The sequence below is a fragment of the Streptomyces chartreusis genome (assembly GCF_008704715.1).
Classification (GTDB): Bacteria; Actinomycetota; Actinomycetes; order Streptomycetales; family Streptomycetaceae; genus Streptomyces; species Streptomyces chartreusis.
The window spans coordinates 7,257,731-7,371,896 of record NZ_CP023689.1; the positions used below are offsets into that span (position 1 = coordinate 7,257,731).

General features: G+C 71.0%; 104 protein-coding genes and 1 tRNA gene (2 of these 105 cut by a window edge). 66 read left to right on the forward strand and 39 right to left on the reverse strand.

Going from position 1 to position 114,166, the window contains the following annotated elements; translation table 11 throughout:
- From mraY to CP983_RS31980, 11 genes are all read left to right on the forward strand, one after another.
- Window positions 1–416: the 3' end of a phospho-N-acetylmuramoyl-pentapeptide-transferase gene (mraY, locus tag CP983_RS31930; protein ID WP_030956450.1), read on the forward strand. 658 nt of this gene lie to the left of the window's left edge; the window shows 416 of its 1,074 coding nt (coding positions 659–1,074); the start codon falls outside the window, past its left edge; its stop codon occupies window positions 414–416.
- Window positions 398–1,822 (forward strand): UDP-N-acetylmuramoyl-L-alanine--D-glutamate ligase, encoded by a 1,425-nt coding sequence (gene murD / locus CP983_RS31935; protein WP_150503434.1) that lies wholly within the window; start codon window positions 398–400, stop codon window positions 1,820–1,822. Before mraY ends, murD begins: the two co-directional genes overlap by 19 nt.
- 103 nt (window positions 1,823–1,925) lie before the next feature.
- Window positions 1,926–3,287 carry a putative lipid II flippase FtsW gene (gene ftsW, locus CP983_RS31940; RefSeq protein WP_093745697.1) on the forward strand — a complete coding sequence of 454 codons (1,362 nt, stop codon included), beginning with the start codon at window positions 1,926–1,928 and terminating at the stop codon, window positions 3,285–3,287.
- 6 nt (window positions 3,288–3,293) lie between these two features.
- Window positions 3,294–4,388: an undecaprenyldiphospho-muramoylpentapeptide beta-N-acetylglucosaminyltransferase gene (gene murG, locus CP983_RS31945; protein ID WP_107907046.1), complete on the forward strand. Its 1,095-nt coding sequence runs from the start codon at window positions 3,294–3,296 to the stop codon at window positions 4,386–4,388.
- Window positions 4,389–4,411: 23 nt separating this feature from the next.
- Window positions 4,412–5,209, forward strand: coding sequence for a cell division protein FtsQ/DivIB (locus tag CP983_RS31950; protein ID WP_150503436.1), 798 nt, complete (start codon window positions 4,412–4,414; stop codon window positions 5,207–5,209).
- 287 nt (window positions 5,210–5,496) lie between these two features.
- On the forward strand, window positions 5,497–6,696 hold the full coding sequence (ftsZ, locus tag CP983_RS31955; protein WP_107907048.1) for a cell division protein FtsZ: 1,200 nt from the start codon (window positions 5,497–5,499) through the stop codon (window positions 6,694–6,696).
- A gap of 10 nt (window positions 6,697–6,706) precedes the next feature.
- Window positions 6,707–7,435: a peptidoglycan editing factor PgeF gene (gene pgeF, locus CP983_RS31960; protein ID WP_150503438.1), complete on the forward strand. Its 729-nt coding sequence runs from the start codon at window positions 6,707–6,709 to the stop codon at window positions 7,433–7,435.
- 6 nt (window positions 7,436–7,441) lie between these two features.
- Complete coding sequence (locus CP983_RS31965) at window positions 7,442–8,161, forward strand: YggS family pyridoxal phosphate-dependent enzyme (protein ID WP_150503440.1); 720 nt, start codon at window positions 7,442–7,444, stop codon at window positions 8,159–8,161.
- 125 nt (window positions 8,162–8,286) lie between these two features.
- Window positions 8,287–8,928: a cell division protein SepF gene (locus CP983_RS31970; protein WP_150503442.1), complete on the forward strand. Its 642-nt coding sequence runs from the start codon at window positions 8,287–8,289 to the stop codon at window positions 8,926–8,928.
- Window positions 8,929–8,987: 59 nt separating this feature from the next.
- Window positions 8,988–9,275 (forward strand): YggT family protein, encoded by a 288-nt coding sequence (locus tag CP983_RS31975; protein ID WP_030950525.1) that lies wholly within the window; start codon window positions 8,988–8,990, stop codon window positions 9,273–9,275.
- A gap of 55 nt (window positions 9,276–9,330) precedes the next feature.
- Window positions 9,331–10,506, forward strand: a complete 1,176-nt coding sequence (locus tag CP983_RS31980; RefSeq protein WP_125524426.1) for a DivIVA domain-containing protein — start codon at window positions 9,331–9,333, stop codon at window positions 10,504–10,506.
- Window positions 10,507–10,716: 210 nt separating this feature from the next.
- Here CP983_RS31980 and ileS read toward each other — a convergent pair whose 3' ends face one another.
- Window positions 10,717–13,872, reverse strand: a complete 3,156-nt coding sequence (gene ileS / locus CP983_RS31985) for an isoleucine--tRNA ligase (protein WP_150503444.1) — start codon at window positions 13,870–13,872, stop codon at window positions 10,717–10,719.
- Window positions 13,873–14,474: 602 nt separating this feature from the next.
- Between ileS and CP983_RS31995 the strand changes: the two genes are divergently transcribed.
- The 6 genes from CP983_RS31995 to CP983_RS32020 all read left to right on the forward strand — a co-directional run bounded on the left by CP983_RS31995 (window position 14,475) and on the right by CP983_RS32020 (window position 20,046).
- Entirely contained in the window at window positions 14,475–15,425 is a 951-nt protein-coding gene (locus CP983_RS31995) for a TraR/DksA family transcriptional regulator (RefSeq protein ID WP_150503446.1), read from the forward strand.
- Between the two features lie 71 nt (window positions 15,426–15,496).
- Window positions 15,497–16,072, forward strand: coding sequence for a signal peptidase II (lspA, locus tag CP983_RS32000; protein ID WP_107907052.1), 576 nt, complete (start codon window positions 15,497–15,499; stop codon window positions 16,070–16,072).
- Window positions 16,073–16,160: 88 nt separating this feature from the next.
- A complete protein-coding gene (locus CP983_RS32005; protein ID WP_107907053.1) occupies window positions 16,161–17,105 on the forward strand; it encodes an RluA family pseudouridine synthase in 945 nt (314 codons plus the stop codon).
- Entirely contained in the window at window positions 17,102–17,572 is a 471-nt protein-coding gene (locus CP983_RS32010) for a GNAT family N-acetyltransferase (protein ID WP_150503448.1), read from the forward strand. Before CP983_RS32005 ends, CP983_RS32010 begins: the two co-directional genes overlap by 4 nt.
- Window positions 17,573–17,680: 108 nt before the next feature.
- Window positions 17,681–19,267 carry a Na+/H+ antiporter gene (locus CP983_RS32015; RefSeq protein ID WP_107907394.1) on the forward strand — a complete coding sequence of 529 codons (1,587 nt, stop codon included), beginning with the start codon at window positions 17,681–17,683 and terminating at the stop codon, window positions 19,265–19,267.
- A gap of 38 nt (window positions 19,268–19,305) precedes the next feature.
- Complete coding sequence (locus CP983_RS32020) at window positions 19,306–20,046, forward strand: SDR family NAD(P)-dependent oxidoreductase (protein ID WP_107907055.1); 741 nt, start codon at window positions 19,306–19,308, stop codon at window positions 20,044–20,046.
- A 24-nt stretch (window positions 20,047–20,070) separates the two neighbouring features.
- On the opposite strand, the gene CP983_RS32025 is transcribed toward CP983_RS32020, so the two are convergent.
- Window positions 20,071–21,189, reverse strand: a complete 1,119-nt coding sequence (locus tag CP983_RS32025; RefSeq protein WP_150503450.1) for a mechanosensitive ion channel family protein — start codon at window positions 21,187–21,189, stop codon at window positions 20,071–20,073.
- 95 nt (window positions 21,190–21,284) lie between these two features.
- Between CP983_RS32025 and CP983_RS32030 the strand changes: the two genes are divergently transcribed.
- The gene (locus CP983_RS32030; RefSeq protein ID WP_150503452.1) at window positions 21,285–21,854 is read left to right on the forward strand and encodes a dienelactone hydrolase family protein; all 570 of its coding nucleotides are present in this window, start codon (window positions 21,285–21,287) and stop codon (window positions 21,852–21,854) included.
- A gap of 2 nt (window positions 21,855–21,856) precedes the next feature.
- Here CP983_RS32030 and CP983_RS32035 read toward each other — a convergent pair whose 3' ends face one another.
- The 5 genes from CP983_RS32035 to CP983_RS32055 all read right to left on the reverse strand — a co-directional run bounded on the left by CP983_RS32035 (window position 21,857) and on the right by CP983_RS32055 (window position 27,912).
- Entirely contained in the window at window positions 21,857–22,774 is a 918-nt protein-coding gene (locus CP983_RS32035) for a zinc metalloprotease (protein ID WP_229914970.1), read from the reverse strand.
- Between the two features lie 393 nt (window positions 22,775–23,167).
- A complete protein-coding gene (locus CP983_RS32040; RefSeq protein WP_150503456.1) occupies window positions 23,168–24,829 on the reverse strand; it encodes an alkaline phosphatase D family protein in 1,662 nt (553 codons plus the stop codon).
- Window positions 24,830–24,909: 80 nt separating this feature from the next.
- Window positions 24,910–25,722, reverse strand: coding sequence for a thioredoxin domain-containing protein (locus CP983_RS32045; RefSeq protein WP_107907396.1), 813 nt, complete (start codon window positions 25,720–25,722; stop codon window positions 24,910–24,912).
- A 76-nt stretch (window positions 25,723–25,798) separates the two neighbouring features.
- On the reverse strand, window positions 25,799–26,497 hold the full coding sequence (locus CP983_RS32050) for a hypothetical protein (RefSeq protein ID WP_107907059.1): 699 nt from the start codon (window positions 26,495–26,497) through the stop codon (window positions 25,799–25,801).
- Window positions 26,498–26,586: 89 nt separating this feature from the next.
- Window positions 26,587–27,912 (reverse strand): DUF2252 domain-containing protein, encoded by a 1,326-nt coding sequence (locus CP983_RS32055; protein WP_107907060.1) that lies wholly within the window; start codon window positions 27,910–27,912, stop codon window positions 26,587–26,589.
- Window positions 27,913–28,113: 201 nt separating this feature from the next.
- Here CP983_RS32055 and dnaE point away from each other — a divergent pair, with 201 nt between their 5' ends.
- A complete protein-coding gene (gene dnaE / locus CP983_RS32060; RefSeq protein WP_125524414.1) occupies window positions 28,114–31,653 on the forward strand; it encodes a DNA polymerase III subunit alpha in 3,540 nt (1,179 codons plus the stop codon).
- 85 nt (window positions 31,654–31,738) lie between these two features.
- Here dnaE and CP983_RS44135 read toward each other — a convergent pair whose 3' ends face one another.
- On the reverse strand, window positions 31,739–31,903 hold the full coding sequence (locus CP983_RS44135) for a hypothetical protein (RefSeq protein WP_163017019.1): 165 nt from the start codon (window positions 31,901–31,903) through the stop codon (window positions 31,739–31,741).
- 245 nt (window positions 31,904–32,148) lie between these two features.
- Between CP983_RS44135 and CP983_RS32065 the strand changes: the two genes are divergently transcribed.
- From CP983_RS32065 to CP983_RS32080, 4 genes are all read left to right on the forward strand, one after another.
- Complete coding sequence (locus tag CP983_RS32065; protein ID WP_150503459.1) at window positions 32,149–33,366, forward strand: NYN domain-containing protein; 1,218 nt, start codon at window positions 32,149–32,151, stop codon at window positions 33,364–33,366.
- A 185-nt stretch (window positions 33,367–33,551) separates the two neighbouring features.
- The gene (locus CP983_RS32070; RefSeq protein ID WP_150503461.1) at window positions 33,552–34,526 is read left to right on the forward strand and encodes an ABC transporter ATP-binding protein; all 975 of its coding nucleotides are present in this window, start codon (window positions 33,552–33,554) and stop codon (window positions 34,524–34,526) included.
- An 88-nt stretch (window positions 34,527–34,614) separates the two neighbouring features.
- The gene (locus tag CP983_RS32075; protein WP_093745685.1) at window positions 34,615–35,439 is read left to right on the forward strand and encodes an ABC transporter permease; all 825 of its coding nucleotides are present in this window, start codon (window positions 34,615–34,617) and stop codon (window positions 35,437–35,439) included.
- A gap of 34 nt (window positions 35,440–35,473) precedes the next feature.
- On the forward strand, window positions 35,474–36,232 hold the full coding sequence (locus CP983_RS32080) for an AAA family ATPase (RefSeq protein ID WP_125524411.1): 759 nt from the start codon (window positions 35,474–35,476) through the stop codon (window positions 36,230–36,232).
- Between the two features lie 187 nt (window positions 36,233–36,419).
- On the opposite strand, the gene ybaK is transcribed toward CP983_RS32080, so the two are convergent.
- The 4 genes from ybaK to CP983_RS32100 form a co-directional block, all read right to left on the reverse strand.
- The gene (gene ybaK / locus CP983_RS32085; RefSeq protein WP_107907064.1) at window positions 36,420–36,923 is read right to left on the reverse strand and encodes a Cys-tRNA(Pro) deacylase; all 504 of its coding nucleotides are present in this window, start codon (window positions 36,921–36,923) and stop codon (window positions 36,420–36,422) included.
- Window positions 36,924–36,951: 28 nt separating this feature from the next.
- Window positions 36,952–37,689, reverse strand: coding sequence for an LON peptidase substrate-binding domain-containing protein (locus CP983_RS32090; protein ID WP_107907065.1), 738 nt, complete (start codon window positions 37,687–37,689; stop codon window positions 36,952–36,954).
- 11 nt (window positions 37,690–37,700) lie between these two features.
- Window positions 37,701–38,747, reverse strand: coding sequence for a hypothetical protein (locus tag CP983_RS32095; protein ID WP_150503463.1), 1,047 nt, complete (start codon window positions 38,745–38,747; stop codon window positions 37,701–37,703).
- Between the two features lie 167 nt (window positions 38,748–38,914).
- A complete protein-coding gene (locus CP983_RS32100; protein ID WP_150503465.1) occupies window positions 38,915–40,504 on the reverse strand; it encodes an oxidoreductase in 1,590 nt (529 codons plus the stop codon).
- A 170-nt stretch (window positions 40,505–40,674) separates the two neighbouring features.
- Here CP983_RS32100 and hisD point away from each other — a divergent pair, with 170 nt between their 5' ends.
- The 10 genes from hisD (at window position 40,675) to CP983_RS32145 (ending at window position 48,376) form a co-directional block, all read left to right on the forward strand.
- Window positions 40,675–42,000 (forward strand): histidinol dehydrogenase, encoded by a 1,326-nt coding sequence (hisD, locus tag CP983_RS32105; RefSeq protein WP_125524407.1) that lies wholly within the window; start codon window positions 40,675–40,677, stop codon window positions 41,998–42,000.
- Window positions 41,997–43,103, forward strand: coding sequence for a histidinol-phosphate transaminase (locus CP983_RS32110; protein WP_150503467.1), 1,107 nt, complete (start codon window positions 41,997–41,999; stop codon window positions 43,101–43,103). The genes hisD and CP983_RS32110 overlap by 4 nt, the downstream gene beginning before the upstream one ends.
- Window positions 43,100–43,693 (forward strand): imidazoleglycerol-phosphate dehydratase HisB, encoded by a 594-nt coding sequence (gene hisB, locus CP983_RS32115; RefSeq protein ID WP_107907070.1) that lies wholly within the window; start codon window positions 43,100–43,102, stop codon window positions 43,691–43,693. Before CP983_RS32110 ends, hisB begins: the two co-directional genes overlap by 4 nt.
- Complete coding sequence (locus CP983_RS44140) at window positions 43,690–43,854, forward strand: hypothetical protein (RefSeq protein ID WP_163017020.1); 165 nt, start codon at window positions 43,690–43,692, stop codon at window positions 43,852–43,854. Before hisB ends, CP983_RS44140 begins: the two co-directional genes overlap by 4 nt.
- Entirely contained in the window at window positions 43,845–44,489 is a 645-nt protein-coding gene (hisH, locus tag CP983_RS32120; RefSeq protein WP_150503469.1) for an imidazole glycerol phosphate synthase subunit HisH, read from the forward strand. The genes CP983_RS44140 and hisH overlap by 10 nt, the downstream gene beginning before the upstream one ends.
- A gap of 4 nt (window positions 44,490–44,493) precedes the next feature.
- The gene (gene priA, locus CP983_RS32125) at window positions 44,494–45,216 is read left to right on the forward strand and encodes a bifunctional 1-(5-phosphoribosyl)-5-((5-phosphoribosylamino)methylideneamino)imidazole-4-carboxamide isomerase/phosphoribosylanthranilate isomerase PriA (RefSeq protein ID WP_125524404.1); all 723 of its coding nucleotides are present in this window, start codon (window positions 44,494–44,496) and stop codon (window positions 45,214–45,216) included.
- Window positions 45,217–45,241: 25 nt separating this feature from the next.
- Window positions 45,242–45,646 (forward strand): RidA family protein, encoded by a 405-nt coding sequence (locus tag CP983_RS32130; RefSeq protein WP_150503471.1) that lies wholly within the window; start codon window positions 45,242–45,244, stop codon window positions 45,644–45,646.
- Window positions 45,643–46,398, forward strand: a complete 756-nt coding sequence (gene hisF / locus CP983_RS32135) for an imidazole glycerol phosphate synthase subunit HisF (protein WP_107907074.1) — start codon at window positions 45,643–45,645, stop codon at window positions 46,396–46,398. Before CP983_RS32130 ends, hisF begins: the two co-directional genes overlap by 4 nt.
- Before the next feature lie 120 nt (window positions 46,399–46,518).
- Window positions 46,519–47,109, forward strand: a complete 591-nt coding sequence (locus tag CP983_RS32140; protein WP_125524402.1) for an ArsR/SmtB family transcription factor — start codon at window positions 46,519–46,521, stop codon at window positions 47,107–47,109.
- A 10-nt stretch (window positions 47,110–47,119) separates the two neighbouring features.
- Window positions 47,120–48,376: an MFS transporter gene (locus CP983_RS32145; RefSeq protein ID WP_150503472.1), complete on the forward strand. Its 1,257-nt coding sequence runs from the start codon at window positions 47,120–47,122 to the stop codon at window positions 48,374–48,376.
- A 3-nt stretch (window positions 48,377–48,379) separates the two neighbouring features.
- Here CP983_RS32145 and CP983_RS32150 read toward each other — a convergent pair whose 3' ends face one another.
- The gene (locus tag CP983_RS32150) at window positions 48,380–49,015 is read right to left on the reverse strand and encodes a TIGR03085 family metal-binding protein (RefSeq protein WP_150503474.1); all 636 of its coding nucleotides are present in this window, start codon (window positions 49,013–49,015) and stop codon (window positions 48,380–48,382) included.
- A 74-nt stretch (window positions 49,016–49,089) separates the two neighbouring features.
- Between CP983_RS32150 and hisI the strand changes: the two genes are divergently transcribed.
- The 11 genes from hisI (at window position 49,090) to lgt (ending at window position 57,981) form a co-directional block, all read left to right on the forward strand.
- Complete coding sequence (gene hisI / locus CP983_RS32155) at window positions 49,090–49,500, forward strand: phosphoribosyl-AMP cyclohydrolase (RefSeq protein ID WP_185843780.1); 411 nt, start codon at window positions 49,090–49,092, stop codon at window positions 49,498–49,500.
- 11 nt (window positions 49,501–49,511) lie between these two features.
- Window positions 49,512–50,999 carry an anthranilate synthase component I gene (locus CP983_RS32160; RefSeq protein WP_030957946.1) on the forward strand — a complete coding sequence of 496 codons (1,488 nt, stop codon included), beginning with the start codon at window positions 49,512–49,514 and terminating at the stop codon, window positions 50,997–50,999.
- Between the two features lie 75 nt (window positions 51,000–51,074).
- Window positions 51,075–51,713, forward strand: a complete 639-nt coding sequence (locus CP983_RS32165; protein ID WP_150503476.1) for a TIGR02234 family membrane protein — start codon at window positions 51,075–51,077, stop codon at window positions 51,711–51,713.
- 194 nt (window positions 51,714–51,907) lie between these two features.
- The gene (locus tag CP983_RS32170; RefSeq protein ID WP_107907078.1) at window positions 51,908–52,159 is read left to right on the forward strand and encodes an HGxxPAAW family protein; all 252 of its coding nucleotides are present in this window, start codon (window positions 51,908–51,910) and stop codon (window positions 52,157–52,159) included.
- 78 nt (window positions 52,160–52,237) lie between these two features.
- On the forward strand, window positions 52,238–52,684 hold the full coding sequence (locus CP983_RS32175) for a DUF2752 domain-containing protein (protein WP_150503479.1): 447 nt from the start codon (window positions 52,238–52,240) through the stop codon (window positions 52,682–52,684).
- 134 nt (window positions 52,685–52,818) lie between these two features.
- Complete coding sequence (trpC, locus tag CP983_RS32180) at window positions 52,819–53,628, forward strand: indole-3-glycerol phosphate synthase TrpC (protein WP_150503481.1); 810 nt, start codon at window positions 52,819–52,821, stop codon at window positions 53,626–53,628.
- 21 nt (window positions 53,629–53,649) lie between these two features.
- Window positions 53,650–53,856, forward strand: coding sequence for a tryptophan biosynthesis modulator TrpM (trpM, locus tag CP983_RS45270; protein WP_150503483.1), 207 nt, complete (start codon window positions 53,650–53,652; stop codon window positions 53,854–53,856).
- A 69-nt stretch (window positions 53,857–53,925) separates the two neighbouring features.
- On the forward strand, window positions 53,926–55,209 hold the full coding sequence (gene trpB / locus CP983_RS32190) for a tryptophan synthase subunit beta (RefSeq protein ID WP_150503485.1): 1,284 nt from the start codon (window positions 53,926–53,928) through the stop codon (window positions 55,207–55,209).
- Window positions 55,206–56,024 carry a tryptophan synthase subunit alpha gene (trpA, locus tag CP983_RS32195; RefSeq protein WP_150503487.1) on the forward strand — a complete coding sequence of 273 codons (819 nt, stop codon included), beginning with the start codon at window positions 55,206–55,208 and terminating at the stop codon, window positions 56,022–56,024. Before trpB ends, trpA begins: the two co-directional genes overlap by 4 nt.
- Before the next feature lie 128 nt (window positions 56,025–56,152).
- Window positions 56,153–56,926, forward strand: a complete 774-nt coding sequence (locus CP983_RS32200) for a DsbA family protein (protein WP_107907083.1) — start codon at window positions 56,153–56,155, stop codon at window positions 56,924–56,926.
- A 77-nt stretch (window positions 56,927–57,003) separates the two neighbouring features.
- The gene (gene lgt / locus CP983_RS32205) at window positions 57,004–57,981 is read left to right on the forward strand and encodes a prolipoprotein diacylglyceryl transferase (RefSeq protein ID WP_150503489.1); all 978 of its coding nucleotides are present in this window, start codon (window positions 57,004–57,006) and stop codon (window positions 57,979–57,981) included.
- A 60-nt stretch (window positions 57,982–58,041) separates the two neighbouring features.
- Here the strand turns inward: lgt and CP983_RS32210 are convergent, their stop codons facing one another.
- Genes CP983_RS32210 through CP983_RS32240 form a run of 7 tightly spaced genes read right to left on the reverse strand, consistent with a single transcriptional unit; the run spans window position 58,042 to window position 66,090 of the window.
- Window positions 58,042–58,896 (reverse strand): HpcH/HpaI aldolase/citrate lyase family protein, encoded by an 855-nt coding sequence (locus CP983_RS32210; protein WP_125528927.1) that lies wholly within the window; start codon window positions 58,894–58,896, stop codon window positions 58,042–58,044.
- On the reverse strand, window positions 58,893–60,113 hold the full coding sequence (locus tag CP983_RS32215; RefSeq protein WP_150503492.1) for a CaiB/BaiF CoA transferase family protein: 1,221 nt from the start codon (window positions 60,111–60,113) through the stop codon (window positions 58,893–58,895). Before CP983_RS32215 ends, CP983_RS32210 begins: the two co-directional genes overlap by 4 nt.
- The gene (gene rbsK, locus CP983_RS32220) at window positions 60,110–61,003 is read right to left on the reverse strand and encodes a ribokinase (protein ID WP_150503494.1); all 894 of its coding nucleotides are present in this window, start codon (window positions 61,001–61,003) and stop codon (window positions 60,110–60,112) included. Before rbsK ends, CP983_RS32215 begins: the two co-directional genes overlap by 4 nt.
- A complete protein-coding gene (locus CP983_RS32225) occupies window positions 61,000–62,394 on the reverse strand; it encodes an ADP-ribosylglycohydrolase family protein (protein WP_150503496.1) in 1,395 nt (464 codons plus the stop codon). Before CP983_RS32225 ends, rbsK begins: the two co-directional genes overlap by 4 nt.
- Window positions 62,382–63,557, reverse strand: a complete 1,176-nt coding sequence (locus CP983_RS32230) for an ADP-ribosylglycohydrolase family protein (RefSeq protein ID WP_150503498.1) — start codon at window positions 63,555–63,557, stop codon at window positions 62,382–62,384. The genes CP983_RS32225 and CP983_RS32230 overlap by 13 nt, the downstream gene beginning before the upstream one ends.
- Before the next feature lie 8 nt (window positions 63,558–63,565).
- On the reverse strand, window positions 63,566–65,026 hold the full coding sequence (locus tag CP983_RS32235) for an ADP-ribosylglycohydrolase family protein (RefSeq protein WP_150503500.1): 1,461 nt from the start codon (window positions 65,024–65,026) through the stop codon (window positions 63,566–63,568).
- Window positions 65,023–66,090, reverse strand: a complete 1,068-nt coding sequence (locus CP983_RS32240) for an ADP-ribosylglycohydrolase family protein (RefSeq protein ID WP_150503502.1) — start codon at window positions 66,088–66,090, stop codon at window positions 65,023–65,025. The genes CP983_RS32235 and CP983_RS32240 overlap by 4 nt, the downstream gene beginning before the upstream one ends.
- Window positions 66,091–66,362: 272 nt before the next feature.
- Between CP983_RS32240 and CP983_RS32245 the strand changes: the two genes are divergently transcribed.
- The 3 genes from CP983_RS32245 to CP983_RS32255 all read left to right on the forward strand — a co-directional run bounded on the left by CP983_RS32245 (window position 66,363) and on the right by CP983_RS32255 (window position 73,518).
- A complete protein-coding gene (locus tag CP983_RS32245; RefSeq protein WP_107907089.1) occupies window positions 66,363–67,094 on the forward strand; it encodes a VIT1/CCC1 transporter family protein in 732 nt (243 codons plus the stop codon).
- A gap of 372 nt (window positions 67,095–67,466) precedes the next feature.
- Complete coding sequence (gltB, locus tag CP983_RS32250; protein WP_150507011.1) at window positions 67,467–72,065, forward strand: glutamate synthase large subunit; 4,599 nt, start codon at window positions 67,467–67,469, stop codon at window positions 72,063–72,065.
- Complete coding sequence (locus tag CP983_RS32255; protein ID WP_107907091.1) at window positions 72,058–73,518, forward strand: glutamate synthase subunit beta; 1,461 nt, start codon at window positions 72,058–72,060, stop codon at window positions 73,516–73,518. Before gltB ends, CP983_RS32255 begins: the two co-directional genes overlap by 8 nt.
- Before the next feature lie 184 nt (window positions 73,519–73,702).
- Here the strand turns inward: CP983_RS32255 and CP983_RS32260 are convergent, their stop codons facing one another.
- Both CP983_RS32260 and CP983_RS32265 read right to left on the reverse strand, forming a co-directional pair.
- Complete coding sequence (locus CP983_RS32260; protein ID WP_150503504.1) at window positions 73,703–74,611, reverse strand: chitosanase; 909 nt, start codon at window positions 74,609–74,611, stop codon at window positions 73,703–73,705.
- The gene (locus CP983_RS32265) at window positions 74,608–75,576 is read right to left on the reverse strand and encodes a rhomboid family intramembrane serine protease (protein ID WP_229914980.1); all 969 of its coding nucleotides are present in this window, start codon (window positions 75,574–75,576) and stop codon (window positions 74,608–74,610) included. Before CP983_RS32265 ends, CP983_RS32260 begins: the two co-directional genes overlap by 4 nt.
- A 145-nt stretch (window positions 75,577–75,721) precedes the next feature.
- Between CP983_RS32265 and CP983_RS32270 the strand changes: the two genes are divergently transcribed.
- On the forward strand, window positions 75,722–76,444 hold the full coding sequence (locus tag CP983_RS32270) for a vWA domain-containing protein (RefSeq protein ID WP_030948600.1): 723 nt from the start codon (window positions 75,722–75,724) through the stop codon (window positions 76,442–76,444).
- Window positions 76,445–76,533: 89 nt separating this feature from the next.
- Entirely contained in the window at window positions 76,534–78,180 is a 1,647-nt protein-coding gene (qcrB, locus tag CP983_RS32275; RefSeq protein ID WP_150503506.1) for a cytochrome bc1 complex cytochrome b subunit, read from the forward strand.
- Here the strand turns inward: qcrB and CP983_RS32280 are convergent.
- Both CP983_RS32280 and CP983_RS32285 read right to left on the reverse strand, forming a co-directional pair.
- Entirely contained in the window at window positions 78,158–79,123 is a 966-nt protein-coding gene (locus tag CP983_RS32280; RefSeq protein ID WP_150503508.1) for an acyl-CoA dehydrogenase family protein, read from the reverse strand. The genes qcrB and CP983_RS32280 overlap by 23 nt on opposite strands.
- Window positions 79,123–80,262, reverse strand: a complete 1,140-nt coding sequence (locus CP983_RS32285; RefSeq protein ID WP_150503510.1) for an acyl-CoA dehydrogenase family protein — start codon at window positions 80,260–80,262, stop codon at window positions 79,123–79,125. The genes CP983_RS32280 and CP983_RS32285 overlap by 1 nt, the downstream gene beginning before the upstream one ends.
- 69 nt (window positions 80,263–80,331) lie before the next feature.
- Here CP983_RS32285 and CP983_RS32290 point away from each other — a divergent pair, with 69 nt between their 5' ends.
- The 3 genes from CP983_RS32290 to CP983_RS32300 are packed head-to-tail and all read left to right on the forward strand — an operon-like array spanning window position 80,332 to window position 82,928.
- A complete protein-coding gene (locus CP983_RS32290; RefSeq protein ID WP_150503512.1) occupies window positions 80,332–81,117 on the forward strand; it encodes an SDR family oxidoreductase in 786 nt (261 codons plus the stop codon).
- A 15-nt stretch (window positions 81,118–81,132) separates the two neighbouring features.
- Window positions 81,133–81,744, forward strand: a complete 612-nt coding sequence (locus CP983_RS32295; protein WP_030951508.1) for a TetR/AcrR family transcriptional regulator — start codon at window positions 81,133–81,135, stop codon at window positions 81,742–81,744.
- A gap of 26 nt (window positions 81,745–81,770) precedes the next feature.
- A complete protein-coding gene (locus CP983_RS32300; protein ID WP_107907099.1) occupies window positions 81,771–82,928 on the forward strand; it encodes an acetyl-CoA C-acetyltransferase in 1,158 nt (385 codons plus the stop codon).
- Window positions 82,929–83,058: 130 nt separating this feature from the next.
- Here CP983_RS32300 and CP983_RS32305 read toward each other — a convergent pair whose 3' ends face one another.
- The 4 genes from CP983_RS32305 to CP983_RS32320 are packed head-to-tail and all read right to left on the reverse strand — an operon-like array spanning window position 83,059 to window position 86,425.
- Window positions 83,059–84,105 (reverse strand): NAD(P)H-dependent flavin oxidoreductase, encoded by a 1,047-nt coding sequence (locus CP983_RS32305; protein ID WP_150503514.1) that lies wholly within the window; start codon window positions 84,103–84,105, stop codon window positions 83,059–83,061.
- Window positions 84,105–84,824, reverse strand: coding sequence for a CoA-transferase subunit beta (locus CP983_RS32310; protein WP_150507013.1), 720 nt, complete (start codon window positions 84,822–84,824; stop codon window positions 84,105–84,107). The genes CP983_RS32305 and CP983_RS32310 overlap by 1 nt, the downstream gene beginning before the upstream one ends.
- Window positions 84,821–85,666, reverse strand: a complete 846-nt coding sequence (locus CP983_RS32315; protein ID WP_150503516.1) for a CoA transferase subunit A — start codon at window positions 85,664–85,666, stop codon at window positions 84,821–84,823. The genes CP983_RS32310 and CP983_RS32315 overlap by 4 nt, the downstream gene beginning before the upstream one ends.
- Entirely contained in the window at window positions 85,667–86,425 is a 759-nt protein-coding gene (locus CP983_RS32320) for an enoyl-CoA hydratase family protein (RefSeq protein ID WP_125527000.1), read from the reverse strand.
- A 55-nt stretch (window positions 86,426–86,480) separates the two neighbouring features.
- On the opposite strand from CP983_RS32320, the gene CP983_RS32325 reads away from it, so the two are divergent.
- Window positions 86,481–87,221, forward strand: a complete 741-nt coding sequence (locus CP983_RS32325) for an SDR family oxidoreductase (protein WP_150503518.1) — start codon at window positions 86,481–86,483, stop codon at window positions 87,219–87,221.
- Between the two features lies 1 nt (window position 87,222).
- Window positions 87,223–88,128: an SDR family oxidoreductase gene (locus CP983_RS32330; RefSeq protein WP_150503520.1), complete on the forward strand. Its 906-nt coding sequence runs from the start codon at window positions 87,223–87,225 to the stop codon at window positions 88,126–88,128.
- 94 nt (window positions 88,129–88,222) lie between these two features.
- On the opposite strand, the gene CP983_RS32335 is transcribed toward CP983_RS32330, so the two are convergent.
- Window positions 88,223–89,119: a hypothetical protein gene (locus tag CP983_RS32335; protein ID WP_107907103.1), complete on the reverse strand. Its 897-nt coding sequence runs from the start codon at window positions 89,117–89,119 to the stop codon at window positions 88,223–88,225.
- Window positions 89,120–89,280: 161 nt separating this feature from the next.
- Between CP983_RS32335 and CP983_RS32340 the strand changes: the two genes are divergently transcribed.
- Window positions 89,281–90,078 (forward strand): S1 family peptidase, encoded by a 798-nt coding sequence (locus CP983_RS32340; protein WP_107907104.1) that lies wholly within the window; start codon window positions 89,281–89,283, stop codon window positions 90,076–90,078.
- Window positions 90,079–90,099: 21 nt separating this feature from the next.
- Here CP983_RS32340 and CP983_RS32345 read toward each other — a convergent pair whose 3' ends face one another.
- On the reverse strand, window positions 90,100–91,875 hold the full coding sequence (locus CP983_RS32345) for a glycoside hydrolase family 35 protein (RefSeq protein WP_150503522.1): 1,776 nt from the start codon (window positions 91,873–91,875) through the stop codon (window positions 90,100–90,102).
- A gap of 88 nt (window positions 91,876–91,963) precedes the next feature.
- Here CP983_RS32345 and CP983_RS32350 point away from each other — a divergent pair, with 88 nt between their 5' ends.
- The 8 genes from CP983_RS32350 (at window position 91,964) to CP983_RS32385 (ending at window position 101,931) form a co-directional block, all read left to right on the forward strand.
- Entirely contained in the window at window positions 91,964–92,863 is a 900-nt protein-coding gene (locus CP983_RS32350; RefSeq protein ID WP_150503524.1) for a helix-turn-helix domain-containing protein, read from the forward strand.
- 11 nt (window positions 92,864–92,874) lie between these two features.
- Window positions 92,875–93,222 (forward strand): chorismate mutase, encoded by a 348-nt coding sequence (locus CP983_RS32355; protein ID WP_107907105.1) that lies wholly within the window; start codon window positions 92,875–92,877, stop codon window positions 93,220–93,222.
- Between the two features lie 140 nt (window positions 93,223–93,362).
- Complete coding sequence (locus CP983_RS32360; protein WP_150503526.1) at window positions 93,363–93,899, forward strand: response regulator; 537 nt, start codon at window positions 93,363–93,365, stop codon at window positions 93,897–93,899.
- A gap of 56 nt (window positions 93,900–93,955) precedes the next feature.
- Complete coding sequence (gene pepN, locus CP983_RS32365) at window positions 93,956–96,463, forward strand: aminopeptidase N (protein WP_167537796.1); 2,508 nt, start codon at window positions 93,956–93,958, stop codon at window positions 96,461–96,463.
- A gap of 190 nt (window positions 96,464–96,653) precedes the next feature.
- Complete coding sequence (locus tag CP983_RS32370) at window positions 96,654–98,057, forward strand: pyridoxal phosphate-dependent decarboxylase family protein (protein WP_150503530.1); 1,404 nt, start codon at window positions 96,654–96,656, stop codon at window positions 98,055–98,057.
- Window positions 98,054–99,505 carry a lysine N(6)-hydroxylase/L-ornithine N(5)-oxygenase family protein gene (locus CP983_RS32375; protein WP_150503532.1) on the forward strand — a complete coding sequence of 484 codons (1,452 nt, stop codon included), beginning with the start codon at window positions 98,054–98,056 and terminating at the stop codon, window positions 99,503–99,505. The genes CP983_RS32370 and CP983_RS32375 overlap by 4 nt, the downstream gene beginning before the upstream one ends.
- A 367-nt stretch (window positions 99,506–99,872) precedes the next feature.
- Window positions 99,873–101,546, forward strand: coding sequence for a hypothetical protein (locus CP983_RS32380; protein ID WP_150503534.1), 1,674 nt, complete (start codon window positions 99,873–99,875; stop codon window positions 101,544–101,546).
- Between the two features lie 4 nt (window positions 101,547–101,550).
- Entirely contained in the window at window positions 101,551–101,931 is a 381-nt protein-coding gene (locus tag CP983_RS32385; RefSeq protein WP_107907110.1) for a hypothetical protein, read from the forward strand.
- A 58-nt stretch (window positions 101,932–101,989) separates the two neighbouring features.
- On the opposite strand, the gene CP983_RS32390 is transcribed toward CP983_RS32385, so the two are convergent.
- Entirely contained in the window at window positions 101,990–103,798 is a 1,809-nt protein-coding gene (locus CP983_RS32390; RefSeq protein ID WP_150503536.1) for a bifunctional metallophosphatase/5'-nucleotidase, read from the reverse strand.
- 138 nt (window positions 103,799–103,936) lie between these two features.
- Here CP983_RS32390 and CP983_RS32395 point away from each other — a divergent pair, with 138 nt between their 5' ends.
- Both CP983_RS32395 and pyk read left to right on the forward strand, forming a co-directional pair.
- Complete coding sequence (locus CP983_RS32395; protein ID WP_150503538.1) at window positions 103,937–104,650, forward strand: SIMPL domain-containing protein; 714 nt, start codon at window positions 103,937–103,939, stop codon at window positions 104,648–104,650.
- 142 nt (window positions 104,651–104,792) lie between these two features.
- Window positions 104,793–106,229 carry a pyruvate kinase gene (pyk, locus tag CP983_RS32400; RefSeq protein WP_107907112.1) on the forward strand — a complete coding sequence of 479 codons (1,437 nt, stop codon included), beginning with the start codon at window positions 104,793–104,795 and terminating at the stop codon, window positions 106,227–106,229.
- A gap of 73 nt (window positions 106,230–106,302) precedes the next feature.
- On the opposite strand, the gene CP983_RS32405 is transcribed toward pyk, so the two are convergent.
- A tRNA-Leu gene (locus CP983_RS32405) sits at window positions 106,303–106,377 on the reverse strand.
- Between the two features lie 101 nt (window positions 106,378–106,478).
- Between CP983_RS32405 and CP983_RS32410 the strand changes: the two genes are divergently transcribed.
- Complete coding sequence (locus tag CP983_RS32410) at window positions 106,479–107,135, forward strand: ANTAR domain-containing response regulator (RefSeq protein WP_107907113.1); 657 nt, start codon at window positions 106,479–106,481, stop codon at window positions 107,133–107,135.
- Between the two features lie 80 nt (window positions 107,136–107,215).
- Here CP983_RS32410 and CP983_RS32415 read toward each other — a convergent pair whose 3' ends face one another.
- The 7 genes from CP983_RS32415 to CP983_RS32445 all read right to left on the reverse strand — a co-directional run.
- On the reverse strand, window positions 107,216–107,932 hold the full coding sequence (locus CP983_RS32415; RefSeq protein ID WP_030949404.1) for an ABC transporter ATP-binding protein: 717 nt from the start codon (window positions 107,930–107,932) through the stop codon (window positions 107,216–107,218).
- On the reverse strand, window positions 107,929–108,801 hold the full coding sequence (locus CP983_RS44995) for an ABC transporter ATP-binding protein (RefSeq protein ID WP_030949401.1): 873 nt from the start codon (window positions 108,799–108,801) through the stop codon (window positions 107,929–107,931). The genes CP983_RS32415 and CP983_RS44995 overlap by 4 nt, the downstream gene beginning before the upstream one ends.
- A gap of 5 nt (window positions 108,802–108,806) precedes the next feature.
- On the reverse strand, window positions 108,807–110,636 hold the full coding sequence (locus CP983_RS32425; RefSeq protein WP_229914971.1) for a branched-chain amino acid ABC transporter permease: 1,830 nt from the start codon (window positions 110,634–110,636) through the stop codon (window positions 108,807–108,809).
- A 5-nt stretch (window positions 110,637–110,641) separates the two neighbouring features.
- Window positions 110,642–111,571 (reverse strand): branched-chain amino acid ABC transporter permease, encoded by a 930-nt coding sequence (locus CP983_RS32430; RefSeq protein ID WP_150503540.1) that lies wholly within the window; start codon window positions 111,569–111,571, stop codon window positions 110,642–110,644.
- Window positions 111,572–111,682: 111 nt separating this feature from the next.
- Window positions 111,683–112,912 (reverse strand): branched-chain amino acid ABC transporter substrate-binding protein, encoded by a 1,230-nt coding sequence (locus CP983_RS32435; RefSeq protein ID WP_373309872.1) that lies wholly within the window; start codon window positions 112,910–112,912, stop codon window positions 111,683–111,685.
- 481 nt (window positions 112,913–113,393) lie between these two features.
- Entirely contained in the window at window positions 113,394–113,801 is a 408-nt protein-coding gene (locus CP983_RS32440; protein ID WP_107907114.1) for a hypothetical protein, read from the reverse strand.
- Window positions 113,802–113,893: 92 nt separating this feature from the next.
- Window positions 113,894–114,166, reverse strand: the 3' portion of a protein-coding gene (locus CP983_RS32445) for a hotdog fold thioesterase (RefSeq protein WP_107907115.1). The gene runs 216 nt beyond the window's last position; the window shows 273 of its 489 coding nt (coding positions 217–489); its start codon lies beyond the right edge, outside the window — the gene reads right to left on this strand; its stop codon occupies window positions 113,894–113,896.

The window sequence follows — 114,166 nt, forward strand, 5'->3', positions numbered from 1 at the left end:
GCGCCTGTTACGAAGTGCGAGATCCACTCGACCTCGCCGTCGTCTCCTCGGCACTGATGGGTGCCTGCCTCGGCTTCCTGTGGTGGAACACCTCGCCGGCCAAGATCTTCATGGGCGACACCGGTTCGCTGGCCCTCGGCGGCGCGCTCGCCGGTCTCGCCATCTGCTCGCGCACCGAGCTGCTGCTCGCCATCCTCGGCGGCCTGTTCGTGCTGATCACCATGTCGGTGGTCATCCAGGTCGGCTCCTTCCGCCTTACCGGCAAGCGTGTCTTCCGAATGGCGCCACTCCAGCACCACTTCGAGCTCAAAGGCTGGTCAGAAGTGCTCGTAGTGGTCCGCTTCTGGATCATTCAGGGCATCTGTGTGATCGTCGGACTGGGCCTCTTCTATGCGGGATGGGCAGCGGACAAGTGACCGACTGGCAGGGGAAGAACGTCACCGTCGCCGGGCTCGGCGTCTCCGGGATCCCGGCGGCCAAGGTGCTGCACGGCCTCGGCGCGAAGGTCACCGTCGTCAACGACGGCGACGACGCACGCGCGCGTGCCCAGGCGGCCGAACTCGAGGCGCTGGGCATCGCCGTGCGCCTCGGTGACGGGGCGACCCTGCCCGAAGGCACCGAACTCGTCGTCACCGCGCCCGGCTGGAAGCCGGACAAGCCGCTGTTCACGGCGGCCCGGGAAGCGGGCGTCGACATCTGGGGCGACGTCGAGCTCGCCTGGCGGCTGCGCGGCCCGGACGCCGCGCCCTGGCTCGCCGTCACCGGCACCAACGGCAAGACCACGACCGTCCAGATGCTCGCCGAGATCCTGAAGGCGGCGGGCCTGCGCACCGCCGCCGTGGGCAACATCGGCGTCTCGTTGCTGGACGCGGTGCTCGGCGAGGAGCAGTACGACGTCCTCGCCGTGGAGTTGTCCAGTTACCAGCTCCACTGGGCGCCCTCGCTGCGGGCACACTCGGCTGCCGTGCTGAACCTCGCGCCCGACCACCTCGACTGGCACGGCTCCATGGAGGCGTACGCCGCCGACAAGGGCCGTATCTACGAGGGCAACCGCGTCGCCTGCGTCTACAACGTCGCCGACAAGGCGACCGAGGACCTGGTGCGCGAGGCGGACGTCGAGGAGGGCTGCCGGGCCATCGGCTTCACCCTCGGCGCCCCGGCCCCCTCCCAACTCGGCGTCGTCGACGGCATCCTCGTCGACCGCGCCTTCGTCGAGAACCGGCAGAAGAGCGCCCAGGAGCTCGCCGAGGTCTCCGATGTCAACCCGCCGGCCCCGCACAACATCGCCAACGCCCTTGCGGCGGCGGCCCTCGCCCGGGCCTTCGGGGTGCCTCCCAAGGCCGTACGGGACGGTCTGCGGGCCTTCACCCCGGACGCCCACCGCATCGCTCACGTGGCGGACGTCGCCGGGGTCTCCTACGTCGACGACTCCAAGGCGACCAACACGCACGCGGCGGAAGCCTCGTTGGCGGCGTACGAGTCCATCGTGTGGATCGCGGGCGGCCTCGCCAAGGGCGCCGTCTTCGAGGAACTGGTCGCCAAGTCGGCCGGGAACCTGCGGGCGGCCGTCCTCATGGGCGCCGATCGTGCCCTGATCCGGGAAGCCCTCGCGCGACACGCGCCGGAAGTACCCGTCGTCGACCTCGACCGGACCGACACTGGGGCGATGCTCGCGGCAGTCCAGGAGGCGCAGCGGCTCGCCCGGCCCGGTGACACGGTGCTCCTCGCCCCCGCGTGTGCCTCGATGGACATGTTCGCCAACTACAACCAGCGCGGTGACGCGTTCGCGGAAGCGGTTCGCGAACTCGGCGCGGGCGCCTGACGGCGGGTCTCGGCCACAGCGGGTGCTTCGGGACCCTTGGAGGGACGCGTGACTCGGATGTGGCCGGACAGTTCGTACGCCCACGGCGAAGCGGTGAGCGCCGATGCCCGGTAGCCGTACGGGCCGGCCGCCCGTGCAGCGGGCCGTTCGGCGGCCCGCGACGACGGGGCCGCCGCGCGACAACCCGGTACGGCGGCTCTACACACGTCTGCAGCGGGCGTGGGACCGGCCGCTGACCGCCTACTACCTGATCCTCGGCGGCAGCCTGCTGATCACGGTGCTCGGTCTGGTGATGGTCTACTCGGCCTCCCAGATCACCGCGCTCCAGATGTCGCTGCCCGGGTCGTACTTCTTCCGCAAGCAGCTGCTGGCAGCGGTGATCGGCGCCGGGCTGCTCTTCGCGGCCTCCCGGATGCCGGTGAAACTGCACCGGGCGCTGGCCTACCCGATCCTCGCGGGCGCCGTCTTCATGATGGCGCTGGTGCAGGTGCCGGGGATAGGAGTCGCGGTCAACGGCAACCAGAACTGGATCGCCCTCGGCGGCTCCTTCCAGATCCAGCCCAGTGAGTTCGGCAAGCTCGCGCTCGTGCTGTGGGGCGCCGACCTGATCGCCCGCAAGCAGGACAAGAAGCTGCTGAACCAGTGGAAGCACATGCTGGTGCCGCTCGTGCCGGTCGCCTTCATGCTGCTCGGGCTGATCATGCTCGGCGGCGACATGGGTACGGCGATCATCCTGTCGGCGATCCTGTTCGGCCTGCTGTGGCTGGCGGGGGCCCCGACCAGGCTGTTCGTGGGCGTCCTTTCGGTCGCCGGACTGATCGGGCTGCTCCTGATCAAGACCAGCGCCAACCGGATGGCCCGCCTCCAGTGCCTGGGCGCCACCGAACCGCGCAGCGGCGCCGTCGACTGCTGGCAGGCGGTGCACGGCATCTACGCGCTCGCATCCGGCGGAATCTTCGGCTCCGGGCTCGGTGCGAGTGTGGAGAAATGGGGCCAACTACCCGAAGCCCACACCGACTTCATCTTCGCCGTCACAGGTGAGGAACTGGGCCTGGCGGGGACGCTGTCGGTGCTCGCCCTCTTCGCGGCTCTAGGCTATGCGGGTATCCGCGTGGCCGGACGCACGGAGGACCCCTTCGTGAGGTACGCCGCGGGAGGCGTGACCACCTGGATCACCGCGCAAGCCGTGATCAACATCGGTGCGGTGCTCGGCCTGCTGCCGATCGCCGGCGTCCCCCTGCCGCTGTTCTCGTACGGAGGGTCCGCCCTGTTGCCGACCATGTTCGCCATCGGGCTGCTCATCGCCTTCGCACGCGACGAGCCCGCTGCGCGGGCAGCGCTTTCCGTGCGGCAACCCCGCTTTGGTAGAAAGCGTGCGGGAGGCGCCGTGCGTGATAGGGGGCCTCGGAGATGGAACACGATGCGACGGCGTGCCTCGGCGGCGCGTTCGTCCGGAGAGCGGTGAATTTCGGTGCATGTCGTACTCGCCGGTGGGGGGACCGCCGGCCACATCGAGCCCGCGCTCGCCCTCGCGGACGCCCTGCGCAGGCAGGACCCGACCGTGGGGATCACGGCCCTGGGCACGGAGCGCGGCCTGGAGACCAAGCTGGTGCCGCAGCGCGGCTATGAACTCGCGCTGATCCCGGCGGTACCGCTGCCGCGCAAGCCCACTCCCGAGCTGATCACCGTCCCGGGCCGGCTGCGGGGGACGATCAAGGCGACCGAGCAGATCCTGGAGCGCACCAAGGCGGACGCCGTGGTCGGCTTCGGCGGCTATGTCGCCCTGCCCGGCTACCTCGCCGCCAAGCGCCTGGGTGTGCCGATCATCATCCACGAGGCCAACGCCCGCCCGGGCCTGGCCAACAAGATCGGCTCGCGCTACGCCGCCCAGGTCGCCGTCGCCACGCCGGACAGCAAGCTGCGCAACTCCCGCTACATCGGCATCCCGCTGCGCCACACCATCGCCACCCTGGACCGGGCCGCCCGCCGCCCCGAGGCCCGTGCGATGTTCGGGCTCGACCCGAACCTGCCGACGCTGCTGGTCTCCGGCGGCTCGCAGGGCGCGCGGCGGCTGAACGAGGTCGTCCAGCAGGTCGCGCCCTGGCTCCAGCAGGCCGGGATCCAGATCCTGCACGCGGTCGGTCCGAAGAACGAACTGCCGCAGGTGCATCAGATGCCGGGGATGCCCCCCTACATCCCGGTAAGTTACTTGGACCGGATGGACCTCGCGTACGCCGCGGCCGACATGATGCTCTGCCGCGCGGGCGCGATGACCGTCGCCGAACTCTCCGCCGTCGGACTCCCGGCCGCCTACGTCCCGCTGCCCATCGGCAACGGCGAACAGCGGCTGAACGCCCAGCCGGTGGTCAAGGCCGGCGGCGGACTGCTGGTCGACGACGCGGAACTCACGCCCGAATGGGTGCAGCAGACCGTCCTGCCCGTACTCGCCGACCCGCACCGGCTGTACGAGATGTCCCGCGCCGCAAGCGAATTCGGCCGCCGGGACGCCGACGACCTGCTCGTCGGCATGGTGTACGAGGCGATCGCCTCGCACCGCCGCCAGTAACCGTGTGACGGAGGGCAGGGAGCGTGGCCGGACCGACGACCGCCGAGCGCGGTGAACGCAAGCAGGAGTCGTCCGACCCGCCCCTCGCCCGGCGGCGGTTGAGGCTGTCGCGTCTTCGTACGATCATCATCCTTACCGTCGTCCTGGTGCTCCTGGGCGCGGGCTCCGTGTGGCTGCTCTACGGCTCCAAGTGGCTGCGCGTCGAGCGCGTATCGGTCGCGGGAACCCGGGTTCTGACGCCCGAGCAGGTCCTGGAGGCGGCCGACGCCCCCGTCGGGGCACCGCTGATTTCCGTCGAAACCGATGCGATTGAGGCGCGCCTGCGCCGGAAATTGCCCCGAATTGACGAGGTTGACGTAGTCCGCTCCTGGCCCCATGGAATCAGCCTGAAAGTGATGGAGCGTACTCCGGTTCTCATGGTGCAAAAAGGCGGAAAGTTCATCGAAGTGGACGATGAAGGTGTCCGTTTCGCCACGGTTTCCACGCCGCCTAAAGGCGTTCCCGCACTGGAATTGACGGTGTCCCGGTCGAGCTCCGCCGCCGCGAGCCTGCGCCGCTTCGGAGAGGCTCGTCTGGTGCGCGAGGCGGTGCGGGTTGCCGACGCCATTCCGGCCGCCGTCCTGCACGACACCCTGGTCGTCAAGGTCCGTTCCTACGACGACATCTCGCTGGAGTTGCGCGACGGCCGGACCGTCGTATGGGGGAGTGGCGAGAAGGGAGCCGCCAAGGCTCGCACACTCACCGCTCTCATGAAAGCCTCGCCGCGTGCGCGGTACTTCGACGTGAGCGTTCCCACCGCCCCCGCGTCATCGGCGAGTTGACGCACATCTGCGCAGGCCAGCACCCTGGTTGGGCAGCGACATGGCTGATCACATAGGGTGAAAAGAAAAACGGGAGGTTCGGCGTGTTCGTTGAACGTGCGCCACTTGTCGACTTAGTGTCCTGTTCAGAAGACTTCAAGGAACAGACACACTGGTAACCCTAAACTTCAGGGTTAGGGTTCGGGTCGGCGCTACGGACCGTCCCATTCGGCATCAGTCGCCGGCTCCGGAAGCGCAGCGCTTCTTGTGAACCGACGACCCGTAACTCGAGGCGAGAGGCCTTCGACGTGGCAGCACCGCAGAACTACCTCGCAGTCATCAAAGTCATCGGTGTCGGCGGCGGTGGTGTCAATGCCATCAACCGGATGATCGAGGTCGGTCTCAAGGGCGTCGAGTTCATCGCCATCAACACTGACGCACAGGCGCTGTTGATGAGCGACGCCGACGTCAAGCTCGACGTCGGCCGGGAACTCACCCGCGGACTCGGCGCCGGAGCCAACCCGGCCGTCGGCCGCAAGGCCGCCGAGGACCACCGCGAGGAGATCGAGGAGGTCCTCAAGGGGGCCGACATGGTCTTCGTGACGGCCGGTGAAGGCGGCGGCACCGGCACCGGCGGCGCGCCCGTCGTGGCCAACATCGCCCGCTCCCTGGGTGCCCTCACCATCGGTGTGGTCACCCGCCCGTTCACCTTCGAGGGACGGCGCCGCGCCAACCAGGCCGAGGACGGCATCGCCGAACTCCGCGAAGAGGTCGACACCCTCATCGTCATCCCGAACGACCGGCTGCTGTCCATCTCGGACCGCCAGGTCTCGGTGCTCGACGCCTTCAAGTCGGCCGACCAGGTCCTGCTCTCCGGTGTCCAGGGCATCACCGACCTCATCACCACGCCCGGCCTGATCAACCTCGACTTCGCCGACGTCAAGTCGGTCATGTCCGAGGCCGGTTCGGCCCTCATGGGCATCGGATCGGCCCGTGGCGACGACCGCGCGGTGGCCGCGGCCGAGATGGCGATCTCCTCGCCGCTCCTCGAGGCGTCCATCGACGGCGCCCGGGGCGTGCTGCTCTCCATCTCCGGTGGCTCCGACCTCGGCCTGTTCGAGATCAACGAAGCGGCCCAGCTGGTCAGCGAGGCCGCCCACCCCGAGGCCAACATCATCTTCGGCGCGGTCATCGACGACGCCCTCGGCGACGAGGTCCGGGTGACCGTGATCGCCGCCGGCTTCGACGGCGGCCAGCCGCCGGCCCGCCGGGACAACGTCCTCGGCTCGACCTCCTCCTCGCCCCGCCGCGAGGAGCAGCCCGCTCCGGCGCGGCAGCCCGAGAGCCGCCCGTCCTTCGGCTCGCTCGGCAGTGTCACGCCGAAGGAGGAGCCGGAGCCCACGCCGGAGCCGGTGGCCGACATCCCGGTCGCCCCGCCGGTCCCGCCGTCCCGGACCTACGCCGACAGTGCGGCGGAGGAGCTGGACGTCCCGGACTTCCTTAAGTGATCCTTCTGACGTGATAGGACAGCGCGACACCGTGAGCGGCGCGCACTTCGCTTTCACCGACAGGTGGGGCGGGGTGAGCGCCGCTCCGTATGAGGAGCTCAACCTCGGCGGAGCGGTCGGCGACGACCCAGGGACCGTGACGGCCAACCGCGACATCGCCGCCAAGTCGCTCGGGCTCGACCCGGGCGACGTCGTCTGGATGAACCAGGTGCACGGGTCGGACGTCACCGTGGTCGACGGACCGTGGCGTGATCGTCCGGTTCCCGAGGTCGACGCGATCGTCACCGCGCGGCGGTGTCTCGCCCTCGCCGTCCTCACCGCCGACTGCGTGCCGGTCCTGCTGGCCGACCCGGTCGCCGGGATCGTTGCCGCGGCCCACGCGGGACGGCCCGGCATGATCGCCGGGGTCGTCCCGGCGGCGCTGCGCGCGATGACGGAACTGGGCGCCGACCCCGCCCGGATCGTCGCCCGCACCGGCCCGGCCGTCTGCGGCCGGTGCTACGAGGTGCCGGACGCGATGCGCGCCGAGGTGGCCGCCGAGGAACCGACGGCGTACGCCGAGACGAGCTGGGGCACGCCGGCGGTGGACGTGGCCGCCGGAGTGCACGCCCAGCTCGCGCGGCTCGGGGTGCACGACCGGGCGCAGTCCCCGGTGTGCACGCTGGAGTCGGGTGACCACTTCTCGTATCGCCGAGACCGCACCACGGGGCGGCTCGCGGGATATGTCTGGCTGGACTGAATGGACATGAAGGACCGTAAGGACGAACTCGCCGCAAATCTGGCGCAGGTGGAGGAACGAATCGCCGCCGCCTGTGCGGCCGCCGGGCGTGCCCGCGAGGAGGTGACCCTCATCGTGGTCACCAAGACCTACCCCGCGAGCGATGTGCGGATCCTGTCGGAACTCGGTGTGCGCCACGTCGCCGAGAACCGCGACCAGGACGCGGCGCCCAAGGCCGCCGAATGCTCGGACCTGCCCCTCGCCTGGCACTTCGTCGGGCAGTTGCAGACCAACAAGGTGCGGTCCGTGGTCGGTTACGCGGACCTCGTGCAGTCGGTGGACCGCTCCCGGCTGGTGACGGCGCTCTCCAAGGAGGCCGTGCGGCAGGAACGCGAGGTGGGCTGCCTGATCCAGGTGGCGCTGGACGCCGGCGAGAGCGCCCGCGGTGAGCGGGGCGGTGTGGCACCGGGCGGCATCGAGGAGTTGGCCGGGCTCGTCGCCAAGGCTCCGGGGTTGCGGATGGCCGGGCTGATGACCGTCGCGCCGCTCACCGGGGAGTATGCGGGGCGCCAACAGGCGGCCTTCGAGCGGTTGATGGATTTGTCGACCGACCTGCGGCGAGCCCATCCGGCTGCGAACATGGTGTCGGCAGGGATGAGTGCGGATCTCGAGGAGGCGGTGGCGGCGGGTGCGACACATGTGCGCGTCGGCACTGCGGTACTCGGAGTCCGCCCCAGGCTCGGGTAACGTCGCCAAGAAGTCGGACCACAGCAGAAAATATGGTCAATGTCGCCGAAAGGCGGGCGTAACGACCTCGTGGATGGCGGGCACTTGGCAGTCGCCGATCCACCACAGAGCGGAGGACTCAGAGCATGGCCGGCGCGATGCGCAAGATGGCGGTCTACCTCGGCCTCGTGGAGGACGATGGGTACGACGGCCGGGGGTTCGACCCCGATGACGACTTCGAGCCCGAACTGGACCCGGAGCCCGAGCGGGACCACCGACGGCATGAGCCGTCTCACCAGTCCCACAGCGCACATCAGTCCCAAAGGGACGAAGAGGTGCGAATCATTCAGCCGCCCGCGCCTCGCGAACCCGTGGCCCGTGCGACTTCGCTACCCGCGGAATCCGGCCGCCCGGCGCGCATCGCGCCCGTGGCGTCCATCACACAAGAACGCGCAAGCCTGGAGAAGAACGCACCGGTGATCATGCCCAAGGTCGTGTCGGAACGAGAGCCGTACCGGATCACCACACTTCACCCCCGGACCTACAACGAGGCCCGTACCATCGGGGAACACTTCCGTGAGGGCACCCCGGTGATCATGAATCTGACTGAGATGGACGACACAGACGCGAAGCGACTTGTCGACTTTGCGGCAGGTTTGGTGTTTGGTCTTCACGGCAGCATCGAGCGGGTGACGCAGAAGGTGTTCCTGTTGTCGCCTGCTAACGTCGATGTCACGGCGGAGGACAAGGCCCGCATCGCAGAGGGCGGGTTCTTCAACCAGAGCTGAGACGCACCACCGGAAGAACAGCACGGAACTGGGAAACAGGGGAGAGGGAAACACCAGTCATGAGCGTGGTCTTGCAGGTTCTCTACATCGCGCTGATGGTGTTCCTCATCGTGCTCATCTTCCGGTTGGTCATGGACTACGTCTTCCAGTTCGCCCGCTCATGGCAACCCGGCAAGGCGATGGTGGTCGTTCTGGAGGCCACCTACACTGTCACTGATCCACCGCTGAAGCTTCTGCGGCGGTTCATCCCGCCGCTGCGTCTCGGGGGCGTGGCGCTCGACCTGTCCTTCTTCGTACTGATGATCATCGTCTACATCCTGATCACCGTTGTACGGAGCGCGATGTGAACGATGTGACAGATACGGTCTTGCCGACTGCCGACGACTACGTTGAGGTGAAGAGATGCCGTTGACCCCCGAGGACGTGCGGAACAAGCAGTTCACGACCGTCCGCCTCCGAGAAGGCTATGACGAGGACGAGGTCGATGCCTTCCTCGATGAGGTCGAAGCCGAACTGACGCGCCTGCTCCGCGAGAACGAGGACCTGCGCGCCAAGCTGGCCGCGGCCACGCGTGCTGCTGCCCAGAACCAGCAGAACATGCGCAAGCCTCCGGAGGGGCCCGGCGGTCCGCAGGACCAGCAGCAGGGCGGTATGCCCCAGCAGGGCGGAATGCCTCAGGGCGGTATGCCCCAGGGCGGAATGCCGCAGCAGGGCATGCGCGGTCCGGGGGCTCCTGTCCCCGCCGGCATATCGGGCCCGCCGCAGCAGCAGATGGGTGGCCCCATGGGTGGTCCGCCCCAGCTGCCGAGCGGTGCCCCGCAGCTGCCCGCCGGTCCCGGCGGTCAGGGTGGCCCTCAGGGTCCCGGTCCGATGGGCCAGGGTCCGGGGCCGATGGGCCAGCCCCCCATGCAGCAGATGGGCGGCCCGATGGGCGGACCCATGGGTGGCCCGATGGGCGGTCCCGGTCAGGGCGGCCCCGGCGGCGACAGCGCCGCACGCGTTCTGTCGCTCGCGCAGCAGACCGCCGACCAGGCGATCGCCGAGGCCCGCTCCGAGGCCAACAAGATCGTCGGCGAGGCGCGTTCGCGTGCCGAGGGCCTCGAGCGTGACGCCCGTGCCAAGGCCGACGCCCTGGAGCGGGACGCGCAGGAGAAGCACCGCGTCGCGATGGGCTCCCTGGAGTCCGCCCGCGCCACGCTGGAGCGCAAGGTCGAGGACCTGCGCGGCTTCGAGCGCGAGTACCGCACGCGACTGAAGTCCTACCTCGAGTCCCAGCTGCGCCAGCTGGAGACGCAGGCGGACGACTCGCTCGCCCCGCCGCGCACTCCGGCCGCCGCGTCGCTCCCGCCGTCCCCGGCGCCTTCCATGGCTCCGGCCGGTGCGAGTGCCCCGTCGTACGGCGGCAACCAGGGCATGGGCGGCGCCCCGTCCCCGGCTGCTCCGTCCTATGGCGGTCAGCAGCAGATGTCCCCGGCGATGACCCAGCCGATGGCTCCGGTCCGGCCGCAGGGCCCCGGCCCCATGGGTCAGGCCCCGTCGCCGATGCGCGGGTTCCTCATCGACGAGGATGACAACTGACGGTTGGTAGTACGCCGTAGGCGTCGGCAGCGTTCAGGGCGGGGCCCCGGATTTCGATCCGGGGCCCCGCCCTTTTGCTACGCGTGTTCACGGAGTTTGCGGTGTTTGTTCGCAGCCCGGTGTGGGTGTCCGACGTACGCAACGCCGAAGGCCCGGGACCACCAAGATTCTTTGGTGGTCCCGGGCCTTCGGTCGTGCGGGCGGGTCCCGCTACTGCTTGCGCAGGCGGAACGTCAGGGTCAGACCCTCGTCCGTGAAGGCGGCGCCGTATGTGTCGTCCGCCTCACCCTGGGCGAAGTCCGTCGCCAGGACCTCGTCGGCGATCAGCTCGGCGTGCTCGGCGAGCGCCGCGATCGTCGCCGGGTCCGTCGCCGTCCAGCGCAGGGCGATGCGGTCGGCAACGTCCAGGCCGCTGTTCTTGCGGGCCTCCTGGATCAGGCGGATCGCGTCACGGGCCAGGCCCGCACGGCGCAGCTCCTCCGTGATCTCCAGGTCCAGGGCGACCGTGGCACCCGAGTCGGACGCCACCGACCAGCCCTCGCGCGGGGTCTCCGTGATGATCACCTCGTCCGGGGCGAGGGCGACCGTCTCACCGTCGACCTCGACCGACGCGGTGCCCTCGCGCAGGGCCAGGGACAGCGCCGCCGCGTCCGCGTTCGCGATGGCCTTCGCCACATCCTGGACGCGCTTGCCGAACCGCTTGCCCAGGGCGCGGAAGTTCGCCTTGGCGGTGGTGTCGACCAGGCTGCCGCCGACCTCGGAGAGCGAGGCGAGCGAGCTCACATTCAGCTCCTCCGTGATTTGCGTGTGCAGCTCACGGTCGAGGGCGTCGAAGCCCGCGACGGCCACCAGGGCCCGGGACAGCGGCTGGCGGGTCTTGACGCCCGACTCCGCGCGCGTGGCACGGCCCAGCTCGACCAGCCGGCGCACCAGGACCATCTGCTTCGACAGCTCCGGGTCGATCGCCGACAGGTCCGCCTCCGGCCAGGCCGCCAGGTGCACCGACTCCGGGGCGCCCGGGGTGACCGGGACGACCAGGTCCTGCCAGACCCGCTCGGTGATGAACGGGGTCAGCGGGGCCATCAGCTTGGTGACCGTCTCGACGACCTCGTGCAGGGTGCGCAGCGCCGCCTTGTCGCCCTGCCAGAAGCGGCGACGCGAGCGGCGGACGTACCAGTTGGACAGGTCGTCGACGAACGCCGAGAGCAGCTTGCCGGCGCGCTGGGTGTCGTAGGCGTCCAGGGACTGGGTCATCTGGTCGACCAGCGCGTGCAGTTCGGACAGCAGCCAGCGGTCCAGGACCGGGCGGTCGGCCGGGGCCGGGTCGGCCGCGGAGGGCGCCCAGTTCGACGTACGGGCGTACAGGGCCTGGAAGGCGACCGTGTTCCAGTACGTCAGGAGCGTCTTGCGGACGACCTCCTGGATCGTGCCGTGGCCCACGCGGCGGGCCGCCCACGGGGAGCCGCCGGCCGCCATGAACCAGCGCACCGCGTCGGCGCCGTGCTGGTCCATCAGCGGGATCGGCTGGAGGATGTTGCCCAGGTGCTTGGACATCTTGCGGCCGTCCTCGGCGAGGATGTGGCCGAGGCAGACGACGTTCTCGTACGACGACTTGTCGAAGACCAGCGTGCCGATCGCCATCAGCGTGTAGAACCAGCCGCGGGTCTGGTCGATGGCCTCGCAGATGAACTGCGCCGGGTAGCGGGCCTCGAACAGCTCCTTGTTCTTGTACGGGTAGCCCCACTGCGCGAACGGCATCGAGCCCGAGTCGTACCAGGCGTCGATGACCTCCGGCACGCGCGTGGCCGTCTTCGCGCAACTCGGGCAGTCGAAGGTGACGTCGTCGATGTACGGGCGGTGCGGGTCGAGGGCCGACTGGTCGGTGCCGGTCAGCTCGGTGAGCTCCGCGCGGGAGCCGACCACGGTGAGGTGGTCGTCCTCGCAGCGCCAGATCGGCAGCGGGGTGCCCCAGTAGCGGTTGCGGGAGAGCGCCCAGTCGATGTTGTTGTTCAGCCAGTCGCCGTACCGGCCGTGCTTGACCGTCTCCGGGAACCAGTTGGTGTCCTCGTTCTCCTGGAGGAGGCGGTCCTTGATGGCGGTGGTGCGGATGTACCAGGACGGCTGCGCGTAGTAGAGCAGCGCGGTGTGGCAGCGCCAGCAGTGCGGGTAGCTGTGCTCGTACGGGATGTGCCGGAAGAGCAGGCCGCGCTGCTGGAGGTCCTCGGTGAGCTTCTCGTCGGCCTTCTTGAAGAAGACGCCGCCGACCAGGGGGACGTCCTCCTCGAAGGTGCCGTCGGGGCGGACCGGGTTCACCACCGGCAGGCCGTAGGCGCGGCAGACCTTGAGGTCGTCCTCACCGAAGGCGGGGGACTGGTGGACCAGACCCGTGCCGTCCTCGGTGGTGACGTACTCGGCGTTGACCACGTAGTGGGTGCCGCCCTCGGCCTCCGGGAACTCGACCAGCTCGAACGGACGTTGATACGTCCAGCGCTCCATCTCGGCGCCGGTGAAGGTCTGGCCGGTGGTCTCCCAGCCCTCCCCGAGGGCCTTGGCGAGAAGCGGCTCGGCGACGACGAGCTTCTCGGTGCCTTCGGGGCCGTTCGTCGCGACGACGTACGTGACCTCGGGGTGCGCGGCCACGGCCGTGTTGGAGACGAGCGTCCAGGGCGTGGTCGTCCACACCAGGAGCGCGGCCTCGCCGGCGAGCGGACCGGAGGTGAGCGGGAAACGGACGTACACGGACGGGTCGACGACCGTCTCGTAGCCCTGCGCCAGCTCGTGGTCGGAGAGGCCGGTGCCGCAGCGCGGGCACCACGGGGCGACGCGGTGGTCCTGGACCAGCAGGCCCTTGTTGAAGATCTCCTTGAGCGACCACCAGACGGACTCGATGTACTCGGGTTCCATCGTGACGTAGGCGTCGTCGAGGTCGACCCAGTAGCCCATGCGGGTCGTCAGGTCGGAGAAGGCGTCGGTGTGGCGCAGCACGGACTCGCGGCACTTGGCGTTGAACTCGGCGATGCCGTACGCCTCGATGTCCTTCTTGCCGCTGAAGCCGAGCTCCTTCTCGACCGCCAGCTCCACCGGCAGGCCGTGGCAGTCCCAGCCGGCCTTGCGGGCCACGTGGTAGCCGCGCATGGTGCGGAAGCGGGGGAAGACGTCCTTGAAGACGCGGGCCTCGATGTGGTGGGCGCCGGGCATGCCGTTGGCGGTGGGCGGGCCCTCGTAGAACACCCACTCGGGGCGGCCCTCGGACTGCTCCAGGCTCTTGGCGAAGATCTTCTGCTCGCGCCAGAAGTCGAGCACCGCGTGCTCGAGCGCGGGCAGGTCGACCTGGGCGGGCACCTGGCGGTACGTCGGCGTTGTCATCAGCGAGCTTCCTCCGGCGGACTTGCTGCCTTCCGTCCGGAGGGACGAGAGCCGAATCTTCCTTACGCCGGTTTCGGCGCGCTCCCGCGGTACCACCCTCCTTGGCCCTCCGACGCGAGGTGTGCGTCGGCGAGCCCCCTCATTGGGGTCGCGATACCGGGTCTACCGGCCACTGCCTGTCGGCTGCGGCTTTCTTCCGGCGGCTCCGGGGTGATCTTCACGTCGCGCTCGCCCCCGGGCTTCCACCGTCCCCGGGTCGCTCTGGGCTGCGTACGCCGCTACTCGTCCCCATCCACGCTTTTCGCTCCGCCCAGTGTACGGCGCCGCGCGGACAGCGGCCGACCGGATTTCCGGGGCGCCGGGGCGGGCATCGGCCTCGGGGCGCGATGACCCGAATGGTGCGGTACGCCTGTTCGGATTCTGGGACGTCCGGCTCGTCGGCATACCCCGCGGGGAGCTGGGCACAACGCATGCATGTCTCCCGCGCGGCATGCGCGAGGCGGGCGAATCGGGCGGTGTGCCCCGTTGCCGCGGGACTCAAGTCGATTTATCGTCCCAGCACGATTCGCGAGCAAGATCACAATATGTGAAGGGGCCGCGGCATGGTGGCGAAGAAGACCGCCGTACAGCAGTCGGCGTCGAGCAGATCCACACATGCGCGTGCCGGTTCCGCCGGCGGGGCGGCCAAGGACGGTCACGGGAAGAAGGCCACGCAGGGGGGCGCGGCGCAGGAGAAGGAGAAGGGCCGCAAAGGGACTGGTCAGGAGGCCGGAGAGACGTCCGGCAAGGGCGCGGCGAAGAAGGCGGCCGCCGCTCCCAGGGCGGCCGGGAAGAAGACGGCGGGCAAGAAGGCCGTCGGCAAGAAGGAGGCGGCCGCGGCGAAGCCCGCCGCCGGGAAGTCGGCGGAGAAGGGCGAGGCCAAGGAGGCCGCGGCCGGGAAGAGCGCCGCCAGGAAGAGCGCGGCCAAGAAGAGCACCGCCAGGAAGAGCGCGGCCGGGAAGCGTGCGGTCGCCGAGAGCAGGGCCAAGAAGGTGGGCGCGGCGCAGGCCGCGGAGCAGACAGGAGCCACGACGGTGGTTGCGAAGAAGACCCCTGGCACGGCCACGGCGGCCAAGACCGCCGTTCCCAAGGCACGCATCGCCGCGGCGGTGGAGCCCGGCGAGCTCGCGGTGCGCCCCGGTGAGGACCCCTGGACCTTGGAGGAGGTCGAGGAGGCACGAGCCGAGCTGATGGCCGAGGTGATGCGGCTGCGCAACGAGATCGAGTCGTCCGAGCAGTCCCTCGTCGGCCTGATGCGGGACTCCGGGGACGGCGCGGGCGACGACCAGGCCGACACCGGCGCCAAGAACATCACGCGCGAGCACGAACTGGCGCTCGCCGCGAACGCCCGCGAGATGCTCACCCAGACCGAGCGCGCCCTGGAAAAGCTCGACGCGGGCACCTACGGCCTGTGCGAGAACTGCGGGAACCCGATCGGCAAGGCCCGCATGCAGGCCTTCCCGCGCGCGACCCTGTGTGTCGAGTGCAAGCAGAAGCAGGAAAGGCGGTACTGACCGGTGGCCCGGGCCCCGCGGGACGTGTCGTACTCTCGTCCTCAGTCAGGTACCTAGGTCGAGGGACTCACGTGGCAGAGGCGGAGCGCATCATCGGTACGCCGGATACTCCAGAGCCGGCGGCGGCCGAGCCGGAGCAGTCCGGCGAGGAGCGGCCCCGGGGCAGGCGCCGGATCGCCGTGCTGTTCGGCGTGGCCGCGTTCGCGTACGCCCTCGACCTGATCAGCAAGATGATCGTGGTCGCCAAGCTGGAGCACCATCCGCCGATCGAGATCATCGGGGACTGGCTGAAGTTCGAGGCGATCCGCAACGCGGGCGCGGCCTTCGGCTTCGGCGAGGCCTTCACCGTGATCTTCACGGTGATCGCGGCGGCCGTGATCGTGGTGATCGCCCGGCTCGCCCGCAAGCTGTACAGCCTGCCCTGGGCGATCGCGCTCGGCCTGCTGCTCGGCGGTGCCCTCGGCAACCTCACCGACCGGATCTTCCGCTCGCCGGGCGTCTTCGAAGGCGCGGTCGTGGACTTCATCGCGCCCAAGCACTTCGCCGTTTTCAACCTCGCGGACTCGGCGATCGTGTGCGGCGGCATCCTGATCGTGCTGCTGTCGTTCCGGGGGCTGGACCCCGACGGCACCGTGCACAAGGACTGATTCCCGCAAGGGGCCGCCACCAGGGGCCCGCGGGAGTTGTCCACAGGCTCCGTACGGGGCTGTCGGCCCGGTCCGGCATACTCGTCGGGTGAGCACGATTCCCGAGATCCGAACCCTGCCCGTGCCCGACGGCCTGGAGGGCGAGCGCGTCGACGCCGCCATCTCCCGCATGTTCGGCTTCTCCCGTACGAAGGCGGCCGAGCTCGCCGCGGCGGGGAAGGTCATGGTCGACGGGTCGGTGGTCGGGAAGTCGGAGCGGGTGCACGGCGGGGCCTGGCTGGAGGTCGAGATGCCGCAGGCTCCCGCGCCCGTGCAGATCGTCGCCGAGCCGGTCGAGGGCATGGAGATCGTGCACGACGACGAGGACGTGGTCGTGATCGTCAAGCCCGTCGGCGTCGCCGCGCATCCGTCGCCGGGCTGGAGCGGGCCGACCGTCATCGGCGGGCTGGCCGCCGCCGGCTACCGGATCTCGACGTCCGGCGCCGCCGAGCGCCAGGGCATCGTGCACCGCCTCGACGTGGGCACCTCCGGCCTCATGGCGGTCGCCAAGTCGGAGCGGGCGTACACCTCGCTCAAGCGCCAGTTCAAGGAGCGCACGGTCGACAAGCGGTACCACACGCTCGTCCAGGGCCACCCCGACCCGACCAGCGGCACCATCGACGCCCCGATCGGCCGCCACCCCAACCACGACTACAAGTGGGCCGTCACGGCCGACGGCAAGCCGTCGATCACGCACTACGACCTCATCGAGGCGTTCCGCGCGGCCTCCCTGCTCGACGTGAAGCTGGAGACCGGGCGCACCCACCAGATCCGCGTCCACATGGCCGCCCACCGGCACCCCTGCGTCGGCGACCTGACGTACGGCGCCGACCCCACGCTCGCCAAGCGGCTGCGGCTGACCCGCCAGTGGCTGCACGCGGTGCGGCTCGGCTTCGAGCACCCCGGGGACGGGCAGTGGGTGGAGTTCGAGAGCGAGTACCCGGCCGACCTCCAGAACGCGCTGGACCAGGTCCGCGAGGAGACGTGGGGATGAGCCCGGTGACGTACGCCGTGCGCGTCGCCGACGACCCCACCGACCGCGAGGCGTGCTTCGCGGTGCGCAAGGAGGTCTTCGTCGTCGAACAGGGCGTCCCGCAGGACATCGAGTACGACGCCCACGACGCCGAGGCCGTGCACGTGCTGGCGGTCCGGGAGGACGGGCTGCCGCTCGGCACCGGGCGGCTGCTGCACGGCGAGGCGGCCGCGGCCAAGACCGGCGGCGACCTCACGGTGGGGTCGCTGGGGCGGCTCGCCGTCACGCAGGAGGCCCGCGGGCTCGGCGTCGGGGCGGCCCTGGTGCGGGCGGTGGAGGACGCGGCCCGTGCGCGTGGCCTCGCCGCCGTGGACCTGCACGCGCAGACCCACGCCCTGGGCTTCTACGAGCGGCTGGGGTACGTGGCGTACGGGCCGGAGTTCCCGGACGCAGGCATGCCGCACCGGGCGATGCGGCGCGCTCTTTAGCCGACGCCGCCGGCCGCCCCCGCCCGGCGAGGCGGCCGTTGCAGGGGTGGGCGTGGCACGCTGGACGTTTGAAGGTTCTTGATCGTCCAGACCTGCGGAGCGCTGACCGTGGATCAGTTGGCCCTGTTGTTCGTGCTGTTGCTCGGGGCCGTGGTGAGTGTCCCGGTGGGGGAGCGGTTCGGGCTGCCCGCGCCGGTGCTGATGACGCTGCTCGGGATCGTGCTCGCGCTGCTGGAGTTCGTGCCGAACGTCGAGATCCCGCCGGACCTGATCCTCCCGCTGCTGCTGCCGCCCCTGCTGTACGCGGCCGTGCGGCGGACCTCGTGGCGGCAGTTCGCGGCGAACCTGCGGCCCATCTTCCTGCTCGCCGTGGCGCTGGTGTTCATCACGACGTTCTGCGTGGCCGCGGTCGCCCACGCGATCGTGCCGGGGCTGCCGCTCGCCGCCGCCGTGGCGCTGGGCGCGCTCGTCGCGCCGCCCGACCCGGTCGCCGCGACCGCCGTCGCCGGGCAACTCGGGCTGCCGAGGCGTCTGGTGTCCATCCTGGAGGGCGAGGGGCTCTTCAACGACGTGACGGCCATCGTGCTGTACCACGTGGCCATCGCCGCCGCCGTGAGCGGCGACTTCACCGCGTGGGAGGCCGGACTCGACCTCGTGCTGTCCGCCGTCGTCGCGCTGGCCGTCGGGCTCGCCCTCGGCTGGGGCGCCTACAAGCTGATGGACCTGCTGGGCGACGCGACCCTCCAGATCGGGCTCTCGCTGCTCGTGCCGTACGCCTCGTACGTGCTGGCCGAGGAGCTCCACGGCTCCGGTGTGCTCGCCGTGCTGGTCACCGCCATGTTCCTCGCCGAGTACGCCACCGACGCCGACGACGTGATGACACGGCTCGCCGGGCACACCTTCTGGGACATCGTCGACACGCTGGTCACCGGCGTCGCCTTCGGACTGATCGGGCTCGAACTGCACATCGCGGTGCGCACGGCGTCCGGGCGCTGGCAGGAGATGCTCGGCTGGGCGGCCACGGTGGTCGGGGTCGTCGTGGTGGTACGGCTGCTGTGGCTGCTGCCGGCCACCTGGCTCACCAAGCGGCTGCACGCCAAGCGGGACATCGACGAGGAGATCCCGGTGAGCTGGCGCGAGACCGTCGTGATGTGGTGGTCGGGTATGCGGGGCGTGGCGTCGGTGGCCCTGGCGCTGGCCATCCCGCTGGAGACCGACGCGGGTGACCCCTTCCCCGACCGCAACGAGATCATCTTCATCGCGTTCGGGGTGATCATGGCGACGCTGGTGGCGCAGGGGCTCACCCTGCCGTGGCTGGTGAAGCGGCTGGGCGTGCGCGCGGACAGCGAGCGGGAGGCGGAGTTCGAGAAGCAGCTGGCGGTGCGCGCGGCGAAGGCGGCGAAGCGACGGCTGAAGGAGATCGAGGCCGTCGAGGAACTGCCCGAGGAACTGTCCGAGCAGATGCTGCGGCGGGCGTTCGAGATCGGGGTCCGCATCAGCCCCGACATGGGCGAGGACGAACGCCGCGAGGCGCATCAGCAGCGGGTGCGGCGGTTGAAGCGGGTGCGGCGGATCCAGGGCGAGATGCTGAGCGCGGCACGCCACGAGGTGCTGGCGGCACGCAGCGAGCCGGGTGCCGACCCGGAGGTGGTGGACCGGGTGCTGCGGCATTTGGACGTGCGAAGTCTGCGCTGACCTCGCCGCGAGGGGCTCCGGCTTCGTACGATCTGATCATGGCTCGCAACGTTGTCATCAGTGGTGGCGGTACCGGGATCGGGCTCGCGGCGGCCCGGCTGTTCGCGGCGGACGGGGACCGGGTGCTCCTGCTCGGGCGCCGCGCGGAGGTGCTGGAGCGGGCCGATGTGCCCGGGGCCCTCACCTACGCCGCGGATCTGAGCAGGCCGCGCGGGGCGCGGGGGGTGGAGCGGTTCGTGGCGTCGGAGCTCGGCACCGTGGACGTCCTCATCCACAGCGCCGGCGGCTCCGGGTATCTGGAGCCGAAGGTCGACAGCGACGAGCCCCTCGACGTCGTCCTGCACAACTGGACCCTCAACTTCGGCCTCAACACCCTGACCGCCGCCCTGCTCACCGAGGCCCTGAAGGACCGGCTCGCCGATCCCGGCGGGCGGGTGCTGTTCCTCAGCTCCATCGCCGCCTTCCGGGGGTCCGGCAGCGGAGCGTACGCGGCGTCCAAGGCCGCGCTGCACCCGTACGCCCACGACCTGGCCCGGCAGCTGGGGCCGCGCGGGATCACCGTGAACGTGGTCGCGCCCGGCTATGTCGAGGACACCGAGTTCTTCGGCGACGGGATGGACGAGGAGCGGCACGCCCGGCTGGTCGCCGAGACCTCGACCGGGCGTGCCGGTACGCCGGGGGACGTCGCCACGACCCTGCACTGGCTGGCGTCCCACGGCGCCGGGCACATCACCTCGCAGATCATCCAGGTCAACGGGGGTGCCGAGCGCGGCCACTGAGCCGGTTCGGGACCCGGTGGGCGGTCAGGGGCGTTCCGGGCGTGCCGGCTGATGGTCGTGGTGGAAGGTGCGCCTGGCGCCCGGGAGCCGGTCCGGGACCGGCCAGCCGGGTGGCAGGGCCGCGTCCGCCGCGTTGACGCGCGGCAGCGCGTACGGGTGGTGCTCGGACAGCCAGCGGATCAGCTGCTCGCGCACCGTGACCCGGACCGTCCACAGGTCGTCCGCGTCCTTCGCCGTGACCAGGGCCCGCACCTCCATCGTGCTGGGCGTGGAGTCGGTGACGACCAGGCCGTAGTCCCGGCCGTCCCAGGCCGGGCAGTCCCGCAGCACGTCGCGGAGCCGCTCGCGCATGGCCTCCAGCGGTGCCGAGTGGTCGAGATGCAGGAAGACGGTTCCGGTCATCTGGGCGCCGCCGCGCGACCAGTTCTCGAAGGCCTTCGACGTGAAGTACGACACGGGCATCGTGATCCGGCGCTCGTCCCAGGTCCGCACCGTCAGGAAGGTCAGGGTGATCTCCTCGACGGTGCCCCACTCGTCGTCCACCACGACGGTGTCCCCGATGCGCACCATGTCGCCGAAGGCGATCTGCAGCCCGGCGAACATGTTGCTCAGGGTGGACTGGGCCGCGACACCGGCGACGATGCCGAGGATGCCGGCCGAGGCCAGCAGCGAGGCACCGGCCGCCCGCATCGCCGGGAACGTCAGCAGCATCGACGCCGCCGCGACCACGCCGACGACCGCGGACACCACACGCATGATCAACGTCACCTGCGTGCGCACCCTGCGGACCCGCGCCGGATCGCGGTGCACTCGGGCGTAACGGCTGTACGACGTCTCCACGACGGCCGCCGCTATCCGGATCGCCAGCCAGGCCGCAGCCCCGATCAGCACCAGCGTCAGCACCCTGCCGACGGCGACCCGGTTCTCCAGGAACAGCTCGGCCTCGTCGTAGGACCCTCTGAGCAGGGCCGTGCAGAGCACGAGCTGGTAGGGAACGCGGGCCTGGCGCAGCAGACCCCACAGCGGGGTCTCGTTGTGCCGTTCGTCGGCCTTGCGCATGAGGCGGTCGGTGGCCCACCCGATGACGAGGGTGAGCAGCACCGAGCCACCGATCACGATCAGCGGTCGGAGTATGTTCTCCATGCCTCCGAACGTAACCAGCATCGGGGGGTCATGAACATCCGCGTCGGTGAGGCGGTGGTCACGGCACTGTCGTACCCGGCTGGCACCATGGCCTCATGAACATCATGCTGTTTCACTCGACGTACGGCCTCAGGCCCGCCGTGCGCCAGGCCGCGGACCGGCTGCGCGCCGCCGGACACGAGGTGTGGACGCCGGACCTCTTCGAGGGCCGCACGTTCGACACGGTCGAGGAAGGCATGGAGTTCAACCAGCAGATCGGCAAGGACGAACTGCTGAAGCGGGCCGTGCTCGCCGCCGCGCCCTACTCGGAGCGGGGGCTGGTCTACGCCGGGTTCTCGCTCGGCGCCTCCGTCGCCCAGACCCTCGGGCTCGGGGACGAGAAGGCACGCGGGCTGCTGCTTCTGCACGGCACGTCGGACATCGCGGCGAACGCCTCGGTGGACGAGCTGCCGGTGCAGCTGCATGTCGCCGAGCCGGACCCGTTCGAGACGGACGACTGGCTGAGCGCCTGGTATCTGCAGATGGGCAGGGCGGGCGCCGACGTCGAGGTCTACAGATACGCCGGGGCCGGCCACATCTACACCGACCCCGACCTGCCGGACTACGACGAGGAGGCCGCCGAGGCCACCTGGCGGGTGGCGCTCGGCTTCCTGGCCTCCCTCTAGGCTCAGCCCGCCGCCCGGTACGCCGCCCAGTTCTGCTGCATGCGGCTCACCTGGCCCGCGGTGAACTGGTACATGCAGGCGTCGTACGTGTAGTCCATGAAGTTGTGGATCGGGTCCGCGCCCGCCTTGCGGGTGCAGGTGTTCCGTCCCTCCGGGCACTCGTAGGCGGCGCTCTTCTCGGCCGGGGTGTCGTCGACGTAGTCGCCGTTGCCGTTACAGCCGCCCTGGAAGGTGTGGTACAGGCCCATCCAGTGGCCGACCTCGTGGGTCGCGGTGTCGCCCTCGTCGTAGTGGGTGGCCGAGCCGCCCGGCAGCGAGGTGTCGAGGAGGACCACGCCGTCCATGGAGGGGCTCGACTTGTAGGAGCTGGGGAAGGTCGCCCAGCCGAGGAGGCCGTCGCCGAGGTCGGCGGTGTAGACGTTGAGCGCGTTCGCGCCGCCCTTGCGCAGGGCGGACTTCATCGCCTTCTCCTCCGGCGAGCCGTAACCGACGCCGTACCAGGCCGCGTTGTCGGTGTAGTCGGTGCCGGCCAGGGTGAACTGGTAGCCGGAGTCGACGTTTCCGGTGCCCTGGCCGGCGTAGGCCGCGTTCAGGACGTTCATCTGGGCGTTGATGTCGGCGGAGTCGAGCTGCCCGGTCGCGCCGTCGTGGATGACGTGGAAGTAGACCGGGATGGTGGTCGAGGCGGCGGCCGCGAGGCTGCGGTTGCCGGTGGCGGGCAGCTTGTCGAGCTTCTTCCGCAGGTCGGCGTCCATCGCCTGGGCCTTGGCCGCGCTGACCTCGTTGGGCTCGGCGACGGCCTCGCCGCCGTGTCCGGGGCGGGCCTCGCGGGCCGCGGCGTGGCCGCCGTCCTCGGCGCAGTCGGCGGCCGGAGCCTGGGCCGCCGCGACCGTGGTGGGCGCCGAGAGCGGAGTGAGCATCAAAGTTCCGGCCACGGCTGTCGTGGCGAGAACACGTCTGCGCGTAGAGGGAGATATTCGGGCAAGCGCACGCACGCTGACTCCTGGCTGATGCGTTGGGGAGGGGGCGCAGGGGTCTTCCTGGCCGCCGCCCGGACATTACGTGGACATGCCCATGTCCGAAGAGAATCGATCAGGCCCAATCAAATACCCGGCAGATAGGGATATTTGGGGTAAGTGAATGATCAACTGTCTGGAGTGTGAGATCGCGGCGTAACGGGTTCCGTTGCCCGGGCGGGTGGTGTGTCCGTATTCGGAACGCGACTCGCACCACCCGCCGTAGCGATGTGATCTCCGGTTAACGGCCCGCAATCGGGCCAGGAGTGGCCGAAAATCGACCATGCGGCACAGGGTTTACACAGGGTCGTAGGTGCGCTCGACCTTCTGCGTTCCGGTGCGGGTGCGGTACGAACGTGCCCAGGACGCGCCGGAGTCCTGCTTCGTCTTGTCGGCCAGGACGTAGTAGTCCATCTGCGCGCGGGCGGCCGTGATGTCCAGGATTCCGTAGCCGTGACGGTCGGTGTCGACCCAGTGGACGTGCCGGTTGGCGGCCCGGATGAGCGGCGAGGCGATCGCGGAGACAGTGCCCTCGGGGACCTTCACGAGGTCGTCGAGGTTGTCGGAGGTGACCGACGTGACGACGAACTCCGTGGCCGCGGAGGCGGACAGCGGGTAGGTGCCGGCGTCCACCGGGACGTCGTTGGCCCACGCCATGTGGATGTCGCCGGTGAGGAACACGGTGTTGCGGATCGCGTTCGAGCGCAGATGGGCGAGCAGCTCGCGGCGGTCGTCCGTGTAGCCGTCCCACTGGTCGGTGTTGAGGGCGAGACCCTCCTGCGGCAGGCCCAGCAGCTTGGCCAGCGGCTTCAGCAGGTCCGCGGAGAGGGAGCCGATCGCGAACGGCGAGATCATCACCGAGTTGCCGACCAGCCGCCAGGTGGTGTCGGAGGACTTCAGGCCCGCCTTCAGCCAGTCCAGTTGGGCACGGCCGGTGAGCGTGCGCTCGGGGTCGTCGACCTCGCCGTTGCCGACCTTGACCTGCTCGGAGCGGAAGGAACGCAGGTCCAGCAGGGACAGGTCGGCGAGCTTGCCGAAGCGCAGCCGCCGGTAGGTGGTGCCGGCGACGGCCGGACGCACCGGCATCCACTCGAAGTACGCCTGCTTGGCGGCGGCCTGACGCGCGGCCCAGGCGCCCTCGGCGCCCTCGGTGTGGTTCTCGGCGCCGCCCGACCAGGCGTCGTTGGCCATCTCGTGGTCGTCCCAGATCGCGATGACGGGTGCCTTCGCGTGCAGGGCCTGGAGATCGGCGTCCGTCTTGTACTTGCCGTGCCGGCCGCGGTAGTCGGCGAGCGTGAGGATCTCGTTGGCGGGCGCCGTCTGCCGCACCACGGTGCCGCGCGTGCCGTACTGGCCGGTGCCGTACTCGTAGATGTAGTCGCCGAGGTGCAGCCAGGCGTCCAGGTCGCCGCGGGCGGCGAGGTGGCGGTACGAGGCGAAGTAGCCGGCCTCCCAGTTGGCGCAGGAGACCACGCCGAAGCGCAGGCCGGCCACGGAGGCGTTCGCCGCCGGCGCGGTGCGGGTGCGCGCCACCGGGGAGTCCGTGCCGCCCGCCGAGAAGCGGAACCAGTAGTCGGTGGCCGGCTCCAGGCCCCGTATGTCCGCCTTCACGGTGTGGTCGGAGGCGGCGGTCGCGGTGGTCGAGCCCTTGGCGACGATGTTCGTCAGCGCCTTGTCGCGGGCGACGACCCAGCTGACCTCGGTGTTCGGGCCGAGCCCGGAGCCGGGCGTGGCGTCGGCGGTCGGCGTCACACGGGTCCACAGCAGGACGCCGTCGGGCAGCGGGTCACCGGAGGCGACGCCGTGCAGGAAGGCGGGCCCCTGCCCGGCCGCGCGCGCGGGCAGCGCGGCGGCGAGCGGACCCGCCAGGACAGCCGTCGCCGCCGCGGCCTTGACGACCGTACGGCGGCGCGGGGTATGGGAATTGAACGGCTCGGATGATCTGTATCGACTGGTCACAGCCGATCAGGTTACTGAGCGGTATGCACAAGAGCGGGCGAACTCGCAAAAGTTCGCCCGCTCTTCCTCTGAAGGTCGGATCAGCCCTTGAGGGCCGTCTCCATCGCCTTGTTGAAGTCGGCCACCGTCATCGGCGCGTTCTTCCCGTCGGCGCCGGTCAGCGTCTTGCCGTCCATCTTCAGGGTCGGGGTGCCCTGCACGCCGCTGTCGTCGAACGTCGCCGACATCTCCAGCGCCCACTTGTCGTAGGTGCCGTTCTTCACGGCGTTCTGGAACTCCTTGTTGCCCTTCAGGGCGTCGACCGTGTCCGCGATCTTGATCAGGTAGGCGTCGTCCTTGAGCTTGTCGTCGGACTCCTCCGGGTGCCACTTGGCCGAGTACATCGCGGCCTTGTACTGGAGGAACGCGTCGTCGCTGACGTTCAGCGCCGCACCCAGGGCACTGAGGGCGTTCTTGGAGCCCTCGCCGCCCAGACCGTTGTCGAGGAAGGTGGCCCCGACGTACTGCATCTTGTACTTGCCGTCCTCGACGCCCTTGTCGACGGTCGTGCCGACGGTCTGCTCGAAGGAGGCGCAGACCGGGCAGCGCGGGTCCTCGTACATCACGAGGGTCTTCTTGGCGCTGTCCTCGCCGATGGTGACGGTCGTGCCGTTCTTGCCCGAGGTGTTGGCCGGCTTGACGAGCTTGTCGTCCTTCGCGGCCTCCCAGTAGCCGGGCTTGTTGCCCTGCACGACCGCGTAGCTGATGCCGCCTGCTATCGCCAGGACGCCGACGATGGAGCCGGCGACGATCAGCTGCCGCTTGATCTTCGCGCGCTTCGCCTCGCGCTCGCGCTCGATGCGCAGCCGCTCCCGGGCCGCCGTCTTCGCGGCCTGGCTGTTCCGCTTGCTCATGTTGGTGATCTCCATGGGGACACGCACACGTCGTGTGCGGGATTACGTATGGGTGGGCTGTGCCGCTCAGCTGCCGTCACGCGCAGGTGAAGGCAGGGGAGCGAGGCGGTCCACGCCGTCCCAGGGAGTGCACGAGGAGGCGGCTGCGGGCGGCGGCCGTACGGTCGGTGGGGCGCGGCAGACGGCGGGCCGGGGCGGTCGTGGGGACCGTCACCGCGGCGACCGCAGTCAGCAGCGGCCGGAAGGTGGTCGCCGCGACCGCGCTCAGCAGCTGGGCCAGGGCCCGCTCGCCGCGGCGCAGCCAGGCCGCGGCGAGGAGGCCGACGCCGATGTGGGCGGCCAGCAGGAACCAGGCGGTGACCGGGTCGACATGGCCGAGCAGGCCGCCGAGCCGCTCGGGGTCGGTGCCGGTGACCTGGGCCAGCGGGGCCCCGACCTGGGTGCCCTCGCCGCACAGCACGTCCCAGCCGACCGACGCCAGCGGACCGGCGACCGGGCCGCCCGCCCTGCCGTAACAGACGTGCTGGCCGGTGGTGAGGATCGTGTCGGCGGCCAGCTCCAGCGGCACCAGCAGAGCGGCGATCCGGCCGAAGGTCCGCTCCCGGCCGGCCAGGGCGTAGGCGAGCACGAACACGGCGCCCGTGAGCAGGGTCACCGTGTTCAGCGGCAGGGGTGCCCGGGACAGCAGCACGTGCGACGCGGTGCTCAGTGTCACGACGAGTGCCGTGAAGAGCGCCGCGCGTACGGCTCGCAGCTGGGTCCCGGATATGTCCATAGCGGTGGAGAGTGTGTCACGTGCTCCTGTAAGAGACCCCTAAAGGGTGCCTGTGAATGGCCGGGGAGCGACCGTGCGTGGCCTGTCCGTCACAGACCCGGGATCCGGCCGTTGCGGAACAGGTCCACGAAGGTCTGGTGATCGGCACGCGCGCGTGCGCCGTAGCTGTGCGCGAAGTCGACCAGGAGCTCCGCGAAGCCGTCCTCGTCGGCCGCGATGGCCGCGTCGATGGCGCGCTCCGTGGAGAACGGCACCAGGGACTCGCCGGAGGTGTCGTCCGCCGCCGCGTGCATCGTGGCCGTGGCCCGGCCGAGGTCGGCGACCACCGACGCGATCTCCTCCGGGTCGTCGATGTCGCCCCAGTCCAGGTCCACCGCGTACGGCGAGACCTCGGCGACCAGCTGGCCCGCGCCGTCCAGCTCGGTCCAGCCCAGCCACGGGTCGGCGTGCTGCTGGAGGGCGCGCTGGGAGATCACCGTGCGGTGGCCCTCGTGCTGGAAGTAGTCCCGCAGCGCCTGGTCGGTGATGTGCCGGGAGACGGCCGGGGTCTGGGCCTGCTTGATGTAGATCACGACGTCGTTCTCGAGGGCGTCGGTGTGGCCCTCCAGCAGGATGTTGTACGACGGCAGCCCGGCCGAGCCGATGCCGATGCCGCGGCGGCCCACGACGTCCTTGACCCGGTAGGAGTCCGGGCGGGCCAGGGACGCGTCCGGCAGCGTCTCCAGATAGCCGTCGAACGCGGCGAGGACCTTGTAGCGGGTGGCCGCGTCCAGCTCGATGGAGCCGCCGCCGGGGGCGAAGCGGCGCTCGAAGTCACGGATCTCCGTCATGGACTCCAGCAGCCCGAAGCGGGTCAGCGCGCGGGCGTCGCGCAGCGCGTCCAGGAGCGGGCCCTGGGCGGTGTCCAGCGTGAACGGCGGCACCTCGTCGCTCTTGGCGCCGGTGGCCAGGGCGTGCACCCGCTCGCGGTAGGCGGCCGCGTAGATCCGCACCAGCTCGCTGATCTGGTCGTCGCCGAACGCCTTGGCGTACCCGATGAGCGCGACGGAGGCGGCGAAGCGCTTGAGGTCCCAGGTGAAGGGGCCGACGTAGGCCTCGTCGAAGTCGTTGACGTTGAAGATCAGCCGGCCGTTGGAGTCCATGTACGTGCCGAAGTTCTCCGCGTGCAGGTCGCCGTGGATCCACACGCGCGAGGTGCGCTCGTCCAGGTACGGGCCGCCGCGCTTCTCGGCGTCGAGGTCGTGGTAGAAGAGGCACGCCGTGCCGCGGTAGAACGCGAAGGCCGAGGCCGCCATCTTCCGGAACTTCACGCGGAACGCGGCCGGATCGGCGGCCAGGAGCTCGCCGAAGGCGGTGTCGAAGACGGCGAGGATCTCGTCGCCGCGCTGCTCGTCGTTGAGCTGGGGGACCGACATCGCTGGGTGCCTCCTGGTGCATGTGTACGACAGCGTTTCTGTCGTATCCAACGGGCGGGCCGACCGGAAAGTGCCCGCGGCCCTCGCTGTGAAGGTACGCGGGGCAGCCCCGTGAGTGTCAGTCCCGAGGCATAGACTTCGACGCTGTCCCCAGAAGTGTCCGTCCGCCTGTCACCGAGCGTTTTCCATGGAGGCCAAGCCGTGTCAAAGCCGCCGTTCACGCACCTGCACGTCCACACCCAGTACTCGCTGCTGGACGGTGCCGCGCGGCTGAAGGACATGTTCGACGCGTGCAATGAGATGGGCATGACGCACATCGCCATGTCCGACCACGGCAACCTCCACGGGGCGTACGACTTCTTCCACACCGCGAAGAAGGCCGGGGTCACCCCGATCATCGGGATCGAGGCCTACGTCGCCCCCGAGTCCCGGCGCAACAAGCGCAAGATCCAGTGGGGCCAGCCGCACCAGAAGCGCGACGACGTGTCCGGTTCCGGTGGTTACACCCACAAGACGATGTGGGCCGTGAACAAGACGGGCCTGCACAACCTCTTCCGGCTGTCCTCGGACGCGTACGCCGAGGGCTGGCTCCAGAAGTGGCCCCGGATGGACAAGGAGACGATCTCCCAGTGGTCCGAGGGGATCGTCGCCTCCACCGGCTGCCCCTCCGGCGAGCTCCAGACCCGGCTGCGCCTCGGCCAGTACGACGAGGCACTGAAGGCGGCGGCCGACTACCAGGACATCTTCGGCAAGGACCGCTACTTCCTGGAGCTGATGGACCACGGCATCGAGATCGAGCACCGGGTCCGTGACGGTCTGCTGGAGATCGGCAAGAAGCTCGGCATCCCGCCACTGGTGACGAACGACTCGCACTACACGTACGCGCACGAGGCGACCGCGCACGACGCCCTGCTGTGCATCCAGACCGGCAAGAACCTCTCCGACCCCGACCGCTTCAGGTTCGACGGCACCGGCTACTACCTGAAGTCCACGGACGAGATGTACGCGGTCGACTCCTCGGACGCCTGGCAGGAGGGCTGCGCCAACACCCTCCTCGTGGCCGAGATGGTCGACACCGACGGCATGTTCGAGGCGAAGAACCTCATGCCGAGGTTCGACATCCCCGACGGCTACACCGAGGTCACCTGGTTCAAGGAGGAGGTCCGGGTCGGCATGGAGCGCCGTTTCCCGGGCGGTGTCCCCGAGGACCGGCAGAAGCAGGCCGAGTACGAGATGGACGTCATCATCCAGATGGGGTTCCCGGGCTACTTCCTCGTCGTCGCCGACTTCATCATGTGGGCCAAGAACAACGGCATCGCGGTCGGCCCCGGCCGAGGCTCCGCGGCCGGCTCGATCGTCGCCTACGCCATGGGCATCACCGACCTCGACCCGATCCCGCACGGCCTGATCTTCGAGCGGTTCCTCAACCCCGAGCGCGTCTCCATGCCCGATGTCGACATCGACTTCGACGAGCGCAGGCGCGTCGAGGTGATCAGGTACGTGACGGAGAAGTACGGCGCCGACAAGGTCGCCATGATCGGCACCTACGGCAAGATCAAGGCGAAGAACGCCATCAAGGACTCCGCGCGCGTGCTGGGCTACCCGTACGCGATGGGCGACCGCCTCACCAAGGCGATGCCCGCCGACGTCCTCGGCAAGGGCATCGACCTCGACGGCATCACCAACCCCTCGCACCCGCGCTACAGCGAGGCAGGCGAGATCCGCGGGATGTACGAGAACGAGCCGGACGTCAAGAAGGTCATCGACACCGCGAAGGGCGTCGAGGGCCTGGTCCGGCAGATGGGCGTGCACGCCGCCGGCGTGATCATGTCCAGCGAGCCCATCGTCGACCACGCCCCGATCTGGGTGCGGCACACCGACGGCGTCACCATCACGCAGTGGGACTACCCGCAGTGCGAGTCGCTCGGCCTGCTGAAGATGGACTTCCTCGGCCTGCGCAACCTGACGATCATGGACGACGCCAACAAGATGGTGAAGTCCAACAAGGGCATCGACCTCGACCTGCTCTCCCTGCCGCTCGATGACCCGACGACCTTCGAGCTGCTGCAGCGCGGTGACACCCTGGGCGTGTTCCAGTTCGACGGCGGACCGATGCGTTCGCTGCTGCGGCTGATGAAGCCCGACAACTTCGAAGACATCTCCGCCGTCTCCGCGCTGTACCGTCCGGGCCCGATGGGCATGGACTCGCACACCAACTACGCCCTGCGCAAGAACAAGCTCCAGGAGATCACCCCGATCCACAAGGAGCTGGAGGAGCCCCTCGAAGAGGTCCTGGCCGTCACCTACGGCCTGATCGTCTACCAGGAGCAGGTGCAGAAGGCCGCCCAGATCATCGCCGGGTACTCCCTCGGCGAGGCCGACATCCTGCGCCGCGTGATGGGCAAGAAGAAGCCCGACGAGCTGGCGAAGAACTTCGTCCTCTTCCAGAAGGGCGCCCGCGACAAGGGCTACAGCGACGAGGCCATCCAGGCCCTGTGGGACGTGCTGGTCCCCTTCGCCGGCTACGCGTTCAACAAGGCGCACTCCGCCGCGTACGGCCTGGTGTCGTACTGGACCGCCTACCTCAAGGCGAACCACCCCGCCGAGTACATGGCCGCGCTGCTGACCTCCGTCAAGGACGACAAGGACAAGTCGGCCGTCTACCTGAACGAGTGCCGGCGCATGGGCATCAAGGTGCTCCCGCCGAACGTCAACGAGTCGGTGCACAACTTCGCCGCCCAGGGCGACGACGTGATCCTGTTCGGCCTGGAGGCCGTGCGCAACGTCGGCACCAACGTCGTCGAGTCGATCATCAAGAGCCGCAAGGCGAAGGGCAAGTACGCCTCCTTCCCCGACTACCTCGACAAGGTCGACGCGACCGCGTGCAACAAGCGCACCACCGAATCGCTGATCAAGGCGGGCGCGTTCGACAGCCTGGGGCACACCCGCAAGGGCCTCACCGCGCACTTCGAGCCGATGATCGACAACGTGGTCGCGGTCAAGCGCAAGGAGGCCGAGGGCCAGTTCGACCTCTTCGGCGGCATGGGCGAGGAGGAGAGCAACGAGCCCGGCTTCGGGCTCGACGTGGTCTTCACCGAGGACGAGTGGGACAAGACCTATCTGCTCGCCCAGGAGCGGGAGATGCTCGGTCTGTACGTCTCCGACCACCCGCTCTTCGGCCTGGAGCACGTGCTGTCCGACAAGGCCGACGCGGGCATCGCCCAACTCACCGGCGGTGAGCACGCGGACGGCGCGGTCGTCACCATCGGCGGCATCATCTCGGGCCTCCAGCGCAAGATGACCAAGCAGGGCAACGCCTGGGCGATCGCCACCGTCGAGGACCTCGCCGGTTCCATCGAGTGCATGTTCTTCCCGGCGACGTACCAGCTCGTGTCGACCCAACTCGTCGAGGACGCCGTGGTGTTCGTCAAGGGCCGCCTCGACAAGCGCGAGGACGTGCCGCGGCTGGTCGCGATGGAGCTCCAGGTCCCCGACCTGTCCAACGCGGGCACCAACGCGCCGGTGATCCTGACCATCCCGGCCACTCGGGTCACCCCGCCGATGGTGAACCGCCTCGGTGAGATCCTCAGTCACCACAAGGGCGACAGCGAGGTCCGGATCAAGCTCCAGGGCCCGACGAAGACGACGGTCCTACGGCTGGACCGGCACCGGGTGAAGCCCGATCCGGCGCTGTTCGGTGACCTGAAGGTGCTGCTCGGACCGTCCTGTCTGGCCGGCTGAGCCAAGTCGTGCGAGAGGGGCGCACCCCGCGCGTGGGTGCGCCCCTCTTCGTGTGCCTGGGCCGCAACGGCCCGTCCTGCGGATGTCAGTTGTGGCCGAAGCGCTTCTGCTTGCCCTTGCGTGCCATGTCGGCGGGAGTCACCTGCGGCATGTGCTGCTCGGTCTGCGTCTCCATCGAGGAGTGCTGCGCCTGCTGCTGTGCACGCTCGGACTGCGGCTGCTTCCGGTCCTGCTTCTTGTTCTTGGCCATGGTGATCTGCCTCCTGTGGGGACTAGGGGCCAGGGCCGGGACCAGATTCACATAGGCTGATAAAGAACGCATTTCGGATAATTACCGTCTGTGACAGCGGTTGTCGGGGCGTGAGGCGTGGCGCGCCGAGGGCTCGATGCCCCGAAACGCCACGCCGAAGATCGAGTTCGGCCCGTTAACCCCCGCGCGGTCGGGCAGACTCGAAGGAAGCCCAAAGCAAACCTCCCGGGAAGAGGGTGAGTCGCGTGGACCGCTGCATCGTCCTGGTGGACGCCGGGTATCTGCTGGGGGCCGCCGCCAGCCTGCTCGCCGGGGAACCCTCCCGGTCCCGGATCACCGTCGACCACACCGCCCTCATCCAGGGGCTGCGCGAACGCGCCGAGTCCGACACCCAGCAGCCCCTGCTGCGGATCTACTGGTTCGACGGCGCCCCCGACCGCGTCCCCCAGCCCGAGCACCGCAGGCTGCGCGTGATGCCCCGGGTCACCGTCCGGCTGGGCGCACTCACCCGCAGCGACGGCCGCTGGGCGCAGAAGGGCGTGGACGCCGCGATGCACGCCGAGCTCACCGAGCTGGCCCGCAACCGCGCCTGCTCCGACGTGGTGCTGGTGACCGGGGACGGCGATCTCCTGCCGGGCATGATGGCCGCCAAGGAGCACGGCGTCGCCGTACATCTGTGGGCCGTGCAGGCCGCCGACGGTGACTACAACCAGTCCGAGGACCTGGTCGCCGAGGCCGACGAACGGCGCGTCCTGGACCGTACGTGGATCACCAAGGCCGTGCGCGCCAAGGAACTCACCGGGGTGTGCGCGCCACAGCCCGTGCCCCGGCCGGAGATCGCCGCGATCCTGTCCGCGCCGCTGCCCGACTCCGCGCTCGGCGCGGCGACCGAGCGGCCCCCGGCGGAGGTCGAGCACGCCACGCCCGTCGCCTCGGAGAACGGCACGCAGGAGCGCGTTCCGGCGCCCAAGGGCGTGCCCACGCCGAAGGACCTCGCCGCCCTGCGCGCCCCAGGCGTCCAGCCGGCCCAGCACCCGTCGAACGCGACGCTGCGCTGGTCCTCCGACAAAGGGTGGGTCGACCGGCCCGGTGTCGCGGCCGAGTCGGCCGAGGCCGCGTCCATGCCGACGCTGGCACAGCTGACCACCGCCGAGCAGCGCTGGGCCGACCGCGAGGAGGACATCACCACGGTCGGCGGCGACCCCTACGAGGTGGGGCAGGTCTTCGCGCGGCGGTGGATGGCGCGGCTCGGGGACCAGAGCCACTTCCAGCGGCTGTCCGGGATGTATCCGCGGATCCCGCACCGGATCGACGGCGAGCTGCTGCGCTACGCGGCCCGGTTCGGCCTCCTCGCGCACAAGGACGACCAGATCGACGAGCACGACCGGTACGCGATCCGGGCCGGGTTCTGGCGCGAGATCGACGTCCGCACGGCCGCGGAGCACGCGCCCGCCGGTGAGTGAGCCGGACGGGCGGCGGACGAGCCCGGCGCCGCCGGGCCACGCCGCGCGGCGAGCGGCTTTGTGGCGGTGAGCGGCCGATTTGTGCCGAGTCGCCGACCCGAGGGCGGATCGGGCTCGTGGACCCCGTAGTCTCGTCCCTTGTGAGTACGCGCGCGGCACAGGCATTTCGGCACGGTGGTGACGTCGTGTGTGCCGTGCGCGGGCTGACCAAGACCTACCCGGCGGTGCGTGCACGGCGCGGGGCGCCCGGCACTCCCGAGGTGCGCGCCACCGACGACGTACGGCTGGACATCCGGCGCGGCGAGATCTTCGGGCTGCTCGGCCCCAACGGCGCCGGCAAGACCACCCTCGTACGCCAGCTGACCGGGCTGATGCGGCCCGACGCCGGCAGCGTCGAGATCCTCGGGCACGACATCGTGCGCCACCCCGAGCGGGCCGCGCGCATCCTCGCCTACCTCGGGCAGGAGTCGACCGCCCTCGACGACCTGACCGTGTCGCTCGCCGCCGAGACGACCGGACGGCTGCGCGGCCTGGACGTACGCCAGGCCCGCGACGAACGGGACGCCGTGCTCGACGAGCTGGGCCTCGGACCGCTCGCCGGGCGGCCGATCAAGAAGCTGTCCGGCGGCCAGCGCCGGCTCGCCTGCTTCGCCGCCGCCCTGGTGGGGGAGCGGCCGCTGCTCGTGCTCGACGAGCCGACCACCGCGATGGACCCGGTGGCGCGGCGGGCCGTGTGGTCGGCCGTGGACCGCCGGCGGGCCGAGCACGGCACGACCGTCGTCCTCGTCACCCACAACGTCATCGAGGCCGAGACCGTGCTTGACCGGGTCGCCGTGCTCGACCGGGGCCACGTGATCGCCTGTGACACCCCGTCCGGGCTCAAGGAGCGCGTCGCCGGCGAGGTCCGGGTCGAGCTGCTGTGGCGGGACCGGGCGCCGCTGGACGTGCCCGAGGTCGCAGCCCTCCAGGACCGCGTCGTGGAGTCCGGCCGCCGCTGGACGCTGCGGCTCGCCCCCGAGGAGGCCCGCGCGGTCGTCGCCACTGTCACCGGCGGCGCCGCCTTCGCCGCGCTTGACGACTTCACGCTCGCCACGCCGAGCCTGGAGGACGTCTATCTGTCGCTGGGCGGGGCCGCGCAGCAGGGGCTGGTGAAGGCGTGAGTACGCAGACCGCCGCATCCGTACAGAACTCCGTACGGAACAGGGCCACCTCCCCGGTGATCCCCCGTGTGAAAGGGAGCAGCGCCACGTGAGTGTCGTACCCGCCGAGGTTCTGCCGGGCAGCGCCCTGGCCGTGGACGAGACGGCCGGCCGGGCCGCGGCCGAGCTCGGGCCGCGCGCGCGGCTCTGGCCGTCGCTGTGTGCCGTGTACCGGGCGCAGCTGTCCCGGGCCCGGGTTGCGCGCATCCCGCTGCTGTTCGTGGCGACCTTCCAGTCGATCGGGATCATGATCCTGATGCGCGGGGTCGTCGACGGCGGCGCCGAGGCGCAGGCCGTGGTCGCCGGTTCGGCGGTACTCGTCGTGGCCTTCGTCGCGCTGAACCTGCTCGCCCAGTACTTCGGGCAGCTGCGGGCCAGCGGCGGGCTCGACCACTACGCCACGCTGCCGGTGCCGCCGGCCGCGGTGGTGCTGGGCGCGGCCGGGGCGTACGCCTCCTTCACCGTGCCGGGGACCGTGGTGACCGCCGTCTTCGGATGCGTGCTGTTCGGGCTGCCGATGGCGAACCTCTGGGTGCTCGTCGCGGTGATCCCGCTGGCCGGGGCCGCGCTCGCCGGGCTCGGGGCGGCGCTCGGGCTGCTCGCCCCGCGCCCCGAACTGGCCACGCTGCTCGGGCAGCTGGGCATGTCCGCGGCGCTGCTGCTGGGCGTGCTGCCCGCCGACCGGATGCCGGACGCGGTCCGCCTCGCCCGGGACCTGCTGCCCTCGACGTACGGCGTGGAGGCCTTCGCACGGACCTTCGCGGAGCGGCCGGACTGGGCCTTCGTGCTCGGTGACCTGGCCGTGTGCGGGGTCGTCGGCGTCGTCTCGCTGGCCGTGGCCACCTGGGCGTACCGTCGGGCGGCCGTCCGGTGACGCGCCGCACAGAACGGCCTGGCACGATGGCAGGGTGACCGCTCCGCTGACTCCTCCACCGCCGCCGCGTGAACCGTCCCCGAACGGGGGATGGCAGCAGCCCGCTGCCGGGCACGCGGCCGCCGTACCGCCGCACGACGCCATATCCGGTGCCCCGGGCGGGATACCGGGCCACCCCGGCGCTCCCGGCCCGTACGGCATGTATGGCTCGTACGAACAGGACGGTCCCGGCATGAAGACCGAACTGCGAGAGGCAGCGATCGTCACGGTGGTGGTGGCGCTCCTCGGCGCGCTGCTCGGGCTGCTGTGGTGGCGGCTGGCGCCGAGCGTGCCGCTGGTCGGGGACGTCGTCGACGACAGCTGGGTCGTCTACTTCAAGGATTCCGAGGGGGAGCAGGCCATCGGGGTGGACGGAACGTTCACTCTGCTCGCGCTGGCGTTCGGCCTGGTCAGCGCGGTCGCCGTGTTCCTGTGGCGGCGGCGCGGGGGTGTGCCGCTGGTGATCGGACTGGCCGTCGGGGCGTTCCTCGGGTCGCTGCTCGCCTGGTGGCTGGGAGTGCGGCTCGGGCCCACCGGGGACGTCATCGCCCACGCCAAGGAAGTGGGCAAGGGCGTCGCGTTCTCCGCGCCGCTGAAGCTGGGGGCCAAGGGCGCGCTGCTGGCCTGGCCACTGGCCGCGCTGCTCGTCCATCTCGGGCTGACCGCGCTGTTCGGCCCCCGGGACGCGGACCCGTACCACCAGCACCCGCCGGAGGGGCAGCCGAAGGACCCGTACGGAGCACCGCAGGCCTAGGGCCTGCCCGGCGGATCAGGAACCGGGGCCGGGATGCCCAGGGGGCCGTGGCCCCCCGGGACGGTGGTTCGTCATGCCGGGCGGCGTCCGTGGTTCGAGCGGCCCTTCTTGATGCGCCACTTTCGTTTCCGCGTTTTCTTCGACATGTCCCTCGTACTTAACCGAGGACACCCCAGCCGTCGAGAGGTCACGCACGCCCGATGGGCGCCAGGACCGCTTCCGTGAGCTTCGCCAGGTCCTCGGGGGAGAGTTCGACCTCCAGGCCGCGACGGCCCGCCGAGACGCAGATCGTGGCGTGGGCCGAGGCCGAGGCGTCCAGGACCGTGCGGAGCTTCTTGCGCTGCCCCAGCGGGGAGATGCCGCCGCGCACATAGCCCGTGGTGCGTTCCGCAAGGGCCGGGTCGGCCATCGCCGCGCGCTTGCCGCCGACCGCCGACGCCAGGGACTTGAGGTCCAGCTGCCCGGCCACCGGGACCACCGCCACGGTGAGGCTGCCGTCCACGTCCGCCACCAGGGTCTTGAAGACCCGGTCCGGGGACACGCCCATCGCCTCCGCGGCCTCCTCGCCGTACGAGGGGTGCGCGGGGTCGTGCTCGTAGGAGTGGACGGTGTAGGCGACACCCGCGGCCGTCAGGGCGACCGTCGCGGGAGTGCCGCCCGGCTGCTGGTTCTTCTTGGACTTCTTCGCCATGGTGGCCGGTTTCCCCAGTGGTCGTGCGTCAGTTGAGACTCGTCGGACCGCGCGTCAGGTCCGACGACGGCAGCGACGGCAGGCTACGGATGATCGAGGTCTCGGTGCGAAGGAGTTTCAGCTCGTCGCGCAGCCGGGACGCGGTGTCCGGGGCCTGGAGCAGGCGCTGCTTCGTCGGGGTGTCCAGCATCATCGCGGCCGCCACCAGGTAGGAGACCACCGCGGGCTGGTCGGGCAGCTCGGCCCCCGTGGACAGGGAACGTTCACGGGCGCCCGCCAGACGCTTCTGGTACTGCCGGAACGCGCGTAGCACGCCCTCGGCCAGCGCCCCCGCCTCGTCGCCCGGCTCCTCCTGGAGCTCCTCGAGCTCCGCCGTCAGGAACGGGCCCGAGGCGTCCACCGAGACCAGCCGCACCCGGGTCGTGCCCGTCGCCAGCACCTCGAAGGTGCCGTCGGCCCGCTCCCGGATCGTCGCGGCGTCCGCCACACAGCCCACCCCGTGGAAGGCCTTCACCGGGTCCGGGCCGAAGCCCGCGGCGGGCCCGCGCTCGGGCAGGGCGGTGGGATCGGGCATGCCGGGAGCGCTCTGGGCCACCTCGTGGCCGTCGCGGATGGCCACGACGGCGAAACGGCGCGGCTCCTCCTCGGGGGTCTTCAGCAGATCGCGCATCATGGCGCGGTACCGCTCCTCGAAGACGTTGAGCGGCAGCACGAGTCCCGGGAACAGCACCGAGTTCAGGGGAAACAGCGGAAGGCGGACGGTCACGGCGCCAAAGCCTAGTGGTCGCCGGAGTGAACGCGTCCGCCGCGCCCACTCCGTGGATGTCCGCCGGCGGCACCCCGCGCGGCGGAGCCGGCCGCCCGGCGCCGTACCTCGTCACGTGTCTCCAGGAACCGGCCCAGCGGATCCTCCGAGAGCCTGCTCCACGGGAACGAGGTGGCGTGCGGCCCGATCAGCGTGAGCTGCTCCAGGGCGTCCTCCCAGCGGCCCAGCCGTACCAGCACGTACGTCAGCTTGTTGCGGATCGCGGCCGGCCACAGGTCGGCCGCCGGGAACCGGGCGGACAGCGCGACGGCCCGGTCGGCCGCCTCGTCCAGCCGCTCGTGCGGCACCCCCGGACCGCAGTCGTCGTCCAGGTAGGCGAGGACGGCCCGGGTCGGCAGCGCCTGTACGAGGGAGTCGGCGGGGGCGTCCTGCGCGGCACGGTCGGCGAAGTCCAGGCACTCGCGGTGGGAGCCGTGCCAGGAGGAGGCCAGGTAGCGCAGGGCCGCCACATGGCAGCCGTAGTGGCGCGGGGCGCGGCGCAGCGCCGCCTCCCACAGCTCCCCGAAGTAGGTGTGGCCGGCGCGTGAGCCGCGCGCGTGGTCCAGGGCGATCCGCCAGGGCACCGGGTCGCGGTCGTCGGTGCGCGCGGCGGCGGTGATCAGCGGGCTCACCCCGCGCAGCACCTCGGCCCGGGCCGGCGAGCCCCAGGCTTGGTCCACCGCGAGCTGGGCCCTGACCAGCAGCGCGTCCGGGTCCTTCGGGTCGGCCCCGTACCAGGTCTCCAGCCACTCCGTCCGGGAGCGTGCGAAGGCCGCCAGGCGCAGCGCGTAGCGGTCGCGGTGCTCCCACTCGGCGTGCTGCCTGGTGTGGGCGAGCAGCGCCGCGGCGGGTTCGTACTCGCCGCGCCCGGCCGCGACCAGGGCGGGGCCGAGACGGTCGTCGGGCGCGTCGAGAAGCACCTCGTCGTCGCCGGGGAGTGCGACGGCGGGGTGCTCCGCGGTCCTTGTCGTCCGGGACGCACGGCCGAACGGAAGCATCAGAGCCATGGTGTCGACCATTGAAAGACCGCTGGTCACGCCGCGCCAGAGGGAAAAGCCAAGATGTCGAAAGTTGTACGCCCGTAGGTCAAGAACGGGTAAAGGTCAACTGTTCAACAACTGTCCGACATCTGAGTCTTCACCTCAGTGGTCCCACACGTCCCACCGGCCTCATCGGTTCGTGCGGATCAGTTCCGCCGCAGCATGCGCGTGGCTCCCGTCGCCACGGTCGTCGCCAGAATCCAGCCGAGCAGGATCATCGCCGCCGCCAGCCACTGCCAGGCGCCGCTCAGCTGCCAGAACCCGACCTGGCCCAGGTCGATCACCGGCAGCAGCAGATCGAGGGCGAACAGCGGCGGGTTCCAGGTCGGATGCTCGCCGCCCTTGATCGGCGGATGGTCGGCGTGCGCGAACGCCAGCGAGCTCGCGGCCCACAGCACCGCCATCCACACGGCGGCCCGCCCGGGCCGATATCCGTAGGCGACCATCCAGTCCTGTGCGTAGCCCCACAGCTTGGCCGCCGGCGGCAGCGTCTCGCGGCGCCTGCGCTGCTTGGCGAGCAGCACCTCGCGCGCGTCCTCGTCCTCGCCGCCGGCCCGCAGCACGGAGGCCAGGAGCTCGTACGGCTCCGGGTTGTACTCGGCGGTCGCCGCGGCCACCCACTGAAGCCGCCGCTCCAGCGGGAACGGGCCGCGCGGCACGAGGTTCTCGTACGTGAAGCCGCTCATGTGCAGCAGCCCGGGGTCCGGCCAGGCGTCCGCGCGGTCCATCAGGTTCACGGTCCGCGCCCCCGACAGCACCACCCCGCCGCGCTCCGGCCGCTCCCCGAGGAAGCGCAGCTCGGGCGTCTGGATGCGGCGCAGCGACAGCTCCTGCTCGTCGGTGAAGGTGAACCGCGCCCGTTCCAGGTCGACCGCGTCCCCGAACCGACCGTCGTCGAGCCGCACCCCGCCCTGGCACTCGAACCGCTGGATACGCGTCCCGCGCGCGGGAGTGCGGCCGCTCAGCAGCGGACTGCCGACGCCCGCCGGCGTCATGTACAGCGTGCGCCCGACGGTCAGCTGGGGCGCGTTCAGCGCGAGCCGGGTGTACGGGTTGACCAGCCGGGCGCCGCGCAGGCTCAGCGACACGCCGATGCTCGCGCCGCGCAGACTCAGCTCGCCGTGCGACTCCAGCATCTCGGCCTGGAGGTCCTGGCCGACGCTGATGCCGTCCGCGGCGATCGAGCGCCCGCTGCGGTCCCGGTAGACGATCGCCTGGTTCAGCAGCAGATCCGTGCCGATGTGGGCGTCGGTCAGCCGTACGCCGTTGTGGAACCGGCAGCGCGGCAGATGCAGATCGCCCTCGGTGTGCACCCGCGCCGCCTCCAGCCGCGGCACCGCGCAGTCCACGAACCGTACGGTCGTGAAGCGGGCCTCCGGCAGCAGGACCTCCCGGTCGAAGCGGCAGCCGCGCAGCTCGACGTACGGCACCACCGTGCCGCCCGCGAGGTCCATCGGGTCGCTGATCCGCACGCCGACCAGCTTCAGCGAGGACACCCGGCCCGCGAGGGCGGGCGGCCCGTCCAGCAGCAGCCAGCAGATGATCCGCGCGCGCACGGTCCGCTCCGGGCCCCAGGGGTGCCCGCCGTGCGGGTCGTCGACGACCGTGTCGCCGCTGCTCAGGTCGTACACGCTGCCGTTGCGGAAGGCCTGCCACATGCCGAGCTCGGCGGCGGTCAGGTCGTTCGGCAGGTCGTCCGGCAGGTCCCCGTCGCGGAGACCGCCCCGTTCGGTCACGTTTCGCCCATCCCCCTCGGCTACTCGTGGGTTTATACAACCGTTCATGCCCGCTGGGTGACGCCCCGAACGCTAGACGTGAAGAGGATCTTCCGGGTTCCGCCTGCGGTCTGTATCAGCCATTGATACGCGCGAACGACGCCGGACCCGGGTCTGAGAGAATTGCACCCGTGATCTCCCGAATCGATCTGCGCGGCGACGCCCTCCCCGAGGGTCCGGCCCTGCGCGACCTGCTGCCCCGAGCCGACTTCGACGTCTCGGCCGCCCTGGAGAAGGTGCGTCCGATCTGCGAGGCCGTGCATCATCGGGGCGACGCGGCGCTGATCGACTTCGCGGAGAAGTTCGACGGGGTCAGGCTCGACCAGGTCCGGGTGCCCGCCGAGGCCCTCGACAAGGCCCTCGCGGAGCTCGACCCGGCCGTGCGCGCGGCCCTGGAGGAGTCCATCCGCCGCGCCCGTCTCGTGCACCGCGCACAGCGCCGTGAGACCCACACGACCCAGGTCGTGCCGGGCGGCTCGGTGACCGAGAAGTGGGTGCCGGTCGACCGCGTGGGGCTGTACGCGCCCGGTGGCCGCTCCGTCTACCCGTCGTCCGTGATCATGAACGTGGTCCCGGCGCAGGAGGCCGGCGTCGAGTCCGTCGCGCTCGCCTCGCCCGCCCAGGCCGAGTTCGGGGGTCTGCCGCACCCGACGATCCTCGCCGCTTGCGCGCTGCTCGGCGTCGACGAGGTGTACGCCGCCGGCGGCGCCACGGCCGTCGCGATGTTCGCGTACGGCACCGAGTCCTGCCCGCCCGCCAACATGGTCACCGGCCCCGGCAACATCTGGGTCGCCGCCGCCAAGCGCTACTTCACCGGCAAGATCGGCATCGACGCCGAGGCGGGCCCGACCGAGATCGCGATCCTGGCCGACGCCACCGCCGACCCGGTGCACGTCGCCGCCGACCTGATCAGCCAGGCCGAGCACGACCCGCTGGCCGCCGCCGTCCTCGTCACGGACTCCCCGGAGCTCGCGGACGCGGTGGACAAGGAGCTGGAGCCGCAGGTCGCGGCCACCAGGCACATCGACGACCGGATCGTGCCGGCCCTCAAGGGCAGGCAGTCCGCGATCGTCCTGGTCGACGGCGTCGACGAGGGCCTGAAGGTCGTGGACGCGTACGGCGCCGAGCACCTGGAGATCCAGACCGCCGACGCCGCCGCCGTGGCGGACCGCGTGCGCAACGCCGGCGCGATCTTCATCGGGCCCTGGGCACCGGTCTCGCTCGGCGACTACGCCGCCGGCTCCAACCACGTCCTGCCCACCGGCGGCTGCGCCTGCCACTCCTCGGGCCTGTCCGTCCAGTCCTTCCTGCGCGGCATCCACATCGTCGACTACACGAAGGACGCGCTGGCCGAGGTCGCGCATCACGTGGTGACGCTGGCGGAGGCGGAGGACCTGCCGGCGCACGGCGCGGCGATCAAGGCCCGGTTCGGCTGGAAGGTACCCGAGAGCAAGTGACAGGCATCGACGATCTCCCCGTACGGGACGAGCTGCGCGGCAAGTCCCCCTACGGCGCGCCCCAGTTGGACGTCCCCGTACGGCTGAACACCAACGAGAACCCCTACCCGCTGCCCGAGCCGCTGGTCGAGCGGATCACCGAGCGCGTCCGCGAGGCGGCCCGCGACCTCAACCGCTACCCGGACCGGGACGCCGTCGAACTGCGCACCCGGCTCGCCGAGTACCTCAGCGACACCTCCGGCCACGAGGTCGGCCTGGCCAACGTCTGGGCGGCCAACGGCTCCAACGAGGTCATCCAGCAGCTTCTGCAGACCTTCGGCGGACCCGGGCGCACGGCGATCGGCTTCGAGCCGTCGTACTCGATGCACGCGCTCATCTCCCGCGGCACCGGCACGGGCTGGATCTCCGGCCCGCGAGGCGACGACTTCACGATCGACGTGGAGGCCGCCGGGCAGGCCATCGCCGAGCACCGCCCCGACGTCGTGTTCATCACGACGCCCAACAACCCCACCGGCAACGCGGTCCCGCGCGAGACCGTCCTCGCGCTGTACGAGGCCGCGCAGGCCGCCAAGCCGTCGATGGTCGTGGTCGACGAGGCGTACATCGAGTTCAGCCACGGCGACTCGCTGCTGCCGCTGCTCGAAGGTCGGCCGAATCTCGTCGTCTCCCGGACGATGTCGAAGGCCTTCGGCGCCGCCGGTCTGCGCCTCGGCTACCTCGCCGCGCACCCGGCCGTGGTGGACGCCGTCCAGCTCGTACGGCTGCCCTACCACCTGTCGGCCGTCACCCAGGCGACCGCGCTGGCCGCCCTGGAGCACACCGACACGCTGCTGAAGTACGTCGAGCAGCTGAAGTCCGAGCGGGACCGGCTGGTGCACGAACTGCGCGCGATCGGCTACGACGTCGTCGAGTCCGACGCGAACTTCGTGCAGTTCGGCAGGTTCGAGGACTCGCACACGACCTGGCAGAAGATCCTCGACCGGGGCGTCCTGGTCCGGGACAACGGCATCCCCGGTTGGCTGCGGGTGTCCGCCGGAACTCCCGACGAGAACGACGCGTTCCTCGACGCGGTACGTGAACTGAAGAAGGAGCAGAGCGCATGAGCCGCGTAGGCCGCATAGAGCGGGTGACGAAGGAGACCTCGGTCCTCGTCGAGATCGATCTCGACGGATCCGGCAAGGTCGATGTGTCGACAGGCGTCGGCTTCTACGACCACATGCTCGACCAGCTCGGCCGGCACGGTCTGTTCGACCTGACCGTGAAGACCGAGGGTGATCTGCACATCGACTCCCACCACACCATCGAGGACACCGCCCTCGCGCTGGGCGCCGCCTTCAAGCAGGCCCTCGGCGACAAGGTGGGGATCTACCGCTTCGGCAACTGCACGGTCCCGCTGGACGAGTCCCTCGCCCAGGTCACCGTCGACCTCTCCGGCCGCCCCTACCTCGTGCACACCGAGCCCGAGAAGATGGCGCCGATGATCGGCGAGTACGACACCACGATGACCCGGCACATCCTGGAGTCCTTCGTCGCCCAGGCCCAGATCGCGCTGCACGTGCACGTGCCGTACGGGCGCAACGCCCACCACATCGTGGAGTGCCAGTTCAAGGCGCTGGCGCGGGCGCTGCGGTACGCGAGCGAGAAGGACCCGCGCGCGGCCGGCATCCTGCCTTCCACGAAGGGCGCGCTGTGAACGGGCTGTCCACCGTCCTGATCGTCGTCGGCCTCTTCCTCGTCGGCGGCATCATCTCCTTCGCCAAGCAGGGGATGCCGAAGAGCCTCATCACACTGCTCTCGATAGGCGCCGCGATGTGTCTCGTCGCGGGCGTCCTGAGGCTGGAGGTGTGGAATTGAGCACCAAGAAGGTCGTGGTCTTCGACTACGGCTTCGGCAATGTGAGGTCGGCCGAACGCGCACTCGCGCGCGCGGGGGCCGACGTCGAGATCACCCGTGACTTCGACCGGGCCATGAACGCCGACGGGCTCCTTGTGCCGGGCGTCGGCGCCTTCGCGGCCTGCATGCAGGGGCTCACCGAGGCCCGCGGCGACTGGATCATCGACCGCCGGCTGTCCGGCGGGCGCCCCGTGATGGGCATCTGCGTCGGCATGCAGATCCTGTTCGCGCGCGGCATCGAGCACGGCGTCGAGACCGAGGGCCTCGGCGAGTGGCCGGGCTCGGTGGAGCCGGTGCAGGCCGACGTCGTGCCCCACATGGGCTGGAACACCGTGGACGTGCCGCCCGGCAGCGAGCTGTTCGCCGGCCTGGACGCGGACGCGCGCTTCTACTTCGTGCACTCCTACGCCGTCCAGGACTGGACCCTGGAGACCGCCAACCCGCTGATGACCGCCCCGCTGGTCACCTGGTCGACGCACGGCAAGCCCTTCGTGGCCGCCGTGGAGAACGGCGCCCTGTGGGCCACGCAGTTCCACCCCGAGAAGTCCGGCGACGCCGGAGCGCAGCTGCTCACCAACTGGATCGGAACCCTGTAGAGACATGGCCAAGCTCGAACTCCTCCCCGCTGTCGACGTCCGTGACGGTCAGGCCGTCCGCCTCGTGCACGGCGAGTCCGGTACCGAGACGTCCTACGGCTCCCCGCTGGAGGCCGCCCTCGCCTGGCAGCGCTCCGGCGCCGAGTGGCTGCACCTGGTCGACCTGGACGCCGCGTTCGGCACCGGCGACAACCGCGAGCTGATCGCCGAGGTCGCGAGGGCGATGGACATCAAGGTCGAGCTGTCCGGCGGCATCCGCGACGACGCCTCGCTGGCCGCCGCGCTCGCCACCGGCTGCACGCGCGTGAACCTCGGCACGGCCGCCCTGGAGACCCCGGAGTGGGTCGCCAAGGTCATCGCCGAGCACGGCGACAAGATCGCCGTCGGTCTCGACGTACGCGGCACGACCCTGCGCGGCCGCGGCTGGACCCGCGACGGCGGCGACCTCTACGAGACGCTGGAGCGCCTCAACAACGAGGGCTGCGCCCGCTACGTCGTCACGGACATCGCCAAGGACGGCACCCTCCAGGGCCCCAACCTGGAGCTGCTGAAGAACGTGTGCGCGGCGACGGACCGCCCGGTCGTGGCCTCCGGCGGCGTGTCCTCGCTGGACGACCTGCGGGCCATCGCCGAGCTGGTGCCGCTCGGTGTCGAGGGCTCCATCGTCGGGAAGGCCCTGTACGCGAAGGCGTTCACCCTGGAAGAGGCCCTGGAGGCTGTGCTGTGACTGTCCCGAAAATGGATGCAGTGTCATGACGTCCGATGCCGTGCGGCGGGTGCAGAGCGGGAGTGCCTGGGAAGAGTCCTTCGGCTTCGCACGTGCCGTCGCGGCGGGCGACCGCGTGCTGGTGGCGGGCACCACGTCCTTCAAGGGTCAGGTGCTGTACGGGGAGGGCGACCCGTACGAGCAGGCCAAGGTGGCCTTCACCAGCGCGATCGAGGCGATCGGCGAGTTCGGGCTCGGAGTCGGGTCCGTGATCCGCACCCGGATGTTCCTGACGCATCTGCGGGACGTGGACGAGGCGGGCCGGGCCCACAAGGAGATCTTCGACGCGGTGCGACCGGTGTCGACCCTGCTGGTCGTGGAGGGTTTCGTCGACCCGCGCATCCTGGTCGAAGTAGAGCTAGAGGCATACAGAGGAGCCGTGGATTCATGACCCTGGCGGTCCGAGTCATCCCCTGCCTGGACGTGGACAACGGCCGGGTCGTCAAGGGCGTCAACTTCCAGAACCTGCGCGACGCGGGCGACCCCGTCGAGATGGCCAAGGTGTACGACGCCGAGGGCGCCGACGAGCTGACGTTCCTGGACATCACCGCCTCGTCGGGCAACCGCGAGACGACGTACGACGTGGTGCGCCGCACCGCCGAGCAGGTGTTCATCCCGCTGACGGTCGGCGGCGGCGTCCGTACGGCCGAGGACGTCGACAAGCTGCTGCGCGCGGGTGCGGACAAGGTGGGCGTCAACACCGCCGCCATCGCCCGCCCCGACCTGATCCGTGAGATCGCGGAGCGGTTCGGACGGCAGGTGCTGGTGCTGTCGGTCGACGCCCGCCGCACGCCCGAGGGCACCTTCGAGGTGACCACCCACGGCGGCCGCAAGGGCACCGGCATCGACGCCGTCGAGTGGGCACACCGGGCCGCCGAGCTGGGCGCGGGCGAGATCCTGCTCAACTCGATGGACGCCGACGGCACCAAGGACGGCTACGACCTGGAGATGATCCAGGCCGTCCGGGGGCACGTGACGGTTCCGGTGATCGCGTCCGGCGGCGCCGGCAAACTCGCCGACTTCTCGCCGGCCGTCGAGGCCGGCGCGGACGCGGTGCTGGCCGCCTCGGTCTTCCACTTCGGCGATCTGCGGATAGGCGAGGTGAAGGACGCGCTGCGGACGGCCGGTCACCCCGTGAGGTGACGCCGGTCGGAGTCCTGAGCCCCGGTCACCGAGTGGCCGGGGCTTTCTCACGGGGAGATGCAAAAGGAAAGTTGCGCAAAATATGTTGTGCAATTTTTCTTTTGTATCTACGGTGAGGGCATGACAGGCAAGGAGAGAGACCGCCGGATCACGGACCTGGGCACGCTGAAGGCCCTGGCCCATCCGCTGCGGATGAACCTGATCCGGGCCCTGACGATCAGGCGCGTCGCCACCGCCTCACAGCTCGCCGAGCAGGTCGACGAGGCCGTCTCGCTGGTCAGCTACCACCTGCGCAAACTCGCCGAGCACGGACTCATCGAGGAGGCGGAGCCGCAGAGCGGCGACGGCCGCGAGCGCTGGTGGCAGCCCGCCTCGGACGGCGTGCACATCCGCGACGAGGACTTCCGGGACGCCCCGGAAAAGGCGGCCGCACACACCGCGGCGAGCCGGCTCTTCGCCGAGCAGCGCACCGAGATGTACCGCCGCTGGCTCGACGAGCGCGCCCACTGGGGCCCCGAGTGGAACCGGGCCGCCGAGTCCTCCGAGTCCAACCTCCGCCTCACGGCCGACGAACTGACCGAGCTGAACAAGGAGTTGCTGGCCCTGCTGCGCCGCTACGACGAGCAGGGACGGGCCGCCGAGGCCGCCGGCGACACCGACGGCCGCGCGAACGTCGCGGTGCACACGTACACCTTCCCGTTCCGGCCCTGAGAGGACCGACGTGCCTTCGACGCTCACCGCACCCGGGACCGCACCGGTCGCCGAGCGGCCCGCCCACCGCGACCCCAACGTGCTGCGCTGGCTCGCCGCCTACACCTCCTCGATGATCGGCGACAGCGTCTACTACATCGCTCTGTCCTGGGCGGCCGTGCAGTCCGGTTCGCCGTCGCAGGCCGGAGTGGTCATGGCGGTCAGTGCCCTGCCCCGGGCCCTGCTGATGCTGGGCGGGGGAGTGATCGCCGACCGGCTCGGGCCGCGCAGGGTCGTCATCGGCAGTGACGCGGTGCGGTGCGCGGCCGTCCTCGCGGCGGCGGCGCTGCTGTTCCTCACCACCCCGGGCCTGTGGCCGCTGGCCGCGCTCGCCCTGGTCTTCGGCACCGTCGACGCGGTGTTCATGCCGGCCGTGGGCGCGCTCCCCGCGCGCGTGACGACCCGCGGCCAGCTCGCGCGCGTGCAGGGCATGCGGGGGCTGGGCATCCGCTTCGCGAGCGTCGTCGGCGCTCCGCTCGGCGGACTCGCGGTCGCGGCCGGCGGCGCGGCGGCCGCGTTCGGCCTCGCCGGCCTGCTGATCGCCGTGTCGCTGCCACTGCTGATCTCCGTACGGGTGCGGGAGCTGCCCGCGGACGACACGCCGGCCGCCCGGCGCGGCACCGCCTGGCGCGATCTGACGGCCGGCCTCGGCCACATCCGCCGCCACCGGGTGCTCGCGCCGCTCATCCTCGCCATCGCCCTAGGTGACCTCGGCTTCGTCGGCCCGCTCAACGTCGGCCTGACCCTGCTCGCCGACGAGCGGGGCTGGGGCGCCTCGGGAATGGGCTGGGTACTCGCCGGTTTCGGCGTCGGCGCGGGCGCCGTGTCCCTGCTGCTGACCGTGCGCGGACGCCTGCCGCGCGCCGGGCAGGTGGCCGGGTGCGCGATCCTCGCCGGGTCGTGCGCGATCGGCGCCCTGGCCTTCGTGCCCGGCGTGGCCGCGGCCGTCGGGGTCGCCCTGCTCATCGGACTGCTCGCCGGGCTCAGCGGCGCCATGTGCGGCGCCCTGCTGCAAACGCAGACCGACGCCGCCTATCTGGGACGCGTCACCGCGGTCTCCGGGCTGGTCAGCCTCGGATTCGCGCCCCTGAGCATGCCGCTGTCCGCCGCCGCCATCGGCCTGTGGGGCACCGGCCCGGTCTTCGTGGCCAGCGCGGCGGTGTGCGGGCTGGGCGGAGTCATCGCCCTGAGTGTGCCCGGCCTGCGCCGCGCCGAACTGCCGAAGTGACCCTCAGATCCCCAGCTGCTTGCCCTCGTGCAGCTTGGCGATGGCGTTCTCGTCGCCGTCCAGCTCGACCTTGGCGGCGTTCTGCCGGCCGTAGGCGAACATCAGCAGCTCCGACGGCTCGCCGGTCACCGTGACGACCGGCGCGCCCTTGTGGGCCACCGCCGTCTGGCCGTCCGGGCGGCGCAGCACCAGACCCGTGGGCGCGGAGCGGCCCACCAGGCGCGCGGAGCGCTCCAGACGGGACCACAGGGCGTCCTGGAAGACCGGGTCGAGCTCGCGCGGCGTCCAGTCCGGCTGGGCCCGGCGGACGTCCTCGGTGTGGACGTAGAACTCGATCGTGTTCGACGCCTCGTCGATCTGCTTGAGCTGGAAGGGCGAGAAGCGCGGCGGGCCGGTGCGGATGAGCCGGATCAGCTCCTCGTACGGCTTCGCGGCGAACTCCTCCATCGCCTTGTCCAGGCGCGGGGCGAGCGGCTTGATCAGCAGACCGGCGGCGGCGTCGGGGCGGCGCTCGCGCACCACCACGTGCGCGGCCAGCTCACGGGTCTGCCAGCCCTCGCAGAGGGTGGGGGCCTCGGGGCCCTCGGCCTCCAAGAGGTCGGAGAGCAGAAGTCGTTCACGCTGGGCGAAGGTCGACATACAGTCAGCCTACGACCACCCCCCGAGTCCGCCCAGTGGACGTGGAACCGTCACTGTCAGTCGCGCGCGGCACAATGGCAGGCATGACCACCAGCACGCCCCGCCGGCCCAGCCGGCTGGACCCCGGGATCGCCGCGCGCCTCAAGCGCAGCGAAGACGGCCTCCTGCCCGCCATCGCCCAGCAGTACGACACCCAAGAGGTGCTGATGCTCGGCTGGATGGACGACGAGGCGCTGCATCGCACCCTCACCACCGGCCGCTGCACCTACTGGTCCCGCAGCCGCCAGGAGTACTGGGTCAAGGGCGACACCTCCGGTCACTTCCAGTGGGTGAAGTCGGTCGCCCTGGACTGCGACGCGGACACCCTCCTCGTCAAGGTCGACCAGGTCGGCGCGGCCTGCCACACCGGCGCGCGCACCTGCTTCGACGAGGACGTGCTGCTCAAGGACGGCGCCGATTCCGGCGTACCGGCCTCGGATCAGTAGGGTCAGCCGCCATGGACCTCGAGACGTTCCGCAAGCTCGCCACCGACCGCCGGGTCATCCCGGTCACCCGCAAGCTCCTCGCCGACGGCGACACCCCGGTCGCCCTCTACCGCAAGCTCGCCGCCGAGCGCTCCGGCACCTTCCTGCTGGAGTCCGCGGAGAACGGCCGCTCCTGGTCCCGCTACTCCTTCGTGGGCGTCCGCTCCGCCGCGACCCTCACCGCGCGCGACGGCCAGGCCCACTGGCTCGGCACCCCGCCCGTCGGCGTCCCCGTCGAGGGCGACCCGCTGGCCGCCCTGCGCGCCACCATCGAGGCCCTGCACACCCCGCGCGACCTCGCCCACGACCTGGGCCTGCCGCCCTTCACCGGCGGCATGGTCGGCTACCTCGGCTACGACATCGTGCGCCGCCTGGAGAAGATCGGCCCCGGCGAGCGGGACGACCTGAAGCTGCCCGAGCTGACCATGCTGCTCACCAGTGACCTCGCCGTCATGGACCACTGGGAGGGCTCGGTGCTGCTGATCGCCAACGCGATCAACCACAACGACCTCGACACCGGCGTCGACGAGGCCTACGCCGACGCCGTCGCCCGCCTCGACGCCATGCAGGCCGACCTGACCCGCCCGGTCGCCCAGCCCCCGGCCGTCCTCCCGCCCTCCGAGCTGCCCGAGTACTCCGCGCTGTGGGGCGGCGAGGACTTCCAGGAGGCCGTCGAGGACATCAAGGAGCGCATCCGGGCCGGCGAGGCGTTCCAGGTGGTCCCCTCCCAGCGCTTCGAGACGCCGTGCACGGCGAGCGCGCTCGACGTCTACCGGGTGCTGCGGGCGACCAACCCCTCGCCGTACATGTACCTGTTCCGCTTCGACGGCTTCGACGTCGTCGGCTCGTCCCCGGAAGCCCTGGTGAAGGTCGAGGACGGCCGCGCCATGGTGCACCCCATCGCCGGCACCCGGTGGCGCGGGGCGACCCCGCAGGAGGACCAGGCCCTCGCCGACGAACTGCTCGCCGACCCCAAGGAGCGCGCCGAGCACCTGATGCTCGTCGACCTGGGCCGCAACGACCTGGGACGGGTCTGCGAGCCGGGCTCCGTCGAGGTCGTCGACTTCATGTCCATCGAGCGGTACTCCCACGTGATGCACATCGTCTCCACGGTGACCGGCCGCGTCGCCCCGGGCCGCACGGCCTTCGACGTCCTGACGGCCTGCTTCCCGGCGGGCACCCTCTCCGGCGCTCCCAAGCCCCGCGCGATGCAGATCATCGACGAGCTCGAACCGTCCCGGCGCGGGCTGTACGGCGGCTGCGTCGGCTACCTCGACTTCGCGGGCGACTCCGACACCGCCATCGCCATCCGTACGGCGCTCCTGCGCGACGGCACCGCCTATGTGCAGGCGGGCGCGGGCATCGTCGCCGACTCGGACCCGGTCGCCGAGGACACCGAGTGCCGCAACAAGGCTGCGGCGGTCCTGCGCGCGGTGCACACGGCGAACCGGCTCGGCTGAACCGGCCCCGCGCGGGGCCGAGTAGGCGTTCTCACATGAACCCCGGGTGACTGATCGCCCGGGGTTCGGGTGATAGTGGAGTACGTGACTGCTGTTCCGCACCCCCGTTCCGAAGCCCCCGGCTCCGCCCGGGCCGGCCGTATGAGCCTCGCCGTAGCCCTGCTGTGCGGGGCGGTCGGCGCGGCCGTCGCGCTGCTCGCCACCCGGCAGCGCTGGTCGGAGGGCACCGCCACGGTGGCGGGCGGCCCCTTCCCCCTGACCGCCAAGGGCAGTGACGTCACCGGCGTCCCCGCCTCCCTGGCCATAGTGGGACTCGCCGCGCTCGTCGCCGTCTTCGCCGTCCGCCGAGCCGGCCGCTTCATGGTCGCCGGCCTGCTCGCGCTCTCCGGCGCCGGCACCGTCGCCGCCGCCCTGCTCGGCGCCTCCGACAGCACCGCGCTGGACGAACAGGCCGCCCGGGCGTCCGGCGACACCTCGGCCACCGTCCAGGCCCTCACCCACACCGCCTGGCCGTACGTCGCCGCCGTGGGCGGGGCCCTGCTCCTGCTCGCTGGACTGCTCGCCCTGCGCTACGGCCGGCTGTGGCCCGGCATGTCCGGCCGCTACGAGCGCAACGGCACGCCCAGGCCGCGCCGCAAGGCCGAGGCCGCCGGCGACCCCGACCGGCCCGAGGAACTCTGGAAGGCCCTGGACCGGGGCGAGGACCCGACGTAGCGCTCCGCGGGGAGGCCGGTGATTCGTCTGCCGGTCGGCGGGGGCTGGTCGCGCCGTTCCCCGCGCCCCTATGGGCGCGGACACACTCGGCGTCGAACCACTCGGGCTACCCCCGATCACCGCAGCCGCGTGCGTGCGGGACAATGACTGCGAGCGTCCGGCTCGACACGTACTTCAGCAACGAGGAGCAAGCAATGGCGGGCAGCAGCCACGGTCACACCCCGGCCGCCTGGACCGGTGTCACGATCGCCTTCATCGGTTTCTGCGTGGCGGGCGCCTTCATGGTGATGGACCAGCCCGCGGGCTTCTGGGCCGGCATGGGCGTCGTGGTCCTCGGCGGCATCATCGCCTGGATCATGAGCGCCATGGGCATGGGCCAGCCCAAGGACGCCCACCAGGCGCTGCTCACCACGCAGCAGAGCGAGGCGGCCAGCGCCAAGGGCTGACGGCCGCAGGCCTTCGCCGAGGGGCGACCCGGCACCGATGGGTGCCAGGGGGCGCCCCTCACGCGTGTGCGGGGCACAATGCATGACGTGAACGCCGACAGCCAGAGGGTGACACAGCCGCGTACCGGCGCCCTGTGGGGGCGCCTGGCCGTCCCGGCGGGCGTGCTCGCGGCCGTCGCCGCCGCCTTCGCCTACGTCGGCGCCGTGGACCCGAACGAACCCGGCCACTACCCCGCCTGCCCGCTGCTCCAGTACACCGGCATCTACTGCCCCGGCTGCGGCGGACTGCGCAGCGCCCACGCCGTCGTGCACGGCGACTTCGCCGCGGCGCTCCAGGACAACGCCCTCGCCGTCGCCGGCTACGCGCTCTTCGCCCTGATGTGGACCGTCTGGGTGGTGCGCACGGTGCGGGGTCGCCCACTGCGGATCGATCCGGGGCCCGTGCAGCTCTGGACCGCGGGCGCGTTGCTGCTGGTCTTCACCGTTGTCCGGAACCTGCCCTTCGGTGGCTGGCTGCACCCTTGATCAACTCGGAACGTCCAGGTACTGGGACCGGCGTCAACCGGATGTGAGGCCTACGCCCTGCTCCGGATACCATCGCAGTGACCGGCGGTTTCGTACCGCTTTCACAGCCCACCGTCTGAAAGGGGGCCGCTCGCGTGAGTGTGCTCGACGAGATCATCGACGGAGTCCGTGCCGACCTCGCGGAGCGGCAGGCGCGCGTCAGCCTCGACGAGCTCAAGGAGCGCGCGGCGAAGGCTCCCGCGGCCAAGGACGGAGTGGCCGCGCTCAAGGGCGACGGCGTCAAGGTCATCTGTGAGGTCAAGCGCTCCAGCCCCTCCAAGGGCGCGCTGGCCGCGATCGCCGACCCGGCCGGGCTGGCCGCGGACTACGAGGCGGGCGGCGCCGCCGTCATCTCCGTCCTCACCGAGCAGCGCCGCTTCGGCGGCTCGCTGGCCGACCTGGAGGCCGTCCGCGCACGCGTGGACATCCCGGTCCTGCGCAAGGACTTCATCGTCACGTCGTACCAGCTGTGGGAGGCCCGCGCGTACGGCGCCGACCTCGTGCTGCTCATCGTGGCGGCACTGGAGCAGCCCGCCCTGGAGTCCCTCATCGAGCGCGCGGTGTCCATCGGCCTGACCCCGCTCGTCGAGGTGCACGACGAGGACGAGGTCGAGCGTGCCGTGGACGCGGGCGCGAAGATCATCGGTGTCAACGCGCGCAACCTGAAGACCCTGGAGGTCGACCGCGGCACCTTCGAGCGGGTGGCCCCGGAGATCCCCGACCACATCGTCAAGATCGCCGAGTCCGGCGTCCGCGGCCCGCACGACCTCATCGCCTACGCCAACGCCGGCGCCGACGCGGTCCTGGTCGGCGAGTCCCTGGTGACGGGGAAGGACCCGAAGTCCGCGGTCTCCGACCTGGTCGCGGCCGGCGAGCACCCGGCACTGCGCCACGGCCGCAGCTGATCACCGGCTAGGCTTACTGCGATGAACCGCACTGTGACGACTGTGGACCGGTACGCCCGCCTCGCGCGCGGCTGCCGCCCGAGGGGCTGCCGAGCCCCGGCGAGGCGTGTCCACGGTCGCCGGGTGCGGTATGTCATCGGTGACGAACCTGGGCAGGTCAACGGCCGTCGATGGCAGCGCGCCCCTCAGGGGCGCGGGGAACTGCGCGACCAGCCACACACGGCCTGAGGTCGTACGACGGACTCCGCCCCCACGGCGAATAGTGTCTTTTCCACGCACTCACCGTGAGGTACACGCATGCCCAGCGACTTCTTCATCCCAGACCCGGAGGGTCAAGTCCCCAGCGCCGAGGGCTACTTCGGCGCGTTCGGCGGCAAGTTCATCCCGGAGGCCCTCGTCGCCGCCGTGGACGAGGTGGCCGTCGAGTACGACAAGGCCAAGCACGACCCCGAGTTCGCCCGCGAGCTCGACGACCTGCTGGTCAACTACACCGGCCGCCCCAGCTCCCTCACCGAGGTGCCGAGGTTCGCCGATCACGCCGGTGGCGCCCGGATCTTCCTGAAGCGGGAAGACCTCAACCACACCGGCTCCCACAAGATCAACAACGTGCTCGGCCAGGCACTGCTCACCAAGCGCATGGGCAAGACCCGGGTGATCGCCGAGACCGGCGCCGGCCAGCACGGCGTCGCGACGGCCACCGCCTGCGCCCTGTTCGGCCTCGACTGCACCATCTACATGGGCGAGATCGACACCCAGCGCCAGGCCCTCAACGTGGCCCGGATGCGCATGCTCGGCGCCGAGGTCATCGCCGTGAAGTCGGGCAGCCGCACCCTGAAGGACGCCATCAACGAGGCGTTCCGCGACTGGGTCGCCAACGTCGACCGCACCCACTATCTCTTCGGCACGGTCGCCGGACCGCACCCCTTCCCCGCCATGGTCCGCGACTTCCACCGCGTGATCGGCGTCGAGGCCCGCCGCCAGCTCCTGGAGCGCGCCGGACGCCTCCCCGACGCCGCGATCGCCTGCGTCGGCGGCGGCTCCAACGCCATCGGCCTCTTCCACGCCTTCATCCCCGACACGGACGTACGCCTCATCGGCTGCGAGCCCGCCGGGCACGGCGTCGAGACCGGTGAGCACGCGGCGACGCTGACCGCCGGCGAGCCCGGCATCCTGCACGGCTCCCGCTCCTACGTCCTCCAGGACGAGGAGGGCCAGATCACCGAGCCGTACTCGATCTCGGCCGGCCTGGACTACCCCGGCATCGGGCCCGAGCACTCCTACCTCAAGGACAGCGGCCGCGGCGAGTACCGCGCGGTCACCGACGACGCGGCGATGCAGGCCCTGCGCCTGCTGTCGCGCACCGAGGGCATCATCCCGGCGATCGAGAGCGCCCACGCGCTCGCCGGAGCCCTGGAGGTCGGCAAGGAGCTGGGCAAGGACGGCCTGATCGTCGTCAACCTGTCCGGCCGCGGTGACAAGGACATGGACACGGCCGCCCGCTACTTCGGCCTGTACGAAACCGACGCCGAGGTCGCCGCCGACGCGAACGGCGCCGCGGAGATCCAGGGGGACGCCAAGTGAGCGGCAACATCCAGCTGTTGACGGACACCCTCAAGGCCGCCAAGGACGAGGACCGCTCCGCCCTCATCGCCTACCTCCCGGCCGGGTTCCCGACCGTGGACGGCGGCATCGAGGCGATCAAGGCCGCGCTCGACGGCGGCGCCGACGTCGTGGAGGTGGGGCTGCCGCACAGCGACCCCGTCCTCGACGGCCCGGTCATCCAGACCGCCGACGACATCGCCCTGCGCGGCGGCGTCAGGATCGCGGATGTCATGCGCACGGTCCGCGAGGCGCACGAGGCCACCGGCAAGCCGATCCTCGTGATGACGTACTGGAATCCCATCGACCGCTACGGCGTCGAGCGCTTCACCGCCGAGCTGGCGGAGGCGGGCGGCGCGGGCTGCATCCTGCCCGACCTGCCCGTCCAGGAGTCGGCGCTGTGGAGGGAGCACGCCGAGAAGCACGGACTCGCGACGGTCTTCGTCGTGGCGCCGAGCAGCAAGGACGAGCGGCTCGGCCAGATCACCGCGGCCGGCAGCGGCTTCGTCTACGCCGCCTCGCTGATGGGCGTCACCGGCACCCGCGCGTCCGTGGGCGCACAGGCGCAGGACCTGGTCGAGCGCACCCGGGCCACCGGCACCGACCTGCCCGTCTGCGTCGGGCTCGGCGTCTCCGACGCCGACCAGGCGGCCGAGGTGGCCGGCTTCGCCGACGGCGTGATCGTCGGCTCGGCCTTCGTCAAGCGGATGCTGGACGCGCCGGACGACGCGGCCGGAGTCGAGGCCGTGCGCGAGCTCGCCGGCGATCTGGCGAAGGGCGTGCGCCGCCGGGCGTAGCCCTGACCTGCGGCGGACTCCCTCCGCAGGGGACATCTTCAGAAGAAGGGCCTTCCGTACGAGTCGCTCGAACGGGTGGACCTGAGGCCGGGGAGGCGCGCTGCGCCTCCCCGGTTCGTTCTGCGGGTGTGAGCGAAAAGAATCGTGAGGGAAAGCGGACCGCCCGTGAGCGGCTGGCGGTCGAGCGTGAGAAGCAGAAGGCCGCCGACAAGCGCCGTCGTGCGCTGATCGTGGGCGCCAGCGTCGTCTGCGTCCTCGGACTCGCGGCGGTCATCGGCGTCGTCGCGGCCAACGCCGGCAAGGACAGCGGCAGCGAAGCGGGACCCGTGGTCGGGCCCTCCGGGGCACAGGGCAAGGACGGTCTCGCGATCCCGGTCGGCCAGGAGAGCGCCAAGTCGACGCTCACGGTCTGGGAGGACTTCCGCTGCCCGGCCTGCAAGTCCTTCGAGGACGCCTACCGGTCGACGATCCACGAGCTGACGGACGCCGGCCAGCTCAGGGTCGAGTACCACCTGGCGACGATCATCGACGGCAACATGGGCGGCACCGGCTCGCGCAACGCCGCCAACGCGGCCGCCTGCGCCCAGGACGCCGGTAAGTTCACGCAGTACCACGACGTGCTGTACGAGAACCAGCCGCCGGAGGTCGACGACGCCTTCGCGAAGAACAGCAAGCTCTTCGAGCTCGCGGGCAAGGTCAAGGGCCTGGACACGCCCGCCTTCCGCAAGTGCGTCGAGAACGGCACCCACAACAGCTGGGTGGAGAAGTCCAACGACGCGTTCAAGAGCGGCGGCTTCAGCGGTACGCCGACGGTCCTGCTCAACGGCAAGAATATCTACCAGGACCAGACGATGACTCCGGCCAAGCTGAAGCAGATGGTGGAGGAAGCCGCCAAGGGCTGAGCCCCGGCGCCTGTTATGGACCCGTAGCCGGGCTGCCTGACATCGGTGCCGCCCGGCAGGGTAGCGTCGACCTTGCCATGGAACTTGCCTACATTCCCAGCCCGTCGCGCGGGGTGATCCACCTCGGCCCCATTCCGCTGCGCGGCTACGCCTTCTGCATCATCATCGGTGTCTTCGTAGCCGTCTGGCTCGGCAACAAACGCTGGATCGCCCGGGGCGGGCGGTCCGGCACCGTCGCCGACATCGCGGTCTGGGCCGTCCCGTTCGGACTGGTCGGCGGGCGCCTCTATCACGTGATCACGGACTACGAGCTGTACTTCAGCGAGGGCCGTGACTGGGTTGACGCCTTCAAGATCTGGGAAGGCGGCCTCGGTATCTGGGGCGCCATCGCCCTCGGCGCGCTCGGCGCGTGGATCGGCTGCCGCCGCCGCGGCATCCCGATGCCCGCCTACGCCGACGCCGTGGCGCCCGGTATCGCCCTCGCCCAGGCGATCGGGCGCTGGGGCAACTGGTTCAACCAGGAGCTCTACGGACGCGAGACCGACGTCCCCTGGGCGCTGAAGATCACCTCCTCGACGGACGGCCGGGTGCCGGGCACCTACCACCCGACGTTCCTGTACGAGTCGCTGTGGTGCATCGGCGTCGCGGTGCTCGTGATCTGGGCCGACCGCCGCTTCAAGCTGGGACACGGGCGGGCGTTCGCGCTGTACGTCGCCTCGTACTGCGTGGGCCGGTTCTGGGTCGAGTACATGCGGGTCGACGACGCCCACCACATCCTCGGGCTGCGGCTGAACAACTGGACCGCGCTGATCGTGTTCCTGCTCGCGGTGGCCTACATCGTGATCTCGGCGAAGAAGCGGCCGGGCCGCGAGGCCGTGGTCGAGCCGGGCGCGGGTGCCTCCGGCGGTGAGACCGAGGGTGATGCGGACGCCGACTCCGACTCCGCCGCAGAGGCGAAGGACGAGGACGCCAAGGGCGAGGCCGAGGAAGACGTCGAGGAAGACGTGAAGGAAGACGTCAAGGACGAAGCCGGGTCGGGGACGAAGAAGACCTGACGTTCGGCTCCACGACGACGAGGGCGCCCGCATTCTCCGGGCGCCCTCCGTCGTGTCCGGTCAGCGTCGACGGGCCAGCGCCAGGGTGCGGTGCGCCGCGGCCACCACCGCCGCGTCGATGAACGTGCCGTCCTTCAGGGCCTGCGCGCCCTGTTCCGTCGTGGCCGCCTTGATGATCGTCTCCGCCTGCTCCAGCTCCTCCTCAGTGGGGAGGTAGGCCCGCTCGATCACCGGGAGCTGGCGGGGATGGATCGCCGCCCGGCCCAGGAAGCCGAGGGTGCGGCCGTGGGCGCAGGAGGCCGCCAGGCCCTCCAGGTCGCGGATGTCGGGGTGGATCGACTGCGAGGGCGGTGGCAGGGCCGCCGCGCGGGCGGCCACGACGACGCGCGAGCGGCACCAGTCGAGGCCCGCGTCGCCGCGTACGCCCAGGTCGGCCCGTAGATCCGCCTCGCCCAGCGAGATGCCGCGCAGGCTGGGGTGGGCGGTGGCGATCGCGTGGGCGCGTTCGATGCCCAGGGCCGATTCCAGGAGGGCGTGCAGCGGGGTCGTGCCCGGAGCGGTGGGCGGGGTGGTCTGGGCGAGGTGGATGATCTGCTCGGCGGAGGTCACCTTCGGCAGGCGCAGCGCGGCCAGGCCGGGCAGGGCGGCCAGGATCGAGAGGTCCTTCACCCCCGGAGGGGTGTCCAGGGCGTTGACCCGGACATGGACGGGGACGGGGTGCTCCGGGTCCGCGAGCAGGTCGGCCGTGGCCGCCCTGGCGTAGTCCTTGCGGTCCGGGGCGACGGCGTCCTCCAGGTCGACGATGACGACGTCGGCACCGGACAGGAGAGCCTTGGCCACCACACGCGGGCGGTCGCCGGGGGCGTACAGCCAGGTCAGGGGGTAGGCGGCGGCGGTCCTCGCCCGGACGGTCACAGGGCGCCTTCCTCGCGCAGCGCCGCCAGGTCGGCGGGGGTCAGGCCCAGGCCGGTGAGGATCTCCTCGGTGTCCGCGCCGTGCGGGCGGCCGGTCCAGCGGATCGTGCCGGGCGTGGCGGAGAGCCGGAAGAGGACGTTCTGCATGCGGAGCGGGCCGAGTTCGGGGTCCTCGACGGTGGTGATGGTGTCCAGGGCCGCGTACTGCGGGTCCGTCATCACATCGCGTACGTCCTGGATCGGGGCCACCGCCGCCTCCGCCTTCTCGAAGGCGGCCAGGACGTCGGCACGGGTGTGGCGGGCGATCCAGCCGCCGACGGCCCGGTCGAGTACGTCGGCGTGCCGGGCCCGGTCGGCGCCGGTCGCGAACCACGGCTCGTCGATCAGATCCGGCCGTCCCACCAGGTGCATCACGCGCTCGGCGATCGACTGGGCGGAGGTGGAGACGGCGACCCAGCTGCCGTCCGCCGTGCGGTAGGTGTTGCGCGGGGCGTTGTTGGCGGAGCGGTTGCCGGTGCGTTCCTGGACGTAGCCGAGCTGGTCGAACCAGGTCGCCTGGGGGCCGAGGGCCAGCAGCATCGGCTCGATCAGCGCCATGTCGACGACCTGGCCCTCGCCAGTGCGTTCGCGCGCTGCCAGGGCCGTCATCACCGCGTACGCCGTCGCCAGGCCCGCGATCGAGTCGGCCAGGCCGAACGGCGGCAGCGTCGGGGGCGCGTCCGGTTCGCCGGTGAGGGCCGCGAAGCCGCTCATCGCCTCGGCGAGGGTGCCGAAGCCGGGGCGGTGGGCATAGGGCCCGAACTGGCCGAAGCCGGTGACGCGGGTGAGGATCAGGCGGGGGTTGGCGGCGGAGAGCTCGGGCCAGCCGAGGTCCCACTTCTCCAGGGTGCCGGGGCGGAAGTTCTCGATGACGACGTCCGCAGTCGCGGCGAGACGCAGCAGGGTGGCCCGGCCGCCGGGCTTGGACAGATTCAGGGTGATCGTGCGCTTGTTGCGGCCGAGGACCTTCCACCACAGGCCCACGCCGTCCTTCGACGGGCCGTGCCCGCGGGAGGGGTCGGGCCGGTCGGGGTGCTCGACCTTGACGACCTCCGCGCCGTAGTCGCCGAGCATCGTGGCGGCGAGGGGGCCCGCGAAGAGGGTCGCCAGGTCGAGGACGCGCAGGCCGGTGAGGGGAGCGGCGGGAAGGGGGCGGGTCTCGGTGCCGGGGGCGCTCATGACGCGTACGCCTCCTCGATCTCGGGGCGGTACGGCATCGCGACCGAGGCGCCCTCCCGCTGGACCGACAGCGCGGCCGCCGCGGCCGCCCACTTCAGGGCGTCCGGCATGGGGCGCCCCTCGCCGAGCGCCACCGCGAGCGCGCCGACGAAGGTGTCGCCGGCGCCGGTGGAGTCGACGGCGGTGACCTTCGGGGCGGGCACGGTCAGGGGTTCGGCGCCGCGGGTGACGTAGAGGCTGCCGGCGGCGCCGAGGGTGACGACCACCTCGGGGACCTGGTCCAGCAGCGCGGTGGCCGCCTCGCGGGGGTCGGTGCGGCCGGTGAGGGCGGTGGCTTCGTGCTCGTTGGGCACCAACAGGTCGACCGTGGCGAGGAGTTCGCGCGGGAGGGACCGGGCGGGGGAGGGGGTGAGGATCGTACGGACGTCGTGGCGGCGGGCCGCCTGGGCGCCGGCGAGGACGGCGGGGAGCGGGATCTCCAGCTGGAGCAGCAGGGTGCCGGCGGCGGCGATGACGCCCTCGTCGCCGGGGCTGAGGTGGTCCAGCGTGCCGTTCGCGCCGGGGATCACGACGATCGCGTTGCCGCCCTCGTCGTCCACGACGATGTGCGCGGTGCCGGAGGCGCCCTCGGCCGTGCGGAGGTCGTCGGTGTCCACGCCGGAGTGCTCGAGGTTGGCGCGCAGGCGGGTGCCGAAGGCGTCGTTGCCGACCGCGCCGATCATCGAGACCAGGCCGCCCGCGCGGGCCGCCGCGATGGCCTGGTTGGCGCCCTTGCCGCCGGGGATCGTGCGGAAGTCCCGGCCCGTCACGGTCTCGCCGCGCTGCGGGGCCTTCTCGACGTAGGTGACGAGGTCCATGTTCGTGCTGCCGAGCACGACGATGTCGGTCATGGGCGAGGTGCCTCCCGGGGGGTGTGCTGGTGGGTGAGGTCGTGGGTGAGCCGGGCCAGTGCGTCGAAGCCGGTGCCGTTGAAGTCGGCGACGGAAGTGGCGAGGCGGTTCTTGAGGGGGGTCGTCCAGCGGTCGGGGAGGGCGGCGGGGGCGCCGGCGAGGAGGGCGGCGACGCTGCCCGCCGTGGCGCCGTTGGAGTCGGTGTCCCAGCCTCCCGAGACGGCTCGGCAGATGGAGCCGGTGAAGTCGCCGTTCGCGTGGGTGAGGGCGGCGGCGATCAGGGCGGTGTTGGGGACGGCGTGGACCCAGTGGTGGGTGTCCGCGTGGGTGGCGTGGAGTTCGTCGACGACGGTGTCGAAGTCCTCGTGGACACGGGCCAGTTGGACGGCGTGCCGCACGGCCTCCGCCAGCCGGGACCTCGGGGGGACCACCGTGAGGCCGGTGCGCAGACAGGCGTGGATGTCGTCCGGGGCGGTGGCCACCGCCGCCCGCGCGACGACCGCGGCGGTGAACATGGCCGCGTAGACGCCGTTGGCGGTGTGCGTGAGGGTGGCGTCGCGGTGGGCCTGTTCGGCGGCGGCACCGGGGTCGCCGGGGTTGGTCCAGCCGTGGACGTCCGCGCGGATGAGGGCGCCGATCCACTCGCGGAAGGGGTTGCGGTGGCGGGCCGTGTACGGGGGCTCGATGCCGAGGAGGAGGTTGCGGTACGCGACGCGCTCGGCGGTGAAGGTGCGGCCGGCCGGGAGCTCGTCCAGCCAGAGGCGGGCCACGTCGGTGGTGGTGAAGTCCCGGCCGTGGCGCTGGAGCAGGAGCAGGTCGAGCAGGGGGTAGTTGAGGTCGTCGTCCTCGGGCATCCCGTCGATGTTCTCGGCGAGGGAGGTGGGGGCGGAACGGCGGTTCCAGGGGTGGGCCGCGAGCAGTTCCGGGGGGACTCCCTTCGCCGTGAAGTACGAGTTCAGGGGCCGGTTGCCGGTGGCCGCTGCGAGCAGACGGATCCCTTCCAGGGGGAGCTTCTCGACGGGCTTGCCGAGCAGACAGCCGACGGCCCGGCCGAGCCAGGCGGCCTCGTAGCGGGACACGGCCGGAGCGGCCGGGGAGGCGGCCGGTGCGGGCCAGGACGGGCAGCTCGCCCTGATCCTCGCGAGGTCGGTGGGCTCCCGGTCCGCCAGCCTGCTCGGCAGGTCCGCCAGTTCGTCCAGCAGATCCTCCGCCAGGGTGCGCAGATATCTCGACGTGGGCTCCGGTGACGCCCCCGCGCGCAACGGCGCCTCCCGGCCGCCGGCCGCCCGCCACCTCGCCGCGATCCTCGACGGCTCCCGGCCGTCCAGGGCGGCCTGCCGAAGCTCGTGGCCGATCAGGTCCTCCGGCTGGACCCAGGTCAGTCGGAGCACGGCCGGCCCTCCAGCGCCGCGAACGCCGCCTCGTGGGCGCGGCGCCGGCGTACGTCCCGGGCGTGGATCTCCCTCGTGACCTCGGTCAGGGTGCGGGGCGGTTCCCACAGGTCCAGTCGGCTGGCCTCCGCGACCGCCTTCGACCAGTCCTCGGGGACCGGTGAGCCGAGTGCGCCGGCGAGGGCGCCGGCCATCGTGGCGATGGAGTCGCAGTCGCGGCCGTAGTTGACGGCGCCCAGAACCGAGCGGCGGTGGTCGCCGCCCGCGATCAGCAGCATGGCCAGGGCGACGGGGACTTCCTCGATGGCGTGCAGACGGGAGGGGCGCCGCGCGCCGAGGGAGGGCCGCCGGTAGTCGGGGCCGACCGTGTCGTACGGGGCGATCGCCTCCCGCAGCGGGATCAGCGCCGACTCGAAGTCCTGGTGGGCGCCCGCCACTTCGCAGACCTTCTCGATCGCCGTCCGCGTGCCGTCCTTCGCCAGCGACAGACAGGCCTCGATCACCGAGTCCGGTGTCGCCCCCGGCGCGCAGGCCGCCGCCACCGCCGCCGCGAAGACGCCCGCCGCCTCACGGCCGTACGACGACTGGTGGGCGCCCGCGATGTCCAGGGCCTCCGTGTACGCCGCCCTCGGGTCGGCCGCGTTGACCAGGCCGACCGGGGCCATGTACATCGCCGCACCGCAGTTGACGATGTTGCCGACGCCGGCCTCCCGCGGGTCCACATGGCCGTAGTGGATGCGGGCCACGAGCCACTTCTCGGCCAGGAAGACGCGGTGCAGGGGGAGTGCCTCCGCCTCCAGCTCCGGGATCCAGCGCGGGTTCGTCATCAGGTCCGGGACCAGGTGGTCGGCGACCGCGTACGCGTCGAGGTGGTCGCGGACGGAGCCGTAGACGCGGACCAGCGCGTGCGTCAGCAAGGTGTCGTCGGTGACGTGCCCGTCGCCCTTGTGGTACGGAGCGATGGGGCGGGCCGTACGCCAGGCGTCGCCGTTCCACGGGCCGACGATGCCGTGCACCCGGCCGCCGTGGCGCTCGAGGATCTGGTCGGGGGAGTAGCCCTCCACCGGGCCGCCGAGGGCGTCGCCGACCGCCGCGCCGACCAGGGCGCCGGTGATCCGCTCGTCGAGACGCGGACCACTGCTTTCGTCTGCTTTGGGCGTCATGCCCCGAATCATCCTCCTGGTCGGGCCGGTTGTGTGGCTTCCAGGAGTTCGGCGAGTTCCACCAGGTCGGTGCCGGTGAGGCGGGGGAGCACGCAGCCGGAGAGGGTGCGGCAGGTGTCGCGCCAGGACGTGGGGATCGACGCGCCGCCGCCCAGGGCGCCGGTCAGCGCGCCGGCCAGGGCCGGTGCGGAGTCGGCGACGCGGGAGAGGCACGCGGCTGCGGGTACCGCCTCGGCGATACGGCCGTCGGAGGCGACCGTGAGGGCGAGGGCGACCGGGACCGTCTCGGCGGCGGCGATGCCGTAGCTGTAGACGTGGTCGACGATCTGGTGTTCCAGGAGGGGGATCAGGGCGAAGGCGCTGTCGGCGGTCCGGGCGAGGTGCAGGGCGTGGCGGGCGTTCCGGCCGATCTCCGTCTCCTCGGGGAGTTCGGCGAGCGCGGCTGTCACACAGGCCGTGGTGTTCGCGCCGGTCAGGGCCAGGGACACGGCCGCCGCCATCGCCCTCGCGCCGTGCACTCCGTCGCCGTCCTGGGTGTAGCGGGCGTCGAACTCGGCGAGGTCGGCGGCGCGGTGGGGGTCGCCGGGGTGGGCCACAGCGAGGACGCAGGCGCGGATGCAGGCGGCGTCGTCGAAGTAGTGCGGGTTGTCGTGGCCGGTGGCGGGTGGACGCAGGCCGGTGGCGAGGTTGCCGAGGCCGGCGCGGACGGAGATGCGGGCGCGCAGGGGGAGGATGGCCGACTCGATCTCCGGGGCGCGGTCGGCTGCGGCGGCCACCTCGCTGGCGACGGCGTTCCAGGTGAGGTCGATGGCGGCTCGGGTGCGGCGTTCCCGGCTGAGGTCGCCGAGGGCCGTGTCGTCGCCGGCTCTCAGTACGGCTTCGGCGGCGAAGGTCGCCCATTCCGCGTCGTCGGAGGGGCCGAGGCGGAGGGGTTCGGGGGGCTGGTTGAGGGCGATCGGCACGGGGAGGGTGGTGGTCGCGTTCTGCTCGGCGAAGGTGTCGAGTTCCCGGGTGAGGCGGCGGGTCCATTCCGGCATGCGGGCGGCACGGTGGCGGGCGGCGGGCCAGCCGGCGGCGTCGCCTGCGGCGAGGCCGAGGAGGAGACCGAGGACACGCTGCCCGGCCTCGGCTCCGCCTTCGGCCTGCTGTTTTCCACCCGCGCCGCCTGTGCGGCTTTCGTCGTCGGGTGCGGGTGGCCGTGGTGGGGACTGCTCGCCGTCGGCGACTGCGGGCGGGTGGGGCGGGGGCGTTCGCAGGTCACCCGGGGCCGTGAGCAGTGTGGGGCCTGTGTCGTCAGGGGCGTTCGGGGTCGGGAGTGGGGCGGGTCCGGTGTCGGGGGAGTCGGTCGGGGGCGTCAGTGGTGCGGGCTCTGTGTCCGTGGGGGTCGGGGAGTGGGTCAGGAGGGCGTGGTCGGCTTCCGGTGGGGGAGTTGTCGAGGTCGCCTCGTCCCATGGGGTCGGTGGTGTCATCGGGCGGCCCCTTCGCGTGCGGAGGGTGCCTCGGCCGGTGTGAGGCCGCCGGTCACCCACTTTCTGTCCTCGCCCGGGACCAGGAGTTCCGCCACGTCCAGTACGTGGTGTCCGGCCATCGACGGCAGGCAGCTGCCACGGGCCGGGCCGATCGCCGCCGCCCAGTCCGCGGGGATCGCCGACTCGCCCTGGGTCGCGCCCGCCAGTGCCCCGGCCACCGCCGCCGTCGTATCGGCGTCGCGGCCCATGTTCACCGCCGTCAGCACCGCCTGGACGAAGTCGCCGTCCGCCGCCGCGTACGCACCGAAGGCGAGCGCGACCGCCTCGGGGGCCAGGTCGGTCCACGGGTAGCCGCCGATCACGACGGCGGAGCGGACCGCGCGTTCGCCGCGGTGGGCGACCGCGACCGCCCGGCGCAGGGAGCGGGCCGTCCAGGAGTCGTCCGGGACCACGGCGAGGGCCGAGGCGACCACGGCGATCGTCGGCGCCCCCGCCATCGCCGCGGCGACCCCAGCCGCCACCGCCTGGCCGCCGTAGATGCCCTCGCCGTCATGGCTGACCGAGCCGTCGATCGCGACCAGGCGAGCCGCCTCGGCGGGGCGGCCGGCGGCGAAGACGCCGAAAGGCGCCGCCCGCATCGCGAGACCGTCGCTCCAGGCATGCCGGTGCTGGGCGGAGATGGGCGCGGCCAGACCCCGGCGCAGGTTCTCCAGCGTGCCGCGCTCGCTGAAGCCCGCGCCCCGGAAGGGGCCCTCGGCCCGGTCCGCGATCCACTCGTGCCAGGCCGCCTCCACATGGGCCGGCGTGAGGGCCGATCCGTGCCGGGCCAGGAGGAGTCCCGAGAAGATCGCGTACTCGGTGTCGTCCGTGCCCGAGGGGTTGTCGGTGACGAATCCCGTCACCCGGCCCCAGCGGGCCCGGATCTCCGAGGGCTTCATGTTCTCCGCGGGAGCGCCGAGCGCGTCGCCGACCGCCAGGCCCAGCAGCGCGCCGCGCGCCCGTCGGCGCAGTTCGGCGGCGTCCCCGGGCGTCGGAACCGAGGGGATGCAGGCGATCGATGCCATACGCGGCCTCTCCTCCGGGGGCTCCACCCAGGGCGCGGAGCCCTTTGCGGATGTGTCCCACCGTCGGCGGTTGACCTGAGCCTCGGAAGCCTCAGAGTCACCCGGTCGACATTTGTGCGCACCCTTACACGAATGAGCGTTCTAGGTAAAACCGCAGGTTAGACGAGCCTTTCCTTGCTGGCGAGGTGGAATTTCCCGGCGTAGATTTGGCGTTGTCAAAGAGTAGAACGCGTCTAAAGACAGCCTTGCCTGAGTACCTGGGGGACACCTTCATGGCCATCATCGAAACCGAGGCCGCGCTGCACGAGGCGCACCGTGACAACCACACGCACCGCGATGTGAACGGCGGCTGGCTGCGCCCCGCCGTCTTCGGCGCGATGGACGGCCTGGTCTCCAACCTCGCTCTGATGACCGGTGTCGCGGGTGGTGCGGTCAGTCATCAGACCATCGTGCTGAGCGGTCTCGCCGGTCTCGCCGCCGGTGCCTTCTCCATGGCCGCCGGCGAGTACACCTCCGTCGCCTCGCAGCGCGAGCTCGTCGAGGCGGAGCTGGACGTCGAGCGCCGGGAGCTGCGCAAGCACCCCAAGGACGAGGAGGCCGAGCTCGCCGCGCTGTATCAGGCCCGAGGTGTCGAGCCCGAGCTCGCGAAGGCCGTCGCCGAGCAGCTCTCCCGCGATCCCGAGCTGGCCCTTGAGATACACGCCCGCGAGGAGCTCGGCATCGACCCCGGCGATCTGCCGTCGCCGCTCGTCGCGGCCGTGTCGTCGTTCGGCTCGTTCGCGCTGGGTGCCCTGCTGCCCGTGCTGCCGTATCTGCTCGGTGCGACCACTCTGTGGCCGGCCCTGCTGCTGGCGCTTCTCGGCCTCTTCCTCTGCGGTGCGGTCGTGGCCAAGGTGACGGCACGCAGCTGGTGGTACAGCGGTCTGCGGCAGCTCGCCCTGGGTGGTGCCGCGGCCGGTGTGACGTACGCCCTGGGCAGTTTGTTCGGAACGGCCGTAGGATAGCTCGGCTGGAACTTATGCGTTGGGCCGCATAAGTAGCCGTTACTCGCTGGTTTCGGATGCGTGACCACCGGGCATGAGCCGTAAGCGCTGTGGGCAATGACGCCTGGGGCGCACTCGCGGGGTCGGCGACGACGCCTCCTCCGCCCCCCTGGACCGTCGGACATAGACCTGTCCCGCTCGGTCCCCACATACTTCGAGCCATGTGCGCGGAACCCTTGCCGTAGCCCGTGGTGTCCGCATGGTGGAACGGATTATCCCGCTTCCCGAGAACCGCCCCATCATGTAACCTGCACGAAATTTTGCACTCACGCAGAGGGCCAACGTCGTCCCTCGGCAATTTGCATATGCCAGATGACGACGACGGGAGAGCCGATGCGTACGCCGCGCCAGCCGTCCCAGCACTCCACGAATGGCCAGAACTGGTCGTTCATGGATGCTCGCCCTGCTGCGCAGGGTATGTACGACCCCCGCAACGAGCACGACGCCTGTGGCGTCGGCTTCGTGGCCACCCTCACCGGTGAGGCGAGCCACACGCTGGTCGACCAGGCGCTCACCGTTCTGCGCAATCTCGAACACCGCGGCGCCACGGGCTCCGAGCCCGACTCGGGCGACGGCGCGGGCATCCTTTCCCAGGTGCCGGACGCCTTCCTGCGTGAGGTGGCCGGATTCGAGCTTCCCGAGGCCGGTGCGTACGCCGTCGGTATCGCCTTCCTGCCGGAGGAGGGGACCCAGGACGCCGTCTCGCAGATCGAGACGATCGCGTCCGAGGAGGGTCTGACCGTCCTCGGCTGGCGCGAGGTTCCCGTCGCCCCCGAACTGCTCGGTGCCACGGCCCGCTCGACGATGCCCGCCTTCCGGCAGGTCTTCGTCACGGACGGCTCGTCGAAGGACATCGCCCTCGACCGCAAGGCCTTCGTGCTGCGCAAGCGCGCCGAGCGCGAGGCCGGTGTCTACTTCCCGTCGCTGTCGGCCCGCACCATCGTCTACAAGGGCATGCTGACCACCGGCCAGCTGGAGCCCTTCTTCCCGGACCTGTCCGACCGCCGCTTCGCCTCGGCCGTCGCCCTCGTCCACTCGCGCTTCTCGACGAACACGTTCCCGTCGTGGCCGCTGGCGCACCCGTACCGCTTCGTCGCGCACAACGGTGAGATCAACACCGTCAAGGGCAACCGCAACTGGATGCGCGCCCGCGAGTCGCAGCTCGTCTCCGACCTGTTCGGATCCGACGGCAAGGCGCTGGAGCGCATCTTCCCGGTGTGCACCCCGGACGCCTCCGACTCCGCGTCCTTCGACGAGGTGCTCGAACTCCTGCACCTGGGCGGCCGTTCGCTGCCGCACTCCGTGCTGATGATGATCCCGGAGGCGTGGGAGAACCACGACTCCATGGACCCGGCCCGGCGCGCCTTCTACCAGTTCCACTCCACGATGATGGAGCCCTGGGACGGCCCGGCCTGTGTCACCTTCACCGACGGCACCCAGGTCGGCGCCGTGCTCGACCGCAACGGCCTGCGCCCCGGCCGCTACTGGGTCACCGACGACGGCCTCGTCGTCCTCGGCTCCGAGGTCGGCGTCCTCGACATCGACCCCGCGAAGGTCGTCCGCAAGGGCCGCCTCCAGCCCGGCCGCATGTTCCTCGTGGACACCGCCGAGCACCGCATCATCGAGGACGACGAGATCAAGGCCCAGCTCGCCGCCGAGCAGCCCTACGCGGAGTGGCTGGAGGCCGGCGAGATCGAGCTCTCCGACCTGCCCGAGCGTGAGCACATCGTGCACACCCACGCCTCGGTCACCCGCCGCCAGCAGACCTTCGGTTACACCGAGGAGGAGCTGCGCGTCATCGTCGCCCCGATGGCCAAGGCCGGTGCCGAGCCGATCGGTTCGATGGGCACCGACTCGCCGATCGCCGCGCTCAGCGAGCGCCCGCGTCTGCTCTTCGACTACTTCACCCAGCTGTTCGCGCAGGTCACCAACCCGCCGCTGGACGCCATCCGCGAGGAGCTCGTCACCTCGCTGAACTCCTCGCTGGGTCCGCAGGGCAACCTGCTCGACCCGACGGCCGCCTCCTGTCGCAGCGTCACCCTGCCGTTCCCGGTGATCGACAACGACGAGCTGGCCAAGCTCATCCACATCAACGCCGACGGCGACATGCCCGGCTTCAAGGCCGCGACCCTGTCCGGCCTGTACCGGGTGCACGGCGGCGGCGACACGCTGGCCGCGCGCATAGAAGAGATCTGCGCCGAGGCCGACGCCGCCATCGAGAACGGCGCCCGGCTGATCGTGCTGTCGGACCGCCACTCCGACGCCGAGCACGCGCCGATCCCGTCGCTGCTGCTCACGGCGGCCGTCCACCACCACCTCATCCGCACCAAGCAGCGCACCCACGTGGGCCTGCTGGTCGAGGCCGGCGACGTCCGCGAGGTCCACCACGTCGCGCTGCTCATCGGCTTCGGCGCCGCCGCGGTCAACCCGTACCTGGCGATGGAGTCCGTCGAGGACCTGGTCCGCGCCGGCACCTTCCTGCCCGGCATCGAGGCCGAGACGGCGATCCGCAACCTGATCTACGCCCTCGGCAAGGGCGTTCTGAAGGTCATGTCCAAGATGGGCATCTCCACCGTCGCCTCCTACCGCGGCGCCCAGGTCTTCGAGGCCGTCGGTCTCGACGACGCCTTCGTGGAGAAGTACTTCAACGGCACGGCCACCAAGATCGGCGGCGTCGGCATCGACGTCATCGCCAAGGAGGTCGCCGCCCGGCACGCGAAGGCGTACCCGGCGAGCGGCATCGCCCCGGCCCACCGCGCCCTCGAGATCGGCGGCGAGTACCAGTGGCGCCGCGAGGGCGAGCCGCACCTGTTCGACCCGGAGACGGTCTTCCGCCTCCAGCACTCCACGCGGGCCAACCGCTACGACATCTTCAAGAAGTACACGGACCGGGTGAACGAGCAGTCCGAGCGTCTGATGACGCTGCGCGGCATGTTCGGCTTCAAGTCCGACCGGCAGCCGATCTCCATCGACGAGGTCGAGCCCGCTTCCGAGATCGTCAAGCGCTTCTCCACCGGCGCCATGTCGTACGGCTCCATCTCCAAGGAGGCGCACGAGACCCTCGCCATCGCCATGAACCAGCTGGGCGGCAAGTCCAACACCGGTGAGGGCGGCGAGGACCCGGACCGTCTCTACGACCCGGCGCGCCGGTCCAGCATCAAGCAGGTCGCCTCCGGCCGCTTCGGTGTCACGTCCGAGTACCTGGTCAACGCCGACGACATCCAGATCAAGATGGCCCAGGGCGCCAAGCCCGGCGAGGGCGGCCAGCTGCCCGGCCACAAGGTCTACCCGTGGGTCGCGAAGACGCGTCACTCGACGCCGGGCGTGGGCCTGATCTCCCCGCCGCCGCACCACGACATCTACTCCATCGAGGACCTGGCCCAGCTGATCCACGACCTGAAGAACGCGAACCCGCAGGCGCGGATTCACGTCAAGCTGGTCTCCGAGGTCGGCGTCGGCACGGTCGCCGCGGGTGTCTCCAAGGCACACGCGGACGTGGTGCTCATCTCCGGCCACGACGGCGGTACGGGTGCCTCCCCGCTCACCTCGCTCAAGCACGCGGGCGGCCCCTGGGAGCTCGGCCTCGCCGAGACCCAGCAGACCCTGCTGCTCAACGGCCTGCGCGACCGCATCGTCGTGCAGACCGACGGCCAGCTGAAGACCGGCCGCGACGTCGTCATCGCCGCGCTGCTCGGCGCCGAGGAGTTCGGTTTCGCGACCGCGCCGCTCGTCGTCTCCGGCTGCATCATGATGCGCGTCTGCCACCTGGACACCTGCCCGGTCGGCATCGCCACCCAGAACCCGACGCTGCGCGACCGGTTCTCCGGCAAGGCCGAGTACGTCGTGAACTTCTTCCAGTTCATCGCCGAGGAGGTCCGCGAGATCCTCGCCGAGCTGGGCTTCCGCACCATCGAGGAGGCCGTCGGCCACGCCGAGACGCTGGACGTCACGCGTGCCGTCGACCACTGGAAGGCGCAGGGCCTGGACCTGGAGCCGCTGTTCCACGTGCCCGAGCTGCCCGAGGGCGCGGTGCGCCACCAGCTGATCGAGCAGGACCACGGCCTGGCGAAGGCGCTCGACAACGAGCTCATCAAGCTCGCCGCCGACGCGCTGGCCGCGGACTCCGCGACCGACGCCCAGCCGGTGCGCGCGCAGATCAAGGTCCGCAACATCAACCGCACGGTCGGCACCATGCTCGGCCACGAGGTGACGAAGAAGTTCGGCGGTGCCGGTCTGCCCGACGACACCATCGACATCACCTTCACCGGCAGCGCGGGCCAGTCCTTCGGCGCCTTCCTCCCGCGCGGTGTCACGCTGCGCCTGGAAGGCGACGCCAACGACTACGTCGGCAAGGGCCTCTCCGGCGGCCGTGTGATCGTCCGCCCGGACCGGGCCGCCGACCACCTCGCCGAGTACTCGACGATCGCGGGCAACACCATCGCCTACGGCGCGACCGGCGGCGAGCTGTTCCTGCGCGGCCGCACCGGCGAGCGGTTCTGCGTCCGCAACTCCGGCGCGACGGTCGTCTCCGAGGGCGTGGGCGACCACGGCTGCGAGTACATGACCGGTGGCCACGCGGTGGTCCTGGGCGAGACGGGCCGTAACTTCGCGGCCGGCATGTCCGGCGGCATCGCCTACGTCATCGACCTCGACCGCGACAACGTCAACGCCGGCAACGTGAGCGCCGTCGAGACCCTCGACGACACCGACAAGCAGTGGCTGCACGACGTCGTGCGCCGCCACCAGGAGGAGACCGGCTCCACGGTCGCCGAGAAGCTCCTGGCCGAGTGGGACACCGCCGTCGAGCGCTTCAGCAAGATCATCCCCAGCACGTACAAGGCAGTGCTCGCCGCCAAGGACGCCGCCGAGCAGGCGGGACTCTCCGAGTCCGAGATCACCGAGAAGATGATGGAGGCGGCGATCAATGGCTGACCCGAAGGGCTTTCTGAACCACGGCCGCGAGGTCGCCAAGTCCCGCCCGGTAGACGTGCGTCTGAAGGACTGGAACGAGGTCTACGTCCCCGGCTCCCTGCTGCCGATCATCAGCAAGCAGGCCAGCCGCTGCATGGACTGCGGCATCCCGTTCTGCCACAACGGCTGTCCGCTCGGGAACCTCATCCCCGAGTGGAACGACTACGCCTACCGCGAGGACTGGGCCGCCGCCAGCGAGCGGCTGCACGCGACCAACAACTTCCCGGAGTTCACCGGTCGCCTCTGCCCCGCTCCCTGCGAGTCGGCATGCGTGCTCGGCATCAACCAGCCGGCCGTCACCATCAAGAACGTCGAGGTCTCCATCATCGACAAGGCGTGGGACAGCGGTGACGTCGCACCGCAGGCCCCCGAGCGCCTGTCCGGCAAGACCGTCGCCGTCATCGGCTCGGGCCCGGCGGGCCTGGCCGCCGCCCAGCAGCTGACCCGGGCCGGCCACACCGTCGCCGTCTACGAGCGCGCCGACCGCATCGGCGGCCTGCTCCGCTACGGCATCCCCGAGTTCAAGATGGAGAAGCGGCACATCAACCGCCGTATCGAGCAGATGCGCGCGGAGGGCACCCGCTTCCGTACCGGCATCGAAATCGGCCGCGACCTCAAGGCGACCGACCTCAAGAAGCGGTACGACGCCGTCGTCATCGCCGCCGGCGCCACCACCGCCCGTGACCTCCCCGTCCCCGGGCGGGAGCTCAAGGGCGTCTACCAGGCGATGGAATACCTGCCGCTGGCCAACAAGGTCCAGGAGGGCGACTACGTCACCTCTCCGATCTCGGCCGAGGGCAAGCACGTCGTCGTCATCGGCGGCGGCGACACCGGCGCCGACTGCGTGGGCACCGCCCACCGCCAGGGCGCTGCCTCCGTCACGCAGCTGGAGATCATGCCCCGGCCGGGCGAGGACCGTGCCCCGCACCAGCCGTGGCCGACCTTCCCGATGCTCTACAAGGTCACCTCGGCGCACGAGGAGGGCGGCGAGCGGGTCTACTCCGTCTCCACCACCCACTTCGAGGGCGACGAGGACGGCAACGTCCAGTGGCTGCACCTCACCGAGGTGGAGTTCATCGACGGCAAGCTGACCCCGAAGCCGGGCACCGAGCGCAAGATCCCGGCCCAGCTGGTGACCCTCGCCATGGGCTTCACCGGCACCGACCGGGAGAACGGCGTGGTCGAGCAGTTCGGCCTGGACCTGGACGAGCGCGGTAACATCGCTCGCGACGCCGACTTCCAGACCAACGTCCCGGGCGTGTTCGTCGCCGGTGACGCGGGCCGCGGTCAGTCGCTGATCGTGTGGGCCATCGCGGAGGGCCGCTCGGCCGCCCGCGGCTGCGACCGCTTCCTGACCGGCGCCAGCGACCTGCCGGCCCCGATCAAGCCGACGGACCGCTCGCTGATGGTCTGACGGCCACCAAAACGTCCCGTACAACGGCGTACGGAACACTGACGGCGCCTGCCTCTTGTCCCCGACCGGACGAATGGGTGGGCGCCGTCGCCCTTTCTGTGAGTCGGCCGGCTGCGGCGCCGTCCTGGCCGGTCGCGCAGTTCCCCGCGCCCCTTCAGGGGCGCGCTGTCGAACCGTCGCGATTTCAGGGCACCCTGTACGTCTCCCCGTACACCTGCCACCGCAGCGGCGGAGTGAGCTTGAGGTTCCCGTCGTACAGGAACTGCCGCTGGGCCGTGTCGATACGGCTGGTGTCGGTGCCGGGACGTTTCTCCTTCATGGCCTCGCGGCGGATGTCGAGGAAGATGTCCAGGTACGCCTTCTCGGAGCCGCCCTGGGCCGGTGAGTCCGCCTCGCGCAGGGCACGCTCGCGCAGGACGTAGAAGCCGTCGTCGTCGATGCCGGGGCCGTGGAAGACCATTGCGTCGTAGTAGATGAACTGGCCCAGAGTGCCGAGGCCGTCGAGCTTGGCGAGGCGGACCGCCGGTTCGAAGTAGGCGCGGTCGCGCTCGGCGAGCTGCGCCTCCTGGAACGCCGGCTGCCGGGCCTCCGCCTTCCAGGCGGCCGTGAAGCCGGGGTCGAGACCCTCGTGCGAGTCGGTGCCGTCGACCGCGCGCAGGGCGGGCAGGTACTTGGCGAGCCCGTTGTCCGGATGCCCGTCGGTGTAGCGCTCGACCAGGGTGCGCAGGTCGTTCGTGCCGGTGCAGAAGCCGATGATGCCGGCCGTGTAGCCCTGGCCGTCGCCGATGTCCTCGATGTAGCCGAAGGTGGTGCGCCAGTTCAGGGTCGAGTTCTCGGCGCTGGAGACCAGTTGCTGGGCCAGTGCCTTCTTCGCCGGGGCGGCCAGGCCGGGCGGCAGGCCCGCGATCAGCTTGTCGTCGGCCGCCCGCTCCTGCTCGGCGCGGCTCTTGGCGTCCTGGCGGGTGGTCTGCTGGGCGGTGACGACGGGCGGCTCGGCCGGGCTGTCGGCGGAGTCGGTCGGGGCGAGGAAGTAGGCGGCCGCGGTGATGGCCACGGGGACGGCCGCGAACAGCAGGATGCCGGTACGTCTCACTGGGCCACGCCTCCACCGGTCAGCTCGGACACCTTGGCGAACGCGGCCGCCGCCAGCAGCACCAGCACACCCGCACACGCGACCGCCTGGATCAGGGCCTGCCGCGGCCCGCGCGGGGCGTACGCGTAGGCGAACGTCACCGCCGCGCCGGTCAGCAGACCGCCGAGGTGGCCCTGCCAGGAGGTGAGGCCGGCGGACAGCAGCAGCCACAGCAGCAGGAAGACCATGAACCGGTTGACGGACCGCATGTCGGCGCCGACCCGCCGGGCGAGGACGTAGTACGCGGCGCCGAGCCCGAAGATCGCGCCCGAGGCGCCGACCGACTCCACGTTCACCTCGGTGAGCAGCAGCTCGAAGACCGAGCCGCCCAGGGTCGCCAGCAGATACAGGGCGACATAGCGGATCCGGCCCAGCATGGGCTCCACGACCCGGCCCAGCTGCCACAGCGAGAGCATGTTCATCACGATGTGCAGCAGCCCGAACGTGCCCTCCGTCGGCGGCAGATGCAGGAAACCGCCGGTGAGCAACCGCTCCCACTGCCCGGCGACGACGCCCTCGGCGTGGAAGTCCGACGGGTACCCGGACTGGTAGAGGTAGAAGCCGCCGTCCGGCCCGACCAGCCGGGCGCTGAGCATCGAGAACCGGTCAAGGATCTCCGGGCGCACCACCTCGGCCAGATAGGCGAGGACGTTCAGCCCGATGAGCACCGACGTCACCAGCGGGGTCGCGGCGATCCGGCCGCCGACGACCGTCCGGGCCTGCCGCACCGACCGCGCGCCGTCCTTCACGCACTCCACGCACTGGTGGCCGACGGACGCCTCGCGCATGCAGTCCGGGCAGATGTACCGGTCGCAGCGGGTGCAGCGGACGTGGGACTCGACCTTGGGGTGGCGATAGCAGGTCGTGACGGTGGGCTGGGGCGACTCGGACTGGGGCGACTCGGACTGGGTGGACTCGGACTCCACAGCCGGCTCCTCGGAGAACTGGACGAACGGTGAGCCGGTGGGGACGGCGGCGAACAAAATATCGAACACCTGTGGACCGAGGGAGGGGCGGGGCCCATGGTGTCGTAATCTCGGCAGCCAGTGTGACGCGCGAGGGGGAAAGCATATGGCTGCGATCAGTCTGAGCAAGGTGGAGGAGACCGCGCCCGCGCTGGTCAGCCTGTACAAGAGCGCCGGGGTGTCGCTCCGCAAGCACGGGCTCGACGGGGTGCGGGCGGCGGTCTATCTCGTGGTCGACTACTCGGGTTCGATGAAGCCGTACTACAAGGACGGCAGCGTGCAGGCGCTCGCCGACCGGGTGCTCGGGATGTCGGCGCACTTCGACGACGACGGCACGGTTCCGGTGGTCTTCTTCTCCACCGACGTCGACGCCGTCACCGACATCGCGCTCGCCGACCACCGGGGCCGTATCGAGCGGATCGTGGCCGGGCTCGGGCACATGGGCAAGACCAGTTATCACCTGGCCATGGACGCCGTCATCGACCACTACCTGGACAGCGGCTCCACGGACCCCGCCCTGGTCGTGTTCCAGACCGACGGCGGCCCCATCAACAAGCTCGCCGCGGAACGCTATCTGTGCAAGGCCGCCCGGCTCCCGCTGTTCTGGCAGTTCGTCGGGTTCGGGGACCCGACCAGCAAGCAGTTCGACTTCCTGCGCAAGCTCGACGACCTCGCCGTGCCGCAGAAGCGGGTGGTCGACAACGCCGGGTTCTTCCACGCCGGCGCGGACCCGGGCAGGGTCTCCGAGGCGGAGCTGTACGACCGCCTCGTCGGGGAGTTCCCGAAGTGGCTGGTCGCCGCGCGGGCCCAGGGGATCGTACGGCCGTGACGGCCCGGGTTTCCGGCTTGTCCGCACCGTTGGCCGGGCCCCCACCCCCGTGACACCCTGAGGTGATCCGACGGGAGGGGCGACGGTCCATGGACGGCGCGGGATCGGGCAACGGGGTGGCTGCGGGGCGAAGGTCCGCACCGCCGGGGAAGGGCGAGCGGGTCGCCGACTGGGCGGACGGGCGGCTCGGGATCTACGCGCTGGCCAAGGCCAACATGCGCAAGGTCTTTCCGGACCACTGGTCGTTCATGCTGGGCGAGGTCTGCCTCTACAGCTTCCTCGTACTGATCCTCACCGGCGTCTACCTCACCCTGTTCTTCGAGCCGAGCACCGCCGAGGTCGTCTACAACGGCACCTACGAGCCGCTCAACGGCGTCCTGATGACCCGGGCCTACGAGTCCACGCTCGACATCAGCTTCGACGTGCGCGGCGGGCTGCTGATCCGGCAGATCCACCACTGGGCGGCACTGGTCTTCGTCACCGGCATGCTCGTGCACATGATGCGGGTGTTCTTCACCGGCGCCTTCCGCAAGCCGCGCGAGCTGAACTGGGTGTTCGGCTGGACCCTGCTGATGCTCGGCATCATCACCGGCCTGACCGGCTACTCCCTCCCCGACGACCTGCTGTCCGGCACCGGCCTGCGGTTCGCGTACGGCGCGATCCTGTCGGTGCCGATCGTGGGGACGTATCTGGCGTTCTTCCTCTTCGGCGGGGAGTTCCCCGGCGAGGACTTCATCGCGCGGCTGTACCCGGTGCACATCCTGCTGCTGCCCGGGATCATGCTGGGCCTGGTCGTCGCCCATCTGATCCTGGTCTTCTACCACAAGCACACGCAGTACCCGGGTCCCGGCCGCGACCAGAAGTCGGTCGTCGGCATGCCGTTCCTGCCGGTGTACATGGCCAAGGCGGGCGGCTTCTTCTTCCTGGTCTTCGGTGTGCTGGCGCTCATGGGCGGCGTCGCCAGCATCAACCCCGTGTGGGCGTTCGGGCCCTACCGGCCCGACCTGGTGACCACCGGCGCCCAGCCGGACTGGTACCTCGGCTTCTCCGAGGGCCTGATCCGGGTGATGCCGGGATGGGAGCTCAACGCCTGGGGCCACACCCTGGAACTGGGCGTCTTCATCCCCTTCTCGCTCTTCCCGCTGATCCTGCTCGCGCTCGGCCTCTATCCCTTCCTGGAGGCATGGGTCACCGGCGACAGACGGGAGCACCACATCCTCGACCGGCCGCGCAACGTGCCCGTGCGCACCGGGCTCGGCGCGGCCTGGCTGAGCCTGTACGCGGTGCTGCTGATCGGTGGCGGCAACGACATCGTGGCCACGCATCTGCATCTGTCCATCAACGTGATCACCTGGTTCGTGCGGATCGCGGTGTTCGTGGTGCCGGTGCTGACCTATCTCGTGACCAAGCGGATCTGTCTCGGGCTGCAACGCCGGGACCGGGACAACGTGCTGCACGGCAGGGAGACGGGCACGATCAAACGGCTGCCGCACGGCGAGTACATCGAGGTCCACGAGCCGCTCACGCAAGGTCGGCTGCACACCCTGACCCAGCACGAGCAGCATCCGCCGTACGAGATCGGGCCGACGGTCGACGCGAACGGCGTCCGGCGCCGGGTCACCCCGTCCCAGCGGGTGCGGGCCCGGCTGGCGCGGGCGATGTTCGGGTCCGCGTCGCGGATCGAGAAGCCGACGGTGGAGGAGTACCGCGAGGTCACCAGCGGCGAGCACCACTGAGCACCTCGGCCCGGCACTCCTGCGGGCCGCCCCACGCGGTGCGCAGGACGCGGGCCTTGGTCAGCCACAGAGACAGGTCGTACTCCGCGGTGTAGCCGATCGCGCCATGCAGCTGGAGCGCGGTCCGGGCGGTGGCGTACGCGGCCTCGCAGGCCGTGACCTTGGCGGCGGCGACGTCGGCCGGGTCCATGGTGAGGGCGGCGCCGAACAGCAGGGGCCGGGCGAACTCCAGCGCCACCTTCGCGTCCGCCAGGCGGTGCTTGACGGCCTGGAAGGAGCCCACGGGGACGCCGAACTGGGTGCGCTGCCCGACGTGGGCGACGGTCCGGTCGAGCAGGGCGAGGCCGATGCCGAGGGCCTGGGCCGCCGTGGCCAGACGGGCCCGTACGAGCGCTTCGGCGGTGGGCGGGTCGGTGCCCAGGAGTTCGCCGCCGGGGTCCAGCGGGGTGAGGCGGCGGGCCGGGTCCAGGGAGGCGCGCACCGGGCCGTGGCCGGGGGCGAGGCGCAGGCCCTCGGCGGTGAGCGCGAGACGGGTCGCGGCCACGTCGCCGTCCAGGGCGTACGGCGTCCGCCACGCCAGCGTCGCCATGGCATCCCCAGCTGCCAGAGCCGGCAGCAGCCGCTTGGCCGGGCCGGGGTCCGGCAGGGCGGCGAGCAGTGCCGCCGCCGCGACCGTCTCCACCAGCGGCCCCGGCACCGCGTGGCGGCCCAACTCCACGAAGGCGACGGCGAGTTCGACGGGTCGCACCCCCAGCCCCTCGTGGACCTCGGGCACCGCCAGCGCGAACACTCCGGCATCGGCGACCCGCGACCACAGCGCCCGGCCACTCGCGTGCTCGCCCCGGCTCCACTCCCGCACCACCGACGGTGTGTCCGCCGCCGTCAGCATCGCGTCCAGCGAGCCGGCGAAGGCGCGCTGCTCGGCGTCGAGGAGGAACCTCATCAGCGGCGCCCCTTCGGCAGGCCGAGCAGCCGCTCGGCGATGATGTCGCGCTGGATCTCGTTCGTCCCGGCGTAGATCGGCCCGGCCAGGGCGAAGACATAGCGCTCGGACCAGTCGGAGTCGGCCAGCTCGCCGTCGGCGCCCAGGAGGTCGAGGGCCGTCTCGTGCAGCGCGATGTCGTACTCCGACCAGAAGACCTTGTTCAGGCTGGACTCCGGGCCGATGGACTCGCCGTCGAGGAAGCGGGAGGCGGCGGCGTAGGTGAAGAGCTGGTAGGCGCGGGCGCCGATCAGGGCGTCGGCCACGCGGTCACGCGCGTCCCGGGGGCTGCCCTGGGACTGCCAGAGGCGGTGCAGCCGGTCGGCGCCCGCGAGGAAACGGCCGGGGGAGCGCAGCATCAGACCGCGTTCGTTGCCCGCCGTCGACATCGCGATCCGCCAGCCCTGGCCGGGCCCGCCGATGACGTCCTCGTCGGGCACGAACACCTCGTCCAGGAACAGCTCGGCGAAGGCGGGCTTGCCGTCGAGACGCGCGATGGGGCGGACCGTGACCCCGGGGGCGCACAGGTCGAACATCAGGTACGTCAGGCCCTGGTGGGGTCTCGGGGTGTCCGGGTCGGTGCGGAACAGGCCGAACGCGCGGTCGGCGAAGGCGGCCCGCGAGGACCACGTCTTCTGGCCGCTGAGCAGCCAGCCGCCGTCCGTGCGCACGCCCCTGGACCGCAGCGAGGCGAGGTCGGAGCCCGCCTCCGGCTCCGACCACGCCTGCGCCCAGATCACCTCGCCGGTGGCCATGGACGGGAGCACGCGCGCGCGTTGCTCCTCGGTGCCGTGGTCGAAGAGGGTCGGGGCCAGCAGGCTGACGCCGTTCTGACCGACGCGGCCCGGCGCCCCCGCCGCGTAGTACTCCTCCTCGAACAGCAGCCAGCGCATCAGTGAGGCGTCCCGGCCGCCGTACTCGGCCGGCCAGTTCACCACCGACCAGCGGCCCGCGGCGAGTTCGGCCTCCCAGACCCGGTGCGCCGCGAAACCCTCCTCGGTCTCCAGGGAGGGCAGCGGAGCGGGCGGCACATGCGCGTGCAGCCAGGCACGGGCCTCGGCGCGGAACGCCTCGTCCTCGGCCGAGTGACGCAGATCCACGGTCGCGCTCCCTCCCTGCGGGGCCTGTCGGTCTTCCCTAACAAGTGTTTGGTAGGTTAGCGTGCTGCCATGACAAACGTCGAGGCACCGACGTACGTTCCCGGGCACGGACTGCTCCGTGGGCGCACCGCCGTCATCACCGCGGCGGCCGGTGCCGGCATCGGCGGCGCTACCGCCCGACGCTTCCTCGAAGAGGGCGCGCGCGTGCTGATCAGCGACGCGCACGCGCGGCGGCTGAAGGAGCACGAGGCCGAGCTGGCCCGGGAGTTCGAGGGCGCGGTCAGCTCCGCGGTGTGCGACGTCACCGACGAGACACAGGTGCGCGCGCTGTTCGACACCGCCGTGCGGGAGCACGGCCGGCTCGACGTCGTCGTCAACAACGCCGGCCTCGGCGGGACTTCTCCGCTCGCCGACATGACCGACGAACAGTGGTCGAAGGTCCTCGACGTCACCTTGAACGGCACCTTCAGATGCACCCGGGCCGCCCTGCGCCGCATGCGGGACACCGGCGGCGGCGTGATCGTCAACAACGCCTCCGTCGTCGGCTGGCGCGCCCAGACCGGACAGGCGCACTACGCCGCCGCCAAGGCGGGCGTGATGGCGCTGACGCGGTGCGCGGCGATCGAGGCCGCCGAGTACGGAGTGCGGGTCAACGCGGTCTCGCCGTCCCTCGCCATGCACCCGCACCTCGCGAAGGTGACGACCCCCGAACTGCTCCGGGAGCTGACCGCGCGGGAGGCGTTCGGGCGGTACGCCGAGCCCTGGGAGGTGGCCAACGTGATCGTCTTCCTGGCCTCGGAGTACTCCTCGTACATGACCGGGGAGATCGTCCCCGTCAGCAGCCAGCACGCCTAGGACGACAATGGACCCGTGCCGACCAAGAAGAAGCCCCAGGTGACCGCCGCGGCCGCCCGGCGTCGCGAACTCCTCGAAACCGCCGCCGAGGTCTTCGCCGAGCAGGGCTACAACGCCACCACCGTACGCAAGATCGCCGACCACGCGGGCATGCTCGCGGGCAGCCTCTACTACCACTTCGACTCCAAGGAGTCGATGCTGGAGGAGATCCTGCGGACCTTCCTCGACGAGCTGTGGAGCGGCTACGACGCCGTCCTGGAAGCCGAGCTGGGCCCCCGCGAGACGCTGGAGGCGCTGGTCACCGAGTCGTTCCGGGAGATCGACCGGCACCGGGCCGCCGTCGCGATCTACCAGAAGGAGAACCGGCAGCTCGTCGCGCAGGAGCGGTTCTCGTTCCTCGCCGAGTCGCAGCGCAAGTTCGAGAAGGCTTGGCTGTCCACGCTGGAGCGCGGGGTCGCGGCCGGGGTGTTCCGCTCCGACCTCGACGTCCGGCTCACCTACCGGTTCGTGCGCGACACGGTGTGGGTCGCCGCGTCCTGGTACCGGCCGGGCGGACAGCACAGCCCCGAGGAGATCGCCCGGCAGTACCTGTCGATGGTGCTGGACGGGATCGCCGTACGCACGTAACCCACTGTTCCCACCGGGGAGTTGCCATGGCCGAGGCCTACATCGTCGAAGCGGTCCGTACGCCCGTCGGGCGGCGCGGAGGAGGACTCAGCGGGGTCCATCCGGCCGACCTGGGCGCGCATGTCCTCAAGGCGCTGGTGCAGCGCGCGGGCATGGACCCGGCGGCCGTCGAGGACGTCGTCTTCGGCTGTCTGGACGCCGTCGGGCCGCAGGCCGGGGACATCGCGCGGACCTGCTGGCTGGCTGCAGGACTGCCCGAGGAGGTGCCGGGCGTGACCGTGGACCGGCAGTGCGGCTCCTCGCAGCAGGCCGTGCACTTCGCCGCGCAGGGCGTGCTGTCCGGCACCCAGGACCTGGTGGTCGCGGGCGGCGTGCAGAACATGTCGATGATCCCCATCGCCTTCGCCACCCGGCAGGCCGCCGAGCCCCTCGGGCTGACCGCGGGGCCCTTCGCGGGCAGCGAGGGGTGGCGGGCGCGGTACGGGGAGAAGCCGGTCAACCAGTTCGTCGGCGCCGAGATGATCGCCGGCAAATGGGGGATCACCCGGCAGGACCAGGAGGAGTTCGCGCTGCGCTCGCACCGGCGGGCCCTGCGCGCGATCGACGAGGGCCGCTTCGAGCGGGAGACCGTGGCGTACGGCCAGGTCGGCGTCGACGAGGGGCCGCGCCGGGACACCTCGTTGGAGAAGATGGCCGGGCTGAAGCCGGTCGTCGACGGCGGCACGATCACCGCCGCGTGCTCCTCGCAGGTCTCAGACGGCGCGGCGGCGATGCTGCTGGCCTCGGAGCGGGCGGTGCGCGAGCACGGCCTCACGCCCCGGGCCCGGGTGCACCACCTCTCGGTGCGCGGTGAGGATCCCATCCGCATGCTCACCGCACCGATACCCGCCACCGCCCACGCCCTGAAGAAGACGGGCCTGTCGATCGACGACATCGACCTCGTCGAGATCAACGAGGCCTTCGCGCCGGTCGTCCTGGCCTGGCTGAAGGAGACCGGCGCGGACCCCGACAAGGTCAACGTCAACGGCGGCGCGATCGCCCTGGGGCATCCGCTGGGCGCGACGGGCGCGAAGCTGATGACGACCCTGCTGCACGAACTGGAGCGCACCGGCGGCCGGTTCGGGCTCCAGACGATGTGCGAGGGCGGCGGACAGGCCAACGTGACGATCATCGAGCGGCTGTGAGACGCCTGGGGGAGTGCCGCGAGGGGGCTCAGGGCGGCCGCGGGCCCGCGGTGGCCGGTCGCGCCCACGCGGCGAAGCCGCATGTCGATACAGCCCCGCGCCCCTTCGGCGGCGTTGCCGGGCCGTGCCGTCAGAGCACTGCCAGTCGCTCCCGTGTCTCCTCCGCCTCCTTCATGATCCGGTCCACCAGTTCCGCGCACGACGGCAGGTCGTCGATCAGGCCGGCGACCTGTCCGGAGGCCATCACGCCCAGGTCCGTGCGGCCGTCCACCATGGATGCCCTGAGCAGCATCGGGGTGTTCGCGGCGAGCAGGACCTGGCTCCAGGTCAGGTCCTTGCCGTGCCGCAGTGCCCGGCCGTCGCGGAGCATGCGGCGCCAAGTCGTGCCGGACAGCTTGCGGTAGCCCGCCGCCCGGCGGACCGCCTGGAGGAACGCCCGCGCGCGGCCGGAGCGCTCCAGCGCGTCGACCAGGTCGGTGCGCAGCATGCGGTGGGGCAGTCCGTCCACGGCCGTGGTGACCGTGACATCCCGTACGGTCGCCGCCAGATACCGCGCCTTCACCGCGTTCGGCACCGTCGAGTCCGACGTCAGCAGGAACCGCGTGCCCATGGCGATGCCGGCCGCCCCGTAGGACAGCGCGGCGACCAGCCCCCGCCCGTCGAAGAAGCCGCCCGCCGCCACGACCGGTATCTCCACGGCGTCCACCACCTGCGGCAACAGCACGGTCGTCGCCACCTCGCCGGTGTGCCCGCCGCCCTCCCCGCCCTGCACGATCACCGCGTCCGCACCCCAGGCCGCGACCTTCTCGGCATGCCGCCGGGCGCCGATCGAGGGGATCACGACCACGCCCGCGTCCTTGAGCTCGGCCATCAGCTCACGGGACGGCGCGAGCGCGAAGGACGCGACCCGCACCCCCTCGTCGATCATCACGCGGACCCGGTCGCCGGCGTCCGAGGCGTCCGCCCGCAGATTCACCCCGAACGGCGCGTCCGTACGGGACTTCACCTCCCGTACCGCCGCCCGCAGCCCGTCGACCGTCATCGTCGCGGAGGCCAGGATGCCCAGCGCCCCCGCGTTCGCCGTCGCCGAGACCAGCCGGGGTCCGGCCACCCAGCCCATCCCCGTCTGCACGATCGGATTGCGCACCCCGACCAGCCGGGTCAGCGGCGTCTCCATCACGCGCCGACCTCCCTGGCGCGGGTGTTCCCCGGGTCGAGCACCTCGCGGATGAGCCGAAGCTCCTCGGCGGTCGGCGGCCGGGTCCGCGGCACCTCGTCCGGGACGGCCAGTTCGAAGGACGTCGCCTCCCTGACCTGCTCCAGGGTGACGCCCGGGTGGAGCGAGGCCAGCCGCATCGAGCGGTCGGGCGTGTCGAAGTCGAAGACACCCAGGTCGGAGACGACACGGGGGATCCGGTGGTACCGGGCGCCCGCCGCGTGGTCGTATCCGACCCCGCACACCATGTCGACCTTCTCGACGAAGACCCGCCGGGAGTGCCTGGGAATCCAGTAACTGGTCGGGTTGTTGAGGGTGTTGACCGGGGCGCCCCGCACCCCGAGCAGCTGCCGCTTCGGCCGCTCCCAGTCGCCGATGCACGAGATGTTCTGGTTGCCGTACCGGTCGATCTGGCTCGCGCCCATCATCACGTGCCGCCGGCCCCCGGTGACCAGGGCGAGGTGCTGCCGGTACGGCAGCCAGCCCTCCACGGTGCCGTCCGGGGTGACCAGCAGCGCCTCGCCGTCGGTCAGCAGCAGGTCCGGCGAGAAGGTCAGGCGTGCCAGCCGGGCCCCGACGGACGGGATCAGGCCCATCGGGCTCGCCAGCACCTCCCCGGCGTCGCGCCAGGCCTCGGCGCAGGCGATCACGCAGTACTCGGCTCGGGTGACCTCCGTCATGACGTCCATTCCCCCTCCCTGACCGCCGACTGGTAGGCCTGCTCGTCCCCGCCGAGGAACTGCGCCGCGAAGTCCGCCCAGGGCGTCGTCGCGTACGCCTTCTGGAAGGCCTCGTCGCGGCCGTAGTCGGGGGCGCAGGACGTGAAGTGCGCGCCGTTCGGGGCCTCGACGACCCCTGTCACCGTGTGTCGCTTGATCAGCAGCGACTGCGGGGCGGCCTCCTTCGTCAGCTCGGCCGTGTCGACGATCCGTTCGCAGGAGAGGTACGCCGTGTCCGCGGCCTCGCAGAAGAGGTCGTCGAAGTAGGGGTCGGGTCCCAGATACCGGCCGTTGCCCTGCCGGTCGGCGCGGCCCACGTGGACCAGGGCCGCGTCGAGCCGCAGGGCGGGCACGGCCACGAACGTCTCCCCGTCGTCGTACGGCGAAGTCACCGTCTGCAGGCCGGAGTTGACCCGCATGACGTCCGAGCCGAGTCCCGCCCGCACCGGCAGGAACGGCAGCCGGTTCGCGGCGGCGTGCAGGCCCCACATGAACATCGCCTCGTCGATCTCCATGAGCTCGAAGGCGCCGCGCTCGCGGGCCGCGCGGTAGTGCGGTTCCAGCGGGATCGAGTCGAGGGTGACGAAGGGGGCGACCAGCTTGCGGATCCGTCCCGCGGCGGCCAGCATCCCGACGTCCGGGCCGCCGTACGAGACGACCGTGAGGTCCGTGACGTCGGAGCGCAGCAGTGCGCGGACCAGGGCCATCGGCTTGCGGCGCGAGCCCCAGCCGCCGATGCCGAGCGTCATGCCGCTGCGCAGCCGCGATGCGACCTCGTCCGCGGTCGTCGTCTTGTCGCTCACTCAGCCACCGTCCCTTCCGAAGGTGTCCCGGACCCGGTCGGCCACCCCGCTGAGCCCCGCCTCGAAGGTGAAGCCCTGCTCGAAGCGGTAGCTGCGGCGGACGTCGACCGGGTCGATGCCGTTGATCGCGGCCTTGGCCAGGCGCAGCAGCCGCCCGTCCTTCGCGGCGATCTCGCGCGCCAACTCCATTGCGCGGGCGCGCAGTTCCTCGCGCGGCACCACCCGCCACACCGAGCCGTGCGCGTGCAGCTCGGCCGCGGTCGCGGTGCGCGAGGTGTAGTACAGGGCGCGCATCAGGTGCCGGGGGACCAGGCGGGCCAGATGGGTGGCCGCGCCCAGGGCGCCCCGGTCCAGCTCGGGCAGCCCGAAGGTGGCGTCCTCGCTCGCCACGATCGCGTCCGCGTTGCCCACCAGGCCGATGCCGCCGCCCAGGCAGAAGCCGTGCACCGCGGCCACCACGGGCACCTCGCACTCGTACACGGCCGCGAAGGCTTCCGCGCAGCCGTGGTTGACGCCGATCAGCGCGTCGTTCCCGCCCCGCTGGAGCTCCTTGATGTCCACACCGGCGTTGAACCCGCGCCCCTCCGCCGCGAGGACGACACACCGGACCTCCGGGTCGCGGCCCGCTTCCCGCACCGCGTCGGCCAGGGCGAACCAGCCGGCCACCGGCAGGGCGTTCACCGGTGGGAAGTCGACCGTGACGACCGCGATTCCTTCTTCTTCGGACCCCTTTTCCGGGGACGAGGTGGAGACACCCATGGCCGCATCAGCTACCTTTCCACCAAACGTTTGTTAGGTGGAAGGGTAGCCGCCAATGGGGCTGGACGGGAAGGTCGTTGTCGTCACGGGGGGCACGCGCGGTGTCGGCGCGGGGGTGACGAGGGCCTTCGCCGAGGCCGGCGCGCAGGTCGTGATCTGTGCCCGCAGACCGCCCGAAGTCCCGCTCCCGGGCGCCGAGTTCAGGCCGCTGGACCTGCGCGACCCGGCTGCCGTACGGGACTTCTTCGCGGCTCTGCCCCGGCTGGACGTGCTCGTCAACAACGCGGGTGGCACGCCGTACCGGAGGTTGACGGACGCGGACGCCGAGCGGCACGCGCACGTCGTCGAACTGAACCTCGTCGCCCCGCTGACGGCGTCGCTGGCCGCGTACGAGCACCTGGAGCGGTCGCGGGGATCCGTCGTGATGATCGGCAGCGTCAGCGGCGGGCGGCCCTCGCCCGGCTCGGCGGCGTACGGGGCGGCCAAGGCGGGCCTGGAGAACCTGGCCCGCTCGATGGCGGTGGAGTGGGCGCCGCGGGTGCGCGTCAACACACTCGTCGTCGGCATGGTCCGCACCGAACTGTCCCACCTGCACTACGGCGGCGAGGAGGGCATCGCCTCCGTCTCGCGCACCGTCCCGCTCGGCCGTCTCGCCGAACCGTCCGACATCGGCGCGGCCGCCGTCTTCCTCGCCTCCGACGCCGCCGCCTACATCAGCGGGGCGAGCCTGCATGTGCACGGCGGGGGCGAACCGCCCGCGTTCCTGGACGCCGCAACGGTCAACAAGGAGGCCTGACATGAGCCGGATGTGCGAAGGACGGGTCGTCGTCGTCACCGGGGCGGGCCGGGGGCTCGGCCGTGCGCACGCGCTCGCGTTCGCCGCCGAGGGGGCGAAGGTCGTCGTCAACGACCTCGGCGTCGGCCTCGACGGCACACCGGGCGCCGACGGCCCCTCCCGGCACGTGGTCGAGGAGATCCGCGCGGCCGGCGGGGAGGCGATCGCGCACGGCGGCGACGTGGCGACGAGCGCCGGGGCCGCGTCCCTGGTGGCGGCCGCGCTGGACACGTACGGCCGGCTGGACACCCTCGTCAACAACGCCGGGTTCCTGCGCGACCGGATGCTGGTCAACCTCGACGAGGACGACTGGGACGCCGTCGTACGCGTTCACCTCAAGGGCCACTTCCTCCCCCTGAAGCACGCCGCCGCGCACTGGCGGGCGGAGGCCAAGGCGGGCCGTACCCCGGCCGCCCGGATCGTCAACACGAGCAGCGGGGCGGGGCTGCTGGGCTCGGTCGGGCAGTCGAACTACAGCGCCGCGAAGGCGGGGATCGTCGGCCTCACCCTGGTCGCGGCGGCCGAACTGGCCCGCTACGGCGTCCAGGTCAACGCGATCGCCCCGGCGGCCCGCACCCGCATGACTGAGCGCACCTTCGCCGACACGATGACCGCCCCCGACTCCGGCTTCGACGCCATGGCCCCCGAGAACGTCTCCCCGCTGGTCGTCTGGCTGGGCGCGGAGCAGAGCGCCGGCGTCACGGGCCGCGTCTTCGAGACGGAGGGCGGCCGGATCACGGTGATGGAGGGATGGCGCCCGGGGCCGAGTGCGGACCAGGGGGCGAGGTGGACGCCGGGGGAGGTGGGAGAGGCGGCACGGAAGTTGCTGGGGGAGGCGGAGACACCGGGACAGGTGTACGGAGCTTGACCGGGACGCCCCTCCAGGGGCGCGGGGAACTGCGCGACAAGCCCCGAACGACCCGCAGCCGCCCGACAACACAACGCGGCACCCCACTAGGCGCTCACGTATCACATTCGAGCACCGTCCGGCACAGCCCGCACCGCGCCCGAACCCGCCCCTTCACCGGCACCCGGATCCGCTGCTGACACGTAGGACACGGAAACGACACCCGCAACGGCCCGTGCCCGTCCGGCGTGAACGTGTACGGAACCCCCGCCTGGGGAGCGGCCCCGGCATGGTCCTGCGCATGCCGCCGGTCCCGGGCGTAACGCCGCCGCCCTGCCCAGCCTGCCGCCGTCAGCGGGGGCTGCTGCTCGTCGTGCCGGGCCTGCGCCACACCCTTGCCGTACGCCGTGTACGCCTGCGGGCTGGTGAACCAGATCGACGGGTCCTCGGCGAAGACCTGCGCCCGCTTGGCGAGGACGTACCCGAACTCCTCCGGCGTCAGATACCCGAGCTTCTGCGAGGACGCCGAGTCCTCCCGGTACGCGTCGAGGAGCAGCCAGCCCGCGCCCAGGTACGTCGTCACCGTGTCCGTGAGGATCTCGTTGTCGCGGGTGCCCGGGAAGGACAGGCCGAGGCGGTGCAGATACACATGCGTCACCTCGTGGGCGAGGGCCGCCCCGATGTCCCGGCGATGGGTGCGGAAGCGGTCGTTCAGCTCGACGAAGTACTCGGGCCCGGCGGCGAGTTCGACGTTCGCCGCGTGGCTCATCTCCCGGAAGCCGACGATCAGCCGGGCGTCCGGCAACCGGTAGTGCCGCACCAGCTCGCGGGCCACCCGCTGCGCGCCCAGATGGAGGTCGTCGGTGTCGCAGAACGCCACGTCGGCCGGGGCCACGCTGGTCGCGAAGGTCTGGACGGTGTCGTACGACAGCCGCCTGTAGAGCGCGGTGATCGAGGCCCGCACCGTCTCCAGATGCGGGAAGCCGTGCTGGACCGGTCCGCCGTTCGCCACGCCGGTACCCCCAAGACGCCTGGAAACCGATTCCACTCTACGGGGATGTGAGGGGATTTTCCCTGGTGGGGTTCCATGCCCGGGACGTGAGATCCGTCCTTGTCATGGACGCCCCTTGATCTTCATACTCCGGGATCGCTCAACCCCCCACGAAAGGACGAATGTTGAGCCATCACATATCCCGGAGAACCGGCATCTCCCTGGCGAAGAGAGCCGCCGCGGTCGGCGCCGTCGCGCTCGCCGTCGCCTCCCTCCAGCCGGTCAGCGCGCAGGCCGCGTCCACCCGTATCGTCGGTGGAACGACTGCCGCGCAGAACGAGTTCCCCTTCATGGTCCACCTCTCGATGGGCTGCGGCGGGGCGCTCTACAAGAAGGACGTGGTGCTGACCGCGGCCCACTGCATGTCGGGCTCCGGCAACAACACCAGCATCACCGTCACCGCGGGTGTCAACGACCTCAACTCCTCGGCTGCCATCAAGGTGAAGTCGAAGAAGGTCAAGGTCGCCCCGGGCTACAACGGCAACGGCAAGGACTGGGCGCTGATCAAGCTCGCCCGGCCCATCGACAAGCCGACGCTGAAGATCGCCACGACGGACCAGTACAACCGCGGCACGTTCACGATCGCGGGCTGGGGTGACACCGAGGAGGGGGCCAACACGGGCACGACCAAGCTGCGTAAGGCCAGCGTTCCCTTCGTCGCCGACCGCGTGTGCAAGCGCCACTACGGCAACCGGCTCGTGTCGAAGGAGGAACTGTGCGCCGGCTGGCAGAGCGGCGGCATCGACACCTGCCAGGGCGACTCCGGTGGCCCCATGTTCCGCAAGGACGACGCGGGCAAGATGATCCAGGTCGGCATCGTCAGCTGGGGCGACGGCTGCGCCCGTGCCGGGGTGCCCGGCGTCTACACGGAGGTCAGCCACTTCGCGAGCGACATCGCCCGCGCGGCGGCCGCGCTGTAGGCAACCGCCGCGGCGAGGTCGTCAGACGGCCCGCAGGACCGGAGTTCCGGCCTCGCCGGACCCGGTCCGGGCCGTCCCTTCCAGCTCCAGCACCCACAGCTCGTTGCCGCCCTCGCGCAGCACGGGCCCCGGCACGAACAGGGTGCGCTGCGGCCCCGCGGACCAGTAACGGCCCAGACCGAAGCCGTTGATCCACACGAACCCGCGGGTCAGGCCCGGCAGCTCCAGACGGGCGTCACCGGCGCCCCGCACCGTGACGGTGCCCCGGTAGAGCCCCGGGGCACCGTCCCCGGGCAGCTCACGGAACGGCACCGCCCGCACCGCCCCGGCGTCCTCCAGCGCCTCCAGCCGCAGCGCACGCGCGCGTACGCCGTGCAGGAACTGCCGCTCGTGCAGGACACCCCCGGTGATCCCCTTGGACTCGCCCAGCCGCGGCCCGTAGTTGACCCTGCCCAGGGACTCCACCCACAGCTCCACGCGCGCGTGCCCGGCGACGGGCTCCTTCAGGCACGGGTCCTCCTCGGTGAGCACCCCGGCCCGCTCCCCGTCGACGTACACCACGGCGAGGTCCCGCAGCCCGCGCACCGTCAGCGGATACGGCTCGCGCGGCCCCGGCACCGTCACCTCGTAGCGCACCAGGCCCCGTTCGACGCCCAGTTCCTCGAAGGTGGCCGGGACGGGACCGGACGCCTCCGGACCGCCCAGCGTCTCCAGTACGTCCGCCAGCGGCGCCCAGCCGGTCAGGACGGCCTCCGCAGGCTCGCCCAACGACGCGGGCGCGGGCGGGACTTCGGGCAGCGGGCCGTCGGCGTACTCGGCGAGGACCTCGCGCAAGGCCCGGAACTTCGCGGTGGGGCGGCCGTACTCGTCGATCGGGGCGTCGTAGTCGTACGACGTCACATCGGGCTCCAGCGGCCCGTCGTGCAGCGCGCCGCCGCCCCGGTTGGCGCCCGCCCAGCCGGCGAAGCTCGTGCCGCCGTGCGCCATGTACAGGTTGACCGAAGCCCCGCACCGAAGGATCTCCCGCAGCGCCGCCGCCGCGTCCCGGGCGTCCCGCACGGCGTGCTCGCCGCCCCAGTGGTCGAACCAGCCGCACCAGAACTCCATGCACATCAGCGGACCTTCGGGGCGGTGCCGGCGCAGCGTCTCGAACGCCACGCGCGCGTGCGAGCCGAAGTTCACCGTCGCCAGGACCCCCGGGACCGAACCGCCGGAGAGCATGTGGTCCTCGGGGCCGTCCGAGGTGCACAGCGGGACCGTGACGCCGAGTTCCCGCAGCAGGTCGGCGAGACGGCGCACATAGGCCGCGTCCGAGCCGTAGCTGCCGTACTCGTTCTCGACCTGCACCATGATCACCGGACCGCCGCGGTCGATCTGCCGGGGCACGATCTCCGGCAGCAGCCGCCCGAACCAGTCCGACACGTGCCCCATATAGCGCTCGTCACGGGTACGCGCGCGTGCGCCGGCCTCGGCCGTCAGCCAGTACGGCAGCCCGCCGTTCTCCCACTCGGCGCAGATGTACGGCCCCGGACGCACGATCGCCCACAGGCCCGCGTCCCGGGCCGCGTCCAGGAACCGGCCGAGCGCGGCCACGTCCCGGGTCCGCCCCGGCGCCGGCTCGTGGAGGTTCCACGGCACATACGTCTCCACGCAGTTCAGGCCCATCGCCCGCAGCATCGCAAGACGGTGCCCCCACTGCGCCTCGTGCACCCGGAAGTAGTGCAGCGCGCCGGACAGCACCCGCACCGGCCGCCCGTCCAGCAGAAAGTCTTCGTCCCCCACCGTGAACTCGCTCATGCGCCCACCCTCGCCTCTGGCGCAGGTCAGGGTCCATGGACAAAGATCGGCGCTGCTTGGACCGAAGACGCGGACGGGAGGTACGGGCATGTACCACACCTGGATGCGGTTCTTCACGCCCGGCCCCGCCCACCACCGCCTCGGCCTCGCCTGCCTCGGCGTCGGCCTCCAGTACGGCGCCCTGCCCACCGTCGGCCCCCGCGTCCTGGACCACCATGTCGCCGTCGTCATCAGCACCGGCGCCGGTTGGTACGCCGACCCCCGAGGCTGCCGTACGCCCGTCACCGCGCCCGCCCTGCTGTGGCTCACCCCCGGCGTCCCGCACCACTACGCGCCCGACCCGGGCACCGGCTGGGACGAGGGCTTCGTCGACTTCACCGGGCCCGCCGCCGCCTCGTACACCGAACTCGGCTACATCGAGCCGGACCGCCCCGTCGTGGCCCTCTCCGACGCTGCGGGACCGCGTGCCGTCATCGGGCGCATGGCCCGCGCCGCCCGCCGCGACAACCCCCTGCTGGAGGTGGAGACCGGCGCCGCCGTGCACGAGCTCCTCGTCGCCCTGCGCCGAGCCCGCGCCGACCTCGCCCCCGACGGCGAGGCGGTCCTCAAGGCCCTCGCCCGCGACGCCTGTCTGCCGCTGACGGTCGCCGACCACGCCGCCCGGCACGGCATGACCCCCGCCGAACTGCGCACGGCCGTCCGCAGGGGCGCCGGATGCAGCCCCAAGGACTATCTGCTCGGCATCCGCCTGGGCCGCGCCAAGGAACTCCTCGCCGCCACCGACCTGCCCGTCGCCGCCGTCGCCCGCCGCGTCGGCTACGACGACCCCGCCTACTTCTCCCGCCTGTTCACCCGCCGGGTCGGCATGGCACCGGTCCGCTTCCGCGCGCAGCAGGGCCGCGCCGTGCCCGGCGGCTGGAGCAACCAGGTCCCCGATCCCGCCGATCCACCCGTGATCGGCCGAACGACGGGCGGGGCGGCCCCGTAGGCTGAGCGCCCATGACCAGCAACACGTCCCCAGGCGACGTCGACCCCGCCGTCCGCGAGGAGCTCGCCCGGCTGCGCGACAGCATCGACAACATCGACGCGGCCGTCGTCCACATGCTCGCCGAACGCTTCAAGTGCACCCAGCAGGTCGGCCACCTCAAGGCCCGCCACCAGCTCCCGCCGGCCGACCCGGACCGGGAGGCCCGCCAGATCGCCCGGCTGCGCACCCTCGCCGAGAACGCCAAGCTCGACCCGGCGTTCGCCGAGAAGTTCCTGAACTTCATCATCGCCGAGGTGATCAGGCACCACGAGAGCATCGCCGAGGACGCCGTCAACGGCGCTGCGCCCACGGCGAACTGACGCCTGCCGGCCGGCCCGGGGGGTGACAGGGCGGCCCGCGCGGGGCATGCTGCGCTGTGCACCGCATGCCAGCTGACGAGCACGCTCCGTCAGCACCCCCGGACATACCCGGTATGTCCACGCGGGAGGGACGTCGGGCCATGCCGTCGGATGCCAAGATCCTCATCGTCGACGACCACGAGGAGACGCTGTACGCCCTGGAGAGCGCCCTGGCCCCGCTGGGCTACCGGCTGGCCCGCGCCACCAGCGGAGACGAGGCGCTCAAGCAGGTGCTCCGCGGCCAGGTCGGCCTCCTGCTCCTGGACGTCCGCATGCCGGGCGTCAGCGGCCTGGACGTGGTGCGGTACATGCGGCGCGTGGAACAGACCCAGAACATTCCGGTCATCCTCCTCACGGGCTTCGGCGCCGACCACGAACTCACCGCCACCGCCTTCGGACTCGGCGTCGCCGACCTCATGATGAAGCCCACCGACCCCTGGGCGCTGCGCACCAAGGTCCGCTACCTGTACGACGCCTACCAGCGCCACCAGGCCCTGGAGGAGGAGGTCCGCGAGTTACGGGCCCTGGTCAAGGGCCACGCCGACGCCCCTGAGCGCCCCGGGCGCCCGGCGCTGCCGCACCCCGAGACGCGCGTCCCGCCCCAGCGCGACAGCCCCGCCGCGAAGAATCGGGCATAGCGCACGTACTGATCCACCCCTGTGCCTGGTCAGCGGCATCAGGCAGCATGTCGTTCATGTCCGTACTGACGCGCAACGAAGCGCAGACTCGTGCCCAGCTCCTCGACGTCCATCGCTACACCATCGAGCTCGACCTGACGACCGGGGACGAGACCTTCGACTCCCGCACCGTCATCGCGTTCACCGCGCGCACCGACGCGGACACCTTCGTCGAGGTCAAGCCGGCCGAGCTGCGCTCCGTCACGCTGGACGGCAGGCCCCTGGACCCGGAGACCCTGGACGGGAACAGACTGCCCCTGAAGGGCCTGGCCGCCGGTGAGCACGAGCTGCGCATCGACGCGGCCATGCGCTACTCCCGCACCGGCGAGGGCATGCACCGCTTCACCGACCCCACCGACGGCGAGACCTACGTCTACACCCAGCTGTTCATGGAGGACGTCCAGCGCGTCTTCGCCGCCTTCGACCAGCCCGACCTCAAGGCCGTCTTCGAGCTGTCCGTGACCGCCCCCGAGGGCTGGAGCGTGCTGGCCAACGGCCGCACCGAGCACACCGGCGATGGCCGCTGGCAGGCCACGCGCACCCCGTTGATCTCCACGTACCTCGTCGCGGTCGCGGCCGGCCCCTGGCACTCGGTGCGCACCGAGCACCGCGACCTGCCCTTCGGCCTCCACTGCCGCCGCTCGCTCGCCCCTTACCTGGACACGGACGCCGACGAGCTCTTCGAGGTCACCCGGCAGTGCTTCGACCGCTTCCACGAGAAGTTCGACGAGCCCTACCCCTTCGACTCCTACGACCAGGCGTTCGTCCCCGAGTTCAACGCCGGCGCCATGGAGAACCCCGGACTGGTCACCTTCCGCGACGAGTTCGTCTACCGCTCCGCCGTCACCGACACCGAGCGGCAGACCCGCGCCATGGTCATCGCCCACGAGATGGCCCACATGTGGTTCGGCGACCTCGTCACCCTGCGCTGGTGGGACGACATCTGGCTGAACGAGTCGTTCGCCGAGTACATGGGCTACCAGACCCTCGCCGAGGCCACCCGCTTCACCGACACCTGGGTCGACTTCGGCGTCGCCCGCAAGGCCTGGGGCTACGAAGCCGACCAGCGGCCCTCCACCCACCCCGTGGCCCCCGAGAACGTCCACGACACAGCCTCCGCCATGCTCAACTTCGACGGCATCTCCTACGCCAAGGGCGCCTCCGCGCTGCGCCAGCTGGTGGCCTGGCTCGGCGAGAAGGACTTCCTCGCCGGCATCAACACCCACTTCGAGAGGCACAGGTTCGCCAACGCCACCCTCGCCGACTTCATCGACTCCCTCGCCTCCGCGACCGACCGCGACGTCCACGCCTGGGCCGACAGCTGGCTGCGCACCACCGGCGTCGACACCCTCACCCCGCAGATCGCACCCGGCGACAACGGCACCTACAGCCTCACCGTCGACCAAGCGGGCAGCCGCCCGCACCGCGTCGCCGTCGGCCTGTACGACCAGGACCTGGGAGACGACGAGGGCCGCCACCTGACCCTGCGCCGACGCCTGGAGATCGACGTCCCGCAGAGCACGCCGCTGCCCATCGGCAAGCGCCCGGCCCTGCTGGTGCTCAACGACGGAGACCTGACCTACGCCAAGGTCCGCTTCGACGCCGAGTCCTTCACGACCCTGCGCGAGCGCCTCTCGGGGCTGCCCGACCCGCTCACCCGCGCGGTCGTCTGGAACGCCCTGCGCGACGCCGTCCGCGACGGCGAACTGGCCGCCACCGCCTATCTGGAGGCCGCCCGCGCCCACCTGCCCCGCGAGACCGACCTCGCCGTCGTGCAGGGCGTCCTGGCCTTCGCCGTCGGCCAGGTCACCGACCGCTACCTGCCCGCGGAGGAGCGGCCCGCCGCCCTGGCCACCCTGTCCGCCCTGTGCCGCGACCTGATCCGGCGCACCGAGGACGGCGACAACCCCGGCCTGCGGCTCATCGCCGTACGCCACTTCATCTCCGTGGCCGCGCACCCCGACACGATCGCCGCCTGGCTCGCCGACGGCACGGTGCCCGGCGGACCCGAGCTCGACCCCGAGCTGCGCTGGCGGGTCATGGGCCGCCTCGCCGTACTCGGCGCCGTCGACGAGGCCGCCATCGCCGCCGAGCTGGAGCGCGACCAGAGCGCCAGCGGGCAGGAGGGCGCCGCCCGCTGCCGGGCCGCCCTGCCCGACGAGGAGGCCAAGGCCAGGGCGTGGGAGGCGCTGTTCACCACCGACGAGAGCAGCGACCTGTCCAACTACCTCTTCACCGCGACCGCCATGGGCTTCTGGCAGCCCGAACAGGCCGACCTGGTGAGCCCGTACGTGGCGCGCTTCTACAAGGACTCCGTCGCCCTCGCCGCCCGCCGCGGCCCCGCCATCGCGGAAGCCGCGGGCCGCTACGCCTTCCCGGTGCACGCCGTGGACGCCGAGGCCCTCAGGCTGGGGGAGGAGTGCCTGCGCGACGGCGATCCGATCCCGGCCCTGCGACGCCGGCTCGCCGACCAACTCGACGACCTGGCAAGGGCGTTGAGGGTGCGGGAGGGCCGGACGCACTAGTACGTCCGACGTAGGGGGCGCCGTCCCTGCGGGCGCCCCTTACTCCGCCGAAGTCCGCACACCGAGTCCGACACGCTTTCCTCGCACGGAAGTACCCCCTTTCGGGTTCCGGTCATTGGGCTTTTCGGGCGGCGTCGTCCATCCGGGTACAAGCTGGAAGTCCTTCTCGCCCAGCGCCCGGGAGGACACGATGAGCACGCCTGCGTCGCTCGCGTCAGGCCCCGAAGGTCCCCACGCCCTGCGGCCGTTGCTGGACACCGTGCTCCACGCGCTGAGTGAGGGCGCGCTGCTGCGCCAGGGGCCCCTGCCCGCGGGCGGGCCGGACGCGGTGGCGGCGCGGATGCGGGCCGCGGTCGGGGACGTACTGCCGGACCAGGGCGAGCCGAACGCCCTGCACACCGTCGTCCGCGCCCTCGCGGAGACCGCCGCCGACCCCGCCGACCCCCTCTGCACCGCCCACCTCCACTGCCCGCCCCTCGCCCTCGCCACCGCGGCCGACCTCGCCGTCTCCGCCCTGAACCCCTCCCTCGACTCCTGGGACCAGGCCCCGGGAGCCTCGGAGCTGGAGGCGCTGGTGACGGGGGCGCTCGCGCGCGAGGTCTTCGAGCCCGGGACCGGGGGACGAGGCGGTATCGCGGCCCGGCAGGTGCCCACGGCCCTGATCACCACCGGCGGCACCGAGTCCAACCAGGTCGCCCTGCTGCTCGCCCGGGAGGCGCGCGGCGCGGGGGTACGGCTGGTGCACGGTGCCAACGCGCACCACTCGCTGCCGCGCGCCGCCTGGCTGCTCGGGCTGGCCGAGCCCGTCGTCGTGCCCGCCCCGGCCGGTGCCCTCGACCCCGCCGCCCTCGACGAGGCCCTCACCGCGCTGCCCGGCCCGCACCTCGTCGCCGCCACCGCCGGCACCACCGACGCCGGGATGATCGACCCCCTCCCCGAGATCGCGGCCGTGTGCGCGGCGCACGGCGCACGGCTCCACGTGGACGCCGCCTACGGCGGTGGCCTGCTCTTCAGCGACCGCTACCGCGATCTGCTGGCCGGCCTGGACGCCGCCGACAGTGTCACCCTCGACCTGCACAAACTCGGCTGGCAGCCCGTCGCCGCGGGTCTCCTCGCCGTCCGTGACGCGGCCGATCTCGCCGTGCTCCACCACCGCGCCGACTACCTCAACGCCGGCGACGACACCGAAGCGGGCCTGCCCGATCTGCTCGGCCGCTCCCTGCACACCAGCCGCAGGCCCGACGCCCTCAAGATCGCCGTCACCCTCAAGACCCTCGGCCGCAGCGGCCTCGGCCGGCTGGTAGAGCAGGTCTGCGACGGCGCCCGCGAGTTCGCCGCCCTCGTCCACGAGCACCCCGGCTTCGAACTCCACGACCGGCCCACCCTCAGCACGGTCCTGTTCCGGCCCGCACACGCCGCCGACGACGACGTCGCGGCCGTACGGCGAACGCTCCTCACCGACGGCCGAGCCGTCCTCGGCCGGGCCCGCGCGGACGGGCGCCTGTGGTTGAAGGTGACCCTCCTCAACCCCCGTACGCGCCCGGACGACCTGGCCGCCCTCCTGACACTGGTGGAAGGAAACACCCCCCGATGAGCCCGCAGTCGAACCCCGCTGCCGACCCGCACCCCAACCCCCCGGGCCAGGACGCCGACACACCCCGAGACCTGGTCGGCATCGGCATCGGCCCCTTCAACCTCTCGCTGGCCGCCCTCGCCCAGCCGCTCGCCGAACTCGACGCCGTCTTCTACGAACAGCGCACCGCCTTCTCCTGGCACCCGGGGCTGCTCATCGACGGCTCCCGGCTCCAAGTGCCCTTCCTCGCCGACCTGGTGACGCTCGCCGACCCCGCCAGCCCCTGGTCGTTCCTGAACTACCTCAGGCACCGCGACCGGCTCTTCCCCTTCTACTTCGCCGAGCGCTTCCACATCCAGCGCGCCGAGTACGACGCCTACTGCCGCTGGGTCTGCGAGAACCTCACCGGGCTGCGCTTCGGCCACCAGGTCGACGCGGTCCGCTTCAACCCCGAACGCGACGTCTTCGAGGTCGACTTCACCCAGATCGCCCCCGGCGGGGAGGCCGAGGCGCTCGGGCGCACCTACGCCCGCAACATCGTCCTCGGCATCGGCACCGAGCCGTACGTCCCCGACCCGCTGCGGCCCCTGGTCGAGGCGCCCGCCGTGCCCGTCATCCACGCCACCGACTACCTCGCCCACCGAGAGACCCTGCTCGCCGCCGAGCACATCACCGTCATCGGCTCCGGACAGTCGGGCGCCGAGATCTTCCTGGACCTGCTCCGGCACCGCCCCGCCGGCCGCGAGAAGCTGCACTGGCTCGGCCGCACCGAGGCCTTCGCGCCGATGGAGTACTCCAAGCTCGGCCTGGAGCACTTCACCCCCGACTACACCCGCTACTTCCACGCCCTCGCCGAACCGGTCCGCGACCGGCTCCTCGACTCCCAGTGGCAGCTCCACAAGGGCATCGACGCCGCCACCCTCGCCGCCATCCACGACGAGCTCTACGGCCGCACCATGCACGGCGGCTGGCCCGACACCGTCCTCACCCCGGGCGTCCGTGTGCGCACCGCAGGCCGGCTCGCCACGACCAGGGTCGAGCTGCACCTGGAGCACATCCAGCAGAACACCCGCTCACGGCTGACCACCGACGCGGTCGTCCTGGCCACCGGCTACCGCGAGCGCTCCCTCGACCGCATCCTCGCCGGCCTCGACCCCTACATGCGCCGCGACAGCCGGGAACGCCCCCGGATCGACGACCGGAACCGCCTGGTCATGGACCCGGCCGTCACCGGCTCCGGCTGCCATGTCTACGTCCAGAACGCCGAGCGCCACACCCACGGCATCGGCACCCCGGACCTCGGCCTCGCGGCCTGGCGCAGCGCCGGCATCCTCAACTCCGTCACCGGCAAGGAGACCTACGCGCTGCCCGGCCGCACCGCGTTCACCACCTTCGGCCTCGAACAGCAGCCCCTCATCCCGGCCGCGCGCAAGGCACCGGTGCTCACCCCGCTGGTCGACAGGCGGTGAAAACGGGGAAGGGGTGAAGAATCGCGGAAGAGGGCGCGGAAAAGGCCACTTGAATATCCCGTGTCCCTCCCATCCTTCCCGGCGCGCTGATATCTTCCGGTTCATGCGGCGGCAACGGGGGCGTCCGATCCGGGAAACGATTCTTTCGATCGAGGGCCGGCCTTCCGATGCCGCCGGTCTCGGCAACCCCGCTGCTCCAGGCGCGGTGTCCCGCCCCCGCCGTATCCCTCGCCGCTTTTTCCGCGAGCGCCTTTCCGATCACCGGAAATGGCTGAATCTCATCACCGTCCGAATCCGAATGGCGCCGCCGATTTCGAAACGGACGGGCACGACCTGAGCGCGAAAACCGAGAGGAGGAAACAGAGCCATGACCACTCCCACCCTCAAATGCCCGCGCTGCCAGGCGGACAACGATCGCAGCTACACCGCCTGCGCCAACTGCGGCCTGTTACGCGGCGCCGACCCGACGAAGAGTCCGGACCCGGCGCCGCCCACCGTCCCCGCCGTACCGACGCAACCGCCCGCCGGCGCCCGGCGCGCCGCCCCCGCCCCGCCGGCCCACGCCCCCGGGGCGGACCGGAGCACCCGCTTCGCCCCCGACATCACCCGGTACCTGTGCACCGCCGTCCACACGGACACCAAGTTCGCCCGCAAGGCCGTCGAGCAGATCGTGGAGGAGCCGCGCCGCGCGGTCGCCTCCTCGCCCGGCGTCGACCTCGGCTGCGTGCTGCGGCACGCCCTCGCGGCCCGGCGCCGCCAGGTGGGGCGGGACGTCCTGCTCGCCGTACTGCTGCTGATCGTGGTGATCATGCTGCCGAACGGCTTCGGCTCGGCGGTCGTCCTGGGCTGGCTCGTCGCCTGGATCATCGTCGCCGTCGAGTCCCTGCTGGTGCACTACGGCGTGGTCGCCAAGCAGCTCAGCCGGGCGAACTTCGCCCCGGACAAGGCCCCAGATCCGGTCAGTTCGGAGGCACGGCGGCGCATCCAGGAGATCGAGCGGCGCGACCGCGGCAACGTCGTGGTCTCCTCGATGTACGCGCCCTTCGTCGGCTACGGAGAGACGACGAGCACCTGGTCGTTCGCACTCGACACGGCCCGCCCCGAAGAGGGCAAGCAGGTCATGCCGTTCACCGTGCACGAGCTCAACGACCATCTCGCCGCCCGGGTCGGGGACCTGAAGCTGCCCGGCGTGCACGTCGAGGACCTGCTGTTGGTCAACGGCAAGGACCTCCAGTACGAGGTGGACGGCCGCACCCGCTCCGAACTGCTGCCGAACCCCGCCGGACCGCCGAGCGCGAGGGTCTCGCCGGAGCTCCTCGACGCGCTGCGCGAGGACGGCAAGGGCCGGGCCCGTCCCTATCTGGCCATCCGGGTCACCGGCTGGAGCGGTGAACTCGCGATCACCTTCTTCCTGCGGTGCGCCCTGCTGTCCGACCGCAAGATGCTCTTCATCGAGGGCAGCAGCTCCCTGCTCGCCCCGGTGCGCGAGCGCTACCGCATCGCGGACCAGCTGCTGGACACGCCGACCTTCCGGCAGTTCTCGACCCTGGTCGCCCAGGCCGGCCTGCGGGCGCCGCTCCAGCTGGTCGGGGCGCCCTTCTCGGTGGCCGCGGGCCTGTTCGCGCCGTTCAACCAGCACGGCAAGCAACGCCGTCAGGCCCAGGAGATCCGCCACCGCACCTTCAACTACGGGGCGTCCTTCAGCATCAGGGACGCGGCCAGCGACAAGCTCTACTACCGCTACTTCCAGCAGCTCGACCGGGAGTTGTACGCCAAGACCGTCGAGCACCGCGTACTGGACGCCCTGGTGGAGTTCCTGGAGGACCACGACATCGACACCAACGAACTGATCCAGCGTCAGACCACCATCTACAACACCGGCTTGTACGCGGGCGGCGACGTGACTCTGAACGGCTCCGCCGTCGGCGTCGGCGGCAGCATCGCCGGAGTCTTCAAGCGCGGCCAGGCGGCGGGTGCGGCAGGGCAACCGGCGCCCGCCACACCTCCCGCCCCCGCCGCGCCCGCCAACCGAGGAAGGTGACCGCATGACAGGGACCGGTGCCGGCGACAACAGCGGCATCCAGGCCGGCGGCGACATCCGCATCGACGGCAGCGCGGTCGCCGTCAACCGCTCGACCGCGACCACCGGCGCCCCGGCCGCGGCCGACCGCGAGGCCGCCGTCGCCGAACTGCGCGCCGCCGCACGGCTGCTGCTCGAACAGGTACGCAGCCACCAGGACGAGTACGAGGACGGCGAGGAACTCGTCGACGCCGCCGAGCGCGTCGAGGCCGAACTCGCCGAGGACGAGCCCCGCCGGGGCGTCCTGCTGCGCTGGCTCGGCTTCCTCGCACCCGGCGTGGCGGCCACGGCCGCCGTCGCGGGCGATGTGGCGGCCATCCAGGACAGCGTGACGAGCCTGTTCTGAACGGACGGGAAGGCCGACGGCTCGCAAGAAGCGGCCGTCGGCCTTCCCCTGCCCGCCCCTAGAAGACGGGCGTGCCGTTGCGCGTCAGCTTCCAGTCCAGGGACGCGAAGTCCTTCGGGTCCAGCACGCCCTTCGCGGTCACCCACTCCGCGATCCGGGTGCGGATCTCCGTCGACTCCGACCACAGCTCCTGCGCCACCGCCACATGCGGGAACGCGCCACCGCCGTTGGCCCGGTAGTTGTTCACCGCGAACACGAACTTCTGCGCGTCGTCGAGCGCGGCACCGTTGTAGGTCACGTTCTTGATCCGCGAACCGGCCGCCTGCGCGATGTCGATGTCGTACGACAGTCCGGAGACGTAGTCGTAGTTGTAGTCGGGACGGTTGCCCGCGTTCGTCAGCTTCTCCACGTCGACGGCGGCGTCGGGGGCGGTCTGCACGAAGTACTCGGCGGAGTACTCCAGGTACGCCTTGAGCTGCGCGCCCGTCATCAGCTTCGCGACCAGCGTGTTGTCGTACACGTACAGACTCGACAGGTCCCGGATCGTCACCTCGCCGGCCGGGATCTCAGAGGTGCGCGAGAACGGGGACGCCTGCGCGATGACGGGCAGCGAGGCGTACTCCGTGCTCGCCAGGGCTGCCTTGACGACGTCCTCCTGGACCTTGGTGATCAGGTCGATGATCGGGGCGTCCTTGTAGCGGGCGTCGACCGTGGTCAGCGTCGCGGTGGCGGTGCCGACGACCTGGTTGACGTACGCGACGACCTTCTCGTGCTCGTCGGAGAGCAGCTTGGTGATCTTCGGGTCGTCCGCGACCGTGTTGGAGTTGAGGACCGACGCGGCGACCTTCTCGACCGTCCAGCGGCCCTTGGCGAAGGTCAGCTCGATGTCGAACAGCGACAGCCGCTCGGCGAAGCACAGCGGCTCGGACAGCACGACGTCCTTGCCGGTCTTGGCGTTGGTGACCCGCAGCTCCGGGATCTCCACGTGCGCGTGGCCGACCAGGATCGCGTCGATGTCCGGCACCTGCTGCGCGACGAGGGCCGCCGAGTTCTCGATGTACGGCAACTGGTCACCGTAGGAGGAGGTGCCCGAGGAGCCGGAGTGCGCCGAGACGATCACCACGTCCGCGCCCATCGCCTTCAGCTTCGGCACCCACTTGGCGGCCTGCTCCTCCAGACCCGGGAAGGTCAGCTTGCCCTGCACATAGGCCTTGTCCCAGATCGCGATGCCGGGGTTGGTCAGGCCGAGGACGGCGACCTTCACCGGCGGAGCGCCCTGCACCCGGAAGCTCTTGATGAAGTACGGCGGGAAGGCGGGCTTCAGCGTCTTCGCGTCCAGCGCGTTGGCACCGAGGAGCGGGAAGCGGCACTGCTCCTCGAACTTGCGCAGCGTCTCGATGCCGTAGTTGAACTCGTGGTTGCCGAGCGCCACCGCGTCGTAGCCGATGGCGTTCATCGCCAGCGCCATCGGGTGCACCGGGCCGCCCTTGGCGGTGATCGGGTCGACCTTGGCGTAGTAGTACGTCAGCGGGGTGCCCTGGATCGTGTCGCCCGCGTCGATCAGCAGCGTGTTGCGCCGGCCCCGTTCCGCGCGGATCCCGTCCACCAGCGTCGACACGCGGGCCAGGCCCTGCGCGTTGCCCTTGGCGTCGGTGTAGTCCGCATTCTTGAAGTAGTCCCAGTTGAAGACATGACCGTGCAGGTCGGTCGTGCCCATCACCGTCAGCGAGTACCGCTTCTCGCACTTCTTCGCCGTCATGGCCTCTGCCTCCGCCGCCTGTGCCGTCGGCGCCGCCGCCCCGGCCAGTGCCACCCCCGCTCCGGTCACGGCGGACTTCTTCAGGAACTTCCGGCGGTTCAACGGCATGAGTGCTTCTCCCGTGGGAATGGTCGACAACGCGCGTAGATTCTGACCTGGTCATGGCGAGCGGCAACAGACCCGTGAGGTTTCGATCTGGTGACCCGTGGGAGCCGTACCAGAGCAAGCGATGACAGAGTGGGACGTATGACCGTGCCATCAGAGGAACTTCAGCCGGCCGTCCCCTACGGCACCCCCGACGCCCCGCGCATCGCCGTGCGCGGTGAGGCCCGTCTGGAGGTCGATCCCGAGATCGCCCGCATCGGCGTCACCGTCGCCTCCCGCGGCAAGGACCGGCGCGCCGCCCTCGACGACCTGACCCGCCGCAACACCGCCGTCCTCGACCTCGTCAAGACCTACGGCGACGCGGTCGAGCGCCTGGAGACCGGCGCCTTCTCCATCAGCCCGGAGCTCAAGGACAAGGGCCGCGGCGAGCGCGTCCACGCCTACCACGGCCGCGTCCACATCACCGCCGTCCTCTCGGACTTCACCGCGCTGGGCGAACTGACCACCCGTCTGGCCGACTTGGATCTCACACGCGTGGACGGTCCCTGGTGGGCCCTGCGCCCCGACTCGCCGGCACACCGTCAGGCGCGCCAGCAGGCGGTGCGGGAGGCCGTGCAGCGGGCGCGGGAGTACGCGGAGGCGCTGGGTTCGTCCCTGGCGGCGCTGGTGGAGCTCGCCGACATCGGCGCGGAGAACGCCCCGCCGCCCTATCCGCAGGCGCCCGGCGGCCGGATGCGCTCCATGGCCTACGGAGCGGCGGAGGACGCGGCGGCCCCGCTCGATCTGGAGCCCCAGCGCCAGCACGTGCACGCCCAGGTCAATGCCCGCTTCACCATGACGCCGCCGCAACTCTGAATTGCCCGGCGGGGCCTTTCGAACGCTCATCGGAGCGCCCCGCCGCACAATTCAACACTTGTCAATAGCCCTTCACGTAAAGGTTGTTGAGTAGTCACGCTGGGCCAATTCTCTACCCGCCGGTAAGTCATAGAGTCGAAACATGCGCCGAGCAAAGATCGTCTGCACCCTGGGCCCCGCCACCGACTCGTACGACCAGATAAAGGCACTGGTCGACGCCGGAATGGACGTCGCCCGCTTCAACCTCAGCCACGGCGACCACGCCGATCACGAGGAGCGCTACGAGCGCGTGCGAAAGGCCTCCGACGAGACCGGCCGCAGCGTCGGCGTGCTCGCCGACCTTCAAGGCCCGAAGATCCGGCTCGGCCGCTTCACCGAAGGACCTGTACTCCTTGAACGCGGCGACTCGTTCGTCATCACCGTCGAGGAGGGCGCGGAGGGTGACCGCCACCAGTGCGGCACCACCTACTCGGGCCTCGCCGCCGACGTCTCTCCCGGTGAGCGCATCCTCGTCGACGACGGCAAGGTCTGCCTGGAGGTCACCTCCGTCGACGGCCCCCGCGTGCACACCGCCGTCGTCGAGGGCGGCATGGTCTCCGACAGCAAGGGCCTGAACCTCCCCGGTGTCGCCGTCTCCGTGCCGGCCCTCTCCGAGAAGGACGAGGCGGACCTGCGCTGGGCGCTGCGCACCGGCTTCGACGTCATCGCCCTGTCCTTCGTGCGCAGCGGGCGCGACATCGAGGACGTCCACCGCATCATGGACGAGGAGGGCCGCCGCCTCCCGGTGATCGCCAAGGTGGAGAAGCCGCAGGCCGTCGAGGCGATCGACGACATCGTGGCCGCCTTCGACGGCATCATGGTGGCCCGCGGCGACCTGGGCGTGGAGATGCCGCTCGAGCAGGTCCCGATCGTCCAGAAGCGTGCCATCAAGCTCGCCAAGCGCAACGCCAAGCCGGTCATCGTCGCCACCCAGATGCTCGACTCGATGATCGAGAACTCCCGCCCGACCCGCGCCGAGGCCAGCGACGTGGCCAACGCGGTCATCGACGGCACCGACGCGGTGATGCTGTCCGGCGAGACCAGCGTCGGCAAGTACCCGATCGAGACCGTCCGGACGATGGCGAAGATCGTCGAGGCCGCCGAGGAGGACCTGCTCGCCAAGGGCCTGCCGCCGCTGACCGAGCGCAACAAGCCCCGCACCCAGGGCGGCGCGGTGGCCCGTGCCGCGGCCGAGATCGGCGACTTCCTGGGCGCGCGGTTCCTGGTCGCCTTCACCCAGTCCGGCGACACGGCCCGCCGGCTGTCCCGCTACCGCTCGCCCATCCCGCTGCTGGCGTTCACCCCGGAGCCGGCCACCCGCTCGCAGCTCAATCTGACGTGGGGCGTGGAGACGTTCCTGGGTCCGCACGTGGACTCCACGGACGCGATGGTCGACCAGGTCGACGAACTGCTCCTGAAATACGGCCGCTGCCAGAAGGGCGACACCGTCGTCATCACCGCCGGATCCCCGCCCGGGGTTTCCGGTTCGACGAACCTGGTCCGCGTCCACCACATCGGCGAGGACGACAGCCCCAAGTAGAAAATCCCGGAAAAGCTTTAGGGCCCCTCATACCTGAGGGGCCCTAATTGCGACCTTGAAATCGAAGGAAAAGTGCCCCGGGTCGGACTCGAACCGACACTGTACGGGTTTTGAATCCGTTGCCTGCTGCCAATTGGGCTACCGGGGCTCGAAGAATCCAAGGTTTCCCCCGACCCTCCGCGCGTCCACCTTACCGTAGCTAGGTAGGCTCTTGTCAGCAGCACCCATGCCCCTGAACGAGGAGCCTTCGTGACCGCCCCCGAGTCGCCCCAGCCCGTAGACGCGCCCGACGACGACAAGTCGCACGTGCCTCCGCTGACGACCCGCGTCGTCATCGCCGAGGACGAGGCGCTGATCCGGCTCGATCTCAAAGAGATGCTCGAGGAAGAGGGGTACACGGTCGTCGGAGAGGCCGGTGACGGTGAGCAGGCCGTGGAGCTGGCCCGCGAGCACCGGCCCGACCTCGTCATCCTCGACGTCAAGATGCCGAAGCTGGACGGCATTTCGGCGGCCGAGAAGATCGCCGAGGAGAGCATCGCCCCGGTGCTGATGCTGACCGCGTTCTCGCAGCGCGACCTCGTCGAGCGGGCCCGGGACGCCGGTGCCATGGCCTACCTGGTCAAGCCGTTCAGCAAGAGCGACGTCGTGCCGGCCATCGAGATGGCCGTCTCCCGCTTCACGGAGCTGAAGGAGCTGGAGAAGGAGGTCGCCGACCTCACCCTGCGCCTGGAGACCCGCAAGCTGGTCGACCGCGCGAAGTCCATCCTCCAGACCGAGTACGGCCTGACCGAGCCGGCCGCGTTCCGGTGGATCCAGAAGACCTCGATGGACCGCCGCATGTCGATGCAGCAGGTCGCCGAGGCCGTCATCCAGGACGCCGACGAGAAGAAGGCATCCAAGGGCTGACGCACCCGCGAACACGAACGAGGCCCGTGCCACTGACCGGGGGGCACGGGCCTCGTTCGTGCGGCTGATCAGCCGGGTGATCAGTCCTCGCCGAGGTACGCCTTGCGCACCGACTCGTCGTGCAGGAGGTCCTGCCCCGAGCCGGAGAGGACGATCTTGCCGACCTCCATCACATGGCCGTGGTCGGCCAGGGAGAGCGCGGCCTGGGCGTTCTGCTCGATGAGCAGAATGGTGGTGCCCGCGGCCTTGAGCTCCTGGATGGTGGCCATGATCTTCTGCATCATGATCGGCGACAGACCCATGGAGGGCTCGTCGAGCATGAGCAGCTTCGGCCGGGACATCAGCGCCCGTCCCATGGCGAGCATCTGCTGCTCACCGCCGGACAGGGTGCCCGCGGCCTGCTTGCGACGCTCCCCGAGGATGGGGAACAGGTCGTAGGCGCGCTGGATGTCCTTCTCGATGCCCTCCTTGTCGGAGCGCAGGAACGCTCCGAGGCGGAGGTTGTCCTCGATCGTCATGCGCGGGAAGATGTGCCGCCCCTCGGGGGAGTGGGCGAGCCCCAGCGAGACGACCTTGTGCGCGGGGACCTTCTTCAGCGACTTGCCGTCGAACTTGATCTCGCCCGACAGCGGCTGGAGCAGACCCGACAGGGTGCGCAGGGTCGTGGTCTTGCCGGCGCCGTTGGTGCCGATGAGGGTGACGACCTCGCCCGCGTCCACCTTGAACGAGATGCCCTTGACGGCCTCGATCTTGCCGTAAGCGACCCTGAGGTCCTCGACCTCGAGCAGTGCGGTCACTTGTCGTCCCCTTCCGTGGTGCTCTGCGCGTCAGCCTCCGCAGCCTCGACCTCGGCGGCTTCCGCCGCACCCGGCGCACCCTCGAACGGGGTGCCGAGGTAGGCGGCGATGACGCGCTCGTCGGCCTGGACGACCTCGGCGGGGCCCTCGACGATCTTCTCGCCCTGGACCAGCACGGCGACCCGGTCGCAGAGGTTCATGATGAACCGGATGTCGTGCTCGATGACGAGGACGGCGATGCCCTGGTCCCGGATGGCGAAGATGAGCTCCTCGGCCGCCCGGGTCTCCTGCGGGTTCATACCGGCGGTCGGCTCGTCGAGGAGGAGCAGACCCGGCTCGCTCGCCAGTGCCCGGGCGATCTCCAGCTTGCGCTGCTCACCGTAGGGCAGGTTGCGGGCGAGGTGGTCGGCCTTGGCGGCCAGACCGGTGAACTCCAGGAGCTCCATGGCACGGGCCCGGGACGCGTCCTCGGCCTTCTTGAAGCCGGGCAGGCGCAGGAGCGCCGACCAGAGGCCCTCCTTGGTCCGGGTGTGCCGTCCGACCAGCACGTTCTCCAGAACGGTCATGTTGGCGAAGAGCCGGATGTTCTGGAACGTACGGGCGATGCCGGCCTGGGTGACCAGGTGCGGCTTGGGCGGCAGGACGGTGCCCTTGTAGGCGACCTTGCCCTCGGTCGGCACGTACAGACCGGTGAGGCAGTTGAAGAAGGTCGTCTTGCCGGCGCCGTTGGGGCCGATCAGTCCGACGATCTCTCCGGTGTTCACGGTGAGGTCCACGTCGCGGACGGCGGTCAGACCGCCGAAGCGCATGGTGACACCGCTCGCGTCGAGCACCGTGGTCGTGCTGGGTGCTGTCGTGGTGGTCGTCATGGCGGTCACGCCCCTGCCTTCGCGACGCCGGTCGCGCCTTCGGGCAATGGCTTGTCCTCCGGTACGTCGAGCTGTCCGGTCTCGTGGAATTCGAGCTGCTTCCTGCGGTCGGCGACCAGGCCCTCGGGACGGAAGCGCATCAGCAGCATCAGCGCGAAGCCGAAGAGCAGCAGCTGGTACTCCGCCATGAACTGGAGCTTGGCCGGGATCAGGTAGAGCAGCGCGGCGCCGATCAGCGGGCCGCTGATGGTGCCCATGCCGCCGAGGATGACGGCGGCGAGCAGGAAGGCCGAGTTCGGCGGCACGGAGCCGGCGAACTGGTACTGCTCGGGGGTGACGCTGTAGGACACGTGCGCCTGGACGGTGCCGGCGAGACCGGCGAGGGAGGCGCCGAGCGCGAAGGCGAGGAGCTTCAGGCGGAAGCCGTTGATGCCCATCGCGGTCGCGGCGGTCTCGTCCTCGCGGATGGCCACCCACGCACGGCCGATGCGGGACTCCGCCGAGCGGCGGAAGACCATCACCACGATCGCCGTGAACACCAGCATCAGCAGGTAGTAGTTGGCCGAACGGGTCAGCTCGTGGCCGAGGACGTTGTGCGGGACTCCGAGGTTGAAACCGAAGATCTCCAGGTCGGGGATCTGCGGGATGCCGTTGGAGCCGTTGGTGACGTCCGGGCCGCTGTTGCCGTTCAGGTTGTTCATGGTGATGCGGAAGATCTCACCGAAGCCGAGCGTCACGATGGCGAGGTAGTCGCCGCGCAGTCGCAGGGTCGGAGCACCGATCACCACGCCGAAGATCAGCGAGGCCGCGGCGCCGGTGAGGACGGCCGCCCAGAACGGGAACTGGACGCCGATCGTCGACGAGGGAGAGCCGGAGACCAGGGCGGCGGCGTAGGCGCCGACACCGAGGAAGGCGACATAACCGAGGTCGAGCAGGCCGGCGAGGCCGACGACGACGTTGAGACCCAGGGCGACCGTGGCGAAGATCAGGATGTTCGCGCCGATGAGGGCGAACTGGTCGTTGGACTGGGTGAAGGGGAAGCAGATCGCCGCCGCGAACGCCGCCCCGAGGGTGACGTTGCGGTGCTTGGCGGTCAGCGCGGACAACCGCTTGAGCAGACCGGCGCGGGTGACGGCGGTGAAGCCGAACGCCGCGACGATCAGGAAGCCGATGAACAGCTCGGAGTACTCGGTGCTGATGCCGTACGCGAAGACGTACAGGCCGACGCCGAAGCCGGCGGCGATGATCAGGATCTCCACCCAGGAGGAGAGTTCCTTGGCACGGCCGGGGTCGGGAGCGGTGAGCGAGTGACGGATACGGCCCCACAGGCTCGGGCTCGGGTCCGACGGGTCGTAGGGCTGGTCGACGGAGAGGCCGAGGGCGCCGATCACGGCGACGAGCGCGCCGATGCCGGACACCCAGGCGCCGGGCTCCAGGTTGACCAGGCCGCCGAGCTCCTGCGTGATCGCGCCGATGGCGTAGCCCGTGGTGCCGAACACGCCGAGGGCGGCGAGCAGGACGGGGCTGTTCTTGCCGCCGGGGGTCAGCCAGCGCAGACCGCGGATGCCGTAGCCGGAGAGGGCGAACAGCAGCGTCAGCAGGGAGCCGAAGAGGGTGAGGATCTGAAGGCCGCCCGGATAGCCGGTGACCGTCAGGTTGCCCGGGAACTCCTCGGTCCAGGTCCAGGCGAGGAAGGTGCCTATCAGGGCGATGCCGGAGCCGGCGACCGCCAGTCCGCGGGCCAGGGCCTGCGGCAGCGGGATGATCGGCGTGGCCTCGGCAGTGGACACCTTGGTGGTGTCGGTGCTCTTGTCCATGGGGATCTCGGTGGTCATGGGTATCACGCCCGATCCGCGACGCGTTCGCCGAGCAGACCTTGTGGCCTGAACAGCAGTACGAGGATGAGCAGAGCGAACGCCCACACGTCCTTCCAGGCGCCGCCGCCGAAGAGGTCCATGCCGGGGATGTCGCCGATGTAGCCGGTGGCGAGGGACTCGGCGACGCCGAGCACGATGCCGCCGAGCATGGCGCCGTAGATGTTGCCGATGCCGCCGAGCACGGCCGCCGTGAAGGCCTTCAGGCCCATCAGGAAGCCCATGCGGAAGCCGACCTGGCCGTTCTTGAGCCCGTAGGCGACGGCGGCGACGGCGGCGAACGCGGCACCGATGGCGAACGCCATGACGATGATGCGGTCGGTGTTGATGCCCATCAGCTTGGCCGTGTCCGGGTCCTGGGCCGTGGCCTGCATACCGCGGCCGGACCGCGTCTTCGTGACGAAGAAGCCCAGGGCGAGCATGCACAGCGGGGCGGCTATGAGGACGAAGAGGTCACCACGCTGGATGTTGGCGCCCAGGATCTCGATGGGGCCGCCGTGGAACTGGGGGAACGGGTGGTCCTTCTTCGCGTCCGGGTACCACATCCACACGGCCTGCTGGAGGACGATGGACAGGCCGATCGCGGTGATGAGGGGCGCCAGTCGTGGCGCGGTGCGCAGAGGGCGGTAGGCGAACCGTTCCGCCGCTGTGCCGACGGCGACCGAGACGAGGACGCCGCCGATGATCATGAGCGGGACTGCAGCCCCGAGGCCGAAGCCCTCGGGGAGTACCAACCAGACGGTGAGGGCCCCGAAGCCCCCGACCATGAAGATCTCGCCGTGGGCGAAGTTGATGAGCTGGACGATGCCGTAGACCATCGTGTAGCCGATCGCGATGAGTCCGTACATCGCGCCGAGGATGAGTCCATTGGCCAGCTGTTGCGGCAGTTCGTTCACCGCAGGGCCTCCGTGGAGTGGTTCGGATATGGCGCCGCGCGGGAGCGCCGATGGACGCTTCCCGCGCGGCCTGGATCAATGTGTGAGTGGGGAGTCTCTACTCGTCCCTCGTCAGCCGAGCTTGGGTTCGCCGCTGAACTCCGGCGCCCAGGCGTCGCTCTTGACCTTGTACGCGGTCATCGTGTGGTTCGTGGTGTCACCGAACTCGTCGAACGAGATGGTGCCGGTGACGCCGTCGAACTTGACCTTGGCCATGGCGTCCAGGACAGCCTTGCGGCCGTCGGACGGAACCTTGCCGTCGTTGCCCTCGACCGCGAGCTTCACGGCCTCGATGATGGCCCAGGTGGCGTCGTAGGTGAGGCCGCCGTACGCCTCGTAGGCGTCCTCGTAGCCCGCCGCCTCGTAGTCCTTGATGAACGTCTTGGCGGAGTCGAGCTGCTCGACCGGCTTGCCCACGGAGGTCGCGAGGTCACCCTCGGCCTTCTTGTTCAGCTTCGGGAACTCACCGGAGTAGATGCCGTCGCCGCCCATGAGCGGGATGTTCTGGCCGCTGTCCTTGAGCTGCTGGCTCAGCGGACCGGCGGCCGGGTACTCGCCGCCGTAGTAGAGGGCCTGGGCACCGGTCTTCTTGATCTTGGCGACCACGGCGTTGAAGTCACGGTCGTCGGGGTTCACGTGGTCGGTGCCCACGATCTGGCCACCGAACTTGGTGAAGTTCGCCTTGAAGGAGGCGGCGAGGCCCGCACCGTAGGTCTTCTGGTCGTCGATCAGGTAGACCTTCTTCAGCTTCGCCTGGTTGTACAGGTAGTCGGCTGCGAAGGCGCCCTGGATCTCGTCCGTGGTGGCCGTACGGAAGAAGGTCTTGAACTGGCGGACCGAGTCGCCGGTCTTCCAGCCGTCGCCCTGGGTCAGCTCCGTACCGGTGTTGGCCGGGGAGACCTGGGTGAGGCCGGCGTCGTTGAACGGCTTCTGCATCTGCTGCGAGACGCTGGAGTTCAGCGGGCCGACGACCCCGAGGACGTTCTTGTCGCTGATGAACTTCTGGGCGTTCTGCTGGCCCACGGAGGGCTGCGCCTGGTCGTCGAGGGGCTCGATCTTGAACTCGACGCCCTTGACGTACTCCTTCTTGTTGGCCGTCTTGGCGGCCAGGTCCGCGGAGTTCTTGATGCCGAGGCCGAGGGCCGACAGGTCGCCGGTCAGCGGAGCGTCGACACCGATCACAACCGTGGTCTTGTCGCCGTTGCTGCTGCCGCCGTCGTCGTCACGCGACCCACAAGCCGTGAGTGTCAGCGATCCCGCCGCGAGCGCGGCGGTTATGGCGATGATCGAACGTTGACGCACGAATCAGGTCCTTTCCCTGGCACGGCGGCTCCCCATGGAACTCGCCGAGTCGAGCGCTGGGCCGAAGTGACTTCGAATCCGATGGCGCGGTGACTGGCGGTGACTCTAAGCGGGGGTGGGGAACATCGAGGAGGCTCTGACCAATGCTGTGACGCTCTTGTTATGACACGGGGTAACACAGAGCGGTACTCCGTGGGGGGAAGAGCGGATTTCCGGCCGATTCGCCCTGTCCGCATTGTGAGAACTCGCAGCGTTCGCGCGTAGCTTCTTCACGAGTGTTCACGCGTTTTGGTGATTACCGAGGTCGTTGCTGGAGGCTACCAGGGGGCTTTGGGTGGCTTGTGCGAAAGATGATCACCGCTGAGGAAGCGCCGGTTCGTATTGCACCCGTATTACACAGAGTTACGAATGTGAAAGGTGTTCGGCACCCCCGGATTTTCCGTGTACAGGGCACCGAAATAGGAATTGCGGAATGCCTCACTCAGCCCCATGGACCCCCGGTCGGCTCGCCCTCGCGGTACCGCTCCGTACACAACTCCCGTGCCCTGCGGTCGATCAGGCGGTCCGCCGACCGCTCGTCCGCGCGCTCCCGCTCGGCCCGCGCGCCGTCCACGACCTTGCGCAGGATCTCGTACTGGCCGTCGGACAGGCCCATCGACTGGTAGTCGCCATAGGTGTCGCCGGTCAGCGACCGGCGCGCCCAGTATCCGATGAGGTTCGCGCACAGCCGCGCGGGCGGAGTCGCCGACGGGGAGGGGGAGTTGACGCCCGCCCTGGACTCGGGGGCGTCGCTCCCGGCGCCGGGGTCGCCGCAGCCGGCCACCGATACGGCGGCCAGCAGCGCCAGTCCGAGCGCGGCCCCCCTGCGGCGGGGCCCTCCCGTCGTCATGCCCCCGACGTTATGCCGTCGGGTGCCGGCGTTTCAACGGTCCGCGGGCGCAAGGGGGTTGTGATCACACTGTCGTCGTCAAGGAGCCGGTGTCAGTTCGCCGGGCGGAGGTGCTCCCCGTCGCCCGGGTTCACGTCCCGCAGCAGACAGGTGAGCCGCGCGGTGCACACCCGCCGCCCCTGCTCGTCACTGATCACGATCTCGTACGTCGCCGTCGAGCGGCCCTGGTGCAGCGGCGTGGCCACGCCCGTCACGAGGCCGGAGCGAGCCCCCCGGTGGTGGGTGCAGTTGAGGTCGACACCGACCGCGATCTTGGAGCTCCCGCCGTGCAGCATCGACCCCACCGACCCCAGCGTCTCGGCGAG

Excerpts from the sequence above, each read along its gene's own strand:
- CP983_RS32325 (WP_150503518.1), top strand. The coding sequence starts at position 86,481 with ATGGGGCTGGACGGGAAGGTCGTTGTCGTCACGGGGGGCACGCGCGGT.
- CP983_RS32280 (WP_150503508.1), bottom strand. The coding sequence starts at position 79,123 with ATGAGGTTCCTCCTCGACGCCGAGCAGCGCGCCTTCGCCGGCTCGCTG.
- CP983_RS32010 (WP_150503448.1), top strand. The coding sequence starts at position 17,102 with ATGAGCCCGGTGACGTACGCCGTGCGCGTCGCCGACGACCCCACCGAC.
- CP983_RS32310 (WP_150507013.1), bottom strand. The coding sequence starts at position 84,824 with ATGACGGAGGTCACCCGAGCCGAGTACTGCGTGATCGCCTGCGCCGAG.
- CP983_RS32320 (WP_125527000.1), bottom strand. The coding sequence starts at position 86,425 with ATGGGTGTCTCCACCTCGTCCCCGGAAAAGGGGTCCGAAGAAGAAGGA.
- CP983_RS32385 (WP_107907110.1), top strand. The coding sequence starts at position 101,551 with ATGACAGGGACCGGTGCCGGCGACAACAGCGGCATCCAGGCCGGCGGC.
- CP983_RS32355 (WP_107907105.1), top strand. The coding sequence starts at position 92,875 with ATGACCAGCAACACGTCCCCAGGCGACGTCGACCCCGCCGTCCGCGAG.
- CP983_RS31995 (WP_150503446.1), top strand. The coding sequence starts at position 14,475 with ATGGTGGCGAAGAAGACCGCCGTACAGCAGTCGGCGTCGAGCAGATCC.
- trpM (WP_150503483.1), top strand. The coding sequence starts at position 53,650 with ATGAACCGCACTGTGACGACTGTGGACCGGTACGCCCGCCTCGCGCGC.
- hisI (WP_185843780.1), top strand. The coding sequence starts at position 49,090 with ATGGCAGGCATGACCACCAGCACGCCCCGCCGGCCCAGCCGGCTGGAC.
- CP983_RS32330 (WP_150503520.1), top strand. The coding sequence starts at position 87,223 with ATGAGCCGGATGTGCGAAGGACGGGTCGTCGTCGTCACCGGGGCGGGC.
- CP983_RS32030 (WP_150503452.1), top strand. The coding sequence starts at position 21,285 with ATGAACATCATGCTGTTTCACTCGACGTACGGCCTCAGGCCCGCCGTG.
- CP983_RS32305 (WP_150503514.1), bottom strand. The coding sequence starts at position 84,105 with ATGGAGACGCCGCTGACCCGGCTGGTCGGGGTGCGCAATCCGATCGTG.
- CP983_RS31980 (WP_125524426.1), top strand. The coding sequence starts at position 9,331 with ATGCCGTTGACCCCCGAGGACGTGCGGAACAAGCAGTTCACGACCGTC.
- CP983_RS32440 (WP_107907114.1), bottom strand. The coding sequence starts at position 113,801 with ATGACGACGGGAGGGCCCCGCCGCAGGGGGGCCGCGCTCGGACTGGCG.
- CP983_RS32270 (WP_030948600.1), top strand. The coding sequence starts at position 75,722 with ATGGCTGCGATCAGTCTGAGCAAGGTGGAGGAGACCGCGCCCGCGCTG.
- ybaK (WP_107907064.1), bottom strand. The coding sequence starts at position 36,923 with ATGGCGAAGAAGTCCAAGAAGAACCAGCAGCCGGGCGGCACTCCCGCG.
- CP983_RS32050 (WP_107907059.1), bottom strand. The coding sequence starts at position 26,497 with ATGGACATATCCGGGACCCAGCTGCGAGCCGTACGCGCGGCGCTCTTC.
- CP983_RS32345 (WP_150503522.1), bottom strand. The coding sequence starts at position 91,875 with ATGAGCGAGTTCACGGTGGGGGACGAAGACTTTCTGCTGGACGGGCGG.
- CP983_RS32020 (WP_107907055.1), top strand. The coding sequence starts at position 19,306 with ATGGCTCGCAACGTTGTCATCAGTGGTGGCGGTACCGGGATCGGGCTC.
- CP983_RS32025 (WP_150503450.1), bottom strand. The coding sequence starts at position 21,189 with ATGGAGAACATACTCCGACCGCTGATCGTGATCGGTGGCTCGGTGCTG.
- CP983_RS31965 (WP_150503440.1), top strand. The coding sequence starts at position 7,442 with ATGAAGGACCGTAAGGACGAACTCGCCGCAAATCTGGCGCAGGTGGAG.
- CP983_RS32290 (WP_150503512.1), top strand. The coding sequence starts at position 80,332 with ATGACAAACGTCGAGGCACCGACGTACGTTCCCGGGCACGGACTGCTC.
- CP983_RS32300 (WP_107907099.1), top strand. The coding sequence starts at position 81,771 with ATGGCCGAGGCCTACATCGTCGAAGCGGTCCGTACGCCCGTCGGGCGG.
- CP983_RS32235 (WP_150503500.1), bottom strand. The coding sequence starts at position 65,026 with ATGACACCACCGACCCCATGGGACGAGGCGACCTCGACAACTCCCCCA.
- murD (WP_150503434.1), top strand. The coding sequence starts at position 398 with ATGGGCAGCGGACAAGTGACCGACTGGCAGGGGAAGAACGTCACCGTC.
- CP983_RS32130 (WP_150503471.1), top strand. The coding sequence starts at position 45,242 with ATGACGTCCGATGCCGTGCGGCGGGTGCAGAGCGGGAGTGCCTGGGAA.
- CP983_RS32255 (WP_107907091.1), top strand. The coding sequence starts at position 72,058 with ATGGCTGACCCGAAGGGCTTTCTGAACCACGGCCGCGAGGTCGCCAAG.
- trpB (WP_150503485.1), top strand. The coding sequence starts at position 53,926 with ATGCCCAGCGACTTCTTCATCCCAGACCCGGAGGGTCAAGTCCCCAGC.
- CP983_RS32380 (WP_150503534.1), top strand. The coding sequence starts at position 99,873 with ATGACCACTCCCACCCTCAAATGCCCGCGCTGCCAGGCGGACAACGAT.
- pyk (WP_107907112.1), top strand. The coding sequence starts at position 104,793 with ATGCGCCGAGCAAAGATCGTCTGCACCCTGGGCCCCGCCACCGACTCG.
- CP983_RS32150 (WP_150503474.1), bottom strand. The coding sequence starts at position 49,015 with ATGTCGACCTTCGCCCAGCGTGAACGACTTCTGCTCTCCGACCTCTTG.
- CP983_RS32350 (WP_150503524.1), top strand. The coding sequence starts at position 91,964 with ATGTACCACACCTGGATGCGGTTCTTCACGCCCGGCCCCGCCCACCAC.
- CP983_RS44135 (WP_163017019.1), bottom strand. The coding sequence starts at position 31,903 with ATGGCCAAGAACAAGAAGCAGGACCGGAAGCAGCCGCAGTCCGAGCGT.
- lgt (WP_150503489.1), top strand. The coding sequence starts at position 57,004 with ATGGAACTTGCCTACATTCCCAGCCCGTCGCGCGGGGTGATCCACCTC.
- CP983_RS32375 (WP_150503532.1), top strand. The coding sequence starts at position 98,054 with ATGAGCCCGCAGTCGAACCCCGCTGCCGACCCGCACCCCAACCCCCCG.
- qcrB (WP_150503506.1), top strand. The coding sequence starts at position 76,534 with ATGGACGGCGCGGGATCGGGCAACGGGGTGGCTGCGGGGCGAAGGTCC.
- CP983_RS32425 (WP_229914971.1), bottom strand. The coding sequence starts at position 110,636 with ATGACCACCGAGATCCCCATGGACAAGAGCACCGACACCACCAAGGTG.
- CP983_RS32170 (WP_107907078.1), top strand. The coding sequence starts at position 51,908 with ATGGCGGGCAGCAGCCACGGTCACACCCCGGCCGCCTGGACCGGTGTC.
- CP983_RS32370 (WP_150503530.1), top strand. The coding sequence starts at position 96,654 with ATGAGCACGCCTGCGTCGCTCGCGTCAGGCCCCGAAGGTCCCCACGCC.
- CP983_RS32045 (WP_107907396.1), bottom strand. The coding sequence starts at position 25,722 with ATGAGCAAGCGGAACAGCCAGGCCGCGAAGACGGCGGCCCGGGAGCGG.
- pepN (WP_167537796.1), top strand. The coding sequence starts at position 93,956 with ATGTCCGTACTGACGCGCAACGAAGCGCAGACTCGTGCCCAGCTCCTC.
- hisB (WP_107907070.1), top strand. The coding sequence starts at position 43,100 with ATGAGCCGCGTAGGCCGCATAGAGCGGGTGACGAAGGAGACCTCGGTC.
- CP983_RS32175 (WP_150503479.1), top strand. The coding sequence starts at position 52,238 with ATGCATGACGTGAACGCCGACAGCCAGAGGGTGACACAGCCGCGTACC.
- rbsK (WP_150503494.1), bottom strand. The coding sequence starts at position 61,003 with ATGACCGACATCGTCGTGCTCGGCAGCACGAACATGGACCTCGTCACC.
- CP983_RS32160 (WP_030957946.1), top strand. The coding sequence starts at position 49,512 with ATGGACCTCGAGACGTTCCGCAAGCTCGCCACCGACCGCCGGGTCATC.
- CP983_RS32245 (WP_107907089.1), top strand. The coding sequence starts at position 66,363 with ATGGCCATCATCGAAACCGAGGCCGCGCTGCACGAGGCGCACCGTGAC.
- CP983_RS32215 (WP_150503492.1), bottom strand. The coding sequence starts at position 60,113 with ATGAGCGCCCCCGGCACCGAGACCCGCCCCCTTCCCGCCGCTCCCCTC.
- CP983_RS32140 (WP_125524402.1), top strand. The coding sequence starts at position 46,519 with ATGACAGGCAAGGAGAGAGACCGCCGGATCACGGACCTGGGCACGCTG.
- CP983_RS32240 (WP_150503502.1), bottom strand. The coding sequence starts at position 66,090 with ATGGCATCGATCGCCTGCATCCCCTCGGTTCCGACGCCCGGGGACGCC.
- CP983_RS32230 (WP_150503498.1), bottom strand. The coding sequence starts at position 63,557 with ATGACGCCCAAAGCAGACGAAAGCAGTGGTCCGCGTCTCGACGAGCGG.
- CP983_RS31970 (WP_150503442.1), top strand. The coding sequence starts at position 8,287 with ATGGCCGGCGCGATGCGCAAGATGGCGGTCTACCTCGGCCTCGTGGAG.
- CP983_RS31975 (WP_030950525.1), top strand. The coding sequence starts at position 8,988 with ATGAGCGTGGTCTTGCAGGTTCTCTACATCGCGCTGATGGTGTTCCTC.
- CP983_RS32395 (WP_150503538.1), top strand. The coding sequence starts at position 103,937 with ATGACCGTGCCATCAGAGGAACTTCAGCCGGCCGTCCCCTACGGCACC.
- gltB (WP_150507011.1), top strand. The coding sequence starts at position 67,467 with ATGCGTACGCCGCGCCAGCCGTCCCAGCACTCCACGAATGGCCAGAAC.
- ileS (WP_150503444.1), bottom strand. The coding sequence starts at position 13,872 with ATGACAACGCCGACGTACCGCCAGGTGCCCGCCCAGGTCGACCTGCCC.
- hisF (WP_107907074.1), top strand. The coding sequence starts at position 45,643 with ATGACCCTGGCGGTCCGAGTCATCCCCTGCCTGGACGTGGACAACGGC.
- CP983_RS44995 (WP_030949401.1), bottom strand. The coding sequence starts at position 108,801 with ATGACGACCACCACGACAGCACCCAGCACGACCACGGTGCTCGACGCG.
- CP983_RS32035 (WP_229914970.1), bottom strand. The coding sequence starts at position 22,774 with ATGCTCACTCCGCTCTCGGCGCCCACCACGGTCGCGGCGGCCCAGGCT.
- CP983_RS32390 (WP_150503536.1), bottom strand. The coding sequence starts at position 103,798 with ATGCCGTTGAACCGCCGGAAGTTCCTGAAGAAGTCCGCCGTGACCGGA.
- ftsW (WP_093745697.1), top strand. The coding sequence starts at position 1,926 with ATGCCCGGTAGCCGTACGGGCCGGCCGCCCGTGCAGCGGGCCGTTCGG.
- CP983_RS32360 (WP_150503526.1), top strand. The coding sequence starts at position 93,363 with ATGCCGTCGGATGCCAAGATCCTCATCGTCGACGACCACGAGGAGACG.
- CP983_RS32055 (WP_107907060.1), bottom strand. The coding sequence starts at position 27,912 with ATGTCGGTCCCCCAGCTCAACGACGAGCAGCGCGGCGACGAGATCCTC.
- priA (WP_125524404.1), top strand. The coding sequence starts at position 44,494 with ATGGCCAAGCTCGAACTCCTCCCCGCTGTCGACGTCCGTGACGGTCAG.
- CP983_RS32340 (WP_107907104.1), top strand. The coding sequence starts at position 89,281 with ATGTTGAGCCATCACATATCCCGGAGAACCGGCATCTCCCTGGCGAAG.
- CP983_RS32095 (WP_150503463.1), bottom strand. The coding sequence starts at position 38,747 with ATGGTCGACACCATGGCTCTGATGCTTCCGTTCGGCCGTGCGTCCCGG.